Raw genomic sequence first — 115,343 nt, forward strand, 5'->3', positions numbered from 1 at the left:
AAACCCTCTTTTGGCCGAGTAAGGGTCTTTGTCGTTGTTATCAACGTGCTTGTGGTGAACTCTATGATCTGAACTCCAATGTAAGATGCTGTTTTGTAGAGCAAACGCACCGCCAATGGCGAATATAAATCGAAGCGACCAATGCGCTTGATAGGCTTTGTGCGACCATAAGCGATGATAGCCGGCTGTGACAGACAGGCTACAAAAGCTAAAGCAGATCAACAGCCAGACAAAATGTTCGGTGCCTAATCCATAATTATACGCGTACCAAGGTGTTGCGACCACGGCTAAGAGAAGGCTTGATACAAAGATAAAAATATTCAGCCAAATCAGTGGTGGCCTTTCTTTGCTTGGACTCGCGGAGGGCAGAGACATAGTGATAAATTCCTTTGGGCTAACAACTGTAAGCTAGAATATCAGCGCACACCTGTAAGTCAAACCAATCATTGTAAAAATTGTGAACAGAATGTTTGGCTTTTTAATGGGGAAATGAATAGTATGAACAAAGCTAATATCCTTACAGGAAGTAATAAGGAACTAAAAATGGATTTAAAAATAGCGGAATATAGCGACTACGAGCGCATCGCAACACTACACGCCCAAAGCTGGCGTCGTTTCTACCACGGAATTCTAGGTGAAGATTACCTTCAGCATGATGTTCTCGATGAACGTTTAGCCATTTGGCAAGCTCGTTTGATTAATCCTCCGTTCAACCAACATGTTCTATTATTGGAAGAAGGTGGTTTACTGTGTGGTTTTGTCTGTGCTTTCGGAAATCATGACTTCGAAAAAGGGACAATGATTGACTCTCTTCATGTTGATGAAAACTATCGTCATCGTGGGTTAGGGCTAAAATTGTTAAATGAAGTTTCTAAGTGGTGCGAACAACACTTTGGTGAAAGTGCTATTTATCTTGAGGTAATGAGAGATAATCAACAGGCGATCGATTTTTATGAATCATTAGAAGGATTGAAAATTGACGAACGCCTTTGGAATGCCCCGTGCGGTCACAAAGTTCCAGAGCAAGTGTACAGTTGGTCATCTGCAAAACAGCTGAAACAATGCACAAGTAAATTATCTAAGGGAAGCGTTGTTACAGAATGACATATTTGAGTCGCTTCTCCTGACATTACTCGGACATAGTCGTCATTCCTGATGGTTATGTTCGTCATAACTAAATTTCATTGGTAATGGCGAATAAAATTATGAACAAAAAGCTCGTGTTAACCACGCTGTTAACATCCTCTATTCTTGCCGGGTGTAATAAAGACACATCCAACAATTCACAAGCGCCTCTTCCTTTAGTTATTACGCAAACGACTGAAACGATTGAACACAGAGGAAGTATCACTTTCATCGGGCGAGCTGAAGCTGTTGATGATACGAATATTACCGCCCAGGTGACGGGTTATTTGCAATCAAGACACTTTGAAGAAGGGCAAATGGTAGAAGAAGGTGACCTTCTATTCACTATTGAACCCTCTCAATTTGAAGCTAAGCTAGCAACCTCGAAAGCAGAATTTGCACGTGCTAATTCATCCCTAAAGAAAGCCGTGTTAGATCATGAGCGCGGTAAACGTTTATTACCAAAAGGCAGTATTTCAAAAGCTGACTTTGATGCACTGACAGCAAATTTACACGGCGCTGAAGCAATGGTAGAAGCAGCTAAAGCCCAAATAAGGCTTGCTGAAGTTAATCTTTCCTATACACAAATTAGTGCTCCTTTCTCAGGAAGAATTAGCGATAGTAAAGTAAGCCGAGGGGACCTGATTTCCCCATCGTCGGGCGTGCTAACAACCTTGGTGAGTCTAGACCCAATTCATGCATCGTTTAATGTGAGTGAAAGAGATCGTCTTGGCATCGCACTTGAGACGGCAAAAGGTAATGTTAGCGCTAATGATAAACAAATTGATGTATCAGTTACTTTAGAAAATGGCGTTCGTTATGAACATACGGGAGGACTCGATTTCCTTGGTAACCGTATTAATGTAAACACAGGCACAATAGATATGCGTGCCATCGTTCCCAACCCTGAACATAAATTGCTTCCCGGTCAGCATCTACGTGTAGAGCTTTATGCAGAAAACACCGTTCCAGTCATAGCGATTCCTAGAAAGGCTGTTCAGTCTGATTTGGAAGGGGATTTTGTGATGTTAGTGACGGAAGGCAATATTATAGAACGTCGAAACATTGAACTAGGTAGCCAAACTCCTGAAGGCGTTATTGTCCCATTTGGTCTTAGTGCGAATGAAAAGATTGTCGTGCAGGGCTTACAGCGTGTTCGTAATGGTATGCCTGTACAAGTTCAAGACCAACAAACAGATTCAATGACTCCCGCTGAATAGGAAACCTTATTATGTTAAGTCGGTTTTTCATCCAGCGTCCTAAGTTTGCGTTGGTTATCTCCATTATATTGTCACTCGCAGGTGCGATGGCGTTAATGGTACTACCCGTTGCGGAATATCCAAAAATTAGTCCTCCTTCAGTGAGTGTCACTGCGTATTATACCGGTGCAAGTGCTGAAGTTGTTGAGCAAGCCATTGCCGATCCAATAGAGACCTCAGTCAATGGCGTAGAAAACATGTTGTACATGTCTTCTAAGAGCGCGAATGATGGTTCTTACAGCTTAAACGTGACGTTTGAAGTAGGCACAGACCCTGACATGGCGCAAGTCAATGTCCAAAACCGTGTGTCACAAATTGAAGCGAAACTGCCTCAACAAGTTCGTATGACTGGCGTAACAGTTAAGAAGCGTTCACCAGATATTCTAATGGTTCTTAACTTCTACTCTCCAGACGGTCGATACGATGATCAGTTTTTGATTAACTACATTAATTTAAATGTAAAAGATCAACTAACTCGTGTTACCGGAATCAGTGATGTTGGCGTTATTGGTGGTGGTGAATATGCCATGCGTGTTTGGGTTGACCCAGAGAAGCTGGCTAACCTAAATTTGACCACGCCAGATATTCAGTCTGCACTTGCAGAGCAGAACGTTCAGGTTGCTGCTGGGCGAGTAGGGGCTGCACCATACAGCCAATCTCAAGAAGTTCAATTCAACCTTGTTACGAAGGGCCGTCTTGAAACTGTTGAGGAGTTTGAAAACGTTGTTCTTCGAGCAAATAATGATGGCTCAACTGTTTACCTCAAAGACGTTGCGCGTGTTGAACTAGGTAAAAAGTTCTACGACGGTACTGGTAAGTTCCGCGGACAAGATGCGTCTATCGTAACCCTGTCGCTGCAATCAGATGCTAACGCGTTAGAAAGTGGCCAAGCGGTCATGGATCTTCTTGAGAACCTAAGTGTTAACTTCCCTGAAGGATTGGAGTACGAAACCAGCTACGACACAACGTTGTTCGTTTCAGAGTCAATTAAAGGCGTGGTTAAAACGTTAGTAGAAGCGATACTGTTGGTTATTGCGGTGACTTACCTGTTCCTAGGAAGTGCGCGAGCAACACTTATTCCAGTTGTAGCTATTCCTGTATCTTTGATTGGTACATTTGCTGTTATGCAAATGACCGGCTTTACCATTAATACCGTGACTCTATTCGGTTTGATTCTAGCAATTGGTATCGTGGTTGATGATGCTATTTTGGTTATCGAAAACGTTGATACGACAATGGCGAAAGATCCTAGCGTGACGCCTCGACAAGCAACACTGATTGCTATGAAGGAAGTAACGGGGCCAATACTTACATCGACATTAGTACTTCTTGCCGTGTTTATTCCGGTAGCAATGCTGCCTGGTATAACCGGAATTATGTATCGTCAGTTTGCGCTTACGATCTGTATTTCTGTTGTTATCTCTTCTATCAATGCATTGACGCTATCTCCTGCTCTTTGTTCACTGGTGCTAAAACAAGGCGGTGGTAACACATCAAGTTGGTTTAAGGCATTTAACCGTGGGCTAGACAAGGTTACCGAAGGATACGGTAAAGTTGCAGGGTTCTTAGTAAAACGTGCGTTAATTGTTGTGGCAATTTTCTTAGTTGCGATTACGTCGTTAACTTATTTGTCTAAAACGACCTCAACGGCTTTTGTTCCCCAAGAAGATAAAGGTATTTTGTTGGTCAACGTTCAGTTACCAGACTCAGCGTCTCTTTCGAGAACAGAGGAAGTAACAGATAGTTTGATTAAAATTGTTGAAAGTGAGCCTGGGATTGATGGCGTGACCGTCGCCAATGGTTATGCCTTTATGACAGGGGCTGCGGCATCTAACGGCGCCTCTATGTTTATTAAGCTGCATGACTGGGATACGCGTAATAATTTAGATGGTGACCACTCAGCAACGGCTATCTCAAATCGAATCAATGGTGCCGCTGCAATGCAGCTACCTCATGCTTCTGTTTTTGCTATGGGCCCTCCTGCGGTTCCTGGTATGGGCGCGGCGTCAGGCTTTGAATTTGTACTCGAAGATGCATTAGGTCGAAGCCGTACTGATCTTGCAACCCTAATGGGAGAAGTGATTCAAGAAGCGAATAAGCAGCCAGAAATTGCATTTACGTTTAGCACCTTTAGAGCAAATGTACCTCACTACAGTATTGAAGTTGACAGAGAAAAGGTTCAACAACTTGGTATTCCATTAAGTTCGGTATTCCAAACGTTGCAAGGAAATCTTGGCTCAATTTACGTTAATGACTTTACGATGTTTGGTAAGAACTACCAAGTGACGATGCAAGCTGATGGTGAATACAGAAAGGGGATTGATGATCTTAGTCGTTTCCATGTTCGCTCTGCGCAAGGAGACATGATCCCACTAAGTACATTAGTCACCGCGACCCAAGTATTTGAGCCAGATGTTGCATGGCGTTACAACATGTACCGAAGTGCTGTAATCCAAGGTCAGCCTGCTCCTGGTTATTCTAGTGGTGATGCTATCGCTGCAATGGAACGTGTGGCGGCAGAGATGCTTCCTCAAGGCTACCAGTATGAGTGGACGGGTATGGCGTACCAAGAGAAGCTAGCGGGAAATCAAGCCATCTATGCGTTTGCTCTAGCACTGATCTTCATCTATCTGTTTATGGTGGCACAGTATGAGAGTTGGAGTATTCCTCTTGCTATCATTCTTGTCGTTCCTGTCGCTACGCTTGGATCATTTATCGCTTTAACCATTACCGGAATTCCGCTCAATTTATACGCGCAAATTGGGTTGGTGTTGTTAATAGCACTTGCCGCTAAGAATGCGATATTAATTGTGGAGTTTGCAAAACAAGAAAGGGAAGATAAAGAGCTATCAATCGATGATGCATCAGTCAAAGGTGGTAAGTTACGTTTCCGAGCGGTAAATATGACGTCTTGGTCATTTATTCTGGGGATCTTCCCACTGATCTTTGCTTCAGGAGCCGGTAACGTAAGTCAAAACTCGTTGGGCGTATCGCTCATTGGTGGCCTGTTATGTGTGTTATTGGCAGGTACATTATTAATTCCAGCATTTTACTCAATGGTCCAAAGAAAACGTGAAAAATATCATGGTGGAAGTACTAAACTAATTCCACTTGATGATGATTAATTGATTAATTAACCTGTTATTAATGATTAGAAAGAAGCTGAATTGACGGCTTCTTTTTTTTTCCTTTACTTAATTGAAATTAGGGAATGCTGTTCTATTGTTTAAGGTACTTGTTTCATACGTTGCGATTTAAAGGTATCCAGAATGAACCGGTCGAAATTAAAAACAGAGATAGATGCATTCCTAAAGAGTGACGCCCATTTTTTAGAGTATTTTCAACATTATTGTTTAGATGGTATGTGGTATTGGAATCTAGAAGAACGCAATCAAGAATGGGTAAATGCTGGTTTCTGGAAGGCCCTAGGTTACGAAATAAATGAAATTTCGGAACGTGCTTTAAGGTGGCAAGATCATATCGTTCTAGAGGACAAAGAAAGATCACTGAAAGATATAAATCAGCATTGTTTAGATAGTAATCAACCATATAGCCGGATTGTTCGCTATAGACATAAAGATGGACATATTATTTGGATGAAATCTCGTGGCTTTGCTATTAGGAATGATAAAGGTCGGGCGATTAGAATGATTGGTACATGCATTAATATTACAGAGCAGAAAAAAAACGAAGAAGAGTTGTTGAATCAAAATCAGGCTCTTTCAGATATTTCGAAGAAAGATTACTTAACTGGTATCTATAATCGTTATGGCTTTGATGAGATAAAGGCAAAACAATTAGCGCTAGCTATAAGGGAGAAACGCCCAGTTTCATTAATTATGTTTGATATTGACCGATTTAAGCTTATAAATGACAGCTTAGGGCATCTTCGTGGTGATAAGGTCATTAAGGACATAGCTAGGATGTTAAGGATTCATCTTCGTGATAGTGATGTAGTAGCGCGATTTGGGGGAGAAGAGTTTATTGCTCTGTTATATGGTGCGGATAGTGCGTTAGGTTTAGAAGTTGCTCAGCGAGTGTGCAACGCTGTAAAAAAATCATACTACGGAGACTTAGAATTAACATTGAGCGCAGGAGTTAGTACATATCTACCTAACGAAATGCTGGAAAAGCCGATTTTACATGATTCGTTGTCACATGAGCTACTCACGGAAGCAGATAAAGTCCTATATTGCGCAAAAAATAATGGTCGAAATATGGTGTGCAGTTGTTACAACTGTGACAAGTCAAACTTAGATCTTACCTGCTCAAGAGTTGATACTGTGGACGGTTAGTGAAGCCAGAATAACTTGATTTATCCTGGCATTCTTTGGCTTTGTTACTAGTAGCTACTATGCAGGAGTATTTAGAGGTTGAGCTTTTTTCTCTTGCTGCATTTTGAAAAGGAAATAAACGTTCACACAAGCGATAAAGCCATTGGTAACAACCACAGGCATCGAGTCGATCATCATTCCATAAGCTGTAAATAGTCCACAGCCAACAAAGTTAAGCACGCGTAGACGAACGATATCCTTCATCGTAAGTGAAATAGCGACCATGATTGAAGCCGCATACCCTAAAATTTCTACCATATTCATTTCCATTATTTATCCTCTCAATGTTGCCGATGTTACTCGGTACCAATTCTTCTCTTCATGAGATATATGAGGAAGCTCCCTGCCTCGAATGGTGCTATGTAATTGGGCGCAAATATAGCAAAGGAAAAAGTGTGATGAAAGACTCAAAATGAAGCAACTTGAAGGTTAGCGATTACGCAAACGGTTAATTGGTTAATATCGGAATCAAAATAGTGGTGTAAAGACGTGCTATATTGAAATGTCTTAGTTGCTTGAATTAACGGAGTTAAAATGAAAACGATAGGAATGATCGGCGGAATGAGCTGGGAATCTACAGTTACTTACTATCAAGCAATGAATCAAGGTGTAAACAGCGCCCTTGGTGGTCTTCATTCGGCACAATTAGTTCTAGTGAGTGTCGATTTTGCAGTGATAGAGAAGTTCCAAGCAAATGGCGAGTGGGATAAAGCCGCTGAACTCCTTTCCCAAGCGGCTCAATCGTTAGAAAAGGCTGGCGCTGATTTTTTCATTATTTGCACAAATACCATGCATAAAGTGGCGGAAACTGTTCAGTCACAAGTTAATATCCCTTTACTTCATATTGCCGATGCAACGGGCCAACAATTAAAGCGTAATGGAATAACTCGAGTAGGATTGCTAGGCACTGCCTTCACGATGGAACAGGACTTTTACAAAGGTTTCCTAGAGCGTAAATATGGCATTGAAGTGATTGTTCCAAACGGTGTCCAGCGACGCTTGGTCCACGACGTTATCTATCAAGAGCTATGCTTAGGGAAACTGAATAATCGTTCGAAGACAGATTTCTTAACCGTTATTGGTGACCTCTATGAATCAGGGGCTGAAGCGGTAATCTTAGGTTGTACAGAAATTGGATTATTGGTAAAACCGAATGATACTCGAGTATTGCTCTTTGATACGACCAAAATTCATGTCGAGAGTGCAGTCGCTCGAGCATTAGAGTGAGTCAGAAATCGAGCAGACCTGACCTATGAATAACGGGCTTATTCAGCTTGTGAAAAATAGCTCGCTACGTCTTTTAAATCTTGATCATTAAGTCTTTGTAATTGAGCCTGCATCATCTCAGCTAGCGGGCCAGTTCGTTCGCCATTTTGATAAGCTTTCATTGCGTTAAACAAATATAGAGAATCTTGTCCTTGAATATTAGGGTAGCTAGGGTTCGTGGAAGCTCCATTACTACCGTGGCAAAATATGCAGCTGGGCGATTTCCTTTTTCCTAACTCAGGATCACCGAAAGTATTTGCGCTGATATTTACTGAGTAACTAAACAAGATCACAGTGAGTGTTACGTAGGCTTTAATTCTAAATTTCATTCAGTTGTCTGTCAGTACATGAAGAGATAAGAATAAAGCTTCCCCTTAGGGGAAGCTCAATGTTAAAGAGGAGATATTTAGAGCAGTGAGCTGATTTTTGTTACAAGCGTCTCAATATCCTGTTCAGTCACGTCTCTGTGAGTAACAAATCGAACCGGGTTGCCCGGTGATATTAGAATACCGTCATCTGCTAACTGTTTTACGATAGCTGAAATATTGATCTCTTTGTGGAGTTTGGCAAATACAATATTTGTTTCAACGCGATCTACATTAACTTCAAAACCGTTAATTTGGTTTAAACGCTCTGCTAAAAGTTTTGCATTGGCGTGATCAGTTGCAAGCTGCTCTACCTGTTCAGTCAAGGCGAGTTTTCCAGCGGCTGCAAGAATGCCAGCTTGACGCATACCGCCACCGACCATCTTTCTCAAACGTCTTGCTTTGGCAATGTAATCTTTAGAACCAAGAAGAAGTGATCCAATTGGCGCCCCAAGCCCTTTAGACAAACAGATGGTCATAGAATCAAAATGTTGAGCGATTTCAATTACATCAATATTTAACGCAGTTGATGCGTTGTAGACGCGAGCACCATCAAGGTGAAGAGATAATCCGTGTAGGTTTACAAAATCACGCGCTTCAGCCAAATAGCTAAGAGGTAAAACCTTCCCGTTGATGGTGTTCTCTAAGCTCAATAGCTTGGTTCGAGCAAAATGACTATCATCTGGCTTAATCGCCGCTGTAAGCTTTGCGAAGTCTAGTGTGCCATCTGGGTTATTTTCAATAGGTTGAGGTTGGATAGAGCCAAGAACGGCAGCGCCACCGGCCTCATATTTGTAATTGTGTGCTTGCTGACCACAAAGATATTCATCGCCACGCTCACAATGGGCCATAAGACCAAGTAAATTTGCTTGTGTACCCGATGATGTGAATAATGCCGCTTCAAAACCGTGTCTTTTTGCAGCCCAAGTCTCAAGGTCATTCACTGTCGGGTCATCGCCGTATACATCATCGCCGACAATAGCATTGGCCATAATTTCGCGCATTTTCGCGGTTGGTCTAGTAACGGTATCTGATCTGAAATCCATAAAAATATCCTATAAATAGCCGCAAAGCGAAGCTTTACTCAAGCAAGCAATTGTTTTGGCATCGGTGATTGTATCGTTAGTAATTAGCTCTTTGACCTTTTCGACAGGCATGATGACGACCTCAATAAACTCATCTTCATCACAATCATAACGCTGTGTCTTACTCAGGTTCTTCGCAACATAAAGGTGCTGTATCTCATCACAAAATCCAGCCAGAGGTGTCACTTGACCAAGGGGGATCCACTCTTCTGCACTGTAACCTGTCTCTTCTTCCAATTCACGTAATGCGCACTGTAAAGGCTGTTCATTTGGTTCAATGGTTCCTGCTGGAAGTTCAAGCAACCATTTCTTCAATGAAGGACGAAACTGGTTGATTAAAATCAGGTCTCCCTCTGCCGTAACTGGAAGAATTACTGCTGCGCCAGGATGAGCAATAGTGGTATGTGAAATTGTATTTCCGTTAGGTAGGCGAATATCCTCTTCAATAAGAGAGATTTGCTTCCATGTATGAATGAGCTTACGCATGCAAATCAGTGACTTCTACAATCAAATAAAGGATGGATAACCATAGCGATATTCTTGTTTCAAAGATAGCTGAAATAATGATTAATTGACGGATTAATAATCATCTTCGTGAATCACATTTGTGCAAACATAGATTGCAATGATAAACAGGAAATGTATTCTGCTATAACTAAGCGATCTTAATGTAAATAGACTTGTAACAAAGTAATAACAAATGTATAAACATATACATACACAGGAATATAATCCCTTTCTAGGAGCCGAGAAATGATTAGCCCAACCCCCGCATCTCACTCACAAAAAGCACTGCTCTCAGAGAGAATTAATAAGCTTGCGCATGCTCTTTCTGACGGGGTTTACGAAAGAGAAGACACAATCAAATTGTGTTTATTAGCGGCACTTTCTGGAGAAAGTGTTTTTCTACTAGGCCCCCCTGGCATTGCAAAAAGTTTAATTGCGAAACGACTGATTCAAGCATTCGATAACTCTAGCTATTTTGAGTATCTGATGACTCGCTTCTCAACACCGGAAGAGGTGTTTGGTCCTTTAAGTATAAAAGAGCTGAAAGACAACGGACGATATGTTCGTTTAACTGAAGGCTACCTTCCTACATCTCAAGTTGTCTTTTTAGATGAAATCTGGAAAGCAGGCCCAGCGATTTTAAATACGCTACTTACAGTTGTGAATGAAAAAACATTTAAAAATGGTAGTGATATTGAACGCGTTCCAATGCGTCTTCTTATTTCAGCATCAAATGAACTTCCTGATGAAGATAGCGGCTTGGAAGCGCTCTACGACAGAATGCTTGTACGTGTGTTCATAAACCGCATTCAAAATAAACAAAACTTCAAATCTATGCTGACGGTGGGTACGCTGCAAGAAGCTAAGATCCCAGAAGGGTTGGCGATTACCGATGAGGAATACCATCAGTGGCAACTAGAGCTTGATAAGCTTGAACTCTCTGATTCTGTATTTGAAAAGCTATTCCAACTTAAGTCAATGCTAGAAGGCAAAGATGAGTTTGGAGAAGTCAAAGCTGACGCGGCATGCTCAAATTCAGACAGCTATGTGTCTGACCGTCGATGGAAAAAAGCGGTTCGATTGCTTAAAGCGAGCGCATTTTTTAATGGTCGTAGTTCTATTAATCCTTTGGATCTTCTATTACTGCAAGATTGTTTGTGGAATAGCCCAGAATCACGAGACAAAGTTCGTAGTGTCATTCGCGAGTTCGCTTTACAGCACGCTTTTGATCAACAAGATGTAGAACACCAGATATCAATGTGTAAAGAAGAACTTGAGGATATTCAAGCACACCTTGAATCTCAGTATAGTGTCGTTCTTTCTCAGGACACCACGACAGGTTTTGTAAAAAAACAAGTGCAACATTACGATATCTCAGATGCGAAAAGTTACCAAGTTGGTACAACGAAAGGTTTGATAAAGCTTGTTCTGCTGCAATCAAATATGTCCGTATCCGAGTCAGATAAAGGCGATAGCCGCTGGGTTTACCTCACTAAAAATGATTTGGCTAAGGTCATCAAAGAAGGTGGCGGTGAAGTTTATGGGTACGTTAATAAAAATGCGAACATCTGCCGATTGACGTTCGATGTTGACGCAGAAAACCATCTTGTCATTAAAGACATTGCTAATCGTGGCGTGCTAGTCGCAGTAGCGGATAGAGAAGGGCTTGATGACGCCTTGTATCAAGAGTGGAGCGCAAAAGCCGATCAAGCGATGGCTCAACTTCAGTCTGCAGATTATCAGCTACGTAAAGTCCGTTCTGATTTCCATGGTGCGCTACCTCATAGCTTTATTGATAGTGAACTTCCAAGAAAAATGGAAGTTGGACTACAAGAGTTATTAACTAAGCTCGAGACGACAAAAGTTGAATGTGAAAAAACGGTCTTTCGTGTGAAACATCTCAATGAGTTTTTTGCATAGGAGCAATTGATGTTAGGAGCTGATGGATTAAACCTTGTAGTGATGATTGCGGAGTCAGGGATTGTTGACACTGCCGTCAACGATTTGATGGCACGTTCCCAAGTCATGATGATGGCAGAAAATAGGGGTGTTAAAACCTCTGTGAAAGGGCATCTTCATAAGTGGGGTACAGGTGTAAAACGTCGAATTACAAAAGTGTGTGAAACAGATCGCTTCAAGCATGAACTTTCCTTGTACCAAGATGTTATCCATTGGGATGAAGAGACCTTTTTTGAAAATCTAAACGACGTTGTGAAGCAATTAGAATGGCATTCTGCTTTTTATCTACAAGCTCGCCGACTAATCGATAAGAACAAAGGGATCAATAACCCGATGTTCCCTCACTACTTCTGTGATCAGTGGTACAAAAGTCTATCTGATACTCTAAAAAAAGCGCAGGTGTCTGAGTTAGAAGCAAGCAAAGAAAAAGCCCTAAAAGATCTTTATCAAAGAATGGAAACGATAAAGAATATGGACAGAGTCACCGAAACGGGTAGTGAGATCAGTGTTGGTAAGCTATGGGATATGGCTTCTGCGAAGTTAAGTAAAACTGATTTAACGGTAATGAAGAAACACGCCGAGTATCTTAAGAAGAATAAAGGGCTGCAAGACATTGCGGCTCAGCTTGGCCGAATGGCAGGACAGGTTGACGACCCTGACTTGAATGTAGCACCCGCCGAACAGTTGCAAATGGTAGAAGAAAAATCGGATGAAGCCACCGATGATATCGTTGGAATTCATGAAAGTGACGATCTTAATAAGTTGCTGCCAAATGAGACCATGTTCTTGGCTTACCCAGAGTTAGAGGTTGTGTTCTACAAACACTTGGTTGATAAACGCCTGCTTAATTATAAAGTCGCGGGGAAATCACGAACACTACGTAAAATCAAAGCACATATCCCCGAAAGTAAAGAGATAGATATAGAGAAAGGGCCTTTTGTCATTTGTGTTGATGCTTCTGGATCTATGAAAGGAACGCCTGAAGCATCGGCTAAGGCTATGGCTTATGCACTGATGCAAATAGCATTAGCTGAAGAGCGAGACTGTTTCGTTATTTTATTCTCGACCGAGCAGATTACCTATGAGCTAACAAGGCAAGATGGTCTTCGTGAAGCAAGCGACTTCTTAGCTTATAGCTTTCATGGTGGTACAGACTTTGAGCCTGCAATCATGACCTCGATTGAGACGATGGAGCAAAGTAAGTATAAAAATGCCGACTTAGTTGTGATATCTGATTTTATTGCTCCTAAACAATCGGATGAATTGCAAGAAAAAGTAGATCTATTGAAAACAAAGAAAAACCGTTTTCATGCTGTAAGCGTCTCTAAATATGGTAATCCAGAGTTGATGGAAATGTTCGATCACTGCTGGGCATACCACCCAAGCTTGATGGGACGCCTGATGAAGCAGTGGTAAAAAACAGCAATCCGAGCGATAGTTCGTCTAATCGCTCTAAAACTGGGCAAACAAACGTTTTTTTTTGTTTTTTGTTTGACTCTCAGGCCTCAATCCGTAAAGTATGCATCAACGCAACGGCACTGACCCTTCTTCTTAATGGAAAGGTAAGGTGTTGAAAGATAAAGCGTTGCTAAGTACGGTTTTGAAAAATGGCGTGTTGGCAGAGTGGCTATGCAGCGGATTGCAAATCCGTGGACCTCGGTTCGACTCCGGGACGCGCCTCCATTACTTAGTAAGATAAATTTTAGAAGATACGGCGCAAAAGCGGTATTTGACGTAACAAAAGATGGTGTCTAACTGACTCGAAAGAGTTCATTAATTAGAAGCATCGCAACGAGTTTTGCGTGCCCTGGTGGTGGAATTGGTAGACACAAGGGATTTAAAATCCCTCGGCGTTCGCGCTGTGCCGGTTCAAGTCCGGCCCGGGGCACCATCTATTAAAGCTAATGTGTTTACACATTAGCTTGATAAGTAAGAGCAGCACTGGCGTGTTGGCAGAGTGGCTATGCAGCGGATTGCAAATCCGTGGACCTCGGTTCGACTCCGGGACGCGCCTCCATCTCTTTACTGAGATAAGAAATATTAAAATATGGCGTAAGAGCCATGTTTTAGATGCTATACATGATGAGATGACTTAATAGTGTCAATCCGTTATAAAATAGCAAGATGGTGTCTAACTGACTCGAAAGAGTTCATTAATTAGAAGCATCGCAACGAGTTTTGCGTGCCCTGGTGGTGGAATTGGTAGACACAAGGGATTTAAAATCCCTCGGCGTTCGCGCTGTGCCGGTTCAAGTCCGGCCCGGGGCACCATCTATTAAAGTCTTTTGTTTTTTAAAAGCATTAGCAAAGCGATACTAGCTCAGTTGGTAGAGCGCAACCTTGCCAAGGTTGAGGTCATCGGTTCGAACCCGATGTATCGCTCCAAATTTTCGTTAAGAAAATCGAAAGCCCTAACAGAAATGTTAGGGCTTTTTTGTTATCTATTCGACAATACTTGCAGCGATCTTCCTATCTAATTCGGCGTTATTAATATCGATGATTGCGACGTTATTTTTTCCGTTTTTCTTTACTTGATACATAGCTAAGTCCGCATGCTCATAGATATCATCAAAACGCTGATTGTTATTGTTAAATAGACATACGCCGATACTGAGCCCAATATCCACTTTCGTTTGCGCGGCCAAGAGGGTTGGAGATGAGAAAGAGAGTAATCTATTACATAGTGCTTCTATCTCAAAGCGGTTAAGGTCATAGCAAAGTATGACAAACTCATCGCCACCAAGCCTGCCAATTTTAGAATCATTAAAAACGCACTGTATTAGCCAAGAAGAGATATCAATGAGTACGTTGTCCCCGGCTTTGTGCCCAAGCCCATCATTGACTGCTTTAAAATTATCAACATCGATAAAAATAAGTGAAGAGTCGGAGTTTTTATGCACTGATTTTTGGCTGTAGAAGCAGTCTTCTATCGCCTTCCTATTAAGCAAGTTAGTGAGTGGGTCGCTGTTCGCAAGAGAAGCCAGTTGAATCTCGTATCGTTTTTCCTGGGTTATATCAATATGAGTCCCCATCATGCGAAGAGGCGCTCCGCTTTCGTCGAACTCTACAACTCTACCTCTATCGGACACCCAACTGTCACCGCCATCTTTATGAATCATACGATGGACTACTTGATAAAGGTCGGTTTTACCTGCTATGTGGTCTTCATAAGCGTCTACGGCTAAGTGATAATCGTCTGGATGCAGTTTACTTTTCCATATATCTACAGTCGCACTTAATTCATTAGGTTGATAGCCCAGCATCTTTCCCCACTCCATATTAAATATGGTGAGAGCACCCGTTGGGACATGTTGCTCCCAAAGGCAGAGGCCATTACCGTCCAAAGCGACATTCAACTTTTCTTGTAATCGGGTATTTTCTTGTGTGAGTCGCAAGTTTTCTGTTTCTAGCTGCTCGATTTTTCTTAAGTAATCTTCCATGATCAACTCCTAGAGCCTGTTACTTGCTACAAGCTTGATCATTAAAATTTTTGTCATAACGTGTCCATGTCTGCTGAGAGCTTATTTATGTTCCGATTTCGTTACTTTACTGGTAATGACTGCCCCAATTCTGTTTGTCTATACTGCATACTATCCAAGTGCCAATCGGCTGCTCTCTAGAGTACTATGCGATTCTATAGAACGGAATGTTAGCGTTAATATAGTGAGTAAAAATAGTACTTGAGTAGTATTTTTTGTTCTGTACGTGAACATAAAGATCTTCAAACTAACGTGCTGTATTCGCTCATCGGATTATCGCTAAACTAATGGTTTTATTTCGTTGTAACAAGGGTATAGAATGAACGCTGCTTCCAATTTGTTAAACGGATCGTTCATGAAAGATATCGCAGTATTTGTAGATGTACAGAATGTGTATTACACCACGCGCGACAAGTATCGCCGTAATTTTGATTACAACCAATTTTGGTATGTGGCGACACAAGGCTTCAATGTGGCTCACGCAAACGCTTATGCGATTTCAAGCACGGATCCAAAACAACGTCAGTTCCACCACATACTGCGTGGTATCGGTTTTACCGTCTGTTTAAAGCCTTTTATTCAGCGCAAGGATGGTAGTGCAAAAGGGGATTGGGATGTTGGTATTGCGCTCGATGCTATTGAGCTTGCACCAACAGTAGATAAGATAATTTTAGTCTCTGGTGATGGGGATTTCTCAATCCTAGTCGATAGAATCAAATCTCGCTTTAATAAGCCTGTTGAAGTCTACGGTGTGCCGGGCTTAACATCTCAAGATTTGATTGAATCAGCGACTAAGTTCATTCCGATTGATGAAGATTTATTGCTCTAGTTCGTTTTGAGTTTCAGTTGAGGTTTCAGCTTCTTTATTCGCTTCCTCAGCTTCCATCTTAGCTCTTTCTGCTTTAGAGATATAACGAGGCTTATTGCTCGAATGTAGCTTGGCATTGTGCTGTTTTTGTTTCTTCTTCAATATTTGATTAATTTTCTTTTTGCGATTCATAGATAATGCCATATGGTGTTATTTGGCAGAGGATAATAGAGTTTTTCCCATGAGACAGCAAGTTTGTATCAGCTTATTAGAGTGCAATCATGGCAACTAAGTACAGTGATCTCTTAAAAGGTTCACTACTCACTGAGTTTAAGACGGTTAGTTCTATGATGGCTATATATTGTCGCGACTATCATGCCGGCTCTGGTTTGTGCCATGAATGTCAGTCGTTATTAGACTATGCTGAAACAAAGCTTGATCGCTGCCCATATGGCCAACACAAACCAACCTGCAATAATTGCCCCATTCATTGCTATAAGCCAGAACAAAAAGAGCAGATGCGAGTGGTTATGCGGTATTCCGGGCCAAGAATGCTATTGCCTCATCCAATACTTGCAATTAGACACTTGATTCATGAAAAAAGAGCGGTACCAGGAAAACCAGCACCAAACAGCTCCAATCGTCACCATCGTCAATTGAATAAAAAATAAGTCGGTAACAAGTAGTGAAACTGTATACGACACAACAAATGAAAAAGGTTAATGAATGAACAACTCTTATGCTGAGATAACTGGGTGGGGAAAATGCCTTCCACCATCTGCGCTTTCTAATGACGATCTTAGTACGTTTATGGAAACTTCAGACGAGTGGATTCGTACTCGTACAGGAATAGAAGAGCGTCGTATTAGCCATGTGAATACGTCTGATATGGCCACGGTAGCAGCAAAACATGCGCTTGCTTGTGCAGGGCTAGAAGCCAACGATATTGACGTCGTTATTGTCGCGACGTGCTCCCCAGATTCACTATTGCCTAATACCGCTTCAAAAATTTCTCAAAACCTTGGAATTAAAGCCGCTGCTGCCTTTGACCTTAACGCTGCGTGTACCGGTTTTGTTTATGGATTAGAAACTGCGACTCGCCTTATTCAAGCCGGTAATTATCAGCACGCACTCGTCATTGGTGCAGAAAGGCTTTCGTTTTTCATCGACTGGACTAAGCGAGACACCGCTGTTCTGTTCGGTGATGGTGCAGGTGCAGTCGTACTTTCAAAAACAGACAAACAAGTGGGTTTACAACAAGCAAGTATTGGCTGTGATGCGAAAGGAAGAGACATTTTAGCAGTGCCTAAGTTTGGGACTTCTATGGATCGTTTTGCCGCAGACAATGGCTACTGGGACTTCAACTTTATTGGTAAAGACATATTTAAACGAGCAGTAAAAGGTATGGGCGCAGCTTCTAATCAAGTGCTGACTCAATCTAATTTATCAACCGATGATATTGACGTGGTTATTCCTCATCAGGCAAACATTCGAATTATCCAGACATTGTGTGATATTGCTGGGATATCTCAAGATAAAGCGTTCATCAATATCAACCGTTATGGCAACACATCTGCTGCTACTGTTCCTATCGCGCTATGCGAAGCGGTAGAACAAGGCAAAGTTAAACCTGATAACAACTTGTTGCTCGCTGCATTTGGTGCAGGACTAACGTGGGGAGCAGCTCATGTTAAGTGGGGAGAGCGAGTAACGCCAGTCTCGACCAGTGATGCTTGCCTTCCAGAAACTGATAAGTCGGCGCTTGAGCTATTAGATGAAGCGATCTCTTTTTGTAAAGAGAAGAGTAAAACCATATCGTTTTAGGCTCATCTAAAATAATACGTTGATGATTTGAGGCCAACTGCATACTAATGTGGTTGGCTTTTTTGTACTCCAATGGTGGTGCGTATCATTAAGTGATCAGAGCCATTTAGTGAGGGCATTGTTTTTCTAGCGCATATTGCCCAACGCTTGGTATCGGACTTCAACCATGCGTGATCGATTGCGATCATAGAAAATGCGGGCGTGGCAAAGTAGGGATTCCAATTAGGCCAGGAAGCGAGCGGTAACGTTTCAAACTCTTGAAATATTGTCGTGAATAAATGGCTTTGTGACGAGAGGTTAAAGTCGCCAACAATTAGTGTCTCTGGGTAAGGGTATTGATCAACAATGGATTCAATCGTTTTGATTAATGCGTCTCGACGATACCATAGCGCTTTATTTCGAGGCGATGGTGGGTGAGCGGTAATAAGGTGAATAGATTGCTCTGGTGTTACTTGCCATTCGCCACTAATGATATTTTGGCTATCAGGTGTATGGAATATTGAGAAACCACTTAAACGTTGTCGGCTTAATATCAACTGACTAGAAGGGTAGCCCACACCTTCTTGACCACCGTATCGATACGGATAAATGTCATCGAGCATGTAAAAGCGCTCACCTTGCTCAGGAGAGACTTCCTGCAACACGACGAGATCGGCAGGATTACGTATTATTTCATTAATAAAGGCATTCACATCGGGATTGCTATAAAACAGGTTAAATTGAACGACATTAATTTTGCTGTCATCGGCACAATAGGGTGTTTGGCTAGAATGTTGTGGTGTTAAGGTATAAAACCAAATGATTAGACCGACACAACTAACAACGCTCAACTTATCGCCCCAAATCATGCCAACTATCGATAGAACAAAGTAATAGAAAACAAACAATGCAGGGTAAGAGAAAATATTTTCCAACCACCAGCGTGGTTGAGAGTGATAAAAAATGGCCCACATTACTATAGGCGTTAAGGTAAATAGCCAAACAAACCACTTCAAATTGGGCTCTCACTTTTTATTGTCGATAGATTAAATATTCGACCATGTGCTTTAATAATCAAATAAAAACGGAGCCAATAGAGAGGCTCCGCTTGTTCGTATTTATTCAGCGATAATTAATCCTACGCTTTTTTCTCAGTTCTAAATTCTGCCACAGCCATGTCCATATCTTGCGCTTGGCTAGAGACCACATCAACTTCTGATAAACACTGTTTTGCCGACTGCATATTGCTGTCTGAAATAGTGTTTAACTCAGTAATGGATTCACTCACTTGATTCATTACAATTCCTTGCTCTTCAATAGCGGATGCAATGCGTTCAGAATTAGATTGAATGTTATCCATATCCGTGAGTATCTGGCTTAGACTCTCGTCGAGCGTTTGAGACGCTGTTAGGGTTTGTTCCCCTTGCTCATTACATTGATCAATATTGACAACAACGGTCGACATCTGTTTTTGAATCGCATCAACCACTTTGGTTATCTCTTCGGTTGATTGGTGTGTACGGCTAGCTAATGCTCGAACCTCATCAGCAACGACAGCAAAGCCTCGCCCTTGTTCCCCTGCACGGGCGGCCTCAATGGCTGCATTGAGCGCGAGCAAGTTAGTCTGCTCTGCAATGCCTTGAATGATATGAACAGCCCCGCCGATTTTTTCTACGTGTTCATTAAGGGAAGATATTGAAGTTTGGCTTTCACCAAGTATGTTGGAAAGAGACCCAATGTTATCGACGGTTGAGCTTACCACTTCACGCCCATGTTTCGCGTTGACGGAGGCTTGCTGTACACCTTCAACGGCAACTGCTGTACTTTCTGAAATTTCATTTATCGTTGCCACCATTTCTTGAACCGCGGTAGCCATTGTTGTTGTGTGGTCGGCTTGGGTGTGGAACTGGGTAATTACATTCTGTAGCTCATTGTGCATGTTATTGGTTGTTTGAGAGAGCTGGCCTGCTTTACTTTGGGTGCCAGATATAAGGGCTTCGAATTTATCAAGCAGACGATTAAAGTAGGTTCCTATAGAAACTAATTCGTTATTGCCCGTCATATTTGCCCGCATAGAGACATTGTTAGAACGCGAGATCTCTTGAATAACGACAAGAAGTTGCGATACCTGTAGATTAATAGAACGAGCAATTTGATAAATAAAGCCAGCAATGAAAAGTATAACTGCGAATGTAACACTCTGTTTGACAAGAAATAGTTGATCTTGGAGTTCGGCTACTTCTGTTTCTAGAGTCGAAGAAAACTGTTTGAACTGTTCTTCAACGGCATGAGAAAGCCCTCGCGTTTCACCGAGTAAACCCTTGTTGTAAGCAATACCGATGACTAGTTCTTGAGCTAATAGTGCTTTAGCATTGGTAAGGAAATTTGAGTCATTAATCGTGCTAAGTAGCGATTCATCCCACTCACCATGACGAAGCTTTTTATCAAATTCAAAAATCTTAACTAAATCATCACTACCGAGGTTATGTTCCAACTTCTCTAAACTGTCATTGTAACGGCCAAGAAGTTGTTCTGTTTCTTTTAAACCATACTGGCCAAAAGCTTGAACTAAGTTTTGAAAGCCTTTTTGGTATTTCAATATATCGACGCGAAGCTGGTCAGTGGAGGCAAAAGAGTGAGAAACGAGAATGTCGGAAAGCAGGGCTTCTTTTTCGAGAAAGACCTTCATATTTCCGTCAAACTTGCCCATATATTTCATATCTTTTCGAAGTAGGAAGTCTTTTTCATTCCGACGTAAGTGGAGTAACCGGGTTTCCAACTGAGAAACCAACATGCTCGCGTTACTTAGTTCAAGGGTGGTCGTAGCAAAGTGGGTGGTAATACCCAGCAGAGTGATAACACCGAGGATTGCTACACCGCCGAGAGAGTAGAGTTTTTGTTTTATATTCATCTAAATGCCTATTAACAATTGTTGTAATAGTTTTAATAAACTTAGTTGTGAATGAGGGATTGATCAATCTAAGGTTTTAAGGGAGCTTAAGGGATATTAGGTGGTTGTAACTTCGAAGGTTATTTGTGCTAAAAAACTCCTAATACTAGAGTTATCTAATATTAGGAGTTTATGGTTTATTTGAGTGCAGTACTAGGCACTTCTAAACGGGTTGATCTGAGTATGCCTCGAATACATAAAAGCTAGTGTCGTTGTCATTGTAAAGGCTATATTCACCCTCACCATCAATTATTATCGTTTCAATTCCTTGTAAAAGGTCAGAACTTTCATCATTTTTTGTTACTGTAAATTGTTGATAAACATTGGCAATACTAACTTTTACATCAATATCATAAATTACCGTGTCATTACCATCTCCGCCAGTTATGATGTCGCTACCGCTACTACCAATGATTAAATCATTACCGACACTCACACTAATTACATCGTCATAGTCAGAGCCAGTAACCTTATCGTTAATTTCTCCTTCTGGAGTTGATGAATGATTTTTATCAATGTACGTCATACCATGACCAAGGCCACTAAAGTCAATAATGTCATCGCCACGAGTACCAAATAGTATTTCTACATTTGAAACGGTATCTGTTGAGGTGACTTGCTCACCTTTTACGCCTTCAACGGTAAAGGTTGTCGCATTCTTTGTTTGAATGTTTAGATGGTCGGCATTTTTATAGGTGTCGTTATACCAGAGGCTATCGACACCATCTCCACCATCAATAGTGTCGTTTTCTAGGTAAAGGGCTTTGTGGGCAGCCGAGTATTGATCTGCTTGTATTTCATCATTGCCACCACCAGCATAGATTTTGTCTTCGCCATTCCCACCTTGTAATAAGTCATTACCATTACTGCCACGCAATGTATCGTTACCATTGCCACCAATTAATGTGTCATGAACGTCAGTGGTGTCGCTGTCATGGCTAGCGTAATAGTTTCCCGCCACGATGTAGTCGTCGCCTTCGCCACCATCAAGAATGTCTTCGTGATTACCACCATTTATTGTGTCATTACCTTCGCCACCATAAAGTTCATTGTTGCCTCCAGATGATTTAATGACATCATCACCTTTACCACCATGAACAGTATCGTTACCCAGCATTACATTAAAGTAATCGTTATGATCGGAACCTATCATGACTTCGTCGCCAGCATCAGTCGATTTATCTTTGTAGGTAATGCCGTAATCAAGGCCGCTAAAGTCACCTATATCATCCCCGCGAGTTCCTCGGATTTCTTCGACATTTTTAACCGTATCAGTAGACAAGGTGACACTTGCTTCACCGGAATTGTCCATGGCAGCTACCTGGATAGATTGGTTGCCGCCTTGACCAGTGACTGACATATTTAATGCAGCGTCTGTGCCCAAACCATTCACTAAGTGGTCGTTATAAGAGAGTATGTCGTAGCCACTGCCACCATCGACAAAGTCATCCTCCACAGATCTTCTACCATCGGTTTCAAAATAGTCGTTACCGCCGCCACCTCGTAAGGTATCCTCGCCGGCTCCCCCTATTAGAGTATCATCGCGCTCTTCGGTTCCGTCACCATAATAATTACCACCAACGATGTAGTCGTTGCCATCACCACCATTTAGGTAGTCGCTGTGGTTACCACCATTGATATGGTCATTGCCTTCTTCACCAAATATTTGGTTGTTGCCTAGGGTGACTTTCAGTGTGTCATTACCTTTACCGCCATAGATGACATCGTTTCCGTGACCTAAGTTGATGTTATCGTCATATTTACTGCCTATTGCAAAATCGTCGCTTGCCTGCTCAGAGTTATCGGTAATAGTTATGCCAACTCCATTATCAAGGTTACTCATGTCATAGTGATCTTCACCACGAGTTCCGACAATGGCTTCAACATTGATGAGGGTATCAGTGAAGTCAGCATTTTCTTCATCACTGTGCGATTTAGAGCTGCTTACTTGTTCAACAGCGATGTTTCCATTAGCGTCAACTGAGGCATTGATATGGCCTTTTTGATACCAGTAATTGGCTGTATCGAATCCTTCACCACCATCGAGTGTATCGTTACCAAGTGATTGATCGCCGTAGCCTTTGAATTGGTCATCGCCCTTACCTCCAAAAATTTTGTCGTTTCCGGCTCCGCCAGAAGCTTGATCGTCGCCACCACCAAGTTGTATCCAATCGTTACCGCCACCACCGTCTACTACATCGTTTGAATCTCGAAGCAAAAATGTATCGGCAAAGTCTGAGCCAACGAGTTTTTCAACATTCTCTAGGACGTCAATATTAAGACCTTCTTTGCCATGTTTAAGCAAGCTATCTGGACCAGCACAGTCTTCCGCATTGACTTCGAAATAGTTGAGTTTTGGGCCGCCCTCTTGAACAATATAAATAGGATTATCGGAATTAGCCTCGTATTCTTTTCCTCGCTCACTCCATTGATTCAATGCAGTGACTCTAAGACCTTCACTTGCTGAATAGTCAACAGTATCTGAACCATCGCCACCATCAATGCGATCATTGCCTTGACTACCGATAATCGTATCGTTACCAGCTAGGGCATTGATTTTGTCATCTGAATCAGTGCCTTTAAGGGACTGATCGTTGTTGCTGCTGCCAATAATGGTATCTGGCTTAGTAAGCTTGGCCATAATAGCGACAGTATCGGGATTGCCATCCATTGAAGTAAGTAGTTGGGAAATACTAGGATCATTTGCTAGGCCATTAAGAGTAATACTTGTCCCTATCTCATCTCCCACGAAGAAGGTTAGGACTAGATCTTCTCCTTCTTCTTCACTACGGGTGATAGATACATTTTCAACAGCACGTTGAACAAAACTGTCGGCATCTTTGACTCCGTCATAATCTTCACCGGCGTTTTCGAGTGCGCTCGAAACTTGTTCATTCAGCTTTGTTTCTATTTTATTTTCTCTAGCCTCAATTTTATTCGCCAGTTTATCGCCTTCAAATCGAGTAGAAAGATTAGATTCAACAAGATCATTTTCTAGGACGAAATGTTTGCGATTAAAGACAAGCTCTAAAGTATCTTCACCAAGCTTAAAATCAGTAATAGTATTATTGCCGCCATTAGTAACGCGCATTGAGAAGGTATCAGCGCCATTTCCGCCAGTTAGTGTATCGTCACCAACGCCACCAAATAAAAGGTCATCACCTCTTCCTCCATTAATCGTATCGTCACCGCGATTACCTTCTAGGATATCATCACCACGTTGACCCTTTATGATATCGTCTCCCTGTCCACCTCGAATATGATCAGCGCCACCATTGTCTCCAACAGTCTTCATACCATCGCCAATCGATACATCTACAATTTTGTTAATAGTCATAACCTTTCCTTAAATGACGTTGTTAAATCTCTCTCATCCCTTTCTCCATGCTTTGTATTAGCGGAGAGAGTAGATAATCGAGAACAGTACGTTCCTCTAGTACAATTTGTGCTTCTACCGGCATTCCCGGTTTAAGATCTAAGCCAAGATCGAGAAGCTCACTTGCATCGAGTGCTATCTTTCCTTGATAGAAATGACCACCTAGCCGCTCATCAACGATGCTGTCCGCAGAGAGGTGTATAAGCTCACCTGATACCGCTGGGACTTGTCGAAAACTGTATGAAGTGAGTCTGATATTGGCAGACAACCCCTCATACACCGATTCAATATCTTTGGGTTGAATATTTACGCTCGCAATCACGCGGCTGTCTTTAGGGACAATCTCCAAAATGGTACTTGCAGGGGCGATAACGCCGCCTTGCGTATGGATAGACAGATTGATGACATCACCCGATACAGGGGCGCGAACTTCTATTCGATTGTTTAAAGTACTGGACGCTTCAAGCTGCTCGTTTACAGCCTGAGCTTGAGCCATGAGTTCTTGTTTCTGTTCTTGCGCGGTACGTTTGAAAGTGATTTCTAATGCATCTTTTTCAGATTCAAGTTCAGAGATTTTGCTGCTACTGCGCACTATGCGCGTTTTATGTTCCGCAATCTTTGCACCAAGACTTGTGTACTCGCGTTTTAGCTCAAGAAACGCAACTTTAGATACGTATCCTTTTTTTAATAAGGCGGCGTTGGCTTCTAACTCTTCATCAAGCAGAACGAGAGACTGCTCATCACTTATGTGCCATGCGTGGTAACTCTCTTTATCACTCTGAGTTTGAGCAATTCTTTGTTGAAGCGAAGAGAGTCGCTCTTTGTGGAGTCGTCTATTTTGTTCCAGGAGTGTAACTTGATCGTCTCGAATTTGAGTTTGAATTGGAGTTAGAGGGTGTAAATTTGAAGTCCATTTGATCTGTTGCCCAGACAGTTCGGCCTGCACACGAGACAGGCGTGATTGAACAATGAATAACTTTTGGTTCAGCTGTGAAAGCTGACTATGAAGTTCAGGATCTGAGAGTAAAAGCAGTAAGTCTCCTTCTTCTACTCGTTGTCCCTCTTTAGCCAGTAGGCGTTCAACCACTCCTCCTTTTTGATGTTTCACTTCTTGGTTCTTAAGCTCTGTAACCAATTTACCCGGTGCTAAAGATGCAGAACTAAGTTGAGCTGAATAGGCCCATAACCCAACACCAAAACAGCCAAATAGCAAAATCATCCATCCAGTAATAAAGTAGGGTGAGAGTGACAAGTTAAATGAACTTGTGTTGTGAGTATGCTCAATTTTCATTATGCGATCTCCCCACGAGTACTGTTTCTCTCACTAGAAAAATTTAGAATTTCTTGTGTATTGCCAAACTGTTGAATACCGCCATCACCAACCACCATGCAAAGTGTGGAGTGTTGTAATATCGACATTCGATGGGAGATAGTAATAAGAGTCGTGTTTGATTTTTTGGCTTTAATTAGAAAATCATTAAGTGCCGCTTGGCCTGCATGATCAAGATTAGAATCAGGTTCATCTAAAATGAGAAGGGCAGGTTTACTATAAAGTGCGCGTGCTAGGGCGATTCGTTGCTGCTGCCCACCTGATAACTGTACGCCAAGGCTACCAACTAATGTTTGGTAACCGTTGGGTAGTGACAGAATCATTTCATGAATGCCGGCAAGTACTGACGCTTCCACAATATCTTTTGGGTCTACTTTTTCTTCAAATCGGCAGATATTTTGTGCGATAGTGCCTGAGAGTAACTGACTATTTTGAGATACATACCCAATCTGTCGGCCAAAATCGCGTTGATGCCACTGGTTGGATGTTGCTCCATCAATTCTTATTTCCCCCTTTAACGGGTTGATTAGACCTAAAATTGCTTTACCGATAGATGATTTTCCAACGCCACTTCCACCAACAACGCAAAGTGACTCACCGGCAGGAAGTGTGAAAGAGAGGGCTGACAGTAAAGGCTTCTGTTCCTTATCATAACCAAGAGAAACATCATCAAATTGAACGCTTCCTTTGATTTTTGGTAATGTGATTAACTCTTGTGGTTGATTAATCTTGGCTTGTTGTAATCTGCAGTGCGATTTCCAACCGTCATGCCAGTTCAGCCAATTGCTGATGGCTTGTTCAATAGGTGCTAACACTCTTGCCATTATCATGGAGGCAGCAATTAGAACACCCGCGCCAACTTCATTCTCTAGTACTAATAATACTGAAATACATAACACACCAATTTGCAGTAGCATTCGCACGTATTTGGCAAAAACGTGTATACCTCTTGAGATATTATCTGCATTGCCTTTGTCAACCGTTGGGTTTACCGATTCCAATTGCCATTTACGCGCAAGGCTTTTATTCATTCCTAGCACTTGAATCATTTCAGAGTTTTTAAGCCAGTCGTTAGTGAGTGTATTGAATGTAACGGCATTAGCACTGGCATTGTTTTGCAAGTTTCTGGTTATGAACATACTCAATAGTGAAATAACTAGAAGAACAGTGGCACCAATCATCGCGAAATAACCGAGTTGAGGATGCATGAGGTACATAACGAAAATGAAAATAGGTGTAAATGGTGCATCAAAAAGAGCAAAGATACTTGGAGAGGTGATGATCTGTTTAACTCGCTTAAGATCGCCAAGGTGTTGAGTGTTAATTGAACTTCCATTGCGAGATGACATGATGGATAAGTTGAAAACAAATTCAGAAGCTTGCTGCTCCAGTCGATACCCATAGCGGAGCATCAGTTGACCACGAACCCAGTCTAAACTGGCTTGTATCGTGATAAGGAATAGAGCGACGATAACCAACATAGCTAGTGTTTCTTTACTTTCAGATGAAAGCACCCGGTCAAACACTTGCATTGAAAATAAAGGGATAGCTAGAAATAGAATATTCACGATAGCTGACAGTATGAAAACAAAAGTCATTAAGCTTTTTGCAGAATTTAAGTAGCTACTTGTTGTATTACACTTGGCATCCGTGCCAGTTGCTGTATTCATGTAAGCCTCTATACCTATTATTAATTATTCTTCCTAGCAATTAACGGATTTAGAGCACTATTGATTCTTTTCTCCATTAGCTAATTAAGGCTGAGTCTATATTAAGGGGCTAAACTAAAGTGTGATGTAAAGCATTTCTAAATGTGACACTGCTTCCGGTCTTATTTTTGAGACGGCATTGCGTTGTGTTGTATTATTGTTGAGACCACGTTATCAGTGTATTTCTTGAAAGGGCTTTCATTTTGTTATCTATTTGAATTGTAGAGGATTTATTTATATAGGTGATGAAGGTGTGAAAATCCTTTCATAGTATGAAATGAATCGAAGATTACAGGGGGAGCAGGGCCTGTAGGCCTTTTGATGTCTAATTAACTTTTCCGCGTAACGCTTTAGTATTGCTTTTACGTTTCTTAGCGTCGACTCTCCGTTTTTGAGAGTTTCTTGTCGGCTTAGTAGGCCTTCTTGTTTTTTGCACGATTGTGGCAGAGAGGATCAGATCTTTCAGGCGGTTTAACGCATCTTCTTTATTCATTTCTTGGGTTCTAAAAGATTGAGCTTTAATAATAATGACACCTTCCTTTGTTAATCGACTATCGGATAGGGCCAATAGTCTCTCTTTATAGAAGTCAGGTAGGGTAGAGCGCTTAATATCAAACTGAAGATGTATGGCGGAAGAAACTTTGTTCACGTTTTGCCCGCCTGCTCCTTGGGCGCGAATAGCCGTTAACTGAATTTCCCAAGATTGTAGAGTGACACTATTTGATATTTTGAGCATACTTATTTACTAACGATTTATCGTCGTCTAATGACGAAAAGTGGAATACCGAGAATGTACATTGATTTAAAGAAGTATCAAGGTCTAATTTTTGATATGGATGGAACCTTGATTGATACAATGCCTGCACATTTAGATGCATGGGAAAAAACATCGTTACATTTTGACTTTCCGTTTACCAGAGACTGGCTAAATAGCTTAGGCGGAATGCCGAGTTATAAAATTGTCGCAGAGATTAATCGTGAGTTTGATTTAAAGCTAAATGCGGATGAGATTGCGGCGTTTAAAATGCAGGCGTTTGCCGCTATCACAGAGCAAGGCGAACCGATTTCATGCACAGTCGAGGTGCTTGAGCAGCATTACGGAAAAAAGAAGCTTGCTGTCGGTACGGGAAGCCAACGTACCAGTGCGTTACGTCTTTTAGATAAAGCGGGCTTACTATCAAAACTAGACACAGTTGTCTCAGCAACGGATGTTTCCAACCACAAACCAGAGCCTGATACATTTTTGCTGGCTGCCGAACAAATAGGTATAGCCCCGAATCAATGTGTTGTGTTTGAAGATACGAACTTAGGTAAGAAAGCGGCGCATGCTGCTGGAATGGACTGCATAATGGTCGAAGGCTCTGAACTGGTATTTTATCCACTAAACTGCTAACGCATGATATAGATTTTTTACTCGGGTACGAGAGTTAGGTACAAAAAAAGAGTCGATAGTACGACTCTTTTTCATTTCAGTTGCTAAAGAATAACCGCTATTGGATTTCTAGTAACTCAACATCAAAGATGAGAACCGATGCTGGTGGAATCGGTCCTGTTCCACCTTTACCGTAACCTAGGTTACTTGGTACAAACAGACGATATTTATCACCTTCAACCATCAATTGGACGCCTTCGGTCCAGCCTTTAATGACTTGATTTAGACCAAATGCAATTGGTTCATTTCGCTCAACAGAACTATCAAAGACGGTGCCATCAATGAGCGTCCCGTGATAGTGCACTTTTACGCGGCTAGTTGATGTTGGGTGGGCTTCCCCTGTTCCTTTTTGTAAAACTTGATACTGTAAGCCACTGTCTGTGGTGATAACGCCTTCTTTCGACGCATTCTCTGCTAAAAATGCTTCACCTTGGACTTGATTCACTTCTGCAAGCTTGCCGTTATTCCATGCACGGTAGATGAAGAAGATCGCCAATACGACGATAGCGACTGGAATGATAAATTTACTCATAATATTCCTGTTTGAGATTAAGTGGTTGTTTTTATTAAGTAACCATTTTTAAATAGCGATTGCTCTTAAAAAGATAAGAGCTCAACGGTAAGACTAGTTTTCGATTAAGTAATTAATAGTTTTTGCAATACTTTCTACATCGCTGTGACCTTGAGTCAAAATAAGGTACTTACCACTGACAATAAAGGTAGGGACCGAGTTGATCTGACCTTTAACCGACACTTCTTGTGCTAATTCGAGAGTATCAAACAGCTTTTGTTGCATCTCTTTGTCTAGATCGTATGGGCTTACTAGTCCGCGAGACTCAAATGCGTTATCAATAGCAAGTTTACGATCTGTTAACGTTGAGCCTTCACCAAGTTGAACGGCTGCAAATAGCTCATCCATCATTACGTGATCAGGCGTTGCATTAAGCTGCAGCTGTGCGCTGTAATAAATCATGGCGGCAATATGAGCACTCTCGTTAAATGTCACGTGAACTTTAGCGATGCTTTGATTAGTCGATTTTTCAAGCTCTGGAATAACTTTTTCCATCTGACGGCAGTGGCCGCAAGTTAGTGAGAATACTTCAGTAACAGGCGCAAGACCGTAGCTTGACAGATCAACAGGTAAGTACTCAAACTGTTTGCCTTCCACTGGTGTGGCATTTTCAGAACAACCCACTAATGCGGTAATGGATAAAAGAACGATAACAAACAGAGATGATATTTTTTTCATAGCGTAGAGCCTAATCTATTTAAGTATCAAGATTCTAACTGTATCTAACGCCGACGAAAACGAATTTCTTCTACTATTTCTGAGATATTTCAACAACACGGGCCTCTTTAAGGCCGAGTTTTTATCGTGTTGAGGAAATGAAAATATTTTGGTTGAAAACTAAAGTTTTTCGGTAACGGCCGATATACTTTAACAAGCAGGATGATATTAAATAAAGATGAGATGGTACCGTTATGAAGTATTTCGCTTTACCAATTTTACTTGTATTAACAGGGTGTGGGACTTTGTCGTCCGATATGATGTTGATGGGTGATGACATGCTAGATGTTGCGCCTAAAGGTGATGTCGATTTACGTTATCCCGAATGGCGGAAAGCACCTCAGATATCAACCGCTGGTGTAGAAGGGCCAATGGGGCAGCAACGAACGTCTAGTTACGATTCATTGCAGAGCTTTTTATTAAAACATGGCGTTGATTATGAAGTATTACCAGGCAATCATGTCATGGTAAAACTCAAAGACACCATTAAGTTTGAAACAGGCTCTTCGAAGGTATCACCAGATTCATCTTACTGGTTAGGTATGATGGGCGATTATCTGGCAAACGATCCTGGCATCGATATTGTCATCGACGGCCACGCTGACAGCACAGGTACCCCTAACTTCAATGATGGACTATCGTTAAGACGAGCGAAACAAGTTAAAAAAACGCTTATTAAAAATAACGTAGCAATGGATTCCATTTTCACACGAGGTTATGGCGAATACGTACCAGCATGCACGAATAAAACTACTGCGGGTAAAGCGTGTAATCGAAGAGTTGAAGTGCTATTTGTCGTGTCGAATAATTAGCTTAGTAAACCTTAACGTTACTTGAAAACATTGGGGAATAATGGTTATTCCTCGATATTGATTCGGTAAGTGATATAGTAGCGCCCAATATTATGTTCTGAGCTTATTAAAATGAAAACCACTACCGTACTTGCGTTCTGTCTAATCGTTCCTTTTAGCCAAGTCGCACTTGCCAATAAAACACAATCGAGCATTGCCGGTGGATTTCAGTTCACCGAAGTCGGAAGCAACGGATTTCAAGACTACTTTGGTGACAAATATAATAACGAAAATATATCTAAATCGTTATTTGGTTTGTACGTGAACGGCGTATATTCACTTGATAACCCATTGTTTATCGCTGCTAACTACGAAGCTCTCACAAGAGGCTCAACTGATCTCGAAAGTGTCGATTTACAATTAGGCTTTGCCTTACCGTTGGCAGACAATATTGAAGGTTACCTCAGTGGTGGTGTCGATTGGATTCGTCCGACTCGAAGAACATCGAATGTGGATAACTCCGGTCAAGCTGGTTACTATAAAACATATGATCATGCAGCAGTTGCTGAAGCTGGTGTATCGATTAAAGTAAATAGCGTATGGTCAGTTAATCCTGCTTATAGCTATAGTGATACATTTGATCACGGTATACACAAAGCGAAATTACACAATACCTTTAATGTCAGAGGCGGTTTCGGAATCCAAGCAAGCTACGAATATGTCTTCAGTAAGAACCTAGGGCAAAGTAACTTCAAAGGTGGCGTAATCTACGCGTTTTAAGCAATAACAAATCGAAAGTATTAAAAAGAAAATGGCCAAACACTATGTTTGGCCATTTTTGTTTCTTGAACGGCTATTAGGCTCATTTTCTATATTCCTTACAGTATTGTTTAGTTGCCACTTTGTTGGTTTTTTGTTTTAGTTAGAGGCCAGAACATATTAAGGACGATAAATGAATAGGAACGTTTGGTTACTGTCGCTCTGTCAGGCGCTGTTAATGACGGGAAATATCCTGTTGATATCGGTTATAGGCTTGATAGGAAAACAGATCGCCCCTAGTGCCAGCATGATTACATTACCAGTAGCTCTTCAGTTTCTAGGGCTGATGTCAGCAACAATTCCAGCGTCTTTAATCTCAGGGAAGCTAGGTCGTAAAAGAGGTTTTAGTATTGGTAATGTGGTTGGAATTACAGGTGCCAGCCTAGCCACTTATTCATTAACACAGCAGAACTTCTATCTATTTTGTTTTGCGACATTTCTACTAGGAATTGGTATTGGCTTCGGCACCCTTTATCGGTTTGCTGCGATCGAAGTTTGTAATGTCGACGCTCGTCACCGTGCGATTTCTATATCAATGGCGGGTGGTGTCCTAGCTGCTGTGTTGGGGCCCAATTTGGCTATCCAGTCACAACAATGGTCACCAGATGGACTATATATTGGTGCGTTTGGTTCATTAATTGTCCTGAATATTATCGCGTTAATCATCTTACAAACGATACAATTTCCTAAAGTATCCTTAAGTTCAAAATCATTAAAAGCAGAGAAACTTGGCGTTATCATTAAAGAGCCCAACTTTATGGCAGCAGTATTTGCAGCTATGGTGGCTTATGCAGTCATGAATATTTTAATGACTGCAACGCCATTGGCGATGATCGGATGCGGTTTTGATTTCACAAGAGCTGCAGGCGTCATTGAATGGCATGTATTAGGTATGTTTTTACCGGCATTTTTTACTGGTCGATTGATAGAACAGTTTGGTGCACGAATAATGATTCTGGTGGGCGGCTTGTTGTTCGTCGCGTGTATCGCAATCAATATCCACGGACAATCAATTTGGCACTTTAGAGCAGCGTTAGTGCTTTTGGGCGTTGGCTGGAACTTCATGTTCATCGCAGCGACTGGCATGTTCAGTCAAGCTTATAAAGAGCGTAATAAAGCAAAGGCTCAGGCTTTCAATGAGTGTGTCGTATTCAGTTGTGTGACTGTGACTGCACTTCTTTCCGGCTGGCTAGAGTCGACCGCAGGGTGGCAAAATCTGAATATATACGTCCTCCCATTCGTATTGATGGTGATTGGTTTGTTTGCGTGGGATGTGAAGAAAAGTCAGGTGGTTAATCCTACGTAATAACGAGGGAGGATAGTGCTAAGCCTTAGGTTTAAAGCCTGAATTGAGAGTTATAGATAACAATGATGTTATTTATTTTTGGGTGATGGAGACCTGCATTGTCTAGCTTTGTCTTTAAGTTATTGTCATCGACATGTATCTCAGTCCAAGTATTGAGTTCAAGTTGAAGGGGGTTAATGATCTTCTGTGTGAAATGCTCATCTACAAATAGGATGAGTGATGAATCAAAACTCATCGAAGCTATGCTTTGTTCACTTAGTTGAAAAAGTAGTTGAGTGGTATAGCTCTCAATCTCTTGATTACTTGCCGTCGTCATCATGTCTGTGAGTTTTTTAGTTGGAAGGTAATAACTAGTTTTCCAACCGAGCTCTGACAGTTGCCGAAGATCTTCCGAACGTGAGGAAGTTTCCAGTAATGTTCGAGACTTAAGGTTGTATGTTTGGTCTAAGCTTTCAAGTTGATCGCGCACGCGAGGTAAATTTAGTGATGTTAGGTTTTTTACATCAAACCAAAGTTCCTCAAATTGTTCGTTTTCAAACTCTAAAAAGCTGCCTAACGATTGCCCCGATAAAGTATTTAAGTCGTGGCCAACTTTGATCTCTTGTGTGGTTCCATCAACCCAAAGATCGACTTCAATACGTTTAAATCCAGCGTTATATACATCATCTAGCATTCCAATAGTGTTCACTCTGTGTGCCATCAGAGATGGACTTATCGTCAGATTAGAACGAGTTTTCTGAGTCGCTAATGATGGTATGGCAACTTTTCCATGCATTGTGGTGGCTTGTGTAAGGGACAAATTATAATTTGGTGAGCTAATATCAAAACCTGCTTGTTTAACACTGGTATCAACGTCCAAGATTCCCAATACTGAGTCAAAAAGCAGGTCGTTGGTAAATACCTTGTTTTTGTTATCTTCTAATATTGTGCGTTGTTTTTGATTGAATGTGCTTCCTGTCCATATTAAAAAAGGGACCTCAACCATTGGTTCCGTAAAGCGCTTAGCGTCGTGACCTCTGTTGGCAAATACATCTTCTCCGTGATCGGGTATAAATATGAGTGTCGAAAAGGAGGGAGATTTCGAAATCAGGTTATGAACCTTTTCTAACATGGCGTCAGCTAAGGCTACACTCTGGTCATAACAGAGATTACTCGTTCCTAAATAGGTGTAATGGGGCAAAGGCTCAAGAGCGATATCCTTTCCCTTGGTTCGGTCGCAATAGCTGATGTGGCTACCCATCATGTGCAATACGATGAAGTGATTATTCGATTCATCGATTGTATTCAAGTATTGCTCTAGCTCTTTAACTAATGCGTCGTCTAACTTGCGTGTATTATCTGATTTGCCAACATTGGTATTAATAAAGCGTACATAATCACTCTCATGGGCGAGAGCAGAAACCAAGTTGTCCCAAATCCCTGCCGATACCTGATTGCTGATCCATGCTGTGTGGAAGTTTGCTTGGTTTAGTACGTCAATGAGCGAAGCACTTTCGTAGTAATTTAACTGGTTATATTGATTACTTTGCGTAAGAGCAAGAGAAAGCGTTTCCATCGTATGGGTGTGGCTAGAATAGGCTTGTTCGAATTGAATCGGCTTGGACGATGTGATCCACGGTGTCGTCTCTCTGCGATAGCCGTAGCTCGAAAGGTGATGTTTAGAAAGCGACTCGCCGATAACGAGAACATGTAGATTCCCAGTTGAATCTGTTGTTGCGCTAGTACCAGAATGGCTTTCTTCTCTTTTGGTGATAATAGTCTGTAATTTCGATAGTTCTTGGCGGTAGATTTCGGCGTATCCAAAAACGTTTTGAATACCCTTGAATAGATCTTTCGATAATGTGGCATTTAATAAAAACAGACACGTCATCAAAGCAAACAAAGGCGTTGTGGCGATAGGTAAAAGGCTTTTTGAGTTAGTACGAAGATAGATGGTGATGATAAAAATGAAGCTAACGAGAAATAAAGAAAACTGCGCAGTGACGACAGTATCAGTTAAATATTCGTACATTTCACTTGTATTGCTCTGCATAAGAGCGAACACGAACTCTTGGTCAATCGTCCCGTAGGTTTTGTAACTGACCAATATAATAAAAGTCATAAACCACGTAATGACGAAAAACGTAGTCGAAATATAATGAATCAAATATAACTTTCTATCAAAAGAATAGAGAAGAACTATCAACGTTAATAAGTAAAGACTCCCAATAAAAAATGCTGAACTGACCTCTAGACCGGATACGAAAAATTTGCTGTAGGTGTATATAGCGACGATAGCCAGTAGAAGAGTGGTAGAGATTAAAAACCGAGTATGTTGGTTTTTGTTAATGAAGAAAATGGATACCCACATTAAGAAAAGGCAAAACATGACTGCTGAATCTATAATTTCTGCATGAGGTGCGTGCCTAAACCATTGCACTATTCCAAGTCCAATCAATGCGAATAACATCAAGGTATTGAGAAGGTTTATCACTCGGGGTCTTAATCGATACATTTAACCCCTTTTTACGGGTAAGTTGATGCTTATGAAAATACTTATCTTATTAATAAACCTAGGAAAGATTCTTAGGAGTGTCCACCGTTATTATTAAATTCCATCCATTCCTATGTTTAAGGTTTTGCAAAAAAAAAAGCCCCTGCACGCTATCAAAAGGTATGCAGGGGCTTTTAGATTTCTCGAGTGTCTAACGTTAGCTAGGCACTGTTGATTGTCGTTCTAATATCAGCGTCGGTTTTAAGCTAAAATTTCTTTTGCTGTATTTACTACGTTTTCAGTAGTGAAACCGAACATCTTGAACAGTTCACCTGCAGGTGCAGATTCGCCAAACGTTGTCATACCGATGATCTTGCCACCGAAGCCAACATACTTGTACCAGAAGTCAGCAATACCTGCTTCGATAGCGATACGAGCTGTAACATCAGAAGGCAGAACAGATTCACGGTATTCAGCGTCTTGCTTGTCGAAAGCATCAGTTGCTGGCATAGATACGACACGTACCTTTTTACCTTCAGCTGTTAGCTCAGCAGCAGCCGAAACTGCAAGCTCAACCTCTGAACCTGTCGCGATAAGAATTAGCTCAGCCTTACCTGCGCAATCTTTTAGGATGTAGCCACCCTTAGCGATGTCAGCAACTTGTGCCTCTGTACGCTCTTGTTGTGCAAGGTTTTGACGAGAGAAAATAAGCGCCGTTGGGCCATCTTTACGTTCGATAGCAAGTTTCCAAGCAACCGCTGATTCAACTTGGTCACATGGACGCCATGTACTCATGTTTGGCGTTAGACGAAGAGATGCAACTTGCTCAACAGGTTGGTGCGTTGGACCATCTTCACCAAGGCCGATTGAATCATGTGTATAAACTTGGATGTTCTGAATCTTCATCAGAGCCGCCATACGCATTGCATTACGAGCGTATTCCATGAACATTAGGAACGTAGCGCCGTATGGTACGAAACCACCGTGTAGAGCCATACCGTTCATGATTGCCGTCATGCCAAACTCACGCACACCGTAGTGAATGTAGTTGCCTGATGCATCGTCAGCAGAGACTGATTTAGAACCAGACCACATTGTTAAGTTTGATGGTGCAAGGTCAGCAGAGCCGCCCATAAACTCAGGAAGCATTTGGCCAAACGCTTCTAGAGCATTTTGTGATGCTTTACGTGAAGCAATGTTTGCCGGGTTTGCTTGAAGGTCAGCAATGATCTTGCTTGTTTTTTCTTCCCACTCAGCAGGAAGGTCGCCATTTACGCGGCGTTTAAATTCTGCGGCAAGCTCTGGATATGCTGCTTCATAAGCTGCAAGTTTCTCGTTCCACGCAGCTTCCTTAGCTGTGCCTGCTTCTTTCGCATTCCATTCTGCGTAAATTTCCGACGGAATTTCAAAAGGACCGTGCTCCCAACCTAATTGTTTACGTGTTGCTGCGATTTCGTCAGCGCCTAGTGGTGCACCGTGACAGTCGTGCGTTCCTGCTTTGTTTGGAGAACCAAAACCGATGACCGTTTTAGTACAAATCAAAGTTGGGCGTGGGTCTGCTTTCGCCGCCTCAATTGCTGCATTGATTGCTTCAGGATCGTGGCCATCTACTGCAGGAATTACGTGCCAGCCGTACGCTTCAAAGCGTTTAGGCGTATCGTCAGAGAACCAACCTTCAACTTCACCATCAATAGAGATGCCGTTGTCATCCCAGAAAGCAACCAGCTTACCAAGGCCCAGTGTACCGGCTAATGAACAGGCTTCGTGAGAAATACCTTCCATCAGACAGCCATCACCCATGAATGCATACGTGAAGTGATCAACGATGTCGTGGCCTTCTTTGTTGAATTGAGCTGCTAGTGATTTCTCAGCAAGCGCCATACCAACCGCGTTAGTGATGCCTTGACCCAGTGGACCTGTTGTTGTTTCGATACCCGGAGCGTAACCGTACTCTGGGTGACCTGGCGTCTTAGAGTGCAGTTGACGGAAGTTTTTAAGATCGTCGATTGAAAGCTCGTAGCCTGCAAGATGAAGCAGAGAGTAGATCAACATTGAACCGTGGCCGTTAGACAGTACGAAACGGTCACGGTCAGCCCATTCAGGGTTTGCAGGGTTATGGTTTAAGTGAGAGCGCCAAAGTACTTCAGCGATATCAGCCATGCCCATAGGTGCGCCTGGGTGACCGGAGTTTGCTTGCTGTACACCGTCCATGCTTAGAGCACGAATAGCGTTAGCCAATTGCTTTCTTGGTTGCGTCATAATAGCTTCCGAATAAAGTGTAAATTTATAATTAGAAATAGAAGAGGAACGATATTCGTTCCTCTTTAAATTTGATAGTGATTACAGCTTAGCTGCGATCATGTCTTCAAGCTTACCTTGGTCAACAGCGAAGTTGCGGATGCCTTCAGCTAGCTTTTCTACTGCCATTGGGTCTTGGTTATGATCCCATAGAAATTCAGAGTGAGTCATTGCAGCAGGGCGCTCTTTCGTGCCGTTAGAGTCGATTAGTCGTTCGACGACTTCGCCTTCAGCAGCTTCTAGCTCAGCGAGAAGTTGAGGCGCAATAGTTAGACGGTCACAGCCAGCAAGTTCAAGGATTTCACCGATGTTACGGAAGCTTGCGCCCATAACGACAGTTTTGTAACCGTGCTCTTTATAGTAGTTGTAGATGTTTGCTACAGAGATAACACCTGGGTCTTCTTGAGCTTCAAAGTCACGACCTTCTTTCGCTTTATACCAGTCCATGATGCGACCAACGAAAGGAGAGATAAGGAATACACCTGCTTCTGCACAAGCACGAGCTTGAGCGAATGAGAATAGAAGCGTTAGGTTACAGTTGATGCCTTCTTTCTCTAGGATTTCAGCGGCGCGAATGCCTTCCCAAGTAGAAGCCAGTTTGATAAGGATACGGTCGTTAGTGATGCCAGCGTCGTTGTACATTTTGATAAGTTGACGCGCTTTAGTCACACTGCCTTCCATGTCGTAAGAAAGACGAGCATCAACTTCTGTTGAGATACGACCTGGAACAACTTTAAGGATTTCTTTACCGATGTTTACATTAAGCATGTCACAAGTGTCTTGCACTTGTTGTGCTTTATCATCGCTTTGTGCTTTAGCGTACTCGATAGACGCATCAATTAGAGGTGCGTACTCTGCAATTTGAGCTGCTTTAAGAATGAGAGAAGGGTTAGTAGTTGCATCTTCAGGTGTGTACTTAGCAATGGCTTCGATATCACCAGTATCCGCTACGACAGTTGTTAGTTTACGAAGTTGCGCTAACTTATTGCTCATAATAATTCGTCCTATTTTGGGGCTTAGTACGCCAAGTGGCGATTCAAAGATTTCTGCAAGCAAATCGATACAAAAGAGCTATTTTCTTAGTATTCGATCTATATTCCGTTGTAGTGAACAAATGCCCTTGAGCGCATGCTCATTACTTGAGTAATTGATGTATCCATATTTATAGCATTCAGAAAAATTGTCAATTGTATGAGCTATAAATAAGTGAGATTCGTCATGATATTTATTCTTCATCGGTGGTCTTTATGTTGTGTAAACGTTTGCGTTTTCATTGCTGGGAAAAAACAATCTCAAAAATGTGATGAGCATTTGTAATTGTAGTGAGCGGATGCTTTGTGATTTTGGCGTGGTTCACATAGAATGGAACAAACGACTTATGCGCATAGGTACAATTTTGCCAAACACTCAAGACATCTCACTCGAAGCGACTAACCTACTCACTGAAATCTCTGTCGCTTACTATCAAGACGGGGCAACACAGGAAGAGATCTCACGTAAATTTGCAATCTCACGTGCCAAAGTTGGCCGTATGTTAAAGCAGGCACGCGAAGAAGGGATTGTTGATATCACCGTCAAATATCACCCTGTATTCAGTGCTAAGATTGAACAGCGTCTCATCGAGCGTTTTGGAATTAGTAGGGCACTAATTGCACTGGATCAACCGAGTGAAGATTCACAACGCACTCAGGTTGCAGGACTCGTTTCGAATTATCTTACTAGCTCTTTAAAGAATGGGATGGTTGTCGCGGTAGGGCAGGGGCGAAATGTTTCGTCTGTTGCTCACCATATAGGTGTTATTACTCCCAGAGACTGTAAGTTTGTTTGCGGTATTGGTGGAATCCACCCGCGTGGAGGAATGTTTAACGCAGACCATATTTGTCGCCAGCTAGCGAAAAAGTATGGCGGTACCTCAGAGTCTTTATACGCGCCAGCCTATGCGGAAAACCCAGAGCAAAAACGTGCATTCATGCAAAATGCGACGGTTAAACAGACATTGGATCTAGCGCGCAAAGCCGATGTGGCGTTAGTGGGTATTGGCGATATGAGTGAAAACAGCTATATGGTCGATTTGGGTTGGTTTAGTACCGACGAAGTGGTTCAATCTCGATTAACGCAAGGTGTCGTAGGAGATTTCGCAGGTTATGATTTCTTTGACGTACATGGCAAGGTTTCAGATACCGTTATGAGTGACCGTGTTATTGGTCTTGGGATTGAAGAGTTTCGCCCCATTGCCGAGGTTATCGCTATTGCCGCTGAAAACTCAAAACCGTTGGCACTTCTGGGGGCGTTAAGAACGGGTGTTGTTGATGTTGTTGCGACGAGCGTGAGTAACGCCTTAACGGTATTGAACCTTGATGAACAGATGGAAGGTCTCAGTAAGTTAGCGAAATAACTTTCGTAAGGAAATCTCGCTTATACGCAGAACACTTAAAAAGAACAAAGGATTGTCTCAAAAAATGAAATGTATGTAATAGGGCTGATATTAATGAGTTTTCACTCGCAGCCCTATTTAGTTAGGAAGTAAAATAAATAAACACTCACTAATTTGTAACCCAATAACAGGAGGTTACAATGAATAAAACACTAACAACGCTTGCGATACTGTCAGCTTTTTCTTTAACGGCCAATGCTGAAGATTCGATTGACTCGAAACCGGTAGTAGCGGGTTACTTTGCCGATTGGCAATATGAAAATGAAGACAACGCCTATACCGTTAAAGATATTCCAGCTGATAAACTGACCCACATCATCTATGCATTTCTTAGCATGTGTGGGCCACATACTGGCGCATCGAAAGCCGTGCAAATTCAAGTCGCGGAAGCTTGTGAAGGCAAAGCACCTTATACAGCCATCATTGTTGACAAAAAAGCGGCCCTTGAGCATGACTTTGGAAATGTTGAAGTGGATGTTAACTATAAAGGCCACTTTGCTCAGCTTGCACAACTTAAAAAAGATAACCCTTCAATTAAAATTTTGCCATCGTTCGGCGGCTGGACAATGTCGGAACCTTTTCATGCCATGGCGAAAGACCCACAAGCGATAGAGCAGTTTTCAAAAACAGCCGTTGCGCTCATTAACGAATACGCGTTTTTTGATGGAATCGATTTAGATTGGGAATACCCAGGTGGAGGTGGCATGACAACTTCTCCTTGGAACCCTAATACAAAGTTAACTGATGAGCAGAAAGCTGAAGAGCGCGAAGCGTTTACCTATTTGGTGAAAACCCTACGCCAAGATCTAGATGCATTAGCTAAAAAGACAACACGCGAATACGAATTGTCGACCGCAGTTGGAGTAGGGCCAAAAGCGGCGCAAATTGACTGGGACAGTGCACAGCCTTATTTGACCAACATGTTTGCTATGACGTATGACTTCCTTGGTGGATGGGGTCAGCAAACCGGTCACGTGACTAACTTACATGCGACCGAAAGAAGCTGGTGGGGGATGGGCGCAGACGTGTTCATAAACCAAATGATTGAACTTGGTATTCCGAGTGAAAAGCTTGTACTGGGTGCTGCTTTCTATGGCAGAGGCTGGCAGGGAACAAAGGACTACCAAGGTGGACTTCCATCTGGTGAGCTTGTTTCAGAAAAAGGTGCGGAATTTGGCACTGGAGAGAACGGTTACTTTATGTTCTGGGATCTCATGCAGAATTACAGCGATAAACAAGGTTACAGCTATTTGTACGATGAGCAGGCTCAAGCCCCTTACCTGTGGAACGAAGAGAGCAAAGTATTTATTTCATTCGAAGATCAACGCTCTATTCGAGCAAAAGCGGATTGGGCGAAGTCTGCCAAGCTAGGTGGGATATTTACATGGGAATTATCAGGAGATCCATCCGGTAAGCTTGTCGAAGCAATGTATGATCAGATAAACAAGTAATCGACAGAATGTGCTAACCATTAAAATAACAACACCCTGCTAGCAGGGTGTTGTAGTTTCAGCCTTTGAAAAGGTGTCTTTAACATTAAATACCAAACCTTTGTTTATTCAAAGCCCTATTTATTCAATAGCATAGCTATTTTTGATTAGGCGTTTGAATATCATTTACCACAATGGAGTTATCCTCTAAAGGATGCTCAGCTCGGTCTCGTAACACCTCTAGCTGATGCTCAAGCATATTAACGGTATCGTAATCAGCCTCAGAGCAAGCAATGTAAATCTGTTGCTCTAGAGCTTCGATACTATCTTTTAGTGCCATGATCCACCTCCTAGATATGCGTTGAGAACGAATTTACCTGTTCTCAAATCTATTGTAGTCAAGCAATCCAAATTCGATAGGTTGATCTTTCTTGTACCATGCATGTAATCGGTCGCTGAAAGGCCAGAATCTTGGATCACTCCGTCGAATACCAAATTGATCCAATAGCTTAATGTAGTCAACCTCATCCGTAATAGTTGACAATATTTTTACAAGTTTTGGCACATCTTTCTCACTCACGAGAAGAAAAGCCTCTGGATAGCTACCCAATACACCTTTAACTAAGGTTAAATCATCATTTTCTGGATCACGGTTACTTGCTTCGTCAAACAGACTCGAAATATTGGTATGGGCGCTATTGTGAAGAAGAGTAAAGACTTCATCGTTGCCCGAATCCGTTTCAATGATCATCATTATGGTCTCAGGCAGGTAAACAACCCCACCACCTTTTATTGCATCAAGCGTTCTTAATCGTTGCTCGTTCTCATTGGTAAGTCCTGTCTGTTCTATTTGGTAACGTGTGGGCAAAGCCGGACTCATTTGTTTCAATAGAATGTCATAGAGCTCTTGTTTATAGTTGTCTGTTTTAAATGGAACCTGACTTTCCTGAGCGAAAGGTCTGACATTACGCTGCATATAGTCACTCATTTGGCTGCTTTGATTTTGATACCAACTTGAATGCTCTATATGACGCATGTCGTGAGGCAATAGAGAAATAAAATTGGTTTCGCCTTCAAGTCGCAAAAAATCCATGAACATACGAGTCATTAACTGATGCCCAAAGTTGCCGTAAATATCAAACCCGGCAACAAGCAAATAGTGTATTCGCTCAAGTAGCGCGTAATCTAAAATCCACGCCGTTTTAGGAGGCGTCCCGACTAACCCTTGTACAACAGTTGCGCTATCAAAGTGCCTAAATATTGTAAGCGCAGCATTACTGTTCGTCCCGTCGCCATCCCAAATGATGTTCGTATCTAGGTACTTTCCTCGGCCAAAAAATTCATTAAGCACATCCGATTTCGCCTCTAAGTAGCGGGCTTGTTGTCTAGAATATTTTACCCAATTCACGATTGGCGTTGTGTTACTTTCAAGCTCTGAAGGCAACTTAAGGTTAATCTCTTGAGATTGATAAAAATCATTAATTTCTGGTATGTCTGCTTTTTCAGGATCGGTGAAAAACACCCAAAAACGGTCATTAATGACATTTAATGCAAGCTGCCCACGACATACAGGACCTTTGATGAATGCGCCGATTGTATTTTGAGAGTTATCAATCATAAATCGAAAGCGAGAGTGTACGGGTAAGTCAGTAAATGCGGTTAGGGGGTTGGCAGCCACACTAATTTTGTAGCTTGGTAGCTGTTCTACATGATAATCAGCATTGATGAACCACTCTTGCCAGTTGTTCATGCGTTCACGATTCAATGCAAAAGGAAGGTGAGTTTTACTGACGGTCGTCCCTTGCTCTGGAATCAATCGGTAATAGACACGTTCTACTTTTGGATCGTCGTAAGGTCGTCGAGTGACTATGCGTTCGATTGACTGCCCAGGGGGCGTCGCTGATCTGACCAATTTAAAATAACGTGGGCCTTTAGTGTTATCGCCTGACAATTCAAGCTCAGAAAAATAAAGGTTAGACAGAAATAAGTGCTCGTAGATATAGCGTGATGATAATTGGCTCTTGATTGATCTGTTATTTAGAAATGTTTCATATTCGTCGACAAGAACTTGCTGATCAACAGTAAGAGGGATTGGAGAGTTCATATTGGCTCCATTTTGGAGCCAAGTCATTAACGTTGAGTACTCTTTACTATCTAAGTTAGGCAGTCCGTAAGGCATTCCCCAAGTTGGGTAGTCTTGTTCGTATTGGTCAAACTCCTCAATTGAATGACATTCCTGTGCTCTTTCTGTCGAAAAATCAAAGCCTTCTAATTGCTTAACATTAGGCAGTGGGTGGTTTTCCTTTTGAATGAGCGATCTAGCGATTAGGCCTGCTTGAATGTTGGCGGTTGGCGTTTGTATACGTTCATTAAGTACTGGGTGAAAGCCCATATCACGCCATTCTTGAGTAGATTGCGCATCTTCAAAAAGACGGGTTTGTTTGGCTGCTGTTAAACGGGTTCCTTGGTAGACGAGTGATTCACTTGCTCCTCGGTCAATGCCTTCAACCGAAGACATCTTGAGCTGACATGGGGCGTCATAGCAAGCGTGGCATACCACACATCGATTATCGATGATTGGTTTGACCTCGTTAAGAAAGAATTCGGAATGGGGTGATGTAACATCAACTGTGCGCTGTTGAACTTCAGGCTTACCGAACAATTGATCGTAGTTTAGGCCCGCGTATGTAGCACACCCTGAAAAAATGATGATTAAACTAAAGGAAATTAACTTGCGATAATTCATGATGTTACCAAGAAAACATAAAACTTTTCTTAGTATACAACAAAATCCAACATCGTCGAATCTATGGTCTTCTTGGTATAAATAGTTTTTGGTGATGATTTGTGACTGAAAATAATGAAACAGAAAAGGGAGCTAAAGCTCCCTTTTAATACAGTGATTATTACCGTCTAACGATCAACAACTTCGTTAAGAACTGAGCCTGTTGAGCCACTTGGGAAAGTGATGCCGAGTTTATTTGAAAGTGTTGGCGCAACATCGTACGGTGTCACATCACGACTAATGCGCTGAGGTTTTATATCCATTCCGGCAAAAATGACAGGAACGTGAGTATCGTATCGCCATGGTGAACCATGAGTAGACGCAACGGACAGACCATCGAAATCGTTGATGTAAGAACGTGGTGCGAATACGACATAAACATCACCAGAACGAGCGGGGTGGTAATTGTTTTTGATCATTTCCATTAGTGGAGTATTCGGTACTTGGTTCTTTGCGATGTCATTGGTTGTGACGGCATGAACAACCCCATTTATTTTCATTAATTCATCGGCAACGACTTGTTGAACGTCGGCTAGATCCAGTTTTTTCTCAGCAATGATCTCACGGTTTAAGTAAACGTATGGGTGTGAATAGATTCGTATTGCTTCTTTTCCTAGGTCGAAGTTTTTCATCAACGCCGTTTCAACACTTTCATTTAGAAGCTTGTCTTGCTTAAAATATTGAGCTTGATTTAAACCCAAGCCATTCGCTGTTGGTGAAACTTCAGGAACACCGTGATCTGAAGATAGAACAATTAAAGTATTCTCTAAGCCTACTTGTTCATCGACTGATTTTAGTAACTTCGCTAGTGTTCGGTCCAGTCTAATAAGATTGTCTTCGGTTTCTAAGCTTTCTGGGCCATATAAGTGAATAACGTAGTCGTTTGAAGAGAAACTAACGGCTAAGTAATCAGTAAAGCTATTCTTACCAAGGTTTTCTTGCTTTAGTAAAGTGCTGGCAAAATCTTCAGTAATTTCATCACCAGCAGGGCTTAATGTCAGCATTGTACTGTAGTATTGAAAGCTAGATGGCCCATAAGGGTGAGGGAACGTCCTCTTAAAGCCTGCTAAATCGACTTTATTATCCGTACCCGTTTCAACAAGAGTGTAGTTCTCTTTCGGAAGAGATAAAGACCACTTAGTTCCCGAGTACTGAGAAGGCATGGCTTTTTTGTTCCATTGGTTTACCCATGTAGGGTAGCTGTCGTAATAATAATTACTGGTGACAAACTCAGACTGTGCTTTAGAGAACCAAAAGGCTTTTCCTGTGTGGCCACCTAAAGAGATTGCACCGCGATCTTTAATAGAAACAGAGAACACTTTAGACTTACCTGCACTTGATACAGTAAGTTCGTCGGCAAACGTCGTAGAAAGAATTGGCTCCGGAGAGCGGCCATCACCTTGAGCAGTACGTTGAGTCGGATCGATCTCTGTTGCTTTATCTACCCCAGCACCACTTGTCAGCATTGAATAGTTGCCATCTTCAACATTATAAACAATACGATCTTGCTGGCGATCGAACCAGACGTTACCTACCATCCCATGGACGCTTGGTGGTGCACCTGTGGCCAATGAAACGTGACCCACTATGGTTTCAGTATTGCCATGTTGATAGTGTGCGTTAGTATAATGAATCCCCTCATCCATTAAATAGCGAAAACCGTCTTCGCCAAAGTTGTGCTTATACCGATCCAAGAGATCGCCGCGAAGACCATCAACGGTAATTTGTAATACCAAATCTGGTTTGTTGACTTCAGCAAAAGCAGAGTGAGAACAAAGTAAAGCTATAGCTAATGTAGAGAGGGATTTTGCGTTCATAAAGCCTCTGTTTAAAGACATTTTGTGAGAAAAGGCATCGACTAACAACGAAGAATGCTGCCTTTTTATTGGCGGTAAACAGGTCAGTCAAAGTTCAGATGAACACTGTATCATAACGATTCATGCCAAGTAGTAATAAGCACTATTCACAGTATTGTGTTGTTTTTGTTTTGGATATGTGGTTTGAAATCATGATTAACAGCGTCAGGAGATCACGATATAGAAGAGCAGAGGTGTGAATAGAAATAGGTAATAAAAAGGCCCAACATTGAGTTGAGCCTTAGAGAATTTTTGCTTTTTAAGACTTAAGGTTATGCGTTAGCAGCTTGTAGCTGATCAGCGCTTACTTCTTTAACTGGCTTAGTGATAATTGCAAGAACCACACACACTGCCATCATAGCTGCTGAGATAGTGTAAGCTAAACCGTAGCCACCATTTTGAGCCATTGAATAGCCAACAACTGCAACACCAAGTGCACCACCAATACCCCATGCAGTGTAAAGAACACCGTAGTTAGTACCGTAGTTTTTAAGCCCATAGTATTCAGCTGTTAACGATGGGAATACAGCTAATAGCGTACCGTAACCAACTGCAGCAATTGCAGTACCGATGATGAGAGTAAACTCTGAATCGAAGGTTGCGAACAGAACCATGTTCACGCCTTGCAGGATAAATGCAAGAAGCAGAGTACGCACACCACCGATTTTGTCAGACAGGATACCTGCACCAACACGACCAGCAGAGTTAAATACCGCAAGAATAGACGCTAAGTAAACTGCATTTGGTAGATTCGCTTGAACGCTAGCGATGTTAGTGATGTTACCAATGACCATCAGACCTACTGACGCCGCAAATGCGTACATTACCCAAAGAGAGTAGAACTGAGGCGTTTTAAGCATTGCTTTCCAGCTAACGTCCGCTGACTTTTTAACAACAACAGGTGCTTGACCTTCTTTAACTTTAGGCTCAGCAGGAACGTAATCTTCTGGTGGGTTATTGATTGTGCACGCTAGTGGTACAGCAATAACCAATACACCAACACCAAGAATCATAAATGCCGTGTTAATACCTAGATCGGTAATCAGCATTGAAGTTAGTGGAGCTAGGTAAATAGCAGCTAGACCGAAACCAGCAGCAATCAAACCATTAACCATACCTTTCTTCGATGGGTGGAACCATTTCATCGCAGAAGGAGAAAGACAAGCGTAACCGAAACCGATACCAGCACCTGTGATTACACCGAACGTGATGTTCAGCATTAATACAGAGTGAACAAATCCAGAAGCAATCATGCCTAGGCCCGTAAGCAACGTACCTAAGATAAGGATCTTACGTGGGCCCATACGGTCTTGAAGAATGCCTGCAACTAAAAGGCAGATAGAGAAAGTAATAGTTGCTGTCGCGTACGGAGAAGAAGCATCAGCTGCGCTCCAGCCAAAGTCGGTAACAAGCGCTTTGTTAAATACACTCCAAGCATACAGGATGCCAAGACAAAGGTTGATACAGAATCCTGCTAAAAGGATGCGCATGGCTTTATCGATCTTGCTCATTTTTAGTCCCAGTGTTGCTTCTCGAAAGAAGGCATGGTTAATCATATTTATTCAAAATAAGTTTGCGTTTATCAACAGATATCGCAACGAGCGCGGATTATAACCAATATAAATGTGATTGGAATCTCTTTTTGACATAAACAATCATTTAATTTCAGCGTGTTAAATCATGCGTGTGATTGTTAAAAGTATGTATTCCTAAAGTGGCGTTCTTAATTTTGAGAACTGGATGCCTTGACGCTCTAAGTACACGTAACTAAAGGGTTTGCATGTTGAATTGATGGATATTTAAAAGAGTATAAGTAAATTTGATACAAACTTAACAAAGTCAGGTTTTGGTAATGAAGTGTGTGGAAGTGTTTCAAAGTGTGATCGGGATCGTTAGGATGCGCTTCTTCAAAAAAAGTGGTGGTCAATATGAAAATGAAATCTTTAAAAATTGCAATTGTCGTTGCGCTAGGTGCTTCTTCTTTAACAGGTTGTATGGGTCAAATGGCAACAACGGGAATGGTCTCTAAATTCAACCTAGAAGTTGTCGATAACCGTTACGGACGTGAAGGGATGTTTTTACTTCTTTCTCCTGTTTATGGTATCGCGAGTATGGCCGATCTATTTATCTTTAATGCTGTAGAATTCTGGACAGGTAAAAACCCGATTACTGGCAAGTCACCAGCAGTTGTTGATACTCCAATGAATTCAATGATCAAAGTAAACGGTAGCCTAGACAAATCGCTAACGGAAGTTCCATTACAAACAAATAATGTCGACGTTGAAAAAGCAACGATGAGACAGATTGATGAAAACACCATGCAAATGGACATTTCATACATTGATGGAACACAAAAAGTACTTCGTGGCGAAAGAAGTGAAGATAGTGTCGCTTTTTACCTAAATGATGAATATGTCACGACTGTTTCAAATAATGAACTCGGTAACTATATCTCTTCAGTTACGATCTAATTTACTCTGTTACAAAGAATTAATAACCGAATCTCAGGAAGAGAGACGAGTTTGTTAAAGAAAGCCTTTGCTCTTGCGAAGGCTTCTTTGTATCCAAACTTAGACAAATAAATGAATAATTCTATTTATCTGCGCTTAGAGTCAAGTTTTGTGTGATTATTCAATATAAAGTATGCATGGATTGTTATATTGGAGGCCCAGTTCTTTTTAGCTAAAAGGTCTCTATGTATCGTATATTCTCGCTGATCATTGCAGTCTCTCTCACTTTCTACTCCTCCCTTATTGCTGCCGATCAAACCTCAGTTGTTCAATTAAACCCGACCCAAATAGTAGAAGAGTCAGACAAAGCGATGCGGGGCGACTCTAGCTACACAGAGTCGACAATGGAGATCATTCGTCCAGACTGGCGTCGTTCAATGAGTATGAAGAACTGGACTAAAGGCACTGATCTCTCGATGGTGCTAGTAACAGCCCCAGCGAAAGACAAAGGCAGTGCTTCGCTAAAACGGCATCGAGAAATGTGGAACTGGGTGCCAGCCATTGAGCGTGTCATCAAAATCGCACCGTCAATGTTGAGTCAATCGTGGATGGGCTCTGACTTTACTAATGATGACCTGATTAACCAGTCTTCTATCGTCGTTGATTATGAGCATGAATACGTTAAAGAAGAGGTTTTTGACAAAGATCCAGTGTGGGTCATTGACGCAATAGCAAAACCTGACGCGCCCGTTGTTTGGAGTAAAGTTCGATTGTGGATATCGAAAGAGACCAATTTACAGCGTAAAGTTGAGTTTTATGATGAGTTCGAAGAGCTCGTTAATGTGATGCAGACCTTCGATATTAAAGAAATGGGCGGGCGTGTATTGCCAGCGGTCATGGAGATGATTCCAGTTGATAAAGATGGACATAAAACTGTTATGACAACTCATCAGGCGCAGTTTGACTTTGAGATAGGCGATGACTTTTTCTCATTAAGTCAGATGAAATCTTTAAGGGAGTAACCATATGCTGATTAAGCTTGCGTGGAGAAACCTATGGAGGCAAAAAAGAAGAACAATTTTGACAGCGTCGGCGCTTGCATTGGCGTTGTTTCTCTCGTTAATGACGAGAAGTTTTCAAGAGGGGAGCTATAGTACGAATATTGAAAACGCTGCTCGTTTTTATACTGGTCTAATTCAGATTCAGCACCCGGAATATGCTACCACCAACAGCATTGATGATGTTATTCCACAGACCGCTAATTTTATATCGATGGTTCAAAATTACCCAAATGTTGAAAGAGTACTGCCAAGGGTTGAATCCGTGGCTCTAGCCTCAGCAGGTGAGCGTTCAAAAGGGGTCATGGTTTTAGGCGTCGACCCAAGCCGTGAAGATGAATATTCAAATATTAGTGGAAAATTGGTGTCGGGAAGGTTTATTCACGCAGACGATAAATCTGTGCTTGTTGGTGAGAGTCTGGCTAAATACTTAGGCCTTATCGTTGGAGATGAACTGGTATTATACGGGCAAGGCTATCGCGGCCAAACGGCGGCAGGTTTGTATAATGTAGCGGGTATATTATGTTTCCCTTTACAACAATTGGATAATCAGCTTGTCTATATGCCGATAAAAGCGGCGCAAACGCTGTATTCAGTGGATGGCCTTGTAACAAATTGGGTAATTGACGTTGTTGACCTTCACCTTTTACCAGAAACACTAAAAGAGCTGCAAAAGGAGTATCAACCCGAAAGTGTTGTTAAAGGTTGGCAGCAGTTATCCCCAGAAATGGCTCAGCAGATACAAATGGATAGGGCCGGTGGGATTTTCTTGATTTATGTTTTATATGGCATTGTTGGGTTTGGGCTTTTTGCTACTATTTTGATGATGACACTCGAGCGCCAACGAGAATTTGGAGTCATGCTAGCAACAGGGCTCGTTCGAAGTAAACTTGCCACCTTAATTCTTATCGAGTCGACCTTTATTTCTGTTATCGGTGTTGTTATTGGGCTTTTGGTAAGTGCCCCTTTTTTACTTTACTTTCATTTTTACCCCATAGAAATAACCGGTGAAGCAGGTCAGCTGATGCTTGAGTCGGGATATGAACCGATCATCCCTGTTGCTATCGAATCTTACCTCATCATTAATCAAGTGATTACTGTTATTAGCATGATGGCGCTGTGCCTGATTTACCCACTCATTCGTATTGCCAAATTAAATGTGGCCTCGGCCCTAAAAGGAGGCTCTCATGCTCATTAAACTGGCTTGGCGAAACCTTTGGCGCAATAAACTACGCACCTCAATTATCCTGGGAGCCATGGTGTTTGGCCTCATGGGTGTTACTGCAATGATGGGTTTTATGTCTGGTTTTGTTGATAGCATGGTAAGCAACGCGATTCGTTGGCAGACAAGCCATATCCAGGTTCATAACTCATCCTATGTGACTAACCCTGATATATCAGAGCTTATTGATGATGGGTCCGAGCTTGTTGGGAACATTCATGCGATTAATGGTGTATCACATATATCGACACGTTTTATTGCTCAAGGAATGGTAGCCTCAGCGCGAAGTAATAGAGGTGTGCAGATCATTGGCATTGATGCAGATACTGAAACTAAAATAACACCACTTTCTTCTCATATTAAGCAAGGGGAGTGGTTTGATGGCAAAGGTCGAAACCCTGTGCTGGTTTCGGTAAAACTGTCAGAGCGGCTTCAGCTTAGAGTTGGTTCGAAAGTTGTCTTAACCTTCACTGACGCTCAGGGCCAAGTGGCAGGTGCTGCATATCGAGTTAAGGGGATATTTCAAACACCGAACAGCGCCTTAGATGATGGCAGTATTTTTGTTCGTAAAGCCGATCTACAAAAGACAGCGAACATGAAGGGCGTACACGAGATCGCTATTATAGTTAATGACATTGACCAAATCGACAGGGTTAAAAAGCACGTTATTGACTTTTCGACAGCAGATACACGGGTGCGAGACTGGAAAGAGATACAACCGATGTTGTCAACAATGATGACAACTATGGATGTCAGTAACCAAGTTATTCTAATCATTTTTGTTATCGCCATGATGTTTGGGATCATCAATATCATGTTGATGTCAGTGTTTGAAAGAACCCAAGAGTTTGGTGTTTTGATGGCCGTTGGAATGCAAAAGCACAAAGTATTTGGTTTGATTATGCTGGAAACCACCTTACTTGGTATGACAGGGTCTCTATTAGGGATCGCCTTTAGTGTGTTAATGATCAAACTGATGAACATTAATGGCATCTCACTGGGTGGTTTGGCCGATGGGTTAGGCGCGTATGGTATAGATACTGTACTGTTTCCACGCGTCTCCGTTCAAGAGTATCAGATGATATTTACTACTGTCCTTATAGCGAGTGTGTTTGCTGCTATCTACCCTGCAAGACAGATCCTTAAAAGACGCCCAGTCGATGCGATGGCGGAGAAGAACTAATGACTATAAAACTACAGCAGTTATGCAAGACCTACAATCAAGAGACTGACTATCCAGTACATGCAGTGCAAAGTGTTGACTTGATTATCGAACAGGGGGAGTTTGTCGCGGTTATGGGACCATCTGGGTCGGGTAAAACGACACTGCTTAACTTAGTAGGTGGGATCGATTCACCAACTTCAGGTTCGGTCTTCATTGATGGTTGTGATATCTGTACGTTGCCTGAAAAAGAGTTGATTGGCTTTCGTCGAGATCACATAGGCTTTATTTTTCAAGATTACAGTTTGCTACCTGTGCTAACTGCACTTGAAAATGTTGAGTTTGTGATGCAGTTACAAGGTCACAAAGAGCAAGAGTGTAAGCGGCGTGCGCTACTGTTACTTGAACAAGTAGGGCTAACAGAGCAAAAAGATAAAATACCAAGCAAAATGTCAGGCGGACAGCAGCAGAGAGTCGCTGTAGCGCGCGCATTAGCACCAAGCCCGCGCTTTGTGATGGCCGATGAACCGACGGCGAATCTTGATGCAAAAAGTACTTCTGAACTATTAGATATCATGCAGCAATTAAACGAGCAAGAAGGGACCACCTTTATATTTTCCACTCATGATCCAAGGGTGATTAAACGTGCAAAGCGGGTGATCGTCTTTGAGGATGGAAAGCTAAAAGAAGATAAGCGGGTAATACCTGAAAATAGAGTGGAAACCAGCGTAGAGACTGAGACCGTCGATGCATAATCAATGGCTGAACAAGAGGCTTTTGAAAACCTCTATAGCAATTGTAATCATATTGATGACTAGCGTTAGCTGTTTCGCTCAAATTCCAGGTCTTGCTCCTCAAAAGGCATGGGACTTAAACGGCTATGTTAAATACATGGCGACTTACAACGTGCCTGATGAGTTTGATAACAGTGCTGATCATTTAATCCACCAACGTTTCAATTTCGAGTATCGCTTTGGAAGTGGATTTCGTTTTAACGCCGGCATGCGGAACCGAGCGCTCATGGGAGATAGTCTTGATATCCCAAACTATTCGGACTTCGTTGCTCTAGATAATGGTTATATGGATTTAAATAAGAATTTAAAAACAAGTAATGATGTGATCATTAATAGCCAGTTTGATAGGCTCTTTTTTGACTGGAAGGGAGAAGAGTGGAATGCAAGGGTGGGGCGCTTCCGTATTAACTGGGCTATGAATACGGTTTGGAACCCAAATGACCTGTTCAATGCTTACTCTATCTATGACTTTGACTACGAAGAAAGAGCGGGATCAGACGCCATTTTGGTAGGCAAGAAACTGGGTTTCGCCGATGGATTCGAGCTGATTGCTAGTCCAAATCAGGATGGCAGCCTAAATAGCTATTCAGGGCGCTACTTTTCAAATATATCTGGCTGGGATTACCAATTAATAGCCGGTAAATCACTGTTAGATACAGTTTTCGGTGCGGGTTTTGCTACTGATTGGAAAGGTGCTGGAGTGCGAGGGGAACTGACTTGGTTTGACCCTAGTGAAGAAGAGTATAAAGGCATTAAGCAAGAGCAGACGGTAGTCGCCAGTATAGAAGGCGATTATAGCCTTGGTGGTAGAAGAAACTGGATGGGCCGAGTCGCATGGCTTTATATCAGTAACCCTTTGGATATCGATAATGCTCAATTATATTTAAGCCTACCACTAAGCGCCAAAACACTAAGTTTTACCAAGAATACAGCTTATGTAGACGTTAGCTTTGATATTACACCACTCAACCGTACAACATTATCCGCCAGCTACTATCAAGATGACTCCTATTTCATTGGGCTCACAAATAGTTACTCTCTTGCTAACAATTGGCAGCTTCTTGGCGTTATTCAAAGATTCGATGGCAATCAAGATAGCCTATTTTCTCAAACAGCGGCGACACTCTTCTTCGCTAATATCAAATGGAGCTTTTAATGACAGACCCAATACTAAGTGCTTTGGTTGTTCAAGGCGGCGGTCAAAAAGGCGCGTTTTCGGCTGGCGTTCTTGACCAATTCAAAACACAAAATTACGACCCGTTTTCTATCTATTTAGGGACATCAGCAGGGGCGCTTAACATTGCCGCTTTTATTGCTGGTCAAACTGGGTTGGCACTCGATTTCATAATTAATTACACCACGAATCAACGCTTCTTTGACTTTAATAAATTCGTTAAAAATGAACAGCCAATGGATCTTGATTGGGCGTTTCAATTTGTCGAGCGAGGCGAGTTTCCACTCGATATTAGCAAAGGTAAAGAGAAACTTGCTCAGCCGTATCTGGGACGAAAAAGGGAGGCACTCGCGTGCGTTACTCATGTAGAGGAGCTTAAAGATTATTATTATCCGATCTTTGAAGATAATTGGTTTGATGTGCTTAGAGCAACCAGTGCTATTCCGATTCTCTATTTTGACGATATAGAGTTTGATGGGGCGACGTGGGTAGACGGCGGCGTTTCTGCGACGATTCCCGTTCAAGAAGCTTACAGGCGCGGTGCTAGAGAGTTGGTCGTTATTACAACCGATCCCATTTTGCATCAATCAGAGGTAGAGCCTAAGGAGAGTGCGTTTTCTCAGATATCTCTTGAGGTTGAAACTGGTTTGGAACTGTTGGTTCAAAAATATGGATTAGTTGGTCACAGAGAACGACTTTACGAATTTCAGAATCAATTTACCCACGCAATAGACCAGCTTAAGGTTAATTACCCCTCACTAGCCTCAAGTAACAGTAATAGAAATTGGGTCCCAGAGGCTGAGAAGCTCGCCTATTTAATTAAAGAGCAATCTATCAAGCATAATTTTTCGGGTGAGAAATCTAAAAAAATGGAAATGCTGGTTTCGCATTATCTGAATCATGAATCGGTTAAAGAATTCATGAACAGCCCTCCCGAAGAGACGTTGATTCATGAAATTGCCCCTGTGACCCCACTTTCCAGCAAAGGGTTATTGAGCGGGAAAGACGACATATTGAGCGATTACCAACAGGGACGATTAGCTGGAAAGGAATTTTTAAGTAATAAAAGTTTATCAAATGATGAGTCACTCATTTAGGTTATGCGTCCAATAGTGAGTTTATCAATACATCGACAACCGACAAAGAGTGATAAGCAATAGAGAGTGGTGGCCTCTCTATTATTCGTTAACTCAATGAATTATAGGTGTTATTGCTATAATATGGCCGTACATTACTACTTAGTACTTTATAATTAGAAAAACGATACACATCTATTTAACATTCCTCTCAATAGCGTTATATTGTCTCACCAGCTATTTATAGGAGTTAATGGATGAAACTCTCGATATCAGGGAAGTTGCAGCTGAGTTTTCTGCTACTTGCAGTACTTTTTATCGCATCCGCATTTTTTGCATACCGAAGCGTAACGACTGTTGAAACATATACTCAGTCACTTTTAGAATCAGATCTTCCGACAGTGGATACGAGCCGCTCTCTACAACAATCCGTTCAGACCAGTATTTCAACTGTGCGCGCGTATATGTTATTGGGTAGTGACGAATCTGTTGGATCTAGACAATTGGAGGCGATAAACAACATTATTGCCTCAACGGATGAGCGACTTCCAACTCTCGAGGCGCTTATCTCTCCGTCTGAATATGAGATGGTCAATGGTCAGTGGCTTAAACTAAAAAATCTAGTCACAGAGATCACCGAACTCAGTCACAGTGATGAAAACCTACCAGCGCATAGCCTATTTATTAATGAAGCGGCCCCAATCGCTGAAGTTGCACTTGATCAGATTCAAGGGCTAATCAATGAAGAGTCCTCAAATAGAGAGGGCGAAAATCGCAAACGCCTCTTTAAGCTGTATGCCGATAGTTATACGTCGTTATCCAATGCCTTAGCGTCTATGCGTGATTTTCTACTTTATGGAAAACAAGATTATTTAGACAAATACGCTGATTTTATAAAGATTCACGAAAAATCGGTTGCTGAAATTGAATCGATGAAATCCCTGATATCAAGTAACGATGTTGTGTTATGGGATCTATTCAATGAGATGCAACAACTCTATTTCCCGTTGGTTAAGCAAGTAGTAGAGCTAAGACAGTCAGCAGGTTGGAACTTAGCGAACCAAAAAATGGCTGATGAGTTGATTCCTACCGCTGCGTCACTCGAGCAGTCGTTGGAAAATCTAGTACTTACCCAGCAAAAACAAGCGGATAATACAGGGCAAGAGATCTTCAGCGCCATTTCGAAAGTGATCACGTTGCTGATTTCGGCTGGTCTAATTTCGCTTGTTGCTGCGTTCACTATTTCTAACTATATGGGCAGAAATATCGGCCGTCGTATCAGTCGGATCTCTAAAAGAGCTCAGCTAATAGCAAGTGGTGATGTTTCGCAAAAGCCTTTGAATGTTGAAGGCAGCGATGAACTTTCAAGTTTGACTGATTCGATTAATCGTATGAACCAGTCACTTGCCAATATAATCCAAGGAGTAACGGATAAAGCGCAACAAGTCGATCAAAGTATTACAGGCTTACTGAATGCGAACCAGAAAACGCTTAATAAAATATCTGGGCAAAAAAATGATATTCAACAGATCGGTCAACAGTTAAATGATGTGGCTGAATCGGCTCAAACAACGGCTCATCATGCGAATCAATCAGTGAAAACATTGGCTCAATCAAGTGAGCTTATTGATCAAGGTTCGGCGGCATTAGGTGAAAACAAGCAAACGGTCGAACAACTCTATTCGACTATTGAACAAGCGAGTAATGAAGTTACAACATTAAGTCGTGAAAGCGAGGCAATTGGTCGTGTTACCGAAGTCATTGAAGGATTGGCCGCACAAACGAACTTACTGGCATTAAATGCCGCGATTGAAGCGGCCAGAGCCGGAGAGCAAGGGCGAGGATTTGCAGTCGTTGCCGATGAAGTCCGTTTATTGGCAACTCGCACAACGGAATCCACCACTGAGATCAACCAAATTGTGGATGCTATCCAGTCGTCGACGTCTTCAGTTGTTGATGAAATTGAAGCGAGTAAACAACTTGCTCAGCAAGGTTCACAGCACACAGAGCTGGCCGTAGAAAAGCTTGTTTCCACGGTAGAACAAATAGAAATGTTAAGCAGCGAGATGACTGTGCTTGCCAATGCTGCGGAATTACAATCAGATTCCACTCAAGCTATTAACACAATAATGGGGGGCGTATCTGAGTCTATTAACGATGTTTCTAAAATTGCGGAAAGCACTCATGCAACATCGGTTACCGTAAAAGAACAGGTCGTAGAGCTCAATACAGAAATGAACCAGTTTAAACGGGTTTAAATATTTAATACGTCGACCACTCTTATAAAGAAAACCCATGGTTGTTTTAAACTTCCATGGGTTTTTATTTCACAATGTCTTATTTATTAAGTGACTTTTTAGCGGAGTGTAAATCCTTTCAATAATGTGCTCATCTCTTGCGCCTGATTTTCTAGTTCTTGGGCGCGTTGAGCATTACCTTCCGAATCAGCAAAAGACTCCGAAGAGAGGAGGTTAATCTTTTCGGTATTTTGATTGATCTCTCCTGTAACGGATGTTTGTTGCTCGGCAGCCGTCGCGATTTGCTGGGCCATATCTGATATGGATTTGATTTGAGCTGCTATCTGTTCAAAGCTTTGGCTTGCATCGGTTGCTGCTGTAACACTAGAGTTGGCGAGGTCATGACAAGTTCCCATTGCAGAAACCGCCGTGTTGGTAGTTGATTGGAAGGTTGCAATAACTGCTGATATTTCTTCAGTCGAGTCATGAGTTCGTTGAGAGAGAACCCTTACTTCATCAGCAACTACAGCAAATCCTCGGCCTTGTTCCCCAGCACGCGCTGCTTCTATCGCAGCGTTTAATGCTAATAAATTGGTTTGCTCTGAAATACTTTTAATCGTCGCAACAATGCCGTGTATTTGTGAACTGTTTTGCTCTAGGTTCGAAATAATCTCAGTTGCAGATTGAACTTGTTCTGCAAGTTGGGTAATTGATGTCTTACAAGTAACGGCAAGTTTTTCACCTTCTTCACTGATTTTTTCTGTTTTAACGGTGACGTCTGCGGCATGCTCAGCATTATTGGCAATATCTTGAGTCGATGCCGTCATTTCTGTAACGGCTGTTGCGACCATATTAACTTCTTGCTGTTGCTGGTTTGAACGTGATGTTTGTTGCGCCGCTTTACTGCTCGTTTCGCTCACATGAGCAGACAAACTCTCATTAATGGATTCTATTTTTAGTAGCATCTCTCTTATTTGAGTGAAGAATGCATTTACCTTGGCAATTAATGTCGACTCGACTTCGCTCTGAATTGACACGGTGAGATCGCCTGTCGATGCTTTCTCAATTACGCCTATCACGGAATTAGATTCTACAAATTGTTTATTACCTTCAAAGATGTAGTAGGTCGAAATTATTAAGGCCATGACGGCGAATACAACATGATAGATCAACGGAGCTAATAGCCCCCACGAGGTTTGAGTACCCCATGAAAATACCAATAATGGCGCACCAAAGATTTCAACTCCAATACTTTGGCAGTAGGTTGTCGTAAGGTGATGTGCGACCGTAAATACAACAAAAGTCGCGACTGGGATGATGTCTCTATAGCGTATTAAAATGGTGAAGCCGAGGAAAAATAGAAAGTGACCTTCTCCTAGTCCATTGGATTGTTGTACCGTAATAGCCATAAGTACGACGAGTGCAGTTGCCATAATCATTCGGCAGAGCATACTTCCTGCCATCGTATTATAGGCTGCAACACATATTATACTAACAAATATACCCCCTCCAATTCCGAGGGAAAAATAGCCGTGCTGCCAAGGGGTAATAGTGGCGACGATAAAAGATAGGACAATAACGACAAACATCACAACGCGGTCGGCTTGCATGAAGTCTTGTTGAAATTTATCTTTAAGAATCCCATTGAGTTTGTTGCTATAGCAAACCAATAGTGTATTTAGCATTAGATATCCCTCACTTGTTTAGCTCTCGTCTTATGTCATTAATTGAAAAGCTTTTAGGGTTGTAAACCTTGCTCACTAGCCATTCTTGGTTTTTTTTTGTTAATAGGTAGGTTTTACCTTGATGCGTTATCTGTGCACCGGTTTGGTCATGTTTTAAACCGAACAGGTTGTCGATACCACTCTGCGTTTCATTATCCAGATGATAAGCAATGAAACTGTGGTGGAAAGTCTTAGCAAAGGCTTCAGCCCGTTGTTGACTGCTATTCGTATCAATATCAACAAAAACAAGCTGGGCGTCGGTTGAGCCTTGAGTATTTTTAAGGTGAGACAGTTTTGCTAGGGCGGTCGGACAGGCATCACTGCAACCTTGGAAACCAAAAAAAACGAGCGCGTGTTGAGTTTCGATAGATTCAAGAAATGAAGGTTTGATTAACTTACTTGTCGACTGTGGGATAAAAGGCAAAGCAAAGACAAAAGAGACAAGAGCTAAAAATAGCAAACTCCCAACAACGATATGTTTATTTCCTTTGAGTGCAGTCATACCAAACTAATAAACCAGTATTGTTAAATTACTTAATAGTGTAGTAGACGATGCTTAGGCTAGCTATGGCAGACTGTTTAAGCATGGAGCTAAGTTGTTGCGAGTTAGGGTAGAGCGAGGTGTGACGTGAGAGGACAAGTTATATTTACTTATCGTGCTGGTAGAACAACAAGTGTAGAGTAAGAACAACGTTGTCCATTTCGTGCGCTTTTTGAGTGATATGAACGCTTATTGGTGAAGCTTTGCACACTTAGATGCTAAAGGTAAAAAAAAGGTTTTCTTTTCAGGTATATGTGGCATTATCTACCTCGTTCCAACGCGATGTGCGTACATCGTATAATGGCTATTACCTCAGCCTTCCAAGCTGATGATGTGGGTTCGATTCCCACTGTACGCTCCAATATTACATCGTCTCTATGCGTGCATCGTATAATGGCTATTACCTCAGCCTTCCAAGCTGATGATGTGGGTTCGATTCCCACTGCACGCTCCATATAGCTCAATCCGAGCGAAATTTCTCTTAGAAAATCTGGTCACAATTTAGAATATAATTGTAGCGCTTAATGGCGTGTTTTCGTGTGTCTGGCGTTTGAGCAACAACTTACTATTTAACCCTTAAAGTCGACTGTGACCATTTTGAGACCACAGTGTGACCGACATGGTATTATTCATTCAATTTTGGTTTGTTTGAAGACGTGTGACTTAGTCTAAGCACTGCTCATTATCGGGAACTACTTCGAGAAGCTCACCAACGGAGCAATCCAAATATAGGCATAGCTTTTCTAGCGCTTCAAAATCAACACGGTTATTAGTTTCATGAAAGAGTCGATTAACCGTACTTCTATTTATCCCTGTATCCCTTACTACATCAGCAATTTTTAGTTTTCTAGCACCAAGTAAAGTTGATAGGTGGCATTTGATCATTTCTATAAAGACCTTAAATGTTTCGCTAAAGATACAAAATGGTGTTGACAGGTTATAATTTATGCCATATTGTTTCTCTAGAGCTACAAATTGTAGCGACAAAGATAGGAAATGATTATGGCATATACCTACCTAACAACAGAAGAGCTTTCTTTGGTAATTAAATACGATCAAAGAGTAATTCGTGAGCAACTTAAAGATTCTGTGTTGTTTGAAGGCATCCATTACATTCGTCCATTTGGTGGAAGAAAAATTCTGTTCATTTGGGAACGAATAGAAGAAGAGATGCTAAACGGAATAACGATCGAATCATTACTTCTGAAGTAGGAGATGGCTTATGGGTAGCGTAAATGCGCGTGGTAATCTGTTGTATATCGACTTTAGATATAAAGGGCATCGTTGCCGTGAGTCGACAAAACTAGCAGATAACCCACCGAATCGGAAAAAATTAGAGGTATTACTGCAACGAATCGATGCAGAAATCACGCTTGGCTCGTTTGATTACAGTAAATACTTTCCTAGTAGCAAACTTAAAGATCGCTTTGATAAGATAAATGATCGTGAAAGAGCGTCTACGGAATACTTTGATTCACCCAAAAGCCCAAGGTTTAATGAATTCGTTACTATTTGGCTTGGCGAAATGAAAATCGAATGGAGTAAAGGTCACTATTTGGATGTGGTTGGTGTGATAGATAAATACTTATTACCAACCTTTGGCCAGAAGAAAATAAGCTCTATCAATAAAGGTCAAATTTTACAGTTCCGTTCAATTCTTTCGGAAGTCCCTGGGCGAAAAGGGCAGTTCTTAAGTGCCTCTAGAATTAATCATATTATGACGCCTTTACGTATGCTGCTTAACGAAGCTGCTGAGCGCTATAACTTTCCATCTCCATGGAAAAGCATTAAAGCGTTAAAAGTAGGGCGAACGGAAGTCGACCCCTTTTCTTTAGCGGAAATAGATGTATTCATAGATAACACCCCAGAAGAGTTTGTTGCTTATTATCTCACTCGTTTTTTCACTGGGATGAGAACCAATGAAGTCGATGGTTTAATGTGGAAAGACGTGGACTTGATAAACAAAACCATTACGGTGAGCCAAGGGTATGTAAGAGGGGAGGTCAAAGGGTTAAAAACCGACGGGTCTTACCGTGTAATAAACTTGATTGACCGTGTTGTTGATGCACTCAAGCGCCATCATCAAGGCGGTGTGAAAGGCAATGAATTTGTATTTACCAATGACAAGGGTAAACCATTCAATTACGCAATGGTGTCACGGACAATATGGTATCCAATTCTTGAAAAAGCAAAGCTAAGAAAGAGAAACCCGTATCAGACACGTCACACATTCGCGACATTGTTACTTGCATCAGGAGAGTCGCCAGAGTGGATAGCGAATCAGATGGGGCATACAACCACCACTATGCTTTTTCGGGTTTATTCACGCTATGTGCCTAATTTAACGCGTAGAGATGGCAGTGCTTTTGTTAGGTTCCTAGGCAATGGAGGAGTAGCATAATGATAACGTTAGGTTGGATAAAAGGGGCGATGCTACCGCTGCCTTGTTCACCACTTTGCTGTGAGGTGGTAGTTAAGGGAAAAGTCTATTGTGTTCAGGTCTCCCCAATGGCTCTTAGAGGGACATGGAAATGTCAAAGCTTACTGAAGATTGACTGCCAAGTTAACTCAGCTGGTCAGATTATTATTAACTCAACGAGTCCTTTACTAGATGTGTTCACATATCAACAATTTAGAGAGTGCTTAATCAATATAGAGCAAGGTGCGATTGAGATGGTTATCGAGTTCATTGAATTGAATGAGTTAGTCACCATCGACGAACTTAAGTGCTTCAGTGAATTTTGGAAAAAGGATCCAGCCTTATTACCAATATTTATTACTGCTCCTGCAAGTCATAAACATCATCATAGCTACCCACACGGACTGCTAAAGCATAGTGTGGAAACGGCAAGGTTGTCTTGGAATCAAGCGAATCAGTTGAAGCTATCAGAGATAGAGTGTCAATTAGCGTTAATGGCGGGGTTGATACACGATGTTGGAAAGGTCTTTCCGATTCTAAAAAGTGGAGGCGCTTATTGCCCAAGTGAACACGAATGCCAGAACTGGGCGATACTTGGTGTCCCACTAGGTCAATTGGCAGAGACTAAATACCCTTGGTACGAAATTCTATGTGACGCACTTACTCCAAGAACTAACAAGAATGTCGTCAATAGAATCGAAAAAATAGTGCGTTTTTCAGATCAATTATCTGCGGTTAATGATATTACCGAGCAAAGATTCAATGCAAGCCCATCTCATCACCATTATAAAAACCACCTAAAGAAAAAATACAAAAGAGCTGTTTAATAGCGAAGCAGCAACTGTGCGCACAATGATCATATAGGTGTGCGTACACTTAATTTGGATAAGACGAAATGGATAAAAAATACATAGTCTTAAACAGCAATACCAATCGTAACTCGTCAAAGAAAAATATTCGCTTCGAGCATGAAATCATTGAACAAATTGAACGCCTCAAGGGGGATAGAGAATCATTTTCTCGTTGGGTCAAACAAGCTTGCATGTTGAGGATTCAATACGAGACTATCGAAGGTAGAAGTGTGCGCACACCGTCCTTGGACCCTGTGCGCACATCGATAACATCTAGGGATGATATTGTGTCGACAGTTAGAGAACTAAGTGAGAAAGGGCTGTTCCATCAGCAAATAGCAGATACACTTAATGAGCGTGGAATAGGTTCACCTAATGGTAAACCATGGAATCGAAGAATGGTTTCAGTTTTGCTTAAGTAGTACAAAACTTAGGTAAATGGCGATCTCTCAAAAGGGACGACATTAATCAAGGCCATGAAAAGTATTTATGTCTATAGCGCTATGACATCAAGTAGTGTAGTTAGTAAATTTGCTTGAATTAAACTGTAACTTTAAGGGTGGAAACTAATATGAGTCATGACATAGCCTCAACGACAGAACAAGAGTCTAGAGAGATGTTTAAGGTTGTCGTGATCGATTATTATGCGTCTGGTGAAGGGCGACGTGTTTTTATTAAAACAGGCTCAGAGAGCCATATAAAAGAAGAAGTCGGTGACTGGTTTTACCAAGGAGCTGAAGCATTTACAGTACAAAAGTGGTTAGAGATTGATAAAGATACTTGCGACAGTAGTAACGATGAGGGTTCCAATTTAGAAACGCTTAAAATGTTTGCTCCAGTTTTGTGGGATGCAATGAATCAAGGTGTAGAAATGCTGGTTGATATTGAATATCACTGGAACGAGAGCTGAGCGTTCTTTTTCCTCTAGTTTAGCTTGCTCGTACGTTGTGCATTGTGATCACAGCTCGTACGTTGTGCATGCTAACGCGCTTTTGCCCCGAAATGAGTTACGCCTCCAAGTCAAACAATGATGTTTAGTTAACTTTGATATACAGAAGCAATGAGGGTCAAAAGGCAGTGCCTGACCCCACGTGGTGCATTGAGTTCCTTGTATGCAGGATTTGCAGATGTGTAACATTTGGGGGCAGCTTACCATTGGTATTCCTCTGGTCTTTGGTGGGTATGTGAGTGTCATCGTTAGTGAGCTTCAAATGCAACTGGTTAGAATAATCGTCAGATTGGCCGATGCGAAGATCGTGATAAAGTCAACAGTTTGATAAAAGGTTGAGTATTATCTCACGCTACGACCAATGGCTTTTACATATACCAATATCCATGGCCTACACTGCGGATTAGATACACGCTTAACGCATGACAAAGGAATGACCATGCTAAACATGAGGATTCATTACTGTATACAAAGCATTGCAACGTTTGTTCTATGCTTTCTATCACTTTCTACTTTTGCTTCTGAACACCCCCAATCAACTGCAAAAAATAGCAATGATGAGGCAACAGAGATGTTTGAGCTGGCGCGAAGCTATTACTCGGGCAATGGGGTAGAGCAAAGTTATGAGACGGCCTTAGATTATCTAACCAAGGCTTCAGAACTGGGGCATGTTAAGTCGATCAATCAGCTGGGCTTAGTGTATAGAGAGGGTCTCGGTACAGAACAGGATCTCGTGCAAAGTACTAAATATTTTCGGTTGGCAGCAAAAAACGGCTACCCCAAGGCGCAGTATAACCTGGCTGTTTCATATGATTATGGGCTGGGTGTTGAACAAGATCATACTGTGGCGATGGAGTGGTATCTTAAAGCTTCAGACAACGGTCATATGAAGGCTCAGAATAATATTGGCCGCCTTTATGGTAGAGGTCTTGGGGGCGAGGTTGATTATGAGAAAGCAGTAGAGTTCTATCAGTTATCTGCAGATCAAGGCTTCTTCATGGCTGAATTTAACCTGGGTGAACACTATCTGTTAGGCGCAGGTGTACCAAAGAACGAAGAGGTCGCATATCACTACTTTTACTCATCCGCTAGCAAGGATTATGGACCGGCGCAGTTTGAGTTAGGTCAGATGTATGAAAAGGGCATCGTTGTCGACAAAAACGTTCAGGAAGCCTTCAGACTCTATCAGTTTGCTGCGAGGAACAACGACACCAAGGCGCAACATCAACTTGGAGTGTTCTATGAAGAGGGGATCGCGGTCGACAAGGACCTTACCAAAGCAAAGCAATGGTTTGCATTGGCAGAGCGGAATAAAGACCAGCAGCAATAGTTTATTCTCAGAGCTGACGGGGGCAGGCCTTGCTTTTTGCCTATCAAGGTTTCCCATACTGGAGATAATCCATAGATCGATAAATTAGAAAAACCTCTAACGTATCTCTGTCCAGAGGTTTGCTGACGGGGCATGAAACACGAAAATGCCCCTTTCCGAGTTTGCACAACAAAATCGTGAAAAATTTAATCTGAAAATTCCCCAACTTTTTCTAATGATTGTAATATCTATGGACGCGTAACAATAGTGGAACTAATTCAATGAGAGCACCATTTCAGGTACTTATATTCCCATACAAATTTGAAATGGAAGACCCCATATTCCTGATTGCTTGCCGCACAGACAATGGTGAATGGCAGGCAATCTCTGGTGGTGGCGAAGATCATGAGTCTTTGCTTGAAGCTGCAAGAAGAGAATTATATGAAGAAACCTCGTTAACAGGTATTGAATGGGTTCAACTAGATTCTATGTGTATGTTACCGCGAGTGTTTTATTCTGGTCATGAAGAATGGAGCCTTCACCCTTATGTGATACCAGAATACTCATTCTCAGTGCAGGTTTCGAGTGAGGCACAGTTATCTTCGGAACACACAGAGTTTCGTTGGTGTAAGGCATCTGAAGCGAACGAGCTTCTCAAATATGATTCTAATCGAATAGCTTTATGGGAGTTATCCGAACGACTTAAGCGCCATCCCATAAATAGTTATCTCCGCTAGAAGGGAATGATTTTTTAGAGGACCAGGGTTTCACCTTCCAAATGGCTCTCAAGAAGTAACGATTTCTCCTGCTCAGGGTAGAGTAGATAATCCAAATATTACAAAAAAATGGAAAATAGAGGTTATTGACTAATGAAACGTGAATTTGAACTGTACGTCTCACGTGTAGGCATTCTTAGTGTTAATTTAATGGGAAGCCACATAGATGAGTATATTCATTTACCTAATACTGAAGTTGTTCGCCGTAAAATTCGCTTAAATGATAGAGAGGTTACAATTAGGACACTGATCGTTAACTTTACTTCCGAGAATGAAAATATAGCCTTCCTACAAAATCTTGTAGATAAAGGAGCACCTTTTACAGATGATTACAAATCTACCTCTTATATGACAGCATGTAAGTTAGTTGATGAGGGGAAGTTAAAAGGTAAAATACTAGGTTGCTAATAAAAAACGAAAACAACATAGATAAAGGGGCAGGTTTTGCCTTTTGGATAAGTGTGGTCTCATTTGGTTAGCTAGGCCACTTTTTGTTCTAATGAAGGTGATGAGTAGACTGTTACGGATAGAGTATGCGGAGGCGCTATATCCTGTTACCCGAAGTACTATCTGGGTAACTATTCAATGCAATCTGTCTTCAACTACTAAATATAAAGTGTTCTCATTAGTTGATCTCATGATATCAATGCTAACCGCTCAATTTTTCTAGCTCATTCCTGTCCAATTTCGATTTAGATAGACCGAAAAGATCTGATGACCATAAAGGTGTAACTTGCTGCTGTTTGTACAACAAGTAGATAGCCATTAGGCGCTAATTATTAATCATTAATTATTTGCCACGTGAAGAGCGCAGACATAGCTTACTGGTTAAGCTAACTGTTGGGTGCTCTACAATCGTTGCGTTTTAAATTGGAAGCGACCCAAGCTTTTTATCGTGTTCACTCTCTTTGATTTTTGTTGTCCTAAGTTAGCGGAATAGAGTTAGTGGCTAGTGATTAGTTCGTTGTTTTCTAGGCCGACTTCTCGGACTAATAAGCGTTTATAATTGGAGGGTTTAAATTGAGTAAGTACATTATTTCTGCTCTTTTGTGTTTGTCTTTCTCTGCTTTATCAGATGACTATGAGGCGATAAATATTGAGCAAGTTGTTTCTGAAAGGTTCGAGTTGGCCTTTCCAAATGAAGATAATATTGAACCGAATATAAGCGATTTTACGGTTATCAACTATATATTGCTGAGTGAAGAGGGAGGCGAGCGTTGGGCTGTTGTAACGTTGAAGAACGAGTCAAGTAGCCGTAGAACATTGACAGAAAAACATTTATTGTCCACTTTGGCGAATGGCGATTACATATTCCCTTCGAATTTTTCTCAGAGCTTTAAAGGTAATGAGGTAATGTCTGTAATCATCAGTTTTGCAGTTAATAAGTTTCCTATTTTGTCTATAAAAACAAGAAAATAACATAACGAATTGTTTAAGAAGGTAGCCAGATGAGGAATTTTTCTTTCTTTAGTTGGGCTGCTGTCTGATTTTCTGAGCGCTTTTTTACAGCGACACTGCTTCCTTTTTCCCTAATAAATTATCCTTAAATTACTTCCTATTGAATGACTACTTGGCAAATTAGAGGTTGAACTAAGATGTGACGTTACGCAAGGAAGTTAAATGAATATTGAAGATAAAGGTCTTACAGAACAACAAATACAGTGTTTTATCGATTGTGGCTTTGTAGGGCCGCTGCCTCGATTTGCTAACGAGCTTTTACTTAATGGCGCTGTAAAAGTAGTTAAAGAGATCATCTCTAATCCTAGCGTGCACCCCTTGCATAGACGTTATTCAGTTCATGATTGGCACCTCGTTTCACCCGTCATCGAAGAGCTTGTCACACACCCCACATTAGTGTCTTGTTTGCGATCGTTAGCAGGACAGGATTTGGTGCTGTGGCGGTCGAAAATATGCCATAAAAGATCCCTTGAAACCAGTACTGGTTGGCATCGAGAGTGGGGCGATTTTGATTGGGAAGAAATAGGAAATAACATACCGAGTCTGGGGCCCAATTGTAGAGACAAAGGTTGGTGGAATTTAACCGTTTGGATTGCGTTAACGGATGTTGAAATCGAGTGTGCGCCTCAACGCTTTATTTGTGGTTCTCACAAAAAACAGTACAGAAAAACGATGGTCAGCATGCCTAAGTATGAATTTTGGCGAGACCTTTTTCTAGAGTGCAGTACGGTCGAAGACATTGTTCAACGGGTGAATAATCTCGCCTTGGTTCTAGATGTGGATACTTCTGCCATTTTTCACGATTATGATTGGGTAGGGGAGCCTTACGAAGAGGTAAAAACATATGCGATGGCAAAATTTGAAAAGATGATGGTTAAGAAAACCTTTTGGGTTAATGATGATGACGCCGACATCGTTACCATGCCTATGAGGAAGGGAGAGTTTGTCATTTTTGCTGAGCGAACAATGCATTGTTCATTGGTCAACATGTCGAACACAGAAAGATTGGCCATGAATATTCGAATCACGACAACGGATGCTGAAATTTACTCCGGTCGACATTTAGGTGACGTTCTTGACGGCTCCAACCTTAACATCTCAGAATACACGAATTTGCTGGTTTCTGGTTTGGATTTGTCTGGTGGTAGGAATAAATACCGCCAAGAGTGAGGAGGTTCCGTTTGCTTTCAGAAAACAGTTACCACGACCATACCCTAATCAACAAGGCTAAAAAACTGGTGGTATCGTTGACGGGAGATAGGCTATATCAACACCTTATCAGCATACTTGATAGGCATAACGAGATCCGTGGCAAGCAAGGAATAAACCTTGTCGCCGCTGATAGTCCAATGAGTCGTCAGGCTCGCCATTTATTAAGCTGCGAGCTTGGTACTCGAGCATCGTGTGGTGAGATAGGCCGTAGGAGTCGCTATTTTACAGGGCTTGATCAAGCGGATGAAATTGAAGCGCTGGCTATTTCACTTATTAACGATCTATTTCAATGTAAACATTCTGACCCAAGACTGATGGGAGGGGTACACGCTAATACGGTGGTGTATTCAATGTTAAAAAAACGTTTTAACATTACAAATATGTTTGCTCTCAATCCATTCTATGGAGGGAATTTATCCAATTATAAAATGGGGCCACCTGGAATACTCGACTACTCGATTATCGATTTCCCTATAGAGCCACAAACTCTGAAAATCGACTTGAATAAATTTGAATACCTTGCGAATGTTCACAAACCGCTTTTAGTGAGTTTGGGCGCTGGGGTACATCTATTTCCTTTTCCTGTTAGAGAAATCAAAGACATTATTTCGCAGTGGGGGGGCCGTGTTTTTTTTGATGGTGCACACCAAGCGGGGCTTATTGCTGCGGGTGTCTACCCCAACCCGATATTGGAAGGGGCTGATGTTTTTACGGGCTCCACAGGGAAAACGTTCAGTGGGCCTCAAGGCGGAATCATTTGTTGGAATGATGACCACTTGTCCAGGCCTATAGAAACCATGATCTTTCCAACGTTAACCGGATCTCATCAACTAAATAGAGTCGCTTCACTGGTTGTTACATGCATCGAAATGAGAACTTTTGGTAAAAAGTACATGAGAACAGGCATAAATAACGCCAAACGGCTTGCCTCACTCTTACACAGTGAAGGACTAGAGGTACTCGGCGCACCCGATTACACTGAGACACATCAGATAATAGTAAAATGGTGTTACCCAGAGGGGGCAAAAGCTGCAACGTATCGGCTGGAGAACGTTGGTATATTTGTTAATGCAGTTGCTTTACCGGGCGATGGACATCGGCTTTCAGGTATTCGTATTGGAGTCACCGAAGTGACTCGCTTAGGGATCACCCATAACGCGCTTGTCGTACTTGCTAAGGTCATTGCCGGTTGCCTTCTAACGCGTTGTTTTGATGACCATGCTAGAATCGTCGTGGCAGATTTAGCCAAGGAACTTCAAACGTTCAAATACTGTTTGGATGATACCTGATGCTTTCGGGGGACCGAGTTAATCACGTATATGACAGTGACGTTGCTCTATGTATATATTCCAGGAGCTGCAATATTGTATAGCGTAGCGTAAACAGTATCGAGTGGGAGAAAAATAGGTCTGGTCAGAGTGTTTGGTTTGCACATTGGTGGCTACATTCATATTCCCTCGGAAGAGCTGGGTATTTCTGCTGTATTTATCAGTAGCCTTCCTCAACTTTATTTAACAATGCAAAAACTCGGAGGGCTTTACCTTATTTGGCTAGGATTAAAGCGCATTGTAATAACGAAAAACAGTCAGAAAATCTCCTTTTCACCTTGAGGGGATAGTGCCAGAAGAGCCTTTATCGACAGCATTATTGTTGACGTAATCCCCCCCAAAGCCGCGATGTTTTATATCGAATTTCTTTCTCAATTTATTCGAGAAGGCGATAGTGCAGCTGTTTGGTTGCAAATACTGATTTTAGGAACGATTACGAATATCGTATTCAGTAGTGTCTATCTATTAAGTGTAATAATGTCTGATTATTTGCTACGTCGATGTAAGGTAAGTAGTCATTGGATGGCAACTATTTCACGATGGGCAGGAAGTATTTTGATCATACTTGGGTTTCTGGCATTTCTAGGCCATAAATGCCGCTTTATTTCTACGAGGCTTCTGGTTCTTTCAATGTGGGGTAAGTTTGTTGAACCTAAACTTGGAAGTTGTTCATGCCTTATTAATACAGGTTCCATGGGAAAAAAATGGCTACAGTCCGGTGTTCCGTAGGTGGAGCAACGTTGTAGCCTAAATACTGCGTAAAGTGTTAACCAAACAGGAAACTCTTGCTGTTACAACATTTACTACTGTGTGCCTACGTTGGAAAAATATATTGGGTAAAGTTGACCAGTCAACCGACTAGGCTAGTGTTACCCAGGTACCCCTCCTCTCCATCAACTTCATCAACATCAACTTCTTCTTCAACGCTACACAATGCTATGTTGGCTGATTTCGTTCGAATAGTGTAATAAATAATGGGTTATTTATTGGTTCTCCGCGTCATATATTTATGAAAATTGATCAACCTAATGACCGTAGTGGTAACAGAAAATGCGTGCTCGGGTGTGTTGTATCAATGAAAAGGTGACATCATCATTTATTCCCTAATGGTACGACCCAGTGACCTTTGTCAATGACGTTGAATCGCTCTAACCCGGGAATAAAGACAGACACCAGCCATATATTGGTGGTTTGAAAAGCGGTATGAAATAGTAGGGTCCAGTTATTATCGTCTAAGGCTTGTATTAAGTTCCTATAATGGGCACTAAACTTGTAATGACTGGTGGGGGATAATGAGGTCAGATCCTTATAGGGGAGCTCGTCTAGACTCGAGAGTTTTATCAATCTGCTTAGTTTAGGCGTACAGCTTAATAAATTAGCTGCTTGGATCTCGCAGTCACGTCGTTTGGTGGTGAAGAGTTCGATGGTTTCCTCCAATTCAAACAATGCTCGCTCAATGGCATGATATTCTGAGTATGAGACGCCTGATGAACGTAGCGCCATCGGGCTGAGGTCGGACAATAGAACACAAGTACAGAAATAAGATCCTAATATTGTTTTCGACATAACGACCGAAACTTGGTCAAGGTTGGGAATGGATAAGGGGTGCACCAATAGAGCCGAGGGTAATTTTATCTTGTAAAATCCCTCCGAACCAGAGGAGGTTTTATGACCAATACACTGTTTGTAAAGCTCACTCATATGATGACATTCGATCACCTCATTTGCTCCATGCAAAATGGCTTCTTCGAACGTTGAACCAGAGGCCCAACCGCTGTTGACTGAATACGGCTTAAGAAATTGAAATGCGTCGTTATTGATAAGAGGCTCTTTATAAAAAGGATTGATGAGCACTTCAGGGAGCAGGTAGGTTCGCGCATTGAGAAGAGAGTAATATCGAGAAAACTTCAAAAGCCCATCTTCATATTCTTTAAGAGGCTTCCCAAAAAGACAGTCTTCGTGATGATCTTCTGATCCCAACCAGTAGCGTAAAGAACGAATTGACGTATTGGTTGAAATAAATTGATGTTCCAATAAAAGGTGTTCAAACGCTTCGTAGTATGCCCCAATAATTGCCCAAGGGCCTTTGCCCGCCCCCGAGGCTAAGAATTCGTTTTTCGAATTGAATAATTGAACGGTTGCCACTAGATAATTACGGCTTGTTGTAAGAGAGGAGTCTATGTCGTGCGCCTCAAACCATTTTACAATGTTTTCAATAGCTTGATTAGCATTCATTTGACGTTCTGTTGGTACGATGTCCATCATCAACTCCTTATTTAGTGTTATCGTAGAAGGTCTTTAATTGACGCTTATTGCTGTTAATCGTGTATAGCCGAGGGCGTAGGCTTAATTAATCCTTATGGAATAACTTGGATTGGTTTCGCTATAATAATTTCCCATCTTTATGGTGCCCTTATTGGTGATGTACGTTTTATTAGCCAGTGGATTTATATAAACATGCACCTCGATTGTTAAGGAGTAATTTATCGCTATTTAAGTATTGGAAATTGGCATTTTCCTTCTGAAAGTAGCGACTTATTTGGTCTCAGGGATATAAGACTGTTATTTGCTATTTAATTTGGTGCAGGGGAAGTCCTGTTAACCAACCCCTGATGCTTGGTAAAAGTGATGCATAAATAATAATTAATTAGCAGTAAGGCTATTTACTGTATCGGTGTTTCCTGCCAGTTTTCTTATTGTAAAACGACAAGCATGCGTTGTTACAGCGAGGGGATTAGGGAGGAAAATAATGGCGCTTATTGATGAATTAAAAGAGATATTGCGACAAATGGCACCCTATGGTTGGGGGGATCTTTTTAGTCAGCATGGGCTCAATATCTGTGCTTCAGATCTCTCTTCTGAACTTCAAAAACCACTGTACGTTAATCGAACGATTCCTGGTTTTAGAGAGTTTGCTCAGGAAGGTAATCAGGCCATTACGCCATCGAAACCCGCGCATAGTCTGTTGTACCATGCTTTTGCCTCGCCGCTCGTGATGTGGGCTGACAAAGAAAAAAAAATTCCTTTAACTCAATTTCCTTCGTTACATGCTCTAAATGTGATTGAAAATAATGTTTTCGCCTTAGCGAATTTGAAACTAGACCAGTTACAGCAGTACTTAGACTCAAAAGAATGTGCCGTAGTCGTATTCGCCAATCAATATCGAGTTTCTAATGAAACCGTCCACAAGAAACATGCTGATATGGTGTACTCTCGAACGGGGATCACTCGCGTAGGAGATGCGCCTCCATGCTACGATGAAAAACGACGAAGTTTTGTCTCGAGATTCGCTGATGATCCTCATCGTACGCGCGTTTTACCTGCAAAGTACGATGCTTATCTGGCGATGAAGGTAAAAGGCAGTAAATCTATATTAGGACATCGCTTGAATGTGGGTCAGCGAGGCGATCCTTTTTCCTCTTATCAAGATGAACAGTTAGATTTTTGGCTACCGATCCACAAACTTTTTAATGGGAGTGAGTGTGTAAAAGGGTTGAACTTAAATCTGGAATATTCAACATACCACGCCAACGAAAAGATTAAGAAGGTACACGATTTTCTGTCGGACGGTATGGATCTAAAAGTCGGTAGTAAACCAGAACAACGGGGTAGTTACCCGTTTAAAGTAAATGAAAACATTGCAGATTATGACGCTGAGTTGGGAATACTATGTCCGGCCATACACGCCGAATTGATACAGGTAGCCAAATCTGAAGAAAAACTTGTTGATCTCAGAAAGCCTTTTTCACTCTCCTTGATGAACAGACGCCACCAGATCAATTTGTGTCACTCTAGCTTACGTTTGATGCCTCGCGCTGTCCCCATTGCGAGTCGAATAAAAGCAGGCGAAAACTTGTCGATTTTTCCACGATCGACACCAGAGTTTTTGTATATAAGGCATGCCATCAAAAACCAATTCACAGGGATGACGCAAGATGTAAACTGGCAAGATGATCTTAAGACCTACCTAGAATCAAATGAAGATAACATTCTTCATTATGTCGATCATTCAGGGGACGGTTACGTTAAGGTTTCGACGATTCATGGCGGAGGGAGACTAAACCGTTGTCTCAATATTGCGGCTTATTCTATCGTTTCAGCTCCGGATTTTTTGCCGTACTGCCGACAAACTGAAATATTTGATGATAAGGATATTAAGCCTCTTTGGTCTACACGTCCTTTCGCTTTGTCAGATACACGTTTACTTCCCAACATACAAAGTCACCCTGTTCTATATCATGATCATATCGGCCTATTAGATACTTGTACGGCCATTATTTCAACGCGTGGTAATGGAAAGCGGTTTCAGACTAAGTCTGAAGGAAAAGGGCAGCAGATATCTTATCTTCCGGATAGTGCTACGGGTGTGTTCTGTGCTGGGTGGGATACAAGCTTTGATGTGTTCTATTGTAAAGGTGTGTACACCCCACATCTTGCAGCATATGGGATCGCGAGTCCTTATTCTGAAGCTGCTGCGGATGCGTTTTCGTTGAGATCTGGTATCAAACCCGATATTACGCGTTCATTTTGGTCAAACCACAATTATAGATACACGGTGGTGCCATTAACGGATCAAGAAATAGGGGTGAATGGTGGAGTGGGGTGGGATGGTGAAATTGGTCCTATTTTGTTTACCGAAGATGAAAAACTGTTGGTTTCGTATGCGGATTTCGACAGAGTAGATTACACAAAGAACACCATTGGACATCGGATAAATTACGACATTCTTGCCCAGATCGACACGAAGGAATTCCTGGAGCGAGTTAAGAACTTTGCTTTGGTGAAAAGAGACCCTAGGGTAACGATAAAAATGAAATTGTTAAGCTACATAATCACTCGTACTAACGATATTCGAGTTGAACGTTATTTATTCTCAGAAGTTATTGATACCGGCCGTCGAGATTGTTTCCGAGTGATCACCGAACGCAAAAACTCAGTTTGTTTAGAGCTGACGAGCCCGCTAGGTTCTATACGCTCACTCCCCATTTGAGGTACTGAATGAACGAGCACATGGCAGGGCCAAAATGGGGTCAATTGCTGTTGGTCATCGTAAGGCGCCTCATAGCTTCTTATTAATATGCTTTGCTTCTCAGTTTGTATCAGTGTGAGACCCTGATTTCGTAGCTCCGAACAAGAATACTTGATAAATATCAGACTAATTAACTGCTTAGGTTGATTTGGTGCCTGGTGAGAAGTCGAAACTTGTCGGTGAATATTGAACATCGCTACAATTTTTTGTCCATGTGATGTTCACTGACAACACAACAACAATTGGTATCAATGATGGCAAAAACTTGGCTGGTATCTACTGTGAGCGCTACATTGCTTGGCGGTGGCGTCTATTTATATTTGCAATCTTCGGTTCAGCCGAATGATTTCACCACACGCTCTGCGGTAGCAAGAACCATTGAAAAACAAGCCATAGCGGTCGGCAAAATTGTTCCGGCGCACTCGGTGTTAATTAAGTCGCAGATTAACGGTATCGTGGGCGAAATCTACGTTAAAGTTGGTGAGGAAGTTAAACAGGGCCAACCGTTGATTAAAGTGCGTCCAAATCCTACCCCTAAAGCTCTTACGCTAGCTTTTACAGAGTTGAAGCGTAGCGAAGCGGACTTGGAGTCGCACAAACAAAAACTGGCTAACTGGGAAGGCTTGGTGAAGCAGAAAATCATCCCAAAAAACTTTGACGCTTATGTCAGTGCACGTTCAGCGGTGAAATCAGAACAAGCGAACGTCCAACAAAAGCGTCATAACCTAGAGTTGATCCATAGCGGTGAAGCCTCTATCGGTGACGCTCGTGTGACCTCAACCATCACTGCGTCAATTGATGGCACGGTATTGAACCGAAAAGTTGAAGTTGGTGAGCCCATCATCTCGACAGAATCGAGCCAAACCGCGACAGAAATGATGTCATTGGCTGACATGAATAACCTGATCTTTAAAGGTCATGTCAGTGAATATGATGCAGCACAACTTTCTCAGGGTATGGCGGTAATGGTTGCTGTTGCTCCTTATCCCGATGTCGAAATATCGGGCGTGATCACGAAAGTGGCGATTCAGTCCGAGAGCCTAAACTCGTCAGGCAACAATTCGAAGGGGGAGAAAAGCTTTGATAATGGATTTGAAGTGGAAGTGGGTGAGCTCAACATTCCACAAGACGTTCGACTACGTTCGGGCTTCTCCTCAACCGCTAAAATTACCTTGAAGCGATCAGAGAATGTAGTAACCGTCCCTGAGCGCGCCCTGCAATTTGATGGCGATACGCCATACGTGCTGATCCCGGATAGCTCTAGGCAAGGTTTCCGAAAGCAGAAAGTGACGTTGGGCTTGTCCAATGGTATCCATGTTGAAGTGTTGGATGGTGTCGAATTAGATGACCAAATTATCGACAACAGCATGATGATGGGAGTACCACATGGTTAAGTTCCCCATATCTAGGTTCGGGTGTTTGATCTTGGCTACGACCGTCAGTTTACCGAGCGACGCGATCTCAATTGAACAAGCTTGGCACCAGACGAAACAAAACGATCCCGGTTACAAAAAAGCCAAGATAAGTGTCCAAGTTAGTGACGCTGGTGTGGACGCTATGCGAAGTCCACTATTACCCAGTTTGGGTGCAAAGGCATCGGTAGGGTGGAATGAGTCAGCAACGACCCCCCCTAATTATGGCGCATCCCTTAATCAGACCATTTGGGACAGTAGTGCGTGGTCAGCTTTGGATAAAGCCAAAGCCAATTACATCAAAGCTAAGTTAAGTCTTACCTTGTATTACAATAACTTAGCAGGGAAGCTGCTTTTGTGTTACTTGGATGTGGCAAGTGCGCAGAGCGAAATCCAATTGGCGAAATCCAAACTAGAAAAATCCAGCAAGCTGCTGATGATTATTGAGAAGCGTTACCTTGCAGGTAAAGTGAAATCGGTCGATGTCGAAGAGATCAGCGCAAATCACGTCGAGGCAAAAGCAGGGTTGTTGAATGCTCGAGCTGATCTAGAAGTCAAACGCGTCAAACTGGCGGCGTTAACCAACCTACTCCCGAAAAATGTCGATCAAATCCGCACGGAACCTCTCGTTCAACCCCCTATGCGCTTAGAGTCTAAACAGCAGTGGGTGAAGTTAGCTAAAGACAGTAACCCAAAACTCTTGGTAGCAATGCAGAATGTCAAAACCAGCGAGTTAGAGAAAAAGGAGGCGACAGGAGGCTATTACCCAAAGATCACCAGTAGCGTAGGGTATGATAGCAATACCGACGAATTTAGCGCCGGCGTTACTCTCGATGTGCCAATTGATATAAACGGCGCGATAAACGCCAAAGTCGATACCGCATCACTCAATGTTCTCATTGCGAGACAAAATCTACGTGAAGTAGAAATCGATATTCAACAACGCGTAACCCAACAGTTTATTCAAGTGGATATCAACTGGGATAGAGTATTGATCGCGAACGAACTAGTAACGTCACACGAGAAAGTGCTGAGTAGTAAAGAGAAGCTCTACGAGGCAGGTTTGACCGAAGTATCGGAAGTGATCAACGCATACAATCAATTGTTCGAGTCAAAACATAAATTACAAACCCACTTATACAATTATTGGCGTCAACGCATCGGCTTATTGAAGGTCGCAGGTAAGTTGGATGATGATTCCATGATATTGATTTCCCAGTTTTTTAGTTCATGACAAGTTTATTACAGCAAACATGGCAAACGCTGGTGGCGCATCGTGTGAAAAGTATGTTGGCCATTATTGCCATTGCTTGGGGGGTGATATCCGTCGTGGTGCTGATCGCGTTGGGTGAGGGCTTTTATCGCTATCAAATTCAGCAGTTGTCGTTTATGGCCAAGAATGTCCAATCTGCGTACCCACGGAGCACGAGTAAACCATGGCAAGGAATGCCTTCAAGACGCCCAATTCATATTCCGCAAGAGAAGGTCGATATGATCACACAGTCAGGTTTTGTCGAGGCGGCAGTCAGCGTTTACGCCAAAATGGATGCGACCGTAACCAACGACAAAGGACAGAGCTTAACAAACTATGTGAACGGCATCTCACCGCCTCACTTCTCTATGACGCTACAAAAGCTAGAACTGGGTTCTCGCAACTTTACACCGAGTGATATGGTTAACCACACACGCGTTGCTGTGTTAGGCGCTCATATCGCACAAGTGAGTGAAATCCACATTGGGCAAAAGATCAAAGTAAATGGAATCCCTTTTGGGGTGATAGGTATCATCAAAGACGAAGACGCGAGCAGCATGTATATTGACGGCCAGATCGTTTTTATCCCTTATACCACGTATCTAGACTTGTGGGAGGATAAGCCAATATCGCTGATGTTAAAGCCTATCAGCGGTATGGCGGAGCCGGTTTTCCGACAGGCCATCGTTACCTTTTATGCAAAGCAATTGCGCTTTGATCCCACAGATAACGAAGCCCTTAACCTACCGGACTGGAGTGAACGCAGTGCCCTGTATGAGAGTATTTTTCGGGGCATTCAACTCTTTCTTGGTGCGAGCGGAGCAATGACCATGGCGGTTGGTGCGCTTGGAGTGGCCAACATTATGTTCCTTTCTGTAACGGAACGGACGAGAGAAATCGGTGTGCGGTTAGCGATTGGCGCCACACAAAAATCGATACTTACTCAATTTATACTCGAAGGTTTATTTTTGGTTATGGTCGGCACCGTGTTTGGCTTGACGATCGCCTATATGACGGTTGATTTACTTGCGTTTATGGCTTTGCCTAATTGGCTAGGGTCTCCCGTTATCACGCCTAATTCCATTGTTTGGTCATTATTAGTGACACTTGTTCTAGCATTGTTGGCGTCTTATTTCCCTGCAAGAAGAGCATCGCGTCTTGCGCCAGTGGTGGCTTTGAGTGCGAGGGCATAATCATGTTGTTACCAATGAGACAAATATTTGAAGAGATGGCCGCAGAAAAACTTCGTTTGGGATTGACCATTGTTGCTGTCACATGGGCGACACTGTGTATCGCAGCCATGTTGGCGGTGGGCGAAGGCATTCTCCAGGGCGTAATGAGAACGGCGAAAAATGGGAACGGTAACCTGATTCATTTGAGCGCTGGTCGGATAAGTGTCGATTATGGCGCGTTTTACGAAGGCAAATTAATGATCTTAAAACTGGACGATACGGAAGTGATTCAAGCTCTCCCAGAAGTGAAAAGCGTTTCATCAACGGCAAGGTGGACGGAGCGTATTACCCATGGTGACCGCAGCGCATGGCAGGAACCATTGGCCGTGACAACAGAATTTGCCTCCATGACGAATCTAGTCCCAATGGAGGGTGGGCGCTGGCTAAACCCGTTTGACCAAAAGCACAGACGCAAAGTCGTTGTATTGGGTTACACGTTGGCTGCAAACTTGTTCAACTCTTCCAATGAGTTCTCATGGTATGCGCCAGAGGTATTACAAAGCGACCCTGTTGGAAAAACGGTAAAGATTGGCAGTGAAGCGTTCACAGTGATTGGCGTGTTAAAAAAAAACAGTGCTCTAGTCGAGCTGGGCGAACAGATCAATTATTCCAGCTTTGTGCCATTAACAACGTGGAAGCGTTTTTATCTCAATGGTGAAATCGAAGGCATTAATGTCGAGCCACAAGCGAGCGCAGACCGAAAAAAACTTGCTGCCACTATTCGCCAAATCATGGCTCGTAAGTATGGCGTCAGCAGCAGTGATACTCAGGCGGTGCAAATTATAGATATGCTCCTACGCCAAAAAAGCATGCAGCAATTCTTGATTGGCTTACAAAGCTTCCTTGGCATCATTGGTTTTGTCACTCTTGCTGTAGCGGGTGTCGGGATTGCTAATGTGATGTATGCCACTGTGAAACGCTCTACCCGAGACATAGGCGTGCGAATGGCTGTCGGTGCGACTCCTACCGCCATTCGTCTGCACTATTTAGTGCAATCTTTGATGACCATGATGTTAGGCGGCGTATTGGGTTTGGGCGTCACTTATGCGCTTGTATCGGTAATAGGCGCGATAAGTCTAGAAGGAAACAAGCTCTATGAGGAACTAGGCAAACCAGTCCCTGAACTGTCTTGGGGCGTTGTTGCAATTGTGATTTCCACCTTAGTGTTCGTTGGCGTCGTATCTGCTTGGCTGCCAGCGCACCGAGCCGCAAAAGTGAGCCCATTGGAGGCATTACAAAGTGAATAGCAAGAACTCTGGAAAGATCATGTCGTGTAAGCCGCTTGTTGAGCTCACCAATATATGTAAATACTATTCAAGCGGAGAAACGGAAGTACGCGCATTAGATGGCGTTGACTTAACCATTCAACAAGGTGAATTTCTGGCCATTCTTGGTCCCTCGGGCTCAGGAAAATCGACATTGATGAACATGCTTGGCTGCCTAGATAAACCGACCGACGGACAATACCAACTTGGTGGTCAAAACGTGGCGATCCAAAGTTCAAATGAATTAGCAAGGATTCGAAACCAGAAGATAGGGTTTGTATTCCAGAGTTTTAATTTACTGGAATACGCGACTGCATTAGATAATGTCGCATTGCCTTTGGTGTATTCGGGTATCAAAGCGAAAGAGCGTCGCCAACGTGCAGCCAAATTATTAGAGCAAGTAGGGTTAGGCGACCGCTTAAACCACAAACCAAATCAACTTTCAGGCGGCCAAAAGCAAAGAGTCGCCATAGCCAGAGCTCTCGTCAACGATCCCGAGATCATCCTAGCTGATGAGCCAACAGGTGCGCTAGATTCAAAATCTGGTGCGGGGGTTTTAGCTGTGTTTAATCAACTCCACTGCGAAGGCAGAACTCTTATCATCGTTACCCACGATAACGCCTTAGCAGACCATACCAAGCGTATCATCACGATTAAAGACGGCATGGTGGTTTCGGATACCGAGAGGTAGTCGCGACATTCACTAAGTTGTTATAAACGGTTTACCGTGATCGATGAGCGATATCAAGTGCCAAACACAGCGTATTAAGGACACTAAGCGAAATAGGACGACCTAGCGCTTCCCGTTACTTGTGTTCACCTCGTAACATGGATTAATGAGATTGCCCAATGACTTGCAAAAAAGAAGATTAGGTGAGCTATAAAGCCGCTCTCGCTATTTACAGATGGCCTTGGTAATGGGATTGATAAAATGAATAAAGAACTTCTGATTCAAGAGTTTTTGATTTCAGAAATGAGAGGATTAAAGAGGCTACAGAACGCTCTATTGGGGGGAGCGCTCTGTAGCCAAACACAGCATATAGTGGAATGGAGACCAAAATGAAACAGCATTTCCTTGCGCGACATACTGTTACTGCTGCGTACAACCATGAATAAACGAGCGGGGGGAGTGTCGCTAGGCAAAACGACACAGGCTAGGTTGGCTAGGTTGTACCCACTTATTTATTCACACCACTGAAGATGACAGGTATTAGAGGGTGGATGTAGTAATTAATGGTTATTTATAGGTAATCAATTACTACACCCAGAAAACACGCCCGCTACCCAATATAAGGAATGCTGTTGAATGTCTACTCTGAAAATTAGACTCAATTGACCTGATAAAAATGAAAAGGGAGACAGAAAACGGCGGCTTTATCAAAGCATAATTTATTCATAACTAATTACCCATCCTTAGACGCTGAGGCTAACCTATTTGCTCATTAAAGGTAATGACAAGGTTATTTTTATGAGTATGAAAACGTTTGATATAGAGGTCGACGGATTATCGTTGATAAACGCCTATGAAAATTGAAAGTCAATTCGCTGCACGGGCTGCCTTTCTATGGTCGGTCGCCGATCTTCTTCGCGGTGATTTCAAGCAATCTCAATACGGTCGAATCATTCTTCCTTTCACACTATTAAGACGGTTAGAGTGTGTGCTTGAAGCCAATAAGCCCGACGTTCTTAGTAAGTATGACGACATAAAAGAGATGCCGTTTGAAGCGCAAAACAAACTGCTGACGCACACCGCAAAGTTAAGCTTTTACAACACCTCTCAAATGGATCTAAATCGGCTTGGTGAAACTGGGGTGGCCAGCAACCTTGAGCATTATATTCAGTCTTTTAGCCCCAATGCCCGCGAGATCTTTGAGCACTTCGACTTCTTTAACACCATCGACAAACTTGAAGAAGCGGATCTGCTATACAAAGTCGCCAAACGTTTTGCAACCGCAGACCTTCACCCAAAAGCCATTAACAATCACGGGATGGGGCTTATCTTTGAGGAGCTGATCAGGCGCTTTGCCGAAAGCTCAAATGACACCGCGGGAGAGCACTTCACACCCAGAGACATTGTTGATCTCACGACCTCGTTACTGTTTGCCAATGAAGAAGCATTAACCAGCTCTGGGTTAGTGCGCTCAATTTACGACCCAACCGCGGGTACAGGCGGTTTCTTATCATCGAGTATGGAATACGTTCTTCAACTCAATAGAAACGCTGAACTCTCGGCGTTTGGTCAAGAACTCAACCCCGAATCGTATGCGATCTGTAAAGCCGACATGCTCATCAAAGGCCAAAAGGTCGACAACATAAAACTGGGAAATACCTTATCAAACGATCTACTGCGTACAGAAAAGTTTGATTATATGCTGTCGAATCCACCGTTTGGGGTGGACTGGAAAAAAATTCAAAAGTTTATCTACGACGAACACAAAGAGAAAGGTTTTGAAGGACGTTTCGGTGCAGGATTGCCCCGAGTGTCAGACGGTTCATTACTGTTTTTGATGCACCTGGTGAGTAAAATGCGCCCTTGTACGAGTAAAATTAGCCGAAACGAAAATGGCTCACGCATTGGCATTATTTTGAATGGATCGCCGTTGTTTACCGGTGGCGCAGGCAGTGGAGAGAGTGAGATTAGGCGTTACATTCTTGAAAATGATCTTCTTGAAACAATCGTCGCACTGCCAGCTGACATCTTCTACAACACGGGCATTGCTACCTATGTGTGGCTTTTATCTAGCCATAAAGCAGCAAACCGAAAGGGCAAAGTTCAGCTTATAAACGCAACTAAAGAGCACGCTAAAAAAGGCGGTCGTGCTTCTTTTCAAAACACAGACGTTGATGATGAAGTAAAAGATGAACACGTATTTTATCAAGCGATGCGCAAATCGTTGGGCTGTAAGCGTCGGGAACTCACCGAGGACGGCATCGAAATCATTGTGAACACCTACGGTCACTTTATTGAAAATGACGTCAGCAAGATCTTCGATTATCGAGCATTTGGTTACCGAAGAATCACAGTAGAACGCCCATTAAAATTGGCGATTTACCCAAAGGATGAGAGTCGACTCACTGCACTGCAAGCTGATAAAACCTGGCTTAAACTAGCGAGTTCAGTTCAAAGCAATATTAAGGCGGCTTTAAGTTGCATTGAGAAAGAAAAACAGAACTCGCGCGACACGTTTCTGACTTCATTAAACTTGATCATCACCGGTATTTTTGGGGGCACAAAGTTAACAGCGGCGCAGCAAAAGTTGATTGTAAAACACCTTGGGGAACACGATGATGAGGCCGAAGTGTGTTTGCATGAATCAGGAAAAGCAAAAGGCACACCAGAGGCCAACCCAGCACTTCGTGATTATGAAAACGTTCCACTCACGCAAACCGTCGGGAACTACTTTGTACGTGAAGTGTTACCGCGCGTATCAGACGCCTGGATTGACATCAATAAGACAGACCCACTCGATGGGGGAGTCGGAATTGTTGGTTACGAGATTGATTTTAACCATTTTGGCAGTAAGGAAATGAAATCGTTGAGGCCTCGAAACCGCCGCCGTCGCTTCTGTTGATAAAGCACAGTGCAGGTGCCGCACCAAAAGATCCGAAAACAGAGAAAACAGAGCAACTTAAAGCAATTATAGAACGGATGAACGATCTGTTTTAATGAGGCCTTATCAGATAATGAAATGATTGATGTCCAATGAAGAGGTGGCAAAAGGCTTTGCGGGCATAATGTTTGATGTATTAATAAAAGAGGTACAACGCTCATTTGCCAACCCGTGTTAAAAAGACCAAGTGTGTAGGCTCATCTAATTTTCATAGTATTCCTTTTCCATAATGTGATTTCCCAATGAGTCGTATTACATGATTAACTGCTGAAATACATCGAGTCGTCTGTGTGGTCCATAGCTGTTTTCACCAGGCATATAGTAATTTGCTTTATATGGATTCGGTTCTGGCAAATATTTTATTGGGACAATTTCATATTCGTCATTGGTTATCCTCTGTATATAGCAATCGTTGATTTCTGGCTGTAAATTATCCCCCTCTTCAATATTAATCGTTTTCAGTAACGATTCTTTACATGGTAATTCTTCCTCAGTTCCAATGTCGGGGATTTTTCCATCTAGGAAGTATGTGCCATTGAAAATATAGATATGGCCATTTTCATCGATCATTTCATAACTGTCCGGGTCTTGATGGAGTTGTGAAATGTCGATCATTATAGGTTCTCCAAGGTGATTATATACATCGTTAGCGACAGCTAGGGAAGAGTTAACTCCAATAATTATTGTAAGTATATAACGCGAACTTTCTGTGTTTATTAGCATATATGTGCTCCTTTCGTTGTGGTTATTTATCATCACAAAATACAAAATACAAAATACAAAATACAAAATACAAAATACAAAATATGAATTATGAATTATGAATAATTAATGCATGGTAATGATATTAGTGAATGATATGTCTTGATTTTATAATCTAAATTTATCTTAAAGGTATGACCCATTTACCTGTGTCAATGATATTGAATCGCTCCAATCCGGGTATGTAAACGGAAACAAACCATATATTCTTTGTTTGGAATGCGGTGCGAAATAATAGAGATGAACGTGTTTCATTTATCGCTAGGTTTAATTTTTTGTAATGGTAATAAAAACTGTGCAAGTCAGGCCTAAGGGCGGTTAGATCCCTAATTGGCAGATCGCTAAAGTGTGAAAATTTGACCAATCTACTTAGTTTCTCAACACTGTTTAAAAAGTTTGCGGATTGGGTGTCTTTTTCATGCTTAATCGGACTAAAGAATTCGACGGTTTGAACCAGTTCAAACCATGCCCGTTCTATAGCGTGGTATTTAGAGTATGAGACGCCTGACGAGCGTAATGTCATAGGGCTGATATCTGATTCTAGGGTACAAGCACAGAAATAAGACCCGAGCTCAGTAGCCGACATGATCACTGTGACCTGGTCAAGATCTATGGTTGATAACGGATTTTTTTCTAATATCGCTAAAGGTATTGAAACCCGATAAAACGAGCCAGTATATTGAGAATGACTAATATACTGTTTATAAAGTTCACTCATATGATGTTTTTCGACAAGTTCGTTCGCACCATGCAAAATAGCTTCTTCGAATGTTGAGCCAGAGGCCCAGCCGCTACTTGATGAATAAGTCTTAAGAAATTGAAACGCATCAGTTTTTATAAGAGGTTCAGCGTGATAGGGGTTGACGAGCACTTCTGGGATTAGGTAAGTGTGGGTGTTAGTGAGTGAATAGTAGCGCGAGTATTTCAAAGGGCCGTCGTCATATTCCGTCAAGATATTCCCAAACAAGCATGCACAGTGCCTCTCTTCTGATAATAGCCAATGTCTTAGAGATTGGACTGATGTGTCTGATGAAATGAACTGATATTGCAGCAGTATCTGTTCGAGTGCTTTGTAATATGCGCCGACAACCGACCAAGGTCCTTTACCTACGCCTGTCGTTAAGTATTCGCCTTTATTGTTTGATAAATCGACGGATGCCACTAAGCCATTTTGACTCGTCTTGACAGAGGAATGAATATTGTATTCTTTTAGGCAATCTGTAATGTTTTTCAGTGATTCATTCACATCTATTTGACGTTCTGATGGGACTGCGTATGTGTACATCATCCACTCCGTATTTTTCTAGTTTTTAATAAGGCTATGAACTTTATTTACGTGACTGTTAAGGTGTTGGTTCCGTAACCGGTTATTCACCTAAGTTAGTATTGGTTCGTTTTTTATAAACATAATTCAATTTTATCGCCATTTATCGCTAGGGATTTCTGTGCCGTTACTGCATTATTTTAAGCTTATATAACCACGTGTATTCATTGGTAAGGAGTAATTTATAGATTATTTAATGCCTTTGATTGTTATTTATTTTTGTAACGCAGTAATAGTCGTGATGTCATTCGTTTTGGATTGAGTAGGGTTATTTTTATTGATATATATCTAACGTGGGTGGTTTGTATTAATTATTATAAATAACTGGTCTTTGTTCTAGTTGTAAATAATGTTGACTCGTTATCGATCATTAATGAAAAGAATAAACACAATAGAGGGAAAATAATGAAATCACTCGGAAAACCATTAGCAATGTCATTAATGTGTTGGGCAACCGAACCAATCGCAGATGATCGGACAACTGATCTGGCTACGTTTGAATCTGAAAACGCCATTGTATGCATTCCACCGCTAAATATGTCGGAAGGAGACACTTATCAATGTGGAGCAAGTATTACAATGTCTCAAGGATTCAGATGTACGATTGATTCATTGGATAGTGACCGCCGATGCGGTGTCATTAAACTTGGGATTGTATCCAAGATGGGGGCGGCAGATGAATTTGATTGGGAAGCGGAGATTAAGCAAATATTTGAGACGTATGGTGATGAAATTAGACAGCGACTCGTAACGCTACAAAATACGTTTAATCGAGATCAGGCTAAAATGTACTTTGACGAAGAACCCGAAGAACCAATGTTACAGCAGGAAGTCATACGCGATGGCAATAAACCAAGGGGCAAGAATGCGTTTTTTTTTAGCGAGGTTTCAACGTCAAGGGGGGATAAAAGAATTGAAAAGCTCACTGTTCGGGTTATGGATTATTCAGCAACCATCAAACTACCGATCGCTATCTACAGCGTTCATGAAGAAGTAGTGATTAGGGCTGAAGGAGGGGCATACGATTATGTATCAACTCTAGATGCGGGCAATGGTGCATTAGTTGTCGATCATGATAGACGTATTCTTATAAAGGGGGGCAAAGAGCAGTATTTCAGTATGTTAATGCTGATTACAAGTTATGATCGCTTTGGCGATTGGACTATAGGGGCAAATACACAGATGGCAAGTGCCGATCTTGTTCGTATGGATTCTAACGTTCAAGGTCTTGTGTCATGCAGGGCTAAAAATGACGATGATATTATATAGTTAGTATTCGTTTAATGACCAAATTTGTCTTGTGAATACACCAGTTACCCAAGCCTTACTTGGCTAACGTTTTAGTGAACGTCTGTCGAAGAGGTTTAAAGGTTATTTATGTATTCACTTAGGCTCGTGATCCCTATTACTTTACCGACACAAAAAGCCGGGGTAGGGTAATTCCGCCATAGGTAAACTTGATCACCCACTCGCTCAATTTTTTCGAAGCGAGCAAATAATTTTTCGCTTAGCAAGTTTTCGACGTTGACATAATTGTCATCATCTTTTTTGCCTACTATAAACTCTCTATCTTCAAATATCCGTATCCATTGGCTCCCATATATCAACTGATACGAATTAATACGCCATTGGGAAATAACATTGCCCTGATCGTCTTCCTGAGTATGTAGCGCGGAGACATAACCACGATTAGATGCAATCGTAGCGCGACGATGATGTTCTTCCAGATTGATCTTTATTTCGAAATTGCTCACATAGCCACCGAACGCACCAAAAAGAAAAACAGCAAACATCAATACCAATAAGGTGAGTGAGAACCTTGTTCGAAAACTATTCATTATTTTCCACCTTCATCCAGTTTCGACCACTTAAATAGAAAGTATCATTAGGTTGGGCTGATAATGTGTCAGGTATTGCTATTGATTGATGTTTTTCCCTTGAGTTATAACATACTTTCACCGTGTCAATAACCGTACACTGGGTAGTTACCCAGGACGTACTTACAAACAATATACATAAAACAGTAATGCTTATTACGGCATAGAAAATGATTATACTAAACACATGATGCAACGATGCTTTTTGAATTCCATCTTGAAGTGTGTCGTCCATTGAGGGGGTGGCACGCAACTCGGTCTGCGGGATCTCAAGTTTATAACCGATCCGTGGGACATTAGTAATCTCCACCTCAACCAGTTTAAGAATCTTTCGAATGTTAGTCATTGCGACGGGGAGTGAATTAGAACCGATTATATCGGGTCGTCCCCAACCTGCGATGATCAAGTCATACTTACTGACTACGTTTCCGTCGTGTTCATACAAACAGCGTAAAATTGCACTTTCGGGGTGTGTCAGTGAAAATGACTTTCCATTCTGAAGCCGGATTTCGGAGGTAGAGTCGTCTTTTACAAGAATGCATTTACCTAGCCGGTATTGGGTTTGTTGATCAATGTCTTCTTGGCTGTCTGTCATAAGCATGGTCACTTATTATTCCGTTTTTAGTTAGTGTAGCAAGCGTCATTGTAGGGAGGCACCTCTGTTTCTTCTCCAATAATAAAAGAAGAATTGAGCGTTTTTTTGTTTAGTGTGCCTTACTGATAATTTTACATATAAGTAACATATTAATTTCATACATGAAGTATTATTTATAATAATTTATATATCTAATTTTATAAGTTACTGTTTATTAAGACTTTAAGTTTTTAGGTCATTTTGTGATTGGCGATTTTCTTGCTAGTGGTTTAATCGTATTTGGACTCGAAAATACCGTTTTAAGTGACGTAATTGTGTTTAATTGGTCTAAATGGTGATTCCAAGTGTTGTTGGATTTTTGCTTTAGGTCATTACGAATACAAGGTGACGTTCATAATATGGCTCTGTGATAATCGGCTAATTTCCAACGTAATGAACGATGCTTTTACTCCAGTTTATTTTTTGGTCATGGTCATCCTTGATGGACCGAATGCTATAATTAATGCATAAATTAAGATTGGATTTTTGAATAGAAAGCTATGGTATTTGTTCTTTTGGAATAATCAGCATGTGTTTAGGTGCGGTTACCATAAAGCTAAAATTAGGCATGAAACCGATATAAATACTTGTATTTGAGCGGTAGTTCATGAACTTCATAATTCAATCAGTAAGGTCTACTATATGAAAGCAGAACTATATGATCCGATGTTAAGCGATTCTATTCATTTACCCGAACCATTTAGAATCCGAGTCATTGAACCTATTACTCGAATTTCTAAAACGGATCGACTGAGGGCATTGGAACAAGCGGGTCTAAATACGCTTTTGTTGGACAGTAAAGATGTTTATATCGACTGTTTGACGGATAGTGGGACTGGTGCGGTTACTCAATCAATGCAAGCGGCGATGCTACTCGGTGACGAAGCATATAGTGGCAGTAAAAGCTTTCGAAAACTGGAGTCAGTTGTCACTAATATTTTTGGTTACGCTTTGACGATTCCTACTCATCAGGGAAGGGGCGCAGAGCAATTGTATGTTCCTAACTTGATCAAATACAGAGAGACTCACCACGGTTTAGATAAAAGTAAGATGGTAGTGATCTCAAACTTTTTCTTCGACACCACGCAGGCTCATGCGCAAATAAATGGCTGCACGATTAAAAATACCCCATCTGACCAAGCCTTTGACACTAGCGTGGATGGCCTATTTAAAGGCAACTTTGATCTAGAAAGACTTCGCGATACCATCGAAACGCATGGCCCCCACAATATCCCGTACATTGTTAGTACGATCACATGCAATTCAATCGGTGGACAACCCGTATCTATGGCTAACCTCAAAGGTGTGTACACCATAGCAAAAAAATATGAGATCCCCGTTGTCCTTGATTGCGCCCGCTTTGCTGAAAATGCGTATTTTATCCAACAGCGAGAGCCTGGGTATGAAAATGTAAGTATTGAGGCGATCACTAAAGAGATGTTTGAATACGCTGATTTAATGTCTATGTCGGCAAAAAAAGATGCAATGGTACCTATGGGCGGTTTACTGAGTTTCAAAAATCGACAATATGAGGACGTCTTTAAAGACTGCCAAAACTTATGTGTGGTTTTGGAGGGTTTTCCAACTTATGGCGGACTAGAAGGCGGCGCAATGGAAAGGTTGGCTGTTGGACTGTATGAATCGATGCGACAAGAATGGCTTGAATATAGAGTAAAACAGATTGAATACTTAGTTGAAGGGTTAGAAAAGATAGGGGTTGTCTGTCAGCAACCCGGTGGCCATGCTGCATTTGTAGACGCTGGAAGATTACTGCCTCATATTCCCCCGACACAATTTCCCGGAATGGCGTTAGCTAATGAATTGTATTTAATTGCTGGAATTAGAACGCCTGAAATTGGTTCATTGCTACTCGGGCGTGATCCAAAAACAGGAGTGCAACTGCCGTGTCCTGCGGAGTTATTACGTATCACGATCCCAAGAGCGACTTACACTCAGTCTCATATGGATTATATCATTAAGGCTTTTTCTATAGTGAAGGAAAACGCAAGCCAAATAAGAGGGTTAGCTTTTTCTTATGAGCCGCCTGTGTTAAGGCATTTCAATGCTCGATTTACGCAAGTAGACATGTAACAACACAATAAATACAAATGCTATGCAAGCCTGTAGAGCGATTAATAGATCGCGTGGGTAACGAAAGTAAAAAACAAATGTTTCTGTGTTACTACTCGGCCCAACTGATTGATAATCGCATATTCACTTCGTTTGTATACACCAATGAAAAGCGGGCTGTATTGTATCCCCATCCAATACAGCCCTGATCTGCACCATCAATACTGAACACCAACCTAAGCGACTTTCCATACCCATCGTTATTTATGAGTCGCGAAACTTCTATTTTCCAAAACTCATTTCCATCCATCTTCGCAGTCGCCAGTTCTGGCTTGCCCCATTTAGTGGCTAATTATTAAACATAAATTATTTGTTTCGCGTAGGGCATGGGGATAGGTTAGCGGTGTAACAAGCGGTTAGGTGTTCAACAAACGTCGCGATCTAAAGTAAGCAAGTACACCTAATGAAAGGTTCACCGATTGTTAGACGGTTTTTTCCGTAATCCGATACTGAAATTATAAGTGATTTATTTACGTTCCTTGAGTTACTTATGAAGTTTTAGAAAGGAAAGATAGACGGAAAGTAAAAGCAGGTTTATTTCGTCTAAGCAAGCGTTAGGCATCAAGTATGGAGTATTCTGCAATGGTTGGTGATGATAAAAAGCCGTACCTTTTTTTAAATTCATTTCTCGTAAAAGATGAGTATAAAGACCTTGATGTAAGTGAACTCTTAAAGAGTTCAGCTCTAGTGAATACTTACGACATTGATACTCAGCATGAGCTAGAGGGGAATCTTTTCGTAAAGATCCCAGCGGAGAAAAAGCCTAAGTGGACTACTTTTACTGAAGAAGTTACTGGTGTAGTTTTGGATGAGCTGTCGAATAGATCTAGCTCTGCGTTATTAATTATTAAAACCCCTGACAATATAATGGCTTTTACGTTTGGTTATGGTCGTTTTCTCTTAGATACTAAATATTTTGTGAATGACTTTGGAATTAAAACAGCGTTGAACACTTTAAAGCACGACAGCTTGAGAAGTGTTGATCTTTTTACTTTAGATGATCAAGCTGTACAAAAAAAGTCTCAAGCTGCGAGAGAATCAGATGTTGGTGTCTTTGGGATTGATATTTCAAAAGATGTATTGAGAGCAGTAACAGGTTCGCCTAAAGCAGGTGTTAATCTAAAGAATATCTCAGGAGGCGATTCTGTATTTTCTTTTGGTTTAGAGTTAAACATCGATGAGATCAGTGATTTAATATCAACGCTTTCAGGTTATTACAACAATGACTCTTACAAAGGTGAATTTTCATGGGTAGATAACATTCGTAAAATTAAGGAATCGTCTGAAATTTCAAAGCTAGATGATCATCTTGTAACTGCATTAAGAGCTAAAAGTCCTGATGTATGTGTCACTATCCCTGAGCTAGCTGATTGGGATTCTATTTGGGGCTTTAGCTTTACGCGATCCAAAAACATTATAAATCCTACAATTGATACTAACGACTACTATGCAAATCTTGATGTTGCGGCTGTATGTATTGATTCAATAAAGAGAGATCGACTATTTGTATACGATGTCCATGAAAATGAAACAGAACACCAAATATATAAATCTATTTACTTTGAGCATAAAATAAGTAACAAAGTATATGTGCTATTTGCTGGAGCATGGTACGAAATCGCTACTGACTTTATGACTAGAATAAACACTACTCTTTCACAAATACCTATATCTAGCTTACCATTCCCTGAAGTTTATACATGGAGTGAAGTGGTCGATGGTAAGACAAAAGATAAGATTGAAACCGAAGGTGACTACAATGAAAGGGCTGCCAATACACATTCTTATCACCTTTTAGATAAAAAATTAATTAAAAGCAATCGCACGACAACCTCTATTGAGCTTTGTGACTTAATGACCGAAAACAGGCAATATATTCATGTCAAACACCGGAAAGGTGGCTCGGCTGGTTTAAGTCACTTATTTGCTCAAGGTAGCGTATCTGCTGAAATATTATTGGGTGATAAAGAGTTTAGAAAAGCAACTAGAAAAGTACTTAAGCGCGTGTGTAATGGATTACAGAATACAGTTCCGTTAGAAAATTTCAAAAGTAATGGTGTAGACGTTGTATTTGTAATACTTGGCGAAGACTCATCAACCTTGAAGGATAACTTACCATTTTTTAGTAAGGTGAACCTTTCGAAGGCATTTGAAAGTCTTTCACAGCGAGGGTTTGAAGTACAAATTACGGGTGTAGGTACGATACCTAAGCCTTGATGTATAACAAGTCAATTCAAAGGACAAAAACATCGAGCAATTGTTCCTTCGTTTCTAATTTTAGCTGCTTAACAATGCGTTAACTGTGTTTGTAATTTTCAGTTCTTCTCGGCGTTATTGATTGTTAAAGGTAATGTTTTGATGAAAAATTGTTTTGTCTTTTTACTTCTGTTTTTATGTGGTTGTGCCGCTAAGCATATGCCGTATTCTGCCAAGCTAGAGTTAAGTGAAGAAGCCGCTGTAAAAATCATTGAGCAGGTTGTTATGGAACAGCCTTTAAATTACAGACCTGAAGACATAGTTGTCACCGATTCGTATATTGGTTTATCTGACGGTTTAAAAACCAGTAGTCACACTATGAGCAATATTAATGAGGATTCAGGCATGGTGTTATCTTCTTTAAAAATAGAAGCATCTGACATTAGCTCAAGATACTATTTCAATTCCATATCTGCCTTGGAACTTTTCAGTAAGAGCGATTGGTATATCGTTCAAATGAAAAACGATGAAAATCTCGTGGTAAAACTTTTTTATACAAGAAGTTTAAGCAAAGCAGAGCGCCTGATTGACGCAATCAGCTATATGATAATTTCAGCTAAACCATTTGGTTCTTAGTCATACGGCTAATAAAGTGATTTATGTGACACTGTAACTGGTGGCATTTTTGCTTCGAAAAAAGTATATACCAAGGTTTCGTACGAGTTAGCTAAGCGTTATACGTTTGAGGAAAAACATATGAAGTTTATCTCTAGTCTTAGTTTGTTTGTGCTGGTGGTGCCTCTAAGTAGCCATGCTGTTCCTTATTCAGCGGAGCAGCTTTATACGGTCAATCAGGACTATGCGAAATGCTTGGATGTCACGTTAGGTAATTTTAAATCAGATGGACAAGCCCAAAAGGCAATGTCCAAGTTTTACAGAGCAATTACAGCGAATACGGACAAAATCCTAGAGTTGCAGCTTCAAGCTAATGATGAGGTGATGCAAACGTTTTTAGAAATGCTTCAAGACCGTCAGATATTGTTAGGCTATATGGTCGCTAAAATGTCTGAACCCGACAAAGCATTCGAAGTTGAAAAAGATGAGCAAAAAAAGGCATTTTATTTCGATTGGAAGCTAGTTAATCAAGAGTTGTGGAGAACGAATGGGTGTAATGCTATTTATCGCTCACTTGATTAAATTCTAATGCTTCTCTATCAGCCGGTTCTACCTATCAGCTGGTGGTTGGTATTTGCGGTGAGTGGCATAGCGGCATTGCGGATCCAAGTATTAGTTTTCGCGGCTAGCTTGTAGAAACGCCTGCACGGGCTTCTGTATTAACTAATTTGGCGTTCGTCTGGCTAGCATTGATGGAGTGGTTTCAAAGGCGAATGTACAGTCCATTCGAATAGGTAGCAATGGCATTTGTAGTTGTAGCAATGGGGTTAATGAGACTAAATCACGAGAAGTCGAATAAAAAGTGAGGAGGACAGCGTATTGATACCAAGTTTTTTAAGACTGTTACGCTGGAATAAGTTAACGCTTATGCTCAATCTTAGCTTGAACAGTTACTTGTAGTGATGGGTGAAAGTGGTTTCTATGTTAGAGGTTTTATGATGGGACATGAAATACGAAACTCCCCAAAGCTTCTTAGAGTGCGAGAACTGATACGTTTTTGTAACTCAAAATTAAACAAATATAGCTATTAAAAAGTTCCTAGCTTACTAGACGGACTTTTTCCGTAATCCTCTACTCAATCTTGAAATAAGGTATTGATATATCTTGAGTTGCATATAATCTTTTAGCAAGATAGACGGAAAGACAAAAGTGGAATTATTCCGTCTAATAAGCGTTATATTTTTTAGGAAAGTTCAGTGATTACAAATTTTAACGAGCTTCATCAGGCTTTATCAAAATACAAGAATAATAGTGCTTGGGTTTTTCGAGGTCATGGACACCCAGACTGGGAATTAAAGCCTAAAGTCGGTCGTAAACCATATTCCAACTCAAGCGAAGAAGTGATTTTTAAAGCCTGGAAGCGGCGCGCAAAGGAGTTTATAAGAGAACAACCAAAATCTGACTGGGAGTGGTTGGCGATTGCACAGCATCATGGTTTGGCTACAAAGCTCTTAGATTGGAGCTACAATCCCTTGGTCGCCGCTTTTTTTGCTGTATCTGGTGGTGATGAAGATCTTGATGCGAAGATTTTTTGCTACAAGTGCATGTGGGAATTTAATCCTGAAAAGGTTGTTAGTCCATTTGAAATTAAAGGTGCTGGCAAATTCAAACCAACTGGTGTCGTTCCGAGAATTATTCGGCAGGGTGGTGTGTTTACGGTTAGCTCTGATCCTAACAAAAGTATTGAGGAGCTAATGCGTGACAATGAGGAATTAGAAGTAATCACAATTTCAAAGGATTATCGTAAAGCCCTTCTCGAAGAGTTGAACTTTTATGGTATCAATACATCAGCTATTTACCCTGACTTAGATGGCTTATCTAGTCACATGAACTGGATTGTTGAAAATAACATTTATAACCTTGCGCCAGAAAAAATATAACAAGGCGCTCAACAGTGACCCGTAACGCGTGGCATTTTTGCTTCGCAAAAGTATATGCCACGGTTTCGGGCACGTTAGCTTGGCGTTATGTGTAAGCCGAGGATTATAGCCATCCGGCATGTTGCTCTATACGTGTATTGTTGCTGAGTGTATAATTGCACTTTCTCACTTATTAGACTAAGGCTATGTCGCAATCTTTCCTTGAATTCCACTTCGAGTACAACCCAAACCGAAAAAATGTCGGAGAAGTCTTTTTCGCATTAGGTAACTATGTATCAGCTTATGAAAGCTTTGGAAAGGCGATCGCAGATGCAATCGGAAATGACCTTGATTTCTGTATAGAAATTAATGACATTCAAAGTGGTTCCATAAAGTTGAAGCTTCTAAAACTATTCGACGAATTAACAAGCCCTAATGAACTAATTAAAGACCTTACTGGAGAGATTGGCTCCTTGGAATCACTGTCGGAAATTACTCAAAGGCAAAATCAAAAGCTGAGTCGTAAGGTGAATTCAAGTGGTCGATACAAGGAGAGGGTAGAGCCATCTCTGAATGACTTAGATGTTGCTTTAGCAATGGAAAAGTGGTCTGACGCAAATAGAATGGTCGAGCCTGATGAAAAACTTACTATTACTGATGGGATCGACTCTGAACAACCGAGTAACGTAATTAATATTGATACTGGCTTTAGACTAAGTAAGCGTCCTAGAGATATGTTCTCTAATTTTATAGACAAACATGATGACAAAGAAATCGTCGATGTTATTAGGCCATGCTTTCGTGGTGACTTAAACTGGCGCTTCCAAAATACTCAAACAAAGCTTACTTACAATGCTCCAATCAAAGACTCTTTGTGGCTTGAAGAATATCAAAACGGTCAAAAGAAAGTGGATGTTAAAGATAGCTTGCTTGTTCACTCAGCTTATGAGCTTTGGCGCGTTAAGGGGAAACCGACGATAAAAAATGCGCAAATAAAAAAAGTTATAGATATTATCGAATGTAATGGGACACAGTGTGAGTTCTTTGGAAGAGATTAGATATGCTGCTATCTCTTATACATTTGTCATAATCCCTTTTTTAGCGTTAGTTCTAGTTAAAGGTTTTACTGGCCAATGGGGAGACTTACTAACAACGAGCGATTGGGCTATTGCTAGTGCAATGATTTACTCTAGCTCCATAATTACAGTTAGGAGCGCTGCGAAAGAGCATCGTGCAGAAGTCAATGATATTAGTCTTGATTGGTTTATGAGCAAAACACTTATTATGGCTGTAATAAGTGTAATTCTGTACGTGTTAGTCTTATTAGTGCCCTCAACGCCATTGGGAATCACCCAAATACTACTCTTCGTATATTCATCGCTGTCACACTTCCGTATAGCAAGGGCGGTGTATCGTTTACAAAACACATAACAAAGCATTTAAGAGTGATTCGCAACGCTTGGCAGTTTCGCTTCGCTCAAGTATAGTCAAGCGTCGCTCACACCTTAATGCGGCGTTATATGATTATCTGTAATAACGTATATTCCTAATTATCAATAGAAATACTCTAAGATAAGACTTCGATCTTTTTAGGGTGTAGTTATGGGTAAGTCTTGGGTTTTAATTGGTGTTGCATTTATTGGGTACTATTCTTTCGGTAAGTTTAATGACCATATGAATAACGTAGTTCTAGCTTCGTCAAATGACCATCTTCAAAAGCTTCACGAGCATGTAATGTGCGATAACAAGCCAGATTTAACATTTTTTGAGTCTTTAACTTCAACCAAAGCTGGTTGGGCTTTGAGGGAACGAGGTCGTGTTGATTTAGCAATGGAAGTATCGATGAGTTGTAAGTAACAACATAACAATAAATTTATGCAGATTCACAACGCTTGGCACTTTTGGTTTGAATCAACTTTAGTGTTTACAGCACAATGCATTAGTTAGGTGGCAGCGTTGCTCACTACTTAATTTGGCGTATGCTTCTTCGAAAAATTAGTGAAATTGTATGCTTAAACGTTATTCAGAATATAGAGGTAAAAATGAAACTAGATGCAATACTGTGGGACTATGATGGAACTCTTGTAAATTCCGTACCAAAGAATATTGATATCACAAAGTCTATCCTATCTATCGTTGCGCCACGCTTAACGGGTGAGAATTTACCGAAGTATTTACACGATGAGGATTCGTACCATGAAGCGAATCATGGTGCTAAAAATTGGCAAGAGCTTTACGTTGATTATTACGGCTTAACTCATGACGAAATGATTATAGCTGGGAGTTTGTGGGCTGAGCATCAAGAGAAAAATAAAACAGAGGTAGCATTGTTTGATGGAATCAAGACTGTGGTGGATAAATTTTCTCTACTACCTCATGGTATTTGCTCTCAGAACTCACAAAACAACATTCGCCGTGTATTGAAAAGCAATGGTATAGATACTCCATTTAAGGCAATTGTCGGCTATGATGATGTGTCAAATGGTAATCAAAAACCTCATGCCTTTGGGGGTATTAAGTGTGTTGAGTCAATATTTGGTCACACGGACAGCGAATTGCTCATGTATATCGGCGACCACGAAGCAGATACTAAGTTTGCCCGCAATTTGGAAATGACTCTTGGTGGTAAAACTAAGGTAATTGCCGTTGCTGCGGGTTACAGTCGTTCTGAGCCAGAGCTATGGGAGTCTCAGCCTGATTACACCGCACATACTGTAGAAGATCTCTTGAGTATTATCGGAAAATACGCATAACAAACGTTTAAGGTATCAAGATACTTTATTTAATTAGAACGACGAGCTTTTAGCCCAATATACTTAAAACGTTTGTGTCCATCTTCGAGCTAGCTGGCATAGCTAGCTCAGGTTTTCCCCATTGTGAGCCAGTGCGAAATTGAATTTGATTTCAAATTCTTCATTTAGGCTTACTTTTAACTAATGACATAGTGCTTCTGTTAAGAGCTTCATGAGGTTCGACGGAGGCCGATTCACTTGGTGAGTTAAGAATTTAGCCAGTAATCTTGTTGTCGTTGTCGTTAATGAGATGTCGCTTCTCTAACCCCAAAGCGACCAGATGATGAAATACTGTTTGCTTCCCTCCTATTGCTGAAAGCATCGTTTCTCTCATTGTCTTCACTATCACGCACCGGGTTTCGCCCCCCTCAGTGTTAGCGTAAGACTCGCGAAACTGTTGAGACGCCATTTTGCTCTGTTTGAGCAAAGAAAAGGTTGTCCCTATGATGTTAAAAAACTCGGCACGTTTAATGTGGCTGAAGGTGTCTACACCGCTACAGGTTAATCGTTGATGAGAAGTTGATGCATGGGCAGTTTGCCGATCATAGGCGTTAATGACTGCACTGGCAGCATCGACACTTTTTTCCCATTCACATCGAATAGTTTCATTTGTTAAAGATTGGGTAGAAACGCCATACCTTCGGTGCTCTGCTACTCCAGCTCGTACAAGTTGCCTTATTTGATTTTGACTCAGCGCCAACTCACGTAAGTCAAAACCACAATAAGATCTAGGAAATTGATTGGCGGATTGCAAGATCGCCAGAGCCAAAGGCGTTCTCAATTGAGGCCACATCTTTCCCATAAATAAATACTCACTAAACAAATATCTCGGCAGCATAAGCGTATTGTCGTAAAAAATATTTAGGACAATTTAAGCTGAAATAATCCGTCTAACTTACTAATTAATAATAAATTAATAAATGGGAATTTGGTGTCGAGGTAACATTGAGGTGACTGTTTAGCGAAAACAGAGGCCTGAACGAAAATGAACAATACGGACGATCGTTGGAACAAATTACTATGGCATGACGAAAAACACTTCTCTATTGAAGAGATTAATTTTCATTTAGTGTCTTGGGGTAGCCCTAAAAAGAAAACCACGATAAACAACTTCGTTTTGGTTAAAGACCCGTTATTCTCCCAATCAATGGCTCGAATTTGCGCGCCGTTAACGCCTAAACACATTCTTGAGTTTGGGGTGTATCACGGTGCAAGTCTGGTGTTGCTGGATAAAGTTTTTGCCCCCAGCAGCATAGTCGGTATTGATGAGCGTCAAGAGCATCCCGTCTTAAGTCAATATAGAAGGGGCGCGTCAGCACATGCTGAGATAACGCCGTATTGCGGAATAAAGCAAGATGATGTGGAAAAGTTAAATCAAATCTTGGAGCTACATTTTCCGAAAAAAGATGTGGATCTGATCATCGATGATTGCAGCCACTTATATGAGCCTACCAAAACTGCGTTTGTTACCTCCTTTCCATACCTTAAATCAGGAGGCATATACATTATAGAGGATTGGGGGTGGGCGCACTGGCCTGGGGATTTTCAAGAGACAACGCCATTTCCCGGGATCCCTCTAAGCAAATTGATTTTTGAATTGCTTATGCTGCAAAACGTCATTCCAAATGTTATCGCCAAAATTGAAACAGACTATAATCATGTCGCCATTACAAAAGGGGAGCAGGGCAATGAGACAAACCTGTTTGACCTTATAAGGTGTAAAGCGTCGATTGAAATTAACAAGCAATGAGCACGTCTTACTCGATTTTGGCTCTGGCTGTGTTATTGGGCTCATTGGATAAATGGCTTTCACGTATTTGTTTAAAAAAGACGCCATTGTGCAATGAGTATTTATTCGCCTATCAAATAACATGCAGCGTTTTGGTCGGGGTATTTATGGCTATTGAATTAGGCCATGCACGTATACTATTCGATGATGAGACTAACCCGTGGGCGCTCGCGTTTTTGATCCTTGCCAGTATTTTCTCCTGGATGGGGTTTGCTTACTCTACGTTCAGAGCGCGCGCGTCAACGGAATTAGGCATTGTTTCTGTTATCTCAAAAACCAAGGTGGTTTGGAGCGTTCTGTTCGGCATTGTTTTTTTTAATGAAAGTCTGACCTCCTTGCAAGTCTTAGGAGGGTTGCTGATACTGCTTGCGTCAATGCTCATCGGTAAACCCAGCCAAGTAAGCCTTCGTTTATTGAATCATTTACACGCTTGGCTCGCCCCGATATTTCTAACCATTGCGATAGGCGTTGATAAAACACTAACCGAGTATTTACCGTCCAGCGTGATCTTGTTTATCGGGTTTTCTGGGACGGCTCTTTTAACGCCAATACTCTTTAAAATTCGTTATGATTTGATAAAAGAGGTCGCACTAAATGCAATGATAACAGCCGCTTGTGGCTCTATAAGCTACTACCTGTTATTAAAAGTGCTCAACATGAGCGCCTTTAGTGTCGTTATGGCTTTGTTTCAATGCGCCTTTATGTTGGATATGATTTTTGGCTACTTTGTCTTAAATGAACATACTCACCTTAAAAGAAAAATGGCGTCTTGTTTACTCGCTACCCTTGGCATTTTGACGCTTGTCTCGTGAACGCATCGACTAGGCTCATTTGGATCGCTTTTGTTTAAGATCTCTTGTTGAGGGTACCCTTGAACCACGTCCTATTTAGGATTAGAGAACCGTTCGCTTTTTCTATAAGTGAGGAGCGGCCGTTTCAAAGCCTGAACGCCATGTTCAGGCTAACTAATGCTCAGGTTAATTTGGTTTTCGATCGATTCGTTTCAGTGTTCATTAAGATAAATCGAAAGAAAAGAGGCGATGGAGTACTCTTTAATGAGGTGCTCCATCGCCGGTGCAGCAGTGAGTGTAAGTAAAACAAAGGGCGGGTTTGTTCAACGTACGGTTAATGCTACGTTCAAGTAAATAGGATGACGGGGTGAGGGTGCCGAGTAGTCGTTGCTTGACACAGACCTGAGCTAGGTTAGTCCCGTCTCGCTATTTACACGGCTAAAATGACACGATAGTACTGAGTGGGGTAGTAAATAGTCGGTAATTTATTGCTATATACCCTAGGTCATATTCAACAAAGAGTGGTTTTGCTGTCTTGTTGCCGATAGGCTAATTCTGACCTTCTTAAAACTTTATTCATTTTAGCAGGTAGTGATATCTCTACGAAATCTATTTTATCTCATCACCGCTACTCGTAGCATTTATATATCCAACGTCCTTTAGCGTTGATAACAAGTATATACCAACAATAAATAACCATTATTTAGGACCTCTAACTCTTGTTACGTGCGACCATCTGTCCCCAAGATATTGGTAGCATACTTGAGGAGTGAGTAAGTTAGTCAGTTATTGTCTTGGTATGGGCGGAGTGTGAATGTGATGAAGAATTAAAATTAAGTGGAGCTAATAATGGATAATATTTCTGGTAATGAGTCAGTTAATCAAAAGCAATTAAATACGGAAAGTAAAAAACCTAAGTTATTGGGAGGATGCAGTATAATAGCCTGCATCTGTGTCGGCACTGGCACGTTAACTCTCCCTGCCGCTGGAGCGGGCGCTTGGACTATTTGGTCAATACTCACCCTTATAGGAGTCATGGCCATTATGATCTCAAGCGGGTGTATTTTGTTAGAAGCCCTAAAGGCTTACCCATATCGTTCATCTTATTCAACCGTGACTAAAGATATATTGGGTAATCGCGTTGCGCTTATTAATAATTTGGCAGTCTATTTTGTTGGAGTGATCCTTCTTTATGCATACATCACCGTTTCTGGACTGATTTTAGAGGAATATGTGAGCATAAATGCCTCTGTTGCATCAGTGTTGTTTGTCTCGGTATTTTCGTTCTTAATTTGGCACTCCACAAAGTGGGTTGATAGAGCATCACTTGTACTACTCCTGGTGATGGTGTTTACTTTTATATTCTCTGTTTTAGGCCTTGTAAAGGACATCAATGTCAACTTTCTGATGTATCACGATCCCAGCGGATCACAAAGCAAATATGTTCTTTCATTTCTGCCTATTGCTCTTGCAGCATTCGGGTTTCATCATGCTGTTTCGACAATGCGAGACTATTATCGTGATGAATATGTCGCTCAGAGAGCGTTAGTCGGTGGCGCTCTGATCGCACTGACAGTATACGTTATTTGGGTACTCAGTATTTACGGTAATATAGAACGGTCTAGCTTTTGGGAAATCAATGCTGCTGGTGGCAACGTTGACTCTTTACTGTTGGCGATAATTGAGGGATTACAGGATGAAGCATTAACTATTGTGATCGGTTCATTTTCATCAGCGGCTATCTTGTCGAGTTTTATCGGTGTGGGGTTAGGGCTATTTGACTTTCTTGCTGATGTTTTTAAGTTTGGAAACTCTCGCATTGATAGGACCAAAACATGGGCTGTAACATTTTTACCACCATTGATATGCTCTCTACTTTATCCGATGGGGTTTCTTATCTCGATTGGATATGTAGCTCCATTTGCAGCTACCTGGACATGTATAATCCCAGTTTTGATAGTGAGAAAATTGCGTAAAGACTCTCTGATAGGATCTAATACTGAAACTCAACCTAGCTCAAGTGCTAGTCAATATCGATTTGCGGGTGGAAACGGCGCTCTTTTTGTTGTTTTCTCATTCGGGGTTTCGATCGTCCTCATTCAATTTTTGGATATACTTGAACTATTGCCTCGTTTTGGCGTTTCTTAATGGTATTCGCGCTGGGGTAGTTTGTACTTCATTTTACTAGCAGGTTTACTGCTTAGTTCTGAGTCGCGCACATGAAAGTTCTAAGGTTGGCTAGAGCCAAAGCGAATATTTGGGTCTTTTGTTGTTAAGACGATGATGGATCTTAAAGGCCTATCTAGCTCTACAATTTTATTACTTTTTCATGTCCAGCTTTCCCCCAAGAATCAAGAATCAAGAATCAAGAATCAAGAATCAAGGCTCAATCGTGCTTGGCTCAAAGCTTCTCGGAGTGTTAGCCGTAACTCAATATTAAGCCAAAACAACTAACGATCAGCCTTGGCTTACTAGACGGGCTTTTTCCGTAATCCTCTGTCAAACTTCAAATAAAGCATTGATACATAGTGAGTTACCTATGATGCTTGAGCAAGGTAGAGGGAAAGCAAAAGCGGAATTATTCCGTCTAATAAGCGTTAAGTTTTAAATTAATCCGGAGAGTTCTTTGTCTAAAAAATGGTTAGCTATATGTATTATCTTAAGTACTTTTTTGGCGTTGCTTCCATTCTTAAGCTTGCCTATTCCTTCGACAAATACAGGGTTTATATCTTCGTATGGGGCATACTTAGCAGGCACATTATCTCCATTAATCTCATTTTTTGCATTAATTGCACTTTTGAAAACTATAAATTCACAACAAGCCCAGATTAAACAATTCTCTGTTGAGAGCCAGAAAAATGAAATAGTACGATTTATAGAAAAACTGGATGACAGAATTGAAATTGTACTATCGAACCATAACGTTCCTATAGAAGCTGACGGTGAAAAATATAGCCTTTTTCAGGTTATGACTATGACTTATTTTTGTACTACATATCATCAAGCAGTAAAAAAAGAAAATGAATATTTATCAGGTAATCTATCGTCAACCGAACTTAGGGTTTTTGAATCTGTAGGGTCTGCTAATGTATGTATGATTCGAATTGCTGAACATATAGAAGCTTACAAAAAGCTATCAAATGATAAATACTTGGAGTCTTTTTATTTTGCTAAATATAAAAATTTAGCTGATCGTCTACATGCTTTGGACTATTTATCAAAAGAAAAATACCAATTGTGGGATAGAACTTAACAAGGCGTTTAAACGGAACAAAAACAGTGGGTTACGTTTCGCTCCGCTACACATTATAACCCACAATTTTTGTCCGCTTAACGCGGCGTTATAAGGCTTAGGAAACTATGATGATTGATAATGAAGAAAAAGAGCGTAGAGCTCGTATTGTTGTTGATGAATGTGGAGGTATCCAGTTTCCTCAAGAAGCATTTTATATTCACTCAATCGCCTATTCAGCAGGACGTTGTATCGAAGTCTTTGAACGTTACGCAAATCTTAAGAACGAAGATATACCACCTGGTTACTTGGTGGCTTTGATACAAGAAGCTGTAGGACATGCAGCAGCACTGTCTAGATACTTCTGGCCAACACCCAATAAAAAGAAAGTAATTGTAAATCAAATGGAATTACGTAGTGCGAGAGCAAGTAAGTTGAGGTTGGCATTCCAACAGACAGAGCAGTCGCCACTCTATAATCGAGAGCTAAGAAATGCTTGGGAGCATTTTGATGAACGGTTAGATGATTATCTTTTGAGTCACATGGCAGGTATGTTCAATCCAACAGCAGTTATTGGCAGCCATGAAGAAGCTGACGTACCGACGAACCACATATTTAAGCTCCTAGATATAGAAAATGAGTGTCTTGTTCTCATGAATGAAAAATACTTCTATTTGCCAATTTATCAAGAGGTTAAAAAGATCCTTGATTTGGCAATGCAATTCGATAGTGAAGGGGCAAGATTACCAAGAGCAGCCTTATAACAAAGCGTTTAAGACAGATTCTCAACGCATGGCATTTTTCATTCCATCGTTGGGTTTATAAGGTGGTATGGTTGGGTTCTGTGGTGGCGTTGCTCACTACTTAACGCAGCGTTATGCCAATTAGAGAATAACGGAGAGATAGCGGATGGAAAAGTGGCTGATAGAGGCGAATGCAGCATTAGAAGAAGCACTGTCTGCTATTTCTTCTGGTGAAATCTCCAAGGAAAACATGTACCAATTGGCATCAGTTCTCTATGCTAAACGAAATCAAATGGGCAATGATGCGTTATTTGAAATGATGAACAATGAAATTGATGAACAAGTAGAAACAGACTGGTCATTCGATTCCAATTCGAAAAAACAATACAGATTTCACTTTGTATCATCTTATCTACTTTGTTATGTCATTGCGGGTAAAATCGACGAATTTTTCTATGATGAATTGATGGACTATGTGAATGAAAACTTAGGTTTATTTGTAGATTAGTTGGCCTGTAACAAGCACGTAAACGACTATGGCGTCAATAGCTAGCTTTTTACGTTGTCAGAAGACTATTTCGAGAATGCCGTCTAACACGCTTTTTCCCCTTTGTGTTTTAGCGCGATTACTCAGCAACGGGTCGCGCTACTGAGTTTAAGATACTTATAGTTATGTCTGGCTGTTGAACGGTTCTGCTCGTAACTGGACAAAAATAAATCAGCACCCTATAACATTATGTAAAAGGCAATTTGTTGAGGAGGGTTAAGATTATTGAGAGAGGATACCTAAGAGAACTACGAATTTCGAATCTTTGAAAATCAGATAACCTTAACAAATCCAAACTTGGTCAAATGATGGCCAATTAGCCTCAATCACTACATGCTCAACGCTTGATATATAAAAACATGCTAGCGCTGAAAAAAATGGCTACAGACCGACTGTGCAGTTACTGTAGCCAAAGTGAACAATAAATAAACAAAAATACCAATTCAGACTTATTACCAACGCGATACAGAAAGAGTACAGGTGATGCGTAAAAAGGAAGTATGTACTTTCCTGTGACAACCCACGTTACTAACCTTATTGAGTATGCACCTATGATATGGAACTAGAAGTAAATAATACTAAATTATCTAATATTATTTTATTCAGGGCGTACAACATGCTGACTTTGTTTCAGAGCTGGATCATTTAATATTCACGCTTCTTTTGATTCCGCGAGACGCTGAAATGGGCGCCATTTCCCGTGGGCAGATCGGCGAGTGATCGTGACTGCCCACATTTAAATCTCGTGCACTTCACACTCAATCTATTGCAGACCAACTAGAAGGGGGGGTTAAGTTCCAACGCGCTGCTTCTTGTCGACTATACATGGCTTTTCCTTTTTCACCCGTTTTAATTGGGATTTTAGAGGCTGATTTACCTTGGAGTATCTGCTCAGCAATTGCCCCGGCAGCAGACCCTTGGCTTTCCCCAAATAACACGATGCCACCGATAGTTTTGCCTTGACCTACAGAAAAATCCCAGAAACCAAAAATGGGAATAGGAGTATTCTGGTTTGTCCAAGACAACACATTGTTGGCGTCGACATTATTGAGTTGTTCATCTACCAGCGTGTGGTACAACCCTATAACAATGGCTTGGTACCCATCTTTTTTGGCGTCAGTCACTAAGCTTTTCCACTCACTAATGGTTTCAACATTGTAGGTCGTTATCTCCACCTTTAACTGTCGAAGGGCGCCCTCAAACTGGGTAGAAATAAAGGTGTTGGCTATGTGGGACGTAGTACCAGAATCAAAAAGCACTAACACTTTGCCTTGGTCCATTTGCATCAACTGGGTAATGCTTTTTATGTTCTTGAGCAATAAAGGTCGCTCCAATATACCGGTGATTTCCGCTTGTCCCCTATACTCAGCAAGAAGTCCTCTAGGGTTCGAATTTATTCCTAAGAAAACAATACTAATGGGCTCGTTATAGAGTTTTGGTAACATGTATTTGAGGGCATTATCATCCCCAAGGAGCACGACATCTGGCTTATGATTTTGGTAATAGTCCCAGGCCTTATCCGCCATGTCGGCATATTGGCTTCGGGGGATACGCTTTGTGTCCATTTGAAAAGTCACCAATTCATGGTCGACATTGACGCGACTTTTTATTCCTTGGATGTATTCTTTATCCCAAGGAAACTCTGAGTGATAACTTTCAATGAGTAATATCTTTCCCGCGACAGCAGGAGAGCAAAAAAGGGTGAGTAATACGAGCAAAAATATTTTCATAATTTCTACGGCTTGTCGTCTGCTGTATACCCTAAAGTATAGCTGAGGGAAGGATAACCGCCTTTGAATGACAAGCTTGGAGCGTGGCTTACACAAGGGTGATATTTATAGGGTATAGGGTGTGGAAATGTGATGTTGACACCGAAGCTAACCTGTATTTGGGTTGGCTAAATGTTGGCATAAAGGTCTATGCTTATTAGCTCGTTCGTTTATTCTACCTTCATTTGGTGATTTTTCGGTATGATCATCGTTAATGTGATCCCTTGATCTGGCTGTGATTCAAAATGCAGTTGCCCGCACAGTTTTTGCTTTACTAAATTAAACACCAAATTTAGTCCCAGACCACTGCCACCCTTACCACGCCGGCTAGTGAAAAAAGGTTCGAATATTTTTTTATGTAATGAGTGATGAACGCCCGAACCATTATCTCGATACTCGAGAACAATACTATTTTCGTTTTGAGAGAAATGAATTGAGATTTTTGGGTCATCGTTATCATCGAAGGCATGATGAATACTGTTCATCACTAAGTTGGATACAATTTGCGTGATCACACCCGGTAGGCTGTCCATCATGATACTGTCATCTCCATCGATGATTGGTGTGACAGGGACTTGTTTGGTTTCAGAACTCAAGGTGGTCATCAATGCATCGAGAACTTGTTTTACATAAAAGGGGGTGCAAGCCTCGGACACTTGGTCAACGGATGTTTGTTTAAAATCATTGACCAATTTCGCCGCTCGATTGAGGTTTTTGTCTAATAGGGTGTTGCCGTCCTCCAGTTGGTTAACGAGCGCTTTAAAATCAGCGCTATTGAGTGTTTGATTGGAAAAGGCAGCATTTAGCTCGGCGGTGAGATCCTGAACATAAGAGGCCGTGGTTATGGCTATGCCTAATGGTGTGTTCACTTCGTGAGCCACTCCCGCGACTAACGCCCCAAGAGCGGCTAATTTTTCAGACTCGATCAATTGTGTCTGAGTGGCTTGCAGCTTTTCCATACTTTGTTTTAGATGCAATGTCCTAACTGCAACCGTCTTTTCCAGCGTCACGTTAAGTTGTTCCAATTCAAATAGAGTGGATTTGAGCGGCGTTATGTTAATGCTTGTTCCACGATAACCAATAAAGTCGCCGTGGCGAAACTTTGCTAACGCATGAAAAAGTACATAATAAGTGAGTCCGTTAATGATGATTGACTCTTCACACATCGTAAAATCGGTTGTCGAACGAATTGCTTCATGTAATGAAAACAGGGTTTTAAATTGTGGCACATCAAAAATTAGTGGTTTGTCAAACTCGTTGATGTTCAGTGCTTGTAACATGGATTCAGAGCAGTATGTTAATCGCCCGTTTGCATCCGTTTCCCATAACCAGTCGGAGGAGACATGGGTAAAATCGCTCAGGCGCTCCTGTTCAAATTTTATGTTTGTGTACAGCTGCGTGACGTCTCTAGTTATCTTGTTGGTTTCATTGGCGAGCAAATTTAGCTCGTCATATTTCTCCATGATCAACGCTTTATGGACCAGTATAAGAGGATTGGACGGTTGTTTTGGGCTGTAGTGTCTTAGGTAGTTGGCGATTGAGAAAATCCGTCGATTTATGCTTTCATGGAACACCATGAGAATGAGGTAACATACCAGTAAGGTCTTAGCTGCATTCAGGGTCAAAGTGACTATGAATTGTCTGAGCAGTGTGTCATAAATTAATTGAGTGTCAGATTCAATATAGATCTGGCCGATTACTTCCGTTTCGGCTAAGTCCTGATTGGCATATTCTAGCGGGTAGGTGTTGGAAATAGAATCGCCACGAACTGGGACTCCAGCATCAAAGGAATAATCTTCGGAGTCGATCCGTAGATAATCTATTCTAGGAAGATCGACCAAGCCATCCATTCGTTCTTTTAGAACAACGATATCAAAATCCCATAGCGATGAGGCGAGCAAAGGGGCGTGGACACGCCTTATTTCATAGTGCCGTTGGTCGACAGTATGGAACTCCTCGTGGTAATCCCAATAGATCTGCATCAGGGTTGTTAACAATGTAATCAAACCACTTAGAGCAATGATTATGACAATGATACGGCGACCGATTCGACTATAGAATGGGTTATGCCGACCATGTTCAAAAAGCTGACTCTTCCCCATGCTTACCTGATAGCCATAACGATACTAATAGTATAGTTGTTGGCCACGGTTTTGCTGTGTATTGAGCGGCTCTCAAAGGCTGTGATAAGCAGCTTACTGCCCTTTCGTGTTGCGCCCGATCTACAGCTCACTTTACCAGAGCATCATTTGACTTACTTTTTCTCATGACTCTACTGTGTACAAAGGCTGGTAACATCAATCTGGGTCGAACATAAAGTCGTGATAATTGGGAGTAGTGTGAGTGGTTATTCTTTTAAATGGATCCATCAATTCAGGAAAATCGACCATCGGTAATGCCTTTTGTACTCAAGAGAAATTTGCATTTATTGAAGGTGATTCTCTTAGAGACTGCGTACGATGGATGGATCTTCAAGATTCAATTCAGTTAAGTTTGACCAATGCAGCTGCACTAGCGAGTAACTTTGAGGCTCAAGGTATAAATTCACTAATCGCATATCCATTAGATGAATTTAATTTTCAATTTATAAAGGAACTATTAAGTGAGAATGTAGAAAAAATAGTTCCAATATCACTCTCTCCATGTATTGATGTTTTACAGAGTAATCGTGGCAATAGGGTATTGTCTGATTGGGAAATTTCCAGGATTAGTGAACTTGTAGAAGGTGGCATTGCCTATCCAGAGTTTGGTACCCATATTGACAACTCGCTATTGTCGGTTGATGAAACAGTCGCAATGGTTTTAGAAATAGCGACATCAGCATAAACACAACTTAGAAATGCCCCATGCCTTGCCAGCGGCGCTTAACCTCAAAAATCATAGTGAGGTGGTTTGACCTACTTTTTCTTATATGTGTAATGTCTACTGCGTTAGGGTCGTAGAATTGTGTGTTCTGGTACTCGGTAATGTTGTAGTAAAGAGAGATTTCATGGCAAAAAAAGAAGAGATTTGTATTGAGAAAATCTCACGAGAAATGACTCAAGGTAAAACGGCTCCTTACCTTTGTACTGATGATGAGAACAATAAGCATATTGTCAAAGGACGCAAAGCCGCATCGAACGGTTTGGTTAAAGTATGGATCTGTGCGCGATTAGGTACAGCTTTTGGCTTGCCAATCCCAGATTTCTCATTAGCGTGGGCTGTGGTAAAGAATTTGAAATAGCAGGGGACACTTCTTGCCCTATTTCTACTTAGTTTTTGTTTTTGCTAAGAGGCTGGGTTATCGATTAAAAACGCCACTATTGGAAGGGGTTGGGGTGCAAATTTGACCACACTGTTTTGACATTGAGACCAAACCTCTCTTTTACAGGGGCACTTTGACTCCAAAAATACAGGCTAAAAATGACAAGCTCATAGAGCGTGTTTAGCGTACTAACGCTTCAAAGATTGCCAAGAAAATCCATTTAAAGCCACTCACACTAAAATATAATTAAGTATAAATAATTTAAACAACTTCAATGGGTCAGATAAGTTCAGGTCGACTGTGCACACTAATTCTTAGTCGGTACAGTCCATTTCATCTCTTAATGTTAAGGAAAAACTATGGGTAACAAACGTACTGAAATTACCGAACCAACTGAGCCACCTCTGGGAGTAAGTCTTGAATTTGGCTTCTCCGAAAGCACAAATAGCAAAGAGCGCGATTTCTTAGCTTTCTTGGCTTAGCTTAGAATTTGAGGAGTGTTATATGTGTACATACCCAATAGAGCGCGAATTCAGTGGTCAACAGGCTGTCGAAACGATGAAACTTTGGTTAAAGGAGCATAACATTCACTCCTCACTTTACTCCACGGAAGACAATCTAGTGGCAACTGTTGAGCTTTCCTCTTTAACAGGAAGCCCCTTATCAAGTGGGTCAGGAAAGGGAAGCTACGCTGTAACAGGAGCGTATTTTGAGGCTTTTGAGCACATGATGTTGCAGCATCATTTTACTTCTTCACATATTCAAGTGGTTCCGTTGAAGGAATGGTTGAAATCGAAAAAATGCCACTCTCAATGTCTCTTTGGAAAGACACTGGCTGAATACGGGAATGAGTTATTGAAATTCTCAAGTTATCACTCCCTTTTATCCTTAGAAAACTATCTTGTGCCTGAAACTTTAATTAACCCTTTTTACATTGAAACTCTTCAGCCAAATGATGCGTATTTATTCCTTAATAAATACACGTCAAATAGTGGTTGGGCATCTGGGTCTTCATATGAAGAAGCCGTGCTTCATGGAGCAAACGAAGTGGTAGAGCGCCATTGTTTGAGTGAATTATACAAACAATACATAGGTTATTCTGATTACTCTGGTGGATTCTACCGAGTCATCCCTCCATGGGAACTACTGGAAAAATATCAGCTATCTCTTCCCAATGTTGACGAGCTTTCTTTCATCATGTCTACCACACTCTTTGGTTCCCATTTTTGTGCGTGCGTGATGCACTCTGCAGCTAGCCCTATGGCATTTCGTTCGTCTGGTGTTTCGTATTCAGAATTTCATGCCGTAGAAAGAGCTCTCTCAGAGCTCATTCAAATTATAGAGAACTATGACGCTGTCGAACTTAATGATGATATTAAGGCAAGCGAATTGCTAAATAAATACGATAGACTATGTAAAATCACAGATCTTTCTGAGTTAGACACGCTACCTCTTATGGATTGCTCTGCCATGCAACAGGATTCAAGAGATTTTAAGCAGCATTACGAAAATCTAGTGAGTTCAGTTAAAGCTAAAGGGTATGACTTACTAGTCCATACGGCATTTAATCAGGAAAAAATATGGCTTACATCGACATATATACCCGGATTGGAGCGCTTCAATATTATAGATAAGGGGAAGTTGGTCGTACCATTGGGAGATATGTAATGCTTAAAGTCACCTACCTAAAGTATTCTTTGCTCTTTTTTATCTTACTTTTGCTTAAAGCTAACTTGGCGCTTCCTTCGTATTTAATCGGGCAGATAATTAACGTTGCTTCTCAGTCTATCTCGCTAGAAGGAATGGAGACTTTGTTAACGTATCTACTGTTGTCGACAGTAGTGACTATTAGTATATCGCCTTTTTTTACCTATTTTTTTGAGCAAGAAGTACAACTCAACGTCGAGACCAAATCACGGATATTGTTTAGTCAGCTAATTCGTAAACCCTTTAGTCATTTCAAACGGTTAGAGATAGGTTCATTAGCCAGTAAGTTTGAAAGAGGCATAGGATCTTACGAGCAGTTCATCAATCTAAGCGTATCGCGAGGTTTACCTTTAGTCATTGAATTGCTGGTCTTTTGTGGCGCTATTGTTCTCTTTAGCGGATGGGGAACCTTTGCTCTAGTGATTGTTATCCTAGCGACTGCCGCGTTGATTAAGACTCTAATTATCAGGCTAAGACGCCCTCACATCCGTCGAGTTAATGAGGCAGAAGATGAAATACTCGATCAACTTGTTGGTGTCTTTTCGGGTATACGCACCATCCAGTCTAATCGTGTCGAAGGGTTCTTTGAAAAGCGCATTGCTCCATTTTTCGAACATTATAGACAAACAACTGTATCGCTTGCCGTCAGCCGGAGTGTATTTGATGGTGTCGCTATAGCGACACACAGCTTAATGTCACTTTCCATTATCGCATTGTTCATATTTTACTTGTTTCCAGTGCAACACGCTGATGCTGGAGCGCTTGTCACAGCACTACTTCTCTCTGCTAGTTTATCGAGGGCATTCGCAGGGTTATTGGATGTCTATAGATTGCTTGATCAAAGCCAAGAAGATTTTTCAGCATTAAAGGAAATTTTAAGTCACAAAGGTGAAGGTTCTGAAGTGAGTGAGTTATTAAGTAAGGCCCTAGAAGAATTGGCAAAGCCAAATGTAAAGACCATTGCCGTTATAGGTAAAAGTGGACAAGGCAAAACAATATTACTCGATACTCTGGCAGGTTTGTTAACCCCAAAGCCCGTATCTCCTCTCTCTTCTAACTATCTAGAACAAAACAACTTTGTTTTCTCGGGAAGTGTTTACGACAACCTTTCCCTTGGGAAAGAAATGGATATTGATTGGTTGACGAGTCAGCTAGATAAGATAGGACTGTCTTCTAGGCTGTCATTAGATTCGGAACTACATGGTAACGGTCAGAACCTCAGTGGCGGTGAAAAGCGAAGGCTGTGTTTTCTTAGAGCTTATATCCAATCCCCTGAATTATTACTACTCGATGAGCCTACAACAGGCTTAGATAGTCAAACAGGCCATGATTTGTGGAAGGTAATTTTTAGTCTATTAGAGCCACAAACCAAAATGGTTGTTGTAACGCACGACAATTCATATTTAGACCATTTCGATAAAGTCATCACTTTAGACGAAGTTGGCGTTGTACTATATCAACCTCCATAAACGATTAAAGACAAGATATATCCCCCTTAATTCAAAGGCGAATAACGACAAAGTCGCTTGGTAGTTAAGGTACGACAGAATCGCTTTGTGATCACAATGCTGGGATGAACATTACTAGAGCGTTTGTGCCCCAAACTTTGTCAGAAGGCGCAGTATTGGCAATTGAACTAGCTAATGTGGTAGACATGCACATTGCTCATTGAACAACTGTCGAGAAACCCTCAGCAACTGTAATATAACTAAACTATGATGAGTTGCATTTTCTCGTAAGACTGAGAAAGTACAGAAGAACCAACCTGGAGTAAAGCAATGACAGACTATGATGAGGTGATGCCGAATACTCGGTTTAAGCGCGAAACAAATCGTGTGTTAAGGATTTGCAAGAAGCAGCCTTATACGGTGCTTGTGACCATTGCAGGGAAGCCATCCCACGTATTCATAGATACGTCGTCGTATGAGAGCGCAATGAAAGTTCTGGAAAAAGCTTCTAAAGGTTAACTTCAGATTGATGTATTAGCATGCTGGATTCAGCCACTAAAATAGGCAAAGTAGAAGATTAACGTTAAAGACTAAACAAACATATTTGTGCCCCATTCCTTGCCAGCGGCGCTTAACCTCAAAAATCATAGTGAGGTGGTTTGACCTACTTTTTCTTATATGTGTAATGTCTACTGCGTTAGGGTCGTAGCATTGTGTGTTCTGGTACTCGGTAATGTTGTAGTAAAGAGAGATTTGTATTGAGAAAATCTCACGAGAAATGACTCAAGGAAAAACGGCTCCTTACCTTTGTACTGATGATGAGAACAATAAGCATATTGTCAAAGGACGCAAAGCCGCATCGAACGGTTTGGTTAAAGAATGGATCTGTGCGCGATTAGGTACAGCTTTTGGCTTGCCAATCCCAGATTTCTCATTAGCGTGGGCTGTGGTAAAGAATTTGAAATAGCAGGGGACACTTCTTGCCCTATTTCTACTTAGTTTTTGTTTTTGCTAAGAGGCTGGGTTATCGATTAAAAACGCCCCTATTGGAAGGGGTTGGGGTGCAAATTTGACCACACTGTTTTTAAAATGAGACCGTATTTATATTTTACAGGGGCATTTTCACTCCAACAATGCAGGCTATAAATGACAAGGTCATCGAACGTGTTTATCGTACTAGCGCCTCAATGATTGCCAAGAAAAACCATTTATGGCCACTCAGAGTAAAATATAAATTTAGTGATTATCTAGTCGCAACGGTCGAGCTTTCCACTTTAATAGGAAGCCCCTTATCAAGTGAGACAAGAAAGCGAACTACGCTGTAACAGGTGCGTATTCTGAGGAGTTTGCGCAAATAATTTTGCAGCATCACTTTACCTTTACGAAAGCATCCCCTAGTCGGAAAACAACCTTTGTATATGAGTTCGCCCTAATGTTTTTGTTATTTAAATTCGTGTCGAATAAGAAATAAATAACGATTAATAATGTTACGAGTGTAATTCACTGATGTACGTTACTTCACAGTTTTTACGCAGCATCTAATACTTCTGATTTTGGATACTGCAACTACTCTGTGTTAAAGGTAATTATATGAAAAAAGTGATATCGAAAACAAAATTGTTAGGAAAAATAAACTTTAACAATGAAGCGTTAAGGCGTGACTTAGACGTTATTGAGCGCTTTCCAGTGTTTGAAGAAGAGTACAGCGAATTTAGTCAAGGTACATGGATTAATAACTCTTTATGGAATGATAATGGTGATTATCGTAATACTCAGTATAAAGAAAACCCTAATAAAGCTAAGTTGACTGAGTTAGGGCTTCAAACGCATTATATTAATGAAGTTATCCATCAATTTTTTGATGCGGACAATTTAAAGATGGTCAGAACCCGAAACCTTATTAATGGTCAGGTCATCCCACATAAAGACTTCGTAGAGTTCGGCAAACAGAAAGAAAAATATCTTCGAGTACTTATTCCATTAGAAGCACCTATGACGTCATACCATAGCGATGAA

At 41.4% G+C, this 115,343-nt stretch carries 98 protein-coding genes and 7 tRNA genes (2 of these 105 only partly in view); 72 read left to right on the forward strand and 33 right to left on the reverse strand.

Annotated elements, in window-relative coordinates:
• Positions 1-375 carry the start of an acyl-CoA desaturase gene (locus L4D20_RS03120; protein ID WP_428800092.1) on the reverse strand. Its footprint begins 789 nt before the window's first position, so 375 of the gene's 1,164 nt are visible here — the first part of the coding sequence; the start codon lies at positions 373-375; its stop codon lies off the left edge, out of view.
• Positions 376-543: 168 nt separating this feature from the next.
• Here L4D20_RS03120 and L4D20_RS03125 point away from each other — a divergent pair, with 168 nt between their 5' ends.
• The 4 genes from L4D20_RS03125 to L4D20_RS03140 all read left to right on the forward strand — a co-directional run bounded on the left by L4D20_RS03125 (position 544) and on the right by L4D20_RS03140 (position 6,679).
• A complete protein-coding gene (locus L4D20_RS03125; protein WP_428800093.1) occupies positions 544-1,104 on the forward strand; it encodes a GNAT family N-acetyltransferase in 561 nt (186 codons plus the stop codon).
• A gap of 101 nt (positions 1,105-1,205) precedes the next feature.
• On the forward strand, positions 1,206-2,345 hold the full coding sequence (locus tag L4D20_RS03130) for an efflux RND transporter periplasmic adaptor subunit (RefSeq protein ID WP_428800094.1): 1,140 nt from the start codon (positions 1,206-1,208) through the stop codon (positions 2,343-2,345).
• An 11-nt stretch (positions 2,346-2,356) separates the two neighbouring features.
• On the forward strand, positions 2,357-5,509 hold the full coding sequence (locus tag L4D20_RS03135; RefSeq protein WP_428800095.1) for an efflux RND transporter permease subunit: 3,153 nt from the start codon (positions 2,357-2,359) through the stop codon (positions 5,507-5,509).
• Between the two features lie 144 nt (positions 5,510-5,653).
• Positions 5,654-6,679, forward strand: a complete 1,026-nt coding sequence (locus L4D20_RS03140) for a GGDEF domain-containing protein (protein ID WP_428800096.1) — start codon at positions 5,654-5,656, stop codon at positions 6,677-6,679.
• Between the two features lie 57 nt (positions 6,680-6,736).
• Here L4D20_RS03140 and L4D20_RS03145 read toward each other — a convergent pair whose 3' ends face one another.
• Positions 6,737-6,988 (reverse strand): YgjV family protein, encoded by a 252-nt coding sequence (locus L4D20_RS03145; RefSeq protein WP_428800097.1) that lies wholly within the window; start codon positions 6,986-6,988, stop codon positions 6,737-6,739.
• A gap of 264 nt (positions 6,989-7,252) precedes the next feature.
• On the opposite strand from L4D20_RS03145, the gene L4D20_RS03150 reads away from it, so the two are divergent.
• Entirely contained in the window at positions 7,253-7,945 is a 693-nt protein-coding gene (locus L4D20_RS03150) for an aspartate/glutamate racemase family protein (RefSeq protein WP_428800098.1), read from the forward strand.
• A 38-nt stretch (positions 7,946-7,983) separates the two neighbouring features.
• On the opposite strand, the gene L4D20_RS03155 is transcribed toward L4D20_RS03150, so the two are convergent.
• From L4D20_RS03155 to L4D20_RS03165, 3 genes are all read right to left on the reverse strand, one after another.
• Positions 7,984-8,313, reverse strand: a complete 330-nt coding sequence (locus L4D20_RS03155) for a c-type cytochrome (RefSeq protein ID WP_428800099.1) — start codon at positions 8,311-8,313, stop codon at positions 7,984-7,986.
• Positions 8,314-8,390: 77 nt separating this feature from the next.
• On the reverse strand, positions 8,391-9,395 hold the full coding sequence (gene ltaE / locus L4D20_RS03160) for a low-specificity L-threonine aldolase (RefSeq protein WP_428800100.1): 1,005 nt from the start codon (positions 9,393-9,395) through the stop codon (positions 8,391-8,393).
• Positions 9,396-9,404: 9 nt separating this feature from the next.
• Positions 9,405-9,920, reverse strand: a complete 516-nt coding sequence (locus L4D20_RS03165) for an NUDIX hydrolase (RefSeq protein ID WP_428800101.1) — start codon at positions 9,918-9,920, stop codon at positions 9,405-9,407.
• A gap of 267 nt (positions 9,921-10,187) precedes the next feature.
• Between L4D20_RS03165 and L4D20_RS03170 the strand changes: the two genes are divergently transcribed.
• From L4D20_RS03170 to L4D20_RS03200, 7 genes are all read left to right on the forward strand, one after another.
• Positions 10,188-11,861 (forward strand): ATPase RavA domain-containing protein, encoded by a 1,674-nt coding sequence (locus L4D20_RS03170; RefSeq protein WP_428800102.1) that lies wholly within the window; start codon positions 10,188-10,190, stop codon positions 11,859-11,861.
• Between the two features lie 9 nt (positions 11,862-11,870).
• Positions 11,871-13,316 carry an ATPase RavA stimulator ViaA gene (viaA, locus tag L4D20_RS03175; protein ID WP_428800103.1) on the forward strand — a complete coding sequence of 482 codons (1,446 nt, stop codon included), beginning with the start codon at positions 11,871-11,873 and terminating at the stop codon, positions 13,314-13,316.
• A 193-nt stretch (positions 13,317-13,509) separates the two neighbouring features.
• Positions 13,510-13,583: transfer RNA gene (locus tag L4D20_RS03180), tRNA-Cys, on the forward strand.
• 121 nt (positions 13,584-13,704) lie between these two features.
• Positions 13,705-13,791, forward strand: a tRNA-Leu gene (locus tag L4D20_RS03185).
• A 52-nt stretch (positions 13,792-13,843) separates the two neighbouring features.
• Positions 13,844-13,917, forward strand: a tRNA-Cys gene (locus L4D20_RS03190).
• Between the two features lie 167 nt (positions 13,918-14,084).
• Positions 14,085-14,171: transfer RNA gene (locus L4D20_RS03195), tRNA-Leu, on the forward strand.
• Positions 14,172-14,209: 38 nt separating this feature from the next.
• Positions 14,210-14,285 (forward strand) — tRNA-Gly (locus L4D20_RS03200).
• 56 nt (positions 14,286-14,341) lie between these two features.
• Here L4D20_RS03200 and L4D20_RS03205 read toward each other — a convergent pair.
• Positions 14,342-15,340, reverse strand: a complete 999-nt coding sequence (locus L4D20_RS03205) for a GGDEF domain-containing protein (RefSeq protein ID WP_428800104.1) — start codon at positions 15,338-15,340, stop codon at positions 14,342-14,344.
• Positions 15,341-15,734: 394 nt separating this feature from the next.
• On the opposite strand from L4D20_RS03205, the gene L4D20_RS03210 reads away from it, so the two are divergent.
• On the forward strand, positions 15,735-16,208 hold the full coding sequence (locus L4D20_RS03210) for a LabA-like NYN domain-containing protein (protein WP_428800105.1): 474 nt from the start codon (positions 15,735-15,737) through the stop codon (positions 16,206-16,208).
• On the opposite strand, the gene L4D20_RS03215 is transcribed toward L4D20_RS03210, so the two are convergent.
• The gene (locus tag L4D20_RS03215; RefSeq protein WP_428800106.1) at positions 16,197-16,379 is read right to left on the reverse strand and encodes a DUF2986 domain-containing protein; all 183 of its coding nucleotides are present in this window, start codon (positions 16,377-16,379) and stop codon (positions 16,197-16,199) included. The two genes, L4D20_RS03210 and L4D20_RS03215, sit on opposite strands and share 12 nt — an antisense overlap.
• Positions 16,380-16,468: 89 nt before the next feature.
• On the opposite strand from L4D20_RS03215, the gene L4D20_RS03220 reads away from it, so the two are divergent.
• Together L4D20_RS03220 and L4D20_RS03225 are read left to right on the forward strand one after the other, a co-directional pair.
• Positions 16,469-16,858 carry a nitrous oxide-stimulated promoter family protein gene (locus L4D20_RS03220; RefSeq protein ID WP_428800107.1) on the forward strand — a complete coding sequence of 130 codons (390 nt, stop codon included), beginning with the start codon at positions 16,469-16,471 and terminating at the stop codon, positions 16,856-16,858.
• Positions 16,859-16,913: 55 nt separating this feature from the next.
• Positions 16,914-18,011, forward strand: a complete 1,098-nt coding sequence (locus L4D20_RS03225) for a ketoacyl-ACP synthase III (protein ID WP_428800108.1) — start codon at positions 16,914-16,916, stop codon at positions 18,009-18,011.
• Between the two features lie 44 nt (positions 18,012-18,055).
• Here L4D20_RS03225 and L4D20_RS03230 read toward each other — a convergent pair whose 3' ends face one another.
• The 6 genes from L4D20_RS03230 to arfB all read right to left on the reverse strand — a co-directional run bounded on the left by L4D20_RS03230 (position 18,056) and on the right by arfB (position 28,091).
• Positions 18,056-19,006: an endonuclease/exonuclease/phosphatase family protein gene (locus L4D20_RS03230; protein WP_428800109.1), complete on the reverse strand. Its 951-nt coding sequence runs from the start codon at positions 19,004-19,006 to the stop codon at positions 18,056-18,058.
• Between the two features lie 122 nt (positions 19,007-19,128).
• The gene (locus tag L4D20_RS03235) at positions 19,129-20,901 is read right to left on the reverse strand and encodes a methyl-accepting chemotaxis protein (protein WP_428800110.1); all 1,773 of its coding nucleotides are present in this window, start codon (positions 20,899-20,901) and stop codon (positions 19,129-19,131) included.
• Positions 20,902-21,103: 202 nt separating this feature from the next.
• Positions 21,104-24,277 carry a calcium-binding protein gene (locus tag L4D20_RS03240; protein WP_428800111.1) on the reverse strand — a complete coding sequence of 1,058 codons (3,174 nt, stop codon included), beginning with the start codon at positions 24,275-24,277 and terminating at the stop codon, positions 21,104-21,106.
• A gap of 22 nt (positions 24,278-24,299) precedes the next feature.
• Entirely contained in the window at positions 24,300-25,607 is a 1,308-nt protein-coding gene (locus L4D20_RS03245; RefSeq protein ID WP_428800112.1) for an HlyD family type I secretion periplasmic adaptor subunit, read from the reverse strand.
• Entirely contained in the window at positions 25,607-27,316 is a 1,710-nt protein-coding gene (locus L4D20_RS03250; RefSeq protein WP_428800113.1) for a type I secretion system permease/ATPase, read from the reverse strand. The genes L4D20_RS03245 and L4D20_RS03250 overlap by 1 nt, the downstream gene beginning before the upstream one ends.
• A 364-nt stretch (positions 27,317-27,680) precedes the next feature.
• The gene (gene arfB, locus L4D20_RS03255) at positions 27,681-28,091 is read right to left on the reverse strand and encodes an alternative ribosome rescue aminoacyl-tRNA hydrolase ArfB (protein ID WP_428800114.1); all 411 of its coding nucleotides are present in this window, start codon (positions 28,089-28,091) and stop codon (positions 27,681-27,683) included.
• Positions 28,092-28,145: 54 nt separating this feature from the next.
• Here arfB and L4D20_RS03260 point away from each other — a divergent pair, with 54 nt between their 5' ends.
• Entirely contained in the window at positions 28,146-28,748 is a 603-nt protein-coding gene (locus L4D20_RS03260) for a beta-phosphoglucomutase family hydrolase (RefSeq protein WP_428800115.1), read from the forward strand.
• 97 nt (positions 28,749-28,845) lie between these two features.
• On the opposite strand, the gene bamJ is transcribed toward L4D20_RS03260, so the two are convergent.
• Together bamJ and L4D20_RS03270 are read right to left on the reverse strand one after the other, a co-directional pair.
• Complete coding sequence (gene bamJ, locus L4D20_RS03265) at positions 28,846-29,319, reverse strand: BamJ family beta-barrel-assembly machinery protein (RefSeq protein WP_428800116.1); 474 nt, start codon at positions 29,317-29,319, stop codon at positions 28,846-28,848.
• Between the two features lie 93 nt (positions 29,320-29,412).
• On the reverse strand, positions 29,413-30,036 hold the full coding sequence (locus L4D20_RS03270; RefSeq protein WP_428800117.1) for a thioredoxin domain-containing protein: 624 nt from the start codon (positions 30,034-30,036) through the stop codon (positions 29,413-29,415).
• Between the two features lie 233 nt (positions 30,037-30,269).
• On the opposite strand from L4D20_RS03270, the gene L4D20_RS03275 reads away from it, so the two are divergent.
• The 3 genes from L4D20_RS03275 (at position 30,270) to L4D20_RS03285 (ending at position 32,991) form a co-directional block, all read left to right on the forward strand.
• On the forward strand, positions 30,270-30,887 hold the full coding sequence (locus L4D20_RS03275) for an OmpA family protein (protein ID WP_428800118.1): 618 nt from the start codon (positions 30,270-30,272) through the stop codon (positions 30,885-30,887).
• 111 nt (positions 30,888-30,998) lie between these two features.
• A complete protein-coding gene (locus L4D20_RS03280) occupies positions 30,999-31,646 on the forward strand; it encodes a hypothetical protein (protein ID WP_428800119.1) in 648 nt (215 codons plus the stop codon).
• A gap of 172 nt (positions 31,647-31,818) precedes the next feature.
• On the forward strand, positions 31,819-32,991 hold the full coding sequence (locus tag L4D20_RS03285) for an MFS transporter (RefSeq protein WP_428800120.1): 1,173 nt from the start codon (positions 31,819-31,821) through the stop codon (positions 32,989-32,991).
• A gap of 31 nt (positions 32,992-33,022) precedes the next feature.
• On the opposite strand, the gene L4D20_RS03290 is transcribed toward L4D20_RS03285, so the two are convergent.
• The 3 genes from L4D20_RS03290 to tal all read right to left on the reverse strand — a co-directional run bounded on the left by L4D20_RS03290 (position 33,023) and on the right by tal (position 38,755).
• Positions 33,023-35,092, reverse strand: a complete 2,070-nt coding sequence (locus tag L4D20_RS03290) for a phosphoethanolamine transferase (protein ID WP_428800121.1) — start codon at positions 35,090-35,092, stop codon at positions 33,023-33,025.
• A 633-nt stretch (positions 35,093-35,725) separates the two neighbouring features.
• A complete protein-coding gene (gene tkt, locus L4D20_RS03295; RefSeq protein WP_428800122.1) occupies positions 35,726-37,723 on the reverse strand; it encodes a transketolase in 1,998 nt (665 codons plus the stop codon).
• 81 nt (positions 37,724-37,804) lie between these two features.
• Positions 37,805-38,755, reverse strand: coding sequence for a transaldolase (gene tal, locus L4D20_RS03300; RefSeq protein ID WP_428800123.1), 951 nt, complete (start codon positions 38,753-38,755; stop codon positions 37,805-37,807).
• A 385-nt stretch (positions 38,756-39,140) separates the two neighbouring features.
• On the opposite strand from tal, the gene L4D20_RS03305 reads away from it, so the two are divergent.
• Together L4D20_RS03305 and L4D20_RS03310 are read left to right on the forward strand one after the other, a co-directional pair.
• Positions 39,141-40,157, forward strand: coding sequence for a sugar-binding transcriptional regulator (locus L4D20_RS03305; protein ID WP_428800124.1), 1,017 nt, complete (start codon positions 39,141-39,143; stop codon positions 40,155-40,157).
• A gap of 179 nt (positions 40,158-40,336) precedes the next feature.
• Positions 40,337-41,647, forward strand: a complete 1,311-nt coding sequence (locus L4D20_RS03310) for a glycoside hydrolase family 18 protein (protein ID WP_428800125.1) — start codon at positions 40,337-40,339, stop codon at positions 41,645-41,647.
• 136 nt (positions 41,648-41,783) lie between these two features.
• On the opposite strand, the gene L4D20_RS03315 is transcribed toward L4D20_RS03310, so the two are convergent.
• From L4D20_RS03315 to L4D20_RS03330, 4 genes are all read right to left on the reverse strand, one after another.
• On the reverse strand, positions 41,784-41,966 hold the full coding sequence (locus L4D20_RS03315; RefSeq protein ID WP_428800126.1) for a hypothetical protein: 183 nt from the start codon (positions 41,964-41,966) through the stop codon (positions 41,784-41,786).
• A gap of 33 nt (positions 41,967-41,999) precedes the next feature.
• Entirely contained in the window at positions 42,000-44,372 is a 2,373-nt protein-coding gene (locus L4D20_RS03320; protein ID WP_428800127.1) for a fatty acid cis/trans isomerase, read from the reverse strand.
• Positions 44,373-44,539: 167 nt separating this feature from the next.
• Complete coding sequence (locus L4D20_RS03325; protein ID WP_428800128.1) at positions 44,540-46,228, reverse strand: alkaline phosphatase family protein; 1,689 nt, start codon at positions 46,226-46,228, stop codon at positions 44,540-44,542.
• A gap of 311 nt (positions 46,229-46,539) precedes the next feature.
• Entirely contained in the window at positions 46,540-47,778 is a 1,239-nt protein-coding gene (locus L4D20_RS03330; protein WP_428800129.1) for an L-lactate MFS transporter, read from the reverse strand.
• Between the two features lie 417 nt (positions 47,779-48,195).
• Here L4D20_RS03330 and L4D20_RS03335 point away from each other — a divergent pair, with 417 nt between their 5' ends.
• From L4D20_RS03335 to L4D20_RS03370, 8 genes are all read left to right on the forward strand, one after another.
• On the forward strand, positions 48,196-48,738 hold the full coding sequence (locus L4D20_RS03335; protein ID WP_428800130.1) for a DUF3332 domain-containing protein: 543 nt from the start codon (positions 48,196-48,198) through the stop codon (positions 48,736-48,738).
• Positions 48,739-48,962: 224 nt separating this feature from the next.
• Positions 48,963-49,739 (forward strand): outer membrane lipoprotein-sorting protein, encoded by a 777-nt coding sequence (locus tag L4D20_RS03340; protein ID WP_428800131.1) that lies wholly within the window; start codon positions 48,963-48,965, stop codon positions 49,737-49,739.
• A gap of 4 nt (positions 49,740-49,743) precedes the next feature.
• Positions 49,744-50,973, forward strand: coding sequence for an ABC transporter permease (locus L4D20_RS03345; protein WP_428800132.1), 1,230 nt, complete (start codon positions 49,744-49,746; stop codon positions 50,971-50,973).
• The gene (locus tag L4D20_RS03350; protein WP_428800133.1) at positions 50,963-52,180 is read left to right on the forward strand and encodes an ABC transporter permease; all 1,218 of its coding nucleotides are present in this window, start codon (positions 50,963-50,965) and stop codon (positions 52,178-52,180) included. Before L4D20_RS03345 ends, L4D20_RS03350 begins: the two co-directional genes overlap by 11 nt.
• A complete protein-coding gene (locus L4D20_RS03355) occupies positions 52,180-52,914 on the forward strand; it encodes an ABC transporter ATP-binding protein (protein WP_428800134.1) in 735 nt (244 codons plus the stop codon). Before L4D20_RS03350 ends, L4D20_RS03355 begins: the two co-directional genes overlap by 1 nt.
• The gene (locus L4D20_RS03360; protein ID WP_428800135.1) at positions 52,907-54,109 is read left to right on the forward strand and encodes a hypothetical protein; all 1,203 of its coding nucleotides are present in this window, start codon (positions 52,907-52,909) and stop codon (positions 54,107-54,109) included. Before L4D20_RS03355 ends, L4D20_RS03360 begins: the two co-directional genes overlap by 8 nt.
• On the forward strand, positions 54,109-55,224 hold the full coding sequence (locus L4D20_RS03365; RefSeq protein ID WP_428800136.1) for a patatin family protein: 1,116 nt from the start codon (positions 54,109-54,111) through the stop codon (positions 55,222-55,224). The genes L4D20_RS03360 and L4D20_RS03365 overlap by 1 nt, the downstream gene beginning before the upstream one ends.
• Positions 55,225-55,460: 236 nt before the next feature.
• Complete coding sequence (locus tag L4D20_RS03370) at positions 55,461-57,461, forward strand: HAMP domain-containing methyl-accepting chemotaxis protein (RefSeq protein WP_428800137.1); 2,001 nt, start codon at positions 55,461-55,463, stop codon at positions 57,459-57,461.
• A gap of 98 nt (positions 57,462-57,559) precedes the next feature.
• Here the strand turns inward: L4D20_RS03370 and L4D20_RS03375 are convergent, their stop codons facing one another.
• Both L4D20_RS03375 and L4D20_RS03380 read right to left on the reverse strand, forming a co-directional pair.
• Complete coding sequence (locus L4D20_RS03375; protein ID WP_428800138.1) at positions 57,560-59,125, reverse strand: methyl-accepting chemotaxis protein; 1,566 nt, start codon at positions 59,123-59,125, stop codon at positions 57,560-57,562.
• A 10-nt stretch (positions 59,126-59,135) separates the two neighbouring features.
• The gene (locus L4D20_RS03380) at positions 59,136-59,666 is read right to left on the reverse strand and encodes an SCO family protein (protein WP_428800139.1); all 531 of its coding nucleotides are present in this window, start codon (positions 59,664-59,666) and stop codon (positions 59,136-59,138) included.
• A gap of 325 nt (positions 59,667-59,991) precedes the next feature.
• Here L4D20_RS03380 and L4D20_RS03385 point away from each other — a divergent pair.
• Positions 59,992-60,066 (forward strand) — tRNA-Gly (locus L4D20_RS03385).
• An 18-nt stretch (positions 60,067-60,084) separates the two neighbouring features.
• Positions 60,085-60,159, forward strand: a tRNA-Gly gene (locus L4D20_RS03390).
• 209 nt (positions 60,160-60,368) lie between these two features.
• Here L4D20_RS03390 and L4D20_RS03395 read toward each other — a convergent pair.
• Positions 60,369-60,590 carry a helix-turn-helix domain-containing protein gene (locus L4D20_RS03395; RefSeq protein WP_428800140.1) on the reverse strand — a complete coding sequence of 74 codons (222 nt, stop codon included), beginning with the start codon at positions 60,588-60,590 and terminating at the stop codon, positions 60,369-60,371.
• 117 nt (positions 60,591-60,707) lie between these two features.
• On the opposite strand from L4D20_RS03395, the gene L4D20_RS03400 reads away from it, so the two are divergent.
• The 12 genes from L4D20_RS03400 (at position 60,708) to L4D20_RS03455 (ending at position 69,968) form a co-directional block, all read left to right on the forward strand.
• The gene (locus tag L4D20_RS03400; RefSeq protein WP_428800141.1) at positions 60,708-60,917 is read left to right on the forward strand and encodes a hypothetical protein; all 210 of its coding nucleotides are present in this window, start codon (positions 60,708-60,710) and stop codon (positions 60,915-60,917) included.
• A gap of 10 nt (positions 60,918-60,927) precedes the next feature.
• Positions 60,928-62,106, forward strand: coding sequence for an Arm DNA-binding domain-containing protein (locus tag L4D20_RS03405; protein WP_428800142.1), 1,179 nt, complete (start codon positions 60,928-60,930; stop codon positions 62,104-62,106).
• On the forward strand, positions 62,106-62,951 hold the full coding sequence (locus L4D20_RS03410) for a hypothetical protein (RefSeq protein ID WP_428800143.1): 846 nt from the start codon (positions 62,106-62,108) through the stop codon (positions 62,949-62,951). Before L4D20_RS03405 ends, L4D20_RS03410 begins: the two co-directional genes overlap by 1 nt.
• A gap of 68 nt (positions 62,952-63,019) precedes the next feature.
• A complete protein-coding gene (locus L4D20_RS03415; RefSeq protein ID WP_428800144.1) occupies positions 63,020-63,397 on the forward strand; it encodes a YlcI/YnfO family protein in 378 nt (125 codons plus the stop codon).
• 149 nt (positions 63,398-63,546) lie between these two features.
• Positions 63,547-63,885 carry a hypothetical protein gene (locus tag L4D20_RS03420; RefSeq protein ID WP_428800145.1) on the forward strand — a complete coding sequence of 113 codons (339 nt, stop codon included), beginning with the start codon at positions 63,547-63,549 and terminating at the stop codon, positions 63,883-63,885.
• Positions 63,886-64,102: 217 nt separating this feature from the next.
• Entirely contained in the window at positions 64,103-64,252 is a 150-nt protein-coding gene (locus L4D20_RS03425; protein WP_428800146.1) for a hypothetical protein, read from the forward strand.
• A gap of 111 nt (positions 64,253-64,363) precedes the next feature.
• Positions 64,364-65,254 carry a tetratricopeptide repeat protein gene (locus L4D20_RS03430; protein ID WP_428800147.1) on the forward strand — a complete coding sequence of 297 codons (891 nt, stop codon included), beginning with the start codon at positions 64,364-64,366 and terminating at the stop codon, positions 65,252-65,254.
• Between the two features lie 260 nt (positions 65,255-65,514).
• Positions 65,515-65,970, forward strand: coding sequence for an NUDIX hydrolase (locus L4D20_RS03435; RefSeq protein WP_428800148.1), 456 nt, complete (start codon positions 65,515-65,517; stop codon positions 65,968-65,970).
• Between the two features lie 132 nt (positions 65,971-66,102).
• A complete protein-coding gene (locus L4D20_RS03440) occupies positions 66,103-66,417 on the forward strand; it encodes a hypothetical protein (RefSeq protein WP_428800149.1) in 315 nt (104 codons plus the stop codon).
• A 612-nt stretch (positions 66,418-67,029) separates the two neighbouring features.
• Positions 67,030-67,428 (forward strand): hypothetical protein, encoded by a 399-nt coding sequence (locus tag L4D20_RS03445; protein WP_428800150.1) that lies wholly within the window; start codon positions 67,030-67,032, stop codon positions 67,426-67,428.
• A 201-nt stretch (positions 67,429-67,629) separates the two neighbouring features.
• Complete coding sequence (locus L4D20_RS03450; protein WP_428800151.1) at positions 67,630-68,637, forward strand: phytanoyl-CoA dioxygenase family protein; 1,008 nt, start codon at positions 67,630-67,632, stop codon at positions 68,635-68,637.
• 11 nt (positions 68,638-68,648) lie between these two features.
• The gene (locus L4D20_RS03455) at positions 68,649-69,968 is read left to right on the forward strand and encodes a serine hydroxymethyltransferase (protein WP_428800152.1); all 1,320 of its coding nucleotides are present in this window, start codon (positions 68,649-68,651) and stop codon (positions 69,966-69,968) included.
• 1,131 nt (positions 69,969-71,099) lie between these two features.
• Here L4D20_RS03455 and L4D20_RS03460 read toward each other — a convergent pair.
• Positions 71,100-72,272 carry a YcaO-like family protein gene (locus L4D20_RS03460; protein ID WP_428800153.1) on the reverse strand — a complete coding sequence of 391 codons (1,173 nt, stop codon included), beginning with the start codon at positions 72,270-72,272 and terminating at the stop codon, positions 71,100-71,102.
• Between the two features lie 484 nt (positions 72,273-72,756).
• On the opposite strand from L4D20_RS03460, the gene L4D20_RS03465 reads away from it, so the two are divergent.
• The 7 genes from L4D20_RS03465 (at position 72,757) to L4D20_RS03495 (ending at position 83,769) form a co-directional block, all read left to right on the forward strand.
• On the forward strand, positions 72,757-74,997 hold the full coding sequence (locus tag L4D20_RS03465; RefSeq protein WP_428800154.1) for a hypothetical protein: 2,241 nt from the start codon (positions 72,757-72,759) through the stop codon (positions 74,995-74,997).
• A gap of 293 nt (positions 74,998-75,290) precedes the next feature.
• Positions 75,291-76,430 carry an efflux RND transporter periplasmic adaptor subunit gene (locus L4D20_RS03470; RefSeq protein WP_428800748.1) on the forward strand — a complete coding sequence of 380 codons (1,140 nt, stop codon included), beginning with the start codon at positions 75,291-75,293 and terminating at the stop codon, positions 76,428-76,430.
• Positions 76,423-77,682 carry a TolC family protein gene (locus L4D20_RS03475; RefSeq protein ID WP_428800155.1) on the forward strand — a complete coding sequence of 420 codons (1,260 nt, stop codon included), beginning with the start codon at positions 76,423-76,425 and terminating at the stop codon, positions 77,680-77,682. The genes L4D20_RS03470 and L4D20_RS03475 overlap by 8 nt, the downstream gene beginning before the upstream one ends.
• Complete coding sequence (locus L4D20_RS03480; RefSeq protein ID WP_428800156.1) at positions 77,679-78,893, forward strand: ABC transporter permease; 1,215 nt, start codon at positions 77,679-77,681, stop codon at positions 78,891-78,893. The genes L4D20_RS03475 and L4D20_RS03480 overlap by 4 nt, the downstream gene beginning before the upstream one ends.
• Before the next feature lie 2 nt (positions 78,894-78,895).
• Positions 78,896-80,179, forward strand: a complete 1,284-nt coding sequence (locus L4D20_RS03485) for an ABC transporter permease (protein ID WP_428800157.1) — start codon at positions 78,896-78,898, stop codon at positions 80,177-80,179.
• Positions 80,180-80,198: 19 nt separating this feature from the next.
• Complete coding sequence (locus L4D20_RS03490; protein WP_428800749.1) at positions 80,199-80,888, forward strand: ABC transporter ATP-binding protein; 690 nt, start codon at positions 80,199-80,201, stop codon at positions 80,886-80,888.
• Positions 80,889-81,720: 832 nt separating this feature from the next.
• The gene (locus L4D20_RS03495; RefSeq protein ID WP_428800158.1) at positions 81,721-83,769 is read left to right on the forward strand and encodes a type I restriction-modification system subunit M; all 2,049 of its coding nucleotides are present in this window, start codon (positions 81,721-81,723) and stop codon (positions 83,767-83,769) included.
• A 291-nt stretch (positions 83,770-84,060) separates the two neighbouring features.
• On the opposite strand, the gene L4D20_RS03500 is transcribed toward L4D20_RS03495, so the two are convergent.
• Both L4D20_RS03500 and L4D20_RS03505 read right to left on the reverse strand, forming a co-directional pair.
• Positions 84,061-84,531: a hypothetical protein gene (locus L4D20_RS03500; RefSeq protein ID WP_428800159.1), complete on the reverse strand. Its 471-nt coding sequence runs from the start codon at positions 84,529-84,531 to the stop codon at positions 84,061-84,063.
• Between the two features lie 160 nt (positions 84,532-84,691).
• Positions 84,692-85,858 carry a YcaO-like family protein gene (locus L4D20_RS03505; RefSeq protein WP_428800160.1) on the reverse strand — a complete coding sequence of 389 codons (1,167 nt, stop codon included), beginning with the start codon at positions 85,856-85,858 and terminating at the stop codon, positions 84,692-84,694.
• Between the two features lie 441 nt (positions 85,859-86,299).
• Between L4D20_RS03505 and L4D20_RS03510 the strand changes: the two genes are divergently transcribed.
• The gene (locus tag L4D20_RS03510) at positions 86,300-87,163 is read left to right on the forward strand and encodes a hypothetical protein (protein ID WP_428800161.1); all 864 of its coding nucleotides are present in this window, start codon (positions 86,300-86,302) and stop codon (positions 87,161-87,163) included.
• 95 nt (positions 87,164-87,258) lie between these two features.
• Here the strand turns inward: L4D20_RS03510 and L4D20_RS03515 are convergent, their stop codons facing one another.
• Both L4D20_RS03515 and L4D20_RS03520 read right to left on the reverse strand, forming a co-directional pair.
• Entirely contained in the window at positions 87,259-87,732 is a 474-nt protein-coding gene (locus tag L4D20_RS03515) for a hypothetical protein (protein WP_428800162.1), read from the reverse strand.
• Positions 87,725-88,372, reverse strand: a complete 648-nt coding sequence (locus tag L4D20_RS03520) for a winged helix-turn-helix domain-containing protein (RefSeq protein WP_428800750.1) — start codon at positions 88,370-88,372, stop codon at positions 87,725-87,727. The genes L4D20_RS03515 and L4D20_RS03520 overlap by 8 nt, the downstream gene beginning before the upstream one ends.
• Positions 88,373-89,047: 675 nt before the next feature.
• Between L4D20_RS03520 and L4D20_RS03525 the strand changes: the two genes are divergently transcribed.
• The 8 genes from L4D20_RS03525 (at position 89,048) to L4D20_RS03560 (ending at position 98,018) form a co-directional block, all read left to right on the forward strand.
• The gene (locus tag L4D20_RS03525; protein ID WP_428800163.1) at positions 89,048-90,496 is read left to right on the forward strand and encodes a tryptophanase; all 1,449 of its coding nucleotides are present in this window, start codon (positions 89,048-89,050) and stop codon (positions 90,494-90,496) included.
• A gap of 606 nt (positions 90,497-91,102) precedes the next feature.
• Positions 91,103-92,752, forward strand: a complete 1,650-nt coding sequence (locus L4D20_RS03530; RefSeq protein WP_428800164.1) for a TIGR04141 family sporadically distributed protein — start codon at positions 91,103-91,105, stop codon at positions 92,750-92,752.
• A 141-nt stretch (positions 92,753-92,893) separates the two neighbouring features.
• Positions 92,894-93,367 (forward strand): sensor protein, encoded by a 474-nt coding sequence (locus L4D20_RS03535; RefSeq protein ID WP_428800165.1) that lies wholly within the window; start codon positions 92,894-92,896, stop codon positions 93,365-93,367.
• Positions 93,368-93,487: 120 nt separating this feature from the next.
• On the forward strand, positions 93,488-93,928 hold the full coding sequence (locus L4D20_RS03540) for a hypothetical protein (protein WP_428800166.1): 441 nt from the start codon (positions 93,488-93,490) through the stop codon (positions 93,926-93,928).
• Positions 93,929-94,602: 674 nt separating this feature from the next.
• Complete coding sequence (locus L4D20_RS03545) at positions 94,603-95,286, forward strand: FRG domain-containing protein (RefSeq protein WP_428800167.1); 684 nt, start codon at positions 94,603-94,605, stop codon at positions 95,284-95,286.
• A gap of 185 nt (positions 95,287-95,471) precedes the next feature.
• Complete coding sequence (locus L4D20_RS03550; RefSeq protein WP_069520274.1) at positions 95,472-96,323, forward strand: hypothetical protein; 852 nt, start codon at positions 95,472-95,474, stop codon at positions 96,321-96,323.
• Between the two features lie 544 nt (positions 96,324-96,867).
• Entirely contained in the window at positions 96,868-97,122 is a 255-nt protein-coding gene (locus L4D20_RS03555) for a hypothetical protein (RefSeq protein ID WP_428800168.1), read from the forward strand.
• 185 nt (positions 97,123-97,307) lie between these two features.
• Positions 97,308-98,018, forward strand: coding sequence for an HAD family hydrolase (locus L4D20_RS03560; protein ID WP_248009035.1), 711 nt, complete (start codon positions 97,308-97,310; stop codon positions 98,016-98,018).
• A gap of 253 nt (positions 98,019-98,271) precedes the next feature.
• Here L4D20_RS03560 and L4D20_RS03565 read toward each other — a convergent pair whose 3' ends face one another.
• Positions 98,272-98,859 (reverse strand): polysaccharide deacetylase family protein, encoded by a 588-nt coding sequence (locus L4D20_RS03565; protein WP_428800169.1) that lies wholly within the window; start codon positions 98,857-98,859, stop codon positions 98,272-98,274.
• Positions 98,860-99,042: 183 nt separating this feature from the next.
• Between L4D20_RS03565 and L4D20_RS03570 the strand changes: the two genes are divergently transcribed.
• The 6 genes from L4D20_RS03570 to L4D20_RS03595 all read left to right on the forward strand — a co-directional run bounded on the left by L4D20_RS03570 (position 99,043) and on the right by L4D20_RS03595 (position 105,120).
• Entirely contained in the window at positions 99,043-99,807 is a 765-nt protein-coding gene (locus tag L4D20_RS03570; protein ID WP_428800170.1) for a class I SAM-dependent methyltransferase, read from the forward strand.
• Between the two features lie 146 nt (positions 99,808-99,953).
• Positions 99,954-100,658: an EamA family transporter gene (locus L4D20_RS03575; RefSeq protein ID WP_428800171.1), complete on the forward strand. Its 705-nt coding sequence runs from the start codon at positions 99,954-99,956 to the stop codon at positions 100,656-100,658.
• A gap of 828 nt (positions 100,659-101,486) precedes the next feature.
• Positions 101,487-102,785: an aromatic amino acid transport family protein gene (locus tag L4D20_RS03580; RefSeq protein ID WP_428800172.1), complete on the forward strand. Its 1,299-nt coding sequence runs from the start codon at positions 101,487-101,489 to the stop codon at positions 102,783-102,785.
• A gap of 478 nt (positions 102,786-103,263) precedes the next feature.
• Positions 103,264-103,890: a hypothetical protein gene (locus L4D20_RS03585; protein WP_428800173.1), complete on the forward strand. Its 627-nt coding sequence runs from the start codon at positions 103,264-103,266 to the stop codon at positions 103,888-103,890.
• Between the two features lie 107 nt (positions 103,891-103,997).
• On the forward strand, positions 103,998-104,633 hold the full coding sequence (locus tag L4D20_RS03590) for a hypothetical protein (protein ID WP_428800174.1): 636 nt from the start codon (positions 103,998-104,000) through the stop codon (positions 104,631-104,633).
• Between the two features lie 145 nt (positions 104,634-104,778).
• A complete protein-coding gene (locus tag L4D20_RS03595; RefSeq protein ID WP_428800175.1) occupies positions 104,779-105,120 on the forward strand; it encodes a hypothetical protein in 342 nt (113 codons plus the stop codon).
• Between the two features lie 797 nt (positions 105,121-105,917).
• On the opposite strand, the gene L4D20_RS03600 is transcribed toward L4D20_RS03595, so the two are convergent.
• Complete coding sequence (locus tag L4D20_RS03600; RefSeq protein WP_428800176.1) at positions 105,918-106,889, reverse strand: ABC transporter substrate-binding protein; 972 nt, start codon at positions 106,887-106,889, stop codon at positions 105,918-105,920.
• Between the two features lie 209 nt (positions 106,890-107,098).
• Complete coding sequence (locus L4D20_RS03605; RefSeq protein ID WP_428800177.1) at positions 107,099-109,030, reverse strand: sensor histidine kinase; 1,932 nt, start codon at positions 109,028-109,030, stop codon at positions 107,099-107,101.
• A gap of 241 nt (positions 109,031-109,271) precedes the next feature.
• On the opposite strand from L4D20_RS03605, the gene L4D20_RS03610 reads away from it, so the two are divergent.
• The 7 genes from L4D20_RS03610 to L4D20_RS03640 form a co-directional block, all read left to right on the forward strand.
• Complete coding sequence (locus L4D20_RS03610; protein ID WP_428800178.1) at positions 109,272-109,754, forward strand: hypothetical protein; 483 nt, start codon at positions 109,272-109,274, stop codon at positions 109,752-109,754.
• Positions 109,755-109,917: 163 nt separating this feature from the next.
• Positions 109,918-110,151: a HipA family kinase gene (locus L4D20_RS03615; protein ID WP_428800179.1), complete on the forward strand. Its 234-nt coding sequence runs from the start codon at positions 109,918-109,920 to the stop codon at positions 110,149-110,151.
• A 380-nt stretch (positions 110,152-110,531) separates the two neighbouring features.
• Positions 110,532-110,654, forward strand: a complete 123-nt coding sequence (locus L4D20_RS03620; RefSeq protein ID WP_428800180.1) for a hypothetical protein — start codon at positions 110,532-110,534, stop codon at positions 110,652-110,654.
• A 22-nt stretch (positions 110,655-110,676) separates the two neighbouring features.
• Positions 110,677-111,840, forward strand: coding sequence for a YcaO-like family protein (locus L4D20_RS03625; protein WP_428800181.1), 1,164 nt, complete (start codon positions 110,677-110,679; stop codon positions 111,838-111,840).
• On the forward strand, positions 111,840-113,348 hold the full coding sequence (locus L4D20_RS03630) for an ATP-binding cassette domain-containing protein (RefSeq protein WP_428800182.1): 1,509 nt from the start codon (positions 111,840-111,842) through the stop codon (positions 113,346-113,348). The genes L4D20_RS03625 and L4D20_RS03630 overlap by 1 nt, the downstream gene beginning before the upstream one ends.
• 745 nt (positions 113,349-114,093) lie before the next feature.
• Entirely contained in the window at positions 114,094-114,294 is a 201-nt protein-coding gene (locus L4D20_RS03635) for a HipA family kinase (protein ID WP_428800751.1), read from the forward strand.
• A 623-nt stretch (positions 114,295-114,917) separates the two neighbouring features.
• Positions 114,918-115,343, forward strand: partial view of an aspartyl/asparaginyl beta-hydroxylase domain-containing protein gene (locus tag L4D20_RS03640; RefSeq protein ID WP_428800183.1) — the 5' portion only. 465 nt of this gene lie beyond the right edge of the window; 426 of the gene's 891 nt are visible here — the first part of the coding sequence; it begins with the start codon at positions 114,918-114,920; its stop codon lies beyond the right edge, outside the window.

The organism is Vibrio kyushuensis (genome assembly GCF_050337325.1).
Lineage (GTDB): Bacteria > Pseudomonadota > Gammaproteobacteria > Enterobacterales > Vibrionaceae > Vibrio > Vibrio kyushuensis.

Excerpts from the sequence above, each read along its gene's own strand:
- L4D20_RS03125 (WP_428800093.1), top strand. The coding sequence starts at position 544 with ATGGATTTAAAAATAGCGGAATATAGCGACTACGAGCGCATCGCAACA.
- L4D20_RS03130 (WP_428800094.1), top strand. The coding sequence starts at position 1,206 with ATGAACAAAAAGCTCGTGTTAACCACGCTGTTAACATCCTCTATTCTT.
- L4D20_RS03135 (WP_428800095.1), top strand. The coding sequence starts at position 2,357 with ATGTTAAGTCGGTTTTTCATCCAGCGTCCTAAGTTTGCGTTGGTTATC.
- L4D20_RS03140 (WP_428800096.1), top strand. The coding sequence starts at position 5,654 with ATGAACCGGTCGAAATTAAAAACAGAGATAGATGCATTCCTAAAGAGT.
- L4D20_RS03145 (WP_428800097.1), bottom strand. The coding sequence starts at position 6,988 with ATGGAAATGAATATGGTAGAAATTTTAGGGTATGCGGCTTCAATCATG.
- L4D20_RS03150 (WP_428800098.1), top strand. The coding sequence starts at position 7,253 with ATGAAAACGATAGGAATGATCGGCGGAATGAGCTGGGAATCTACAGTT.
- L4D20_RS03155 (WP_428800099.1), bottom strand. The coding sequence starts at position 8,313 with ATGAAATTTAGAATTAAAGCCTACGTAACACTCACTGTGATCTTGTTT.
- ltaE (WP_428800100.1), bottom strand. The coding sequence starts at position 9,395 with ATGGATTTCAGATCAGATACCGTTACTAGACCAACCGCGAAAATGCGC.
- L4D20_RS03165 (WP_428800101.1), bottom strand. The coding sequence starts at position 9,920 with ATGCGTAAGCTCATTCATACATGGAAGCAAATCTCTCTTATTGAAGAG.
- L4D20_RS03170 (WP_428800102.1), top strand. The coding sequence starts at position 10,188 with ATGATTAGCCCAACCCCCGCATCTCACTCACAAAAAGCACTGCTCTCA.
- viaA (WP_428800103.1), top strand. The coding sequence starts at position 11,871 with ATGTTAGGAGCTGATGGATTAAACCTTGTAGTGATGATTGCGGAGTCA.
- L4D20_RS03205 (WP_428800104.1), bottom strand. The coding sequence starts at position 15,340 with ATGGAAGATTACTTAAGAAAAATCGAGCAGCTAGAAACAGAAAACTTG.
- L4D20_RS03210 (WP_428800105.1), top strand. The coding sequence starts at position 15,735 with ATGAAAGATATCGCAGTATTTGTAGATGTACAGAATGTGTATTACACC.
- L4D20_RS03215 (WP_428800106.1), bottom strand. The coding sequence starts at position 16,379 with ATGAATCGCAAAAAGAAAATTAATCAAATATTGAAGAAGAAACAAAAA.
- L4D20_RS03220 (WP_428800107.1), top strand. The coding sequence starts at position 16,469 with ATGGCAACTAAGTACAGTGATCTCTTAAAAGGTTCACTACTCACTGAG.
- L4D20_RS03225 (WP_428800108.1), top strand. The coding sequence starts at position 16,914 with ATGAACAACTCTTATGCTGAGATAACTGGGTGGGGAAAATGCCTTCCA.
- L4D20_RS03235 (WP_428800110.1), bottom strand. The coding sequence starts at position 20,901 with ATGAATATAAAACAAAAACTCTACTCTCTCGGCGGTGTAGCAATCCTC.
- L4D20_RS03240 (WP_428800111.1), bottom strand. The coding sequence starts at position 24,277 with ATGACTATTAACAAAATTGTAGATGTATCGATTGGCGATGGTATGAAG.
- L4D20_RS03245 (WP_428800112.1), bottom strand. The coding sequence starts at position 25,607 with ATGAAAATTGAGCATACTCACAACACAAGTTCATTTAACTTGTCACTC.
- L4D20_RS03250 (WP_428800113.1), bottom strand. The coding sequence starts at position 27,316 with ATGAATACAGCAACTGGCACGGATGCCAAGTGTAATACAACAAGTAGC.
- arfB (WP_428800114.1), bottom strand. The coding sequence starts at position 28,091 with ATGCTCAAAATATCAAATAGTGTCACTCTACAATCTTGGGAAATTCAG.
- L4D20_RS03260 (WP_428800115.1), top strand. The coding sequence starts at position 28,146 with ATGTACATTGATTTAAAGAAGTATCAAGGTCTAATTTTTGATATGGAT.
- bamJ (WP_428800116.1), bottom strand. The coding sequence starts at position 29,319 with ATGAGTAAATTTATCATTCCAGTCGCTATCGTCGTATTGGCGATCTTC.
- L4D20_RS03270 (WP_428800117.1), bottom strand. The coding sequence starts at position 30,036 with ATGAAAAAAATATCATCTCTGTTTGTTATCGTTCTTTTATCCATTACC.
- L4D20_RS03275 (WP_428800118.1), top strand. The coding sequence starts at position 30,270 with ATGAAGTATTTCGCTTTACCAATTTTACTTGTATTAACAGGGTGTGGG.
- L4D20_RS03280 (WP_428800119.1), top strand. The coding sequence starts at position 30,999 with ATGAAAACCACTACCGTACTTGCGTTCTGTCTAATCGTTCCTTTTAGC.
- L4D20_RS03285 (WP_428800120.1), top strand. The coding sequence starts at position 31,819 with ATGAATAGGAACGTTTGGTTACTGTCGCTCTGTCAGGCGCTGTTAATG.
- L4D20_RS03290 (WP_428800121.1), bottom strand. The coding sequence starts at position 35,092 with ATGACTTTTATTATATTGGTCAGTTACAAAACCTACGGGACGATTGAC.
- tkt (WP_428800122.1), bottom strand. The coding sequence starts at position 37,723 with ATGACGCAACCAAGAAAGCAATTGGCTAACGCTATTCGTGCTCTAAGC.
- tal (WP_428800123.1), bottom strand. The coding sequence starts at position 38,755 with ATGAGCAATAAGTTAGCGCAACTTCGTAAACTAACAACTGTCGTAGCG.
- L4D20_RS03305 (WP_428800124.1), top strand. The coding sequence starts at position 39,141 with ATGCGCATAGGTACAATTTTGCCAAACACTCAAGACATCTCACTCGAA.
- L4D20_RS03310 (WP_428800125.1), top strand. The coding sequence starts at position 40,337 with ATGAATAAAACACTAACAACGCTTGCGATACTGTCAGCTTTTTCTTTA.
- L4D20_RS03315 (WP_428800126.1), bottom strand. The coding sequence starts at position 41,966 with ATGGCACTAAAAGATAGTATCGAAGCTCTAGAGCAACAGATTTACATT.
- L4D20_RS03320 (WP_428800127.1), bottom strand. The coding sequence starts at position 44,372 with ATGAATTATCGCAAGTTAATTTCCTTTAGTTTAATCATCATTTTTTCA.
- L4D20_RS03325 (WP_428800128.1), bottom strand. The coding sequence starts at position 46,228 with ATGAACGCAAAATCCCTCTCTACATTAGCTATAGCTTTACTTTGTTCT.
- L4D20_RS03330 (WP_428800129.1), bottom strand. The coding sequence starts at position 47,778 with ATGAGCAAGATCGATAAAGCCATGCGCATCCTTTTAGCAGGATTCTGT.
- L4D20_RS03335 (WP_428800130.1), top strand. The coding sequence starts at position 48,196 with ATGAAAATGAAATCTTTAAAAATTGCAATTGTCGTTGCGCTAGGTGCT.
- L4D20_RS03340 (WP_428800131.1), top strand. The coding sequence starts at position 48,963 with ATGTATCGTATATTCTCGCTGATCATTGCAGTCTCTCTCACTTTCTAC.
- L4D20_RS03345 (WP_428800132.1), top strand. The coding sequence starts at position 49,744 with ATGCTGATTAAGCTTGCGTGGAGAAACCTATGGAGGCAAAAAAGAAGA.
- L4D20_RS03350 (WP_428800133.1), top strand. The coding sequence starts at position 50,963 with ATGCTCATTAAACTGGCTTGGCGAAACCTTTGGCGCAATAAACTACGC.
- L4D20_RS03355 (WP_428800134.1), top strand. The coding sequence starts at position 52,180 with ATGACTATAAAACTACAGCAGTTATGCAAGACCTACAATCAAGAGACT.
- L4D20_RS03360 (WP_428800135.1), top strand. The coding sequence starts at position 52,907 with ATGCATAATCAATGGCTGAACAAGAGGCTTTTGAAAACCTCTATAGCA.
- L4D20_RS03365 (WP_428800136.1), top strand. The coding sequence starts at position 54,109 with ATGACAGACCCAATACTAAGTGCTTTGGTTGTTCAAGGCGGCGGTCAA.
- L4D20_RS03370 (WP_428800137.1), top strand. The coding sequence starts at position 55,461 with ATGAAACTCTCGATATCAGGGAAGTTGCAGCTGAGTTTTCTGCTACTT.
- L4D20_RS03375 (WP_428800138.1), bottom strand. The coding sequence starts at position 59,125 with ATGCTAAATACACTATTGGTTTGCTATAGCAACAAACTCAATGGGATT.
- L4D20_RS03380 (WP_428800139.1), bottom strand. The coding sequence starts at position 59,666 with ATGACTGCACTCAAAGGAAATAAACATATCGTTGTTGGGAGTTTGCTA.
- L4D20_RS03395 (WP_428800140.1), bottom strand. The coding sequence starts at position 60,590 with ATGATCAAATGCCACCTATCAACTTTACTTGGTGCTAGAAAACTAAAA.
- L4D20_RS03400 (WP_428800141.1), top strand. The coding sequence starts at position 60,708 with ATGGCATATACCTACCTAACAACAGAAGAGCTTTCTTTGGTAATTAAA.
- L4D20_RS03405 (WP_428800142.1), top strand. The coding sequence starts at position 60,928 with ATGGGTAGCGTAAATGCGCGTGGTAATCTGTTGTATATCGACTTTAGA.
- L4D20_RS03410 (WP_428800143.1), top strand. The coding sequence starts at position 62,106 with ATGATAACGTTAGGTTGGATAAAAGGGGCGATGCTACCGCTGCCTTGT.
- L4D20_RS03415 (WP_428800144.1), top strand. The coding sequence starts at position 63,020 with ATGGATAAAAAATACATAGTCTTAAACAGCAATACCAATCGTAACTCG.
- L4D20_RS03420 (WP_428800145.1), top strand. The coding sequence starts at position 63,547 with ATGAGTCATGACATAGCCTCAACGACAGAACAAGAGTCTAGAGAGATG.
- L4D20_RS03425 (WP_428800146.1), top strand. The coding sequence starts at position 64,103 with ATGTGTAACATTTGGGGGCAGCTTACCATTGGTATTCCTCTGGTCTTT.
- L4D20_RS03430 (WP_428800147.1), top strand. The coding sequence starts at position 64,364 with ATGCTAAACATGAGGATTCATTACTGTATACAAAGCATTGCAACGTTT.
- L4D20_RS03435 (WP_428800148.1), top strand. The coding sequence starts at position 65,515 with ATGAGAGCACCATTTCAGGTACTTATATTCCCATACAAATTTGAAATG.
- L4D20_RS03440 (WP_428800149.1), top strand. The coding sequence starts at position 66,103 with ATGAAACGTGAATTTGAACTGTACGTCTCACGTGTAGGCATTCTTAGT.
- L4D20_RS03450 (WP_428800151.1), top strand. The coding sequence starts at position 67,630 with ATGAATATTGAAGATAAAGGTCTTACAGAACAACAAATACAGTGTTTT.
- L4D20_RS03460 (WP_428800153.1), bottom strand. The coding sequence starts at position 72,272 with ATGATGGACATCGTACCAACAGAACGTCAAATGAATGCTAATCAAGCT.
- L4D20_RS03465 (WP_428800154.1), top strand. The coding sequence starts at position 72,757 with ATGGCGCTTATTGATGAATTAAAAGAGATATTGCGACAAATGGCACCC.
- L4D20_RS03470 (WP_428800748.1), top strand. The coding sequence starts at position 75,291 with ATGGCAAAAACTTGGCTGGTATCTACTGTGAGCGCTACATTGCTTGGC.
- L4D20_RS03475 (WP_428800155.1), top strand. The coding sequence starts at position 76,423 with ATGGTTAAGTTCCCCATATCTAGGTTCGGGTGTTTGATCTTGGCTACG.
- L4D20_RS03480 (WP_428800156.1), top strand. The coding sequence starts at position 77,679 with ATGACAAGTTTATTACAGCAAACATGGCAAACGCTGGTGGCGCATCGT.
- L4D20_RS03485 (WP_428800157.1), top strand. The coding sequence starts at position 78,896 with ATGTTGTTACCAATGAGACAAATATTTGAAGAGATGGCCGCAGAAAAA.
- L4D20_RS03490 (WP_428800749.1), top strand. The coding sequence starts at position 80,199 with ATGTCGTGTAAGCCGCTTGTTGAGCTCACCAATATATGTAAATACTAT.
- L4D20_RS03495 (WP_428800158.1), top strand. The coding sequence starts at position 81,721 with ATGAAAATTGAAAGTCAATTCGCTGCACGGGCTGCCTTTCTATGGTCG.
- L4D20_RS03500 (WP_428800159.1), bottom strand. The coding sequence starts at position 84,531 with ATGCTAATAAACACAGAAAGTTCGCGTTATATACTTACAATAATTATT.
- L4D20_RS03505 (WP_428800160.1), bottom strand. The coding sequence starts at position 85,858 with ATGATGTACACATACGCAGTCCCATCAGAACGTCAAATAGATGTGAAT.
- L4D20_RS03510 (WP_428800161.1), top strand. The coding sequence starts at position 86,300 with ATGAAATCACTCGGAAAACCATTAGCAATGTCATTAATGTGTTGGGCA.
- L4D20_RS03515 (WP_428800162.1), bottom strand. The coding sequence starts at position 87,732 with ATGAATAGTTTTCGAACAAGGTTCTCACTCACCTTATTGGTATTGATG.
- L4D20_RS03520 (WP_428800750.1), bottom strand. The coding sequence starts at position 88,372 with ATGCTTATGACAGACAGCCAAGAAGACATTGATCAACAAACCCAATAC.
- L4D20_RS03525 (WP_428800163.1), top strand. The coding sequence starts at position 89,048 with ATGAAAGCAGAACTATATGATCCGATGTTAAGCGATTCTATTCATTTA.
- L4D20_RS03530 (WP_428800164.1), top strand. The coding sequence starts at position 91,103 with ATGGAGTATTCTGCAATGGTTGGTGATGATAAAAAGCCGTACCTTTTT.
- L4D20_RS03535 (WP_428800165.1), top strand. The coding sequence starts at position 92,894 with ATGAAAAATTGTTTTGTCTTTTTACTTCTGTTTTTATGTGGTTGTGCC.
- L4D20_RS03540 (WP_428800166.1), top strand. The coding sequence starts at position 93,488 with ATGAAGTTTATCTCTAGTCTTAGTTTGTTTGTGCTGGTGGTGCCTCTA.
- L4D20_RS03550 (WP_069520274.1), top strand. The coding sequence starts at position 95,472 with ATGTCGCAATCTTTCCTTGAATTCCACTTCGAGTACAACCCAAACCGA.
- L4D20_RS03555 (WP_428800168.1), top strand. The coding sequence starts at position 96,868 with ATGGGTAAGTCTTGGGTTTTAATTGGTGTTGCATTTATTGGGTACTAT.
- L4D20_RS03560 (WP_248009035.1), top strand. The coding sequence starts at position 97,308 with ATGAAACTAGATGCAATACTGTGGGACTATGATGGAACTCTTGTAAAT.
- L4D20_RS03565 (WP_428800169.1), bottom strand. The coding sequence starts at position 98,859 with ATGGGAAAGATGTGGCCTCAATTGAGAACGCCTTTGGCTCTGGCGATC.
- L4D20_RS03570 (WP_428800170.1), top strand. The coding sequence starts at position 99,043 with ATGAACAATACGGACGATCGTTGGAACAAATTACTATGGCATGACGAA.
- L4D20_RS03575 (WP_428800171.1), top strand. The coding sequence starts at position 99,954 with ATGGCTATTGAATTAGGCCATGCACGTATACTATTCGATGATGAGACT.
- L4D20_RS03580 (WP_428800172.1), top strand. The coding sequence starts at position 101,487 with ATGGATAATATTTCTGGTAATGAGTCAGTTAATCAAAAGCAATTAAAT.
- L4D20_RS03590 (WP_428800174.1), top strand. The coding sequence starts at position 103,998 with ATGATGATTGATAATGAAGAAAAAGAGCGTAGAGCTCGTATTGTTGTT.
- L4D20_RS03595 (WP_428800175.1), top strand. The coding sequence starts at position 104,779 with ATGGAAAAGTGGCTGATAGAGGCGAATGCAGCATTAGAAGAAGCACTG.
- L4D20_RS03600 (WP_428800176.1), bottom strand. The coding sequence starts at position 106,889 with ATGAAAATATTTTTGCTCGTATTACTCACCCTTTTTTGCTCTCCTGCT.
- L4D20_RS03605 (WP_428800177.1), bottom strand. The coding sequence starts at position 109,030 with ATGGGGAAGAGTCAGCTTTTTGAACATGGTCGGCATAACCCATTCTAT.
- L4D20_RS03615 (WP_428800179.1), top strand. The coding sequence starts at position 109,918 with ATGGCAAAAAAAGAAGAGATTTGTATTGAGAAAATCTCACGAGAAATG.
- L4D20_RS03620 (WP_428800180.1), top strand. The coding sequence starts at position 110,532 with ATGGGTAACAAACGTACTGAAATTACCGAACCAACTGAGCCACCTCTG.
- L4D20_RS03625 (WP_428800181.1), top strand. The coding sequence starts at position 110,677 with ATGTGTACATACCCAATAGAGCGCGAATTCAGTGGTCAACAGGCTGTC.
- L4D20_RS03630 (WP_428800182.1), top strand. The coding sequence starts at position 111,840 with ATGCTTAAAGTCACCTACCTAAAGTATTCTTTGCTCTTTTTTATCTTA.